The organism is Xanthomonas sp. NCPPB 1132, assembly GCF_056629235.1.
Genome location: NZ_CM152819.1, coordinates 4778774 through 4894116, shown reverse-complemented (window position 1 = coordinate 4894116; position 115343 = coordinate 4778774). Strand labels below are relative to the sequence as shown.

The 115343-nt window shown below is 69.5% G+C and carries 92 protein-coding genes and 3 pseudogenes (2 of these 95 running past the window's edge); 59 read left to right on the top strand and 36 right to left on the bottom strand.

Annotated elements, in window-relative coordinates:
- The 4 genes from AC1G9L_RS21040 to AC1G9L_RS21025 form a co-directional block, all read left to right on the top strand.
- Positions 1-498, top strand: partial view of a contact-dependent growth inhibition system immunity protein gene (locus AC1G9L_RS21040; RefSeq protein WP_481069882.1) — the 3' portion only. Its footprint begins 33 nt before the window's first position; 498 of the gene's 531 nt are visible here — the last part of the coding sequence; its start codon lies off the left edge, out of view; the stop codon is at positions 496-498.
- Positions 499-795: 297 nt separating this feature from the next.
- Positions 796-5949 (top strand): hemagglutinin repeat-containing protein, encoded by a 5154-nt coding sequence (locus AC1G9L_RS21035; protein ID WP_481069881.1) that lies wholly within the window; start codon positions 796-798, stop codon positions 5947-5949.
- A gap of 654 nt (positions 5950-6603) precedes the next feature.
- Positions 6604-7038, top strand: a complete 435-nt coding sequence (locus AC1G9L_RS21030; RefSeq protein ID WP_481071210.1) for a hemagglutinin repeat-containing protein — start codon at positions 6604-6606, stop codon at positions 7036-7038.
- Between the two features lie 296 nt (positions 7039-7334).
- A protein-coding gene (locus AC1G9L_RS21025) for an IS3 family transposase (protein WP_481069175.1) occupies positions 7335-8440 on the top strand; the annotation gives its coding sequence in 2 pieces (ribosomal slippage) (positions 7335-7593 and positions 7593-8440; 1107 coding nt in all).
- Positions 8441-8683: 243 nt separating this feature from the next.
- On the opposite strand, the gene AC1G9L_RS21020 is transcribed toward AC1G9L_RS21025, so the two are convergent.
- The 9 genes from AC1G9L_RS21020 to AC1G9L_RS20980 form a co-directional block, all read right to left on the bottom strand.
- Positions 8684-9784, bottom strand: coding sequence for an alginate lyase family protein (locus AC1G9L_RS21020; RefSeq protein WP_481069880.1), 1101 nt, complete (start codon positions 9782-9784; stop codon positions 8684-8686).
- Between the two features lie 380 nt (positions 9785-10164).
- Entirely contained in the window at positions 10165-11520 is a 1356-nt protein-coding gene (locus AC1G9L_RS21015; protein ID WP_481069879.1) for a substrate-binding domain-containing protein, read from the bottom strand.
- A 153-nt stretch (positions 11521-11673) separates the two neighbouring features.
- Positions 11674-12549, bottom strand: a complete 876-nt coding sequence (locus AC1G9L_RS21010; RefSeq protein ID WP_019799602.1) for a methylglyoxal synthase — start codon at positions 12547-12549, stop codon at positions 11674-11676.
- Between the two features lie 104 nt (positions 12550-12653).
- A complete protein-coding gene (locus AC1G9L_RS21005; RefSeq protein WP_481069878.1) occupies positions 12654-13709 on the bottom strand; it encodes a glycoside hydrolase family 5 protein in 1056 nt (351 codons plus the stop codon).
- A gap of 190 nt (positions 13710-13899) precedes the next feature.
- A complete protein-coding gene (locus tag AC1G9L_RS21000) occupies positions 13900-14952 on the bottom strand; it encodes a cellulase family glycosylhydrolase (protein ID WP_019799604.1) in 1053 nt (350 codons plus the stop codon).
- A gap of 272 nt (positions 14953-15224) precedes the next feature.
- The gene (locus AC1G9L_RS20995; RefSeq protein ID WP_019799605.1) at positions 15225-16283 is read right to left on the bottom strand and encodes a glycoside hydrolase family 5 protein; all 1059 of its coding nucleotides are present in this window, start codon (positions 16281-16283) and stop codon (positions 15225-15227) included.
- A 413-nt stretch (positions 16284-16696) separates the two neighbouring features.
- Positions 16697-18187, bottom strand: coding sequence for an FAD-dependent oxidoreductase (locus AC1G9L_RS20990; RefSeq protein WP_019799606.1), 1491 nt, complete (start codon positions 18185-18187; stop codon positions 16697-16699).
- A 124-nt stretch (positions 18188-18311) separates the two neighbouring features.
- The gene (gene gltB / locus AC1G9L_RS20985) at positions 18312-22769 is read right to left on the bottom strand and encodes a glutamate synthase large subunit (RefSeq protein ID WP_481069877.1); all 4458 of its coding nucleotides are present in this window, start codon (positions 22767-22769) and stop codon (positions 18312-18314) included.
- A 192-nt stretch (positions 22770-22961) separates the two neighbouring features.
- Positions 22962-23357 (bottom strand): I78 family peptidase inhibitor, encoded by a 396-nt coding sequence (locus AC1G9L_RS20980; protein WP_371184003.1) that lies wholly within the window; start codon positions 23355-23357, stop codon positions 22962-22964.
- Between the two features lie 289 nt (positions 23358-23646).
- Here AC1G9L_RS20980 and AC1G9L_RS20975 point away from each other — a divergent pair, with 289 nt between their 5' ends.
- On the top strand, positions 23647-24876 hold the full coding sequence (locus AC1G9L_RS20975; protein WP_481069876.1) for a DNA topoisomerase IB: 1230 nt from the start codon (positions 23647-23649) through the stop codon (positions 24874-24876).
- A 45-nt stretch (positions 24877-24921) separates the two neighbouring features.
- Here AC1G9L_RS20975 and AC1G9L_RS20970 read toward each other — a convergent pair whose 3' ends face one another.
- Positions 24922-25278, bottom strand: coding sequence for a hypothetical protein (locus AC1G9L_RS20970; RefSeq protein WP_019801579.1), 357 nt, complete (start codon positions 25276-25278; stop codon positions 24922-24924).
- Between the two features lie 139 nt (positions 25279-25417).
- Here AC1G9L_RS20970 and AC1G9L_RS20965 point away from each other — a divergent pair, with 139 nt between their 5' ends.
- Entirely contained in the window at positions 25418-25651 is a 234-nt protein-coding gene (locus tag AC1G9L_RS20965; protein ID WP_010342266.1) for a hypothetical protein, read from the top strand.
- Positions 25652-25722: 71 nt separating this feature from the next.
- Positions 25723-26757 carry an SDR family oxidoreductase gene (locus AC1G9L_RS20960; protein ID WP_481069875.1) on the top strand — a complete coding sequence of 345 codons (1035 nt, stop codon included), beginning with the start codon at positions 25723-25725 and terminating at the stop codon, positions 26755-26757.
- Positions 26758-26973: 216 nt separating this feature from the next.
- On the opposite strand, the gene ligD is transcribed toward AC1G9L_RS20960, so the two are convergent.
- The 3 genes from ligD to AC1G9L_RS20945 form a co-directional block, all read right to left on the bottom strand.
- Positions 26974-29607 carry a DNA ligase D gene (gene ligD / locus AC1G9L_RS20955; RefSeq protein WP_481069874.1) on the bottom strand — a complete coding sequence of 878 codons (2634 nt, stop codon included), beginning with the start codon at positions 29605-29607 and terminating at the stop codon, positions 26974-26976.
- A gap of 19 nt (positions 29608-29626) precedes the next feature.
- Entirely contained in the window at positions 29627-29803 is a 177-nt protein-coding gene (locus tag AC1G9L_RS20950; protein ID WP_019800877.1) for a DUF3606 domain-containing protein, read from the bottom strand.
- A gap of 167 nt (positions 29804-29970) precedes the next feature.
- A complete protein-coding gene (locus AC1G9L_RS20945) occupies positions 29971-32298 on the bottom strand; it encodes a TonB-dependent receptor domain-containing protein (RefSeq protein ID WP_019800876.1) in 2328 nt (775 codons plus the stop codon).
- 616 nt (positions 32299-32914) lie between these two features.
- Between AC1G9L_RS20945 and AC1G9L_RS20940 the strand changes: the two genes are divergently transcribed.
- Complete coding sequence (locus AC1G9L_RS20940) at positions 32915-33301, top strand: BlaI/MecI/CopY family transcriptional regulator (RefSeq protein WP_010342261.1); 387 nt, start codon at positions 32915-32917, stop codon at positions 33299-33301.
- Positions 33302-33304: 3 nt separating this feature from the next.
- Positions 33305-35422 (top strand): M56 family metallopeptidase, encoded by a 2118-nt coding sequence (locus AC1G9L_RS20935; RefSeq protein WP_481069873.1) that lies wholly within the window; start codon positions 33305-33307, stop codon positions 35420-35422.
- A 21-nt stretch (positions 35423-35443) separates the two neighbouring features.
- On the opposite strand, the gene AC1G9L_RS20930 is transcribed toward AC1G9L_RS20935, so the two are convergent.
- The gene (locus AC1G9L_RS20930) at positions 35444-36802 is read right to left on the bottom strand and encodes a ribonuclease H-like domain-containing protein (RefSeq protein ID WP_481069872.1); all 1359 of its coding nucleotides are present in this window, start codon (positions 36800-36802) and stop codon (positions 35444-35446) included.
- Positions 36778-39060, bottom strand: a pseudogene (locus tag AC1G9L_RS20925) (DEAD/DEAH box helicase); the annotation flags it as partial. The pseudogene AC1G9L_RS20925 and the gene AC1G9L_RS20930, both read right to left, overlap by 25 nt.
- Before the next feature lie 234 nt (positions 39061-39294).
- Here AC1G9L_RS20925 and trhA point away from each other — a divergent pair.
- On the top strand, positions 39295-39957 hold the full coding sequence (trhA, locus tag AC1G9L_RS20920) for a PAQR family membrane homeostasis protein TrhA (RefSeq protein ID WP_371184401.1): 663 nt from the start codon (positions 39295-39297) through the stop codon (positions 39955-39957).
- 55 nt (positions 39958-40012) lie between these two features.
- A complete protein-coding gene (locus tag AC1G9L_RS20915) occupies positions 40013-40534 on the top strand; it encodes a hypothetical protein (RefSeq protein ID WP_481069871.1) in 522 nt (173 codons plus the stop codon).
- 48 nt (positions 40535-40582) lie between these two features.
- Here AC1G9L_RS20915 and AC1G9L_RS20910 read toward each other — a convergent pair whose 3' ends face one another.
- The 4 genes from AC1G9L_RS20910 to AC1G9L_RS20895 all read right to left on the bottom strand — a co-directional run bounded on the left by AC1G9L_RS20910 (position 40583) and on the right by AC1G9L_RS20895 (position 46103).
- Positions 40583-42280, bottom strand: a complete 1698-nt coding sequence (locus AC1G9L_RS20910; protein ID WP_019799868.1) for a peptidoglycan-binding protein — start codon at positions 42278-42280, stop codon at positions 40583-40585.
- 52 nt (positions 42281-42332) lie between these two features.
- Positions 42333-43502, bottom strand: coding sequence for an XAC2610-related protein (locus tag AC1G9L_RS20905; RefSeq protein WP_481069870.1), 1170 nt, complete (start codon positions 43500-43502; stop codon positions 42333-42335).
- 122 nt (positions 43503-43624) lie between these two features.
- Complete coding sequence (locus AC1G9L_RS20900) at positions 43625-44182, bottom strand: lysozyme inhibitor LprI family protein (RefSeq protein WP_019799870.1); 558 nt, start codon at positions 44180-44182, stop codon at positions 43625-43627.
- A 97-nt stretch (positions 44183-44279) separates the two neighbouring features.
- Positions 44280-46103, bottom strand: a complete 1824-nt coding sequence (locus AC1G9L_RS20895; protein ID WP_481069869.1) for a family 43 glycosylhydrolase — start codon at positions 46101-46103, stop codon at positions 44280-44282.
- 158 nt (positions 46104-46261) lie between these two features.
- Here AC1G9L_RS20895 and AC1G9L_RS20890 point away from each other — a divergent pair, with 158 nt between their 5' ends.
- The 6 genes from AC1G9L_RS20890 to AC1G9L_RS20865 all read left to right on the top strand — a co-directional run bounded on the left by AC1G9L_RS20890 (position 46262) and on the right by AC1G9L_RS20865 (position 52245).
- Positions 46262-47170, top strand: a complete 909-nt coding sequence (locus tag AC1G9L_RS20890; protein WP_019800264.1) for a DUF4424 family protein — start codon at positions 46262-46264, stop codon at positions 47168-47170.
- Between the two features lie 160 nt (positions 47171-47330).
- The gene (locus tag AC1G9L_RS20885; RefSeq protein ID WP_481069868.1) at positions 47331-48725 is read left to right on the top strand and encodes an MFS transporter; all 1395 of its coding nucleotides are present in this window, start codon (positions 47331-47333) and stop codon (positions 48723-48725) included.
- Between the two features lie 122 nt (positions 48726-48847).
- Positions 48848-49663: an EcsC family protein gene (locus AC1G9L_RS20880; protein ID WP_371184031.1), complete on the top strand. Its 816-nt coding sequence runs from the start codon at positions 48848-48850 to the stop codon at positions 49661-49663.
- 84 nt (positions 49664-49747) lie between these two features.
- Positions 49748-50572: an NYN domain-containing protein gene (locus AC1G9L_RS20875; RefSeq protein WP_481069867.1), complete on the top strand. Its 825-nt coding sequence runs from the start codon at positions 49748-49750 to the stop codon at positions 50570-50572.
- Positions 50573-50645: 73 nt separating this feature from the next.
- Positions 50646-51275 (top strand): DUF938 domain-containing protein, encoded by a 630-nt coding sequence (locus AC1G9L_RS20870; RefSeq protein WP_019799849.1) that lies wholly within the window; start codon positions 50646-50648, stop codon positions 51273-51275.
- A 187-nt stretch (positions 51276-51462) separates the two neighbouring features.
- Entirely contained in the window at positions 51463-52245 is a 783-nt protein-coding gene (locus tag AC1G9L_RS20865; protein ID WP_019799850.1) for a hypothetical protein, read from the top strand.
- Positions 52246-52548: 303 nt separating this feature from the next.
- On the opposite strand, the gene AC1G9L_RS20860 is transcribed toward AC1G9L_RS20865, so the two are convergent.
- A complete protein-coding gene (locus AC1G9L_RS20860; protein ID WP_481069866.1) occupies positions 52549-53145 on the bottom strand; it encodes a hypothetical protein in 597 nt (198 codons plus the stop codon).
- A 271-nt stretch (positions 53146-53416) separates the two neighbouring features.
- Positions 53417-57139, bottom strand: coding sequence for an indolepyruvate ferredoxin oxidoreductase family protein (locus AC1G9L_RS20855; RefSeq protein ID WP_481069865.1), 3723 nt, complete (start codon positions 57137-57139; stop codon positions 53417-53419).
- A gap of 190 nt (positions 57140-57329) precedes the next feature.
- On the opposite strand from AC1G9L_RS20855, the gene AC1G9L_RS20850 reads away from it, so the two are divergent.
- Both AC1G9L_RS20850 and AC1G9L_RS20845 read left to right on the top strand, forming a co-directional pair.
- Complete coding sequence (locus AC1G9L_RS20850; RefSeq protein ID WP_481071208.1) at positions 57330-57941, top strand: tetratricopeptide repeat protein; 612 nt, start codon at positions 57330-57332, stop codon at positions 57939-57941.
- 317 nt (positions 57942-58258) lie between these two features.
- Positions 58259-59173 carry an AEC family transporter gene (locus AC1G9L_RS20845; RefSeq protein WP_019801618.1) on the top strand — a complete coding sequence of 305 codons (915 nt, stop codon included), beginning with the start codon at positions 58259-58261 and terminating at the stop codon, positions 59171-59173.
- Between the two features lie 218 nt (positions 59174-59391).
- Here the strand turns inward: AC1G9L_RS20845 and AC1G9L_RS20840 are convergent, their stop codons facing one another.
- Entirely contained in the window at positions 59392-60885 is a 1494-nt protein-coding gene (locus AC1G9L_RS20840) for an AAA family ATPase (RefSeq protein ID WP_019800242.1), read from the bottom strand.
- A 142-nt stretch (positions 60886-61027) separates the two neighbouring features.
- Between AC1G9L_RS20840 and AC1G9L_RS20835 the strand changes: the two genes are divergently transcribed.
- The 10 genes and pseudogenes from AC1G9L_RS20835 (at position 61028) to AC1G9L_RS20790 (ending at position 70364) form a co-directional block, all read left to right on the top strand.
- Positions 61028-61660 (top strand): nucleotide-binding protein, encoded by a 633-nt coding sequence (locus tag AC1G9L_RS20835; RefSeq protein ID WP_019800243.1) that lies wholly within the window; start codon positions 61028-61030, stop codon positions 61658-61660.
- A gap of 15 nt (positions 61661-61675) precedes the next feature.
- The gene (locus tag AC1G9L_RS20830; protein ID WP_010340932.1) at positions 61676-62152 is read left to right on the top strand and encodes a SixA phosphatase family protein; all 477 of its coding nucleotides are present in this window, start codon (positions 61676-61678) and stop codon (positions 62150-62152) included.
- Complete coding sequence (locus AC1G9L_RS20825) at positions 62143-62763, top strand: YceI family protein (protein WP_019800244.1); 621 nt, start codon at positions 62143-62145, stop codon at positions 62761-62763. The genes AC1G9L_RS20830 and AC1G9L_RS20825 overlap by 10 nt, the downstream gene beginning before the upstream one ends.
- An 11-nt stretch (positions 62764-62774) precedes the next feature.
- Positions 62775-64053, top strand: a pseudogene (locus AC1G9L_RS20820) (phospholipase D family protein); the annotation flags it as partial.
- A gap of 122 nt (positions 64054-64175) precedes the next feature.
- Positions 64176-64769 (top strand): annotated as a pseudogene (locus tag AC1G9L_RS20815) (phospholipase D-like domain-containing protein); the annotation flags it as partial.
- 145 nt (positions 64770-64914) lie between these two features.
- Positions 64915-65334 carry a hotdog fold thioesterase gene (locus AC1G9L_RS20810; RefSeq protein WP_010340929.1) on the top strand — a complete coding sequence of 140 codons (420 nt, stop codon included), beginning with the start codon at positions 64915-64917 and terminating at the stop codon, positions 65332-65334.
- A 114-nt stretch (positions 65335-65448) separates the two neighbouring features.
- Positions 65449-66243 (top strand): lysophospholipid acyltransferase family protein, encoded by a 795-nt coding sequence (locus AC1G9L_RS20805; protein ID WP_019801786.1) that lies wholly within the window; start codon positions 65449-65451, stop codon positions 66241-66243.
- A gap of 67 nt (positions 66244-66310) precedes the next feature.
- Complete coding sequence (locus AC1G9L_RS20800) at positions 66311-67303, top strand: YheT family hydrolase (RefSeq protein ID WP_481069864.1); 993 nt, start codon at positions 66311-66313, stop codon at positions 67301-67303.
- 353 nt (positions 67304-67656) lie between these two features.
- Positions 67657-69732, top strand: coding sequence for a tetratricopeptide repeat protein (locus tag AC1G9L_RS20795; RefSeq protein ID WP_481069863.1), 2076 nt, complete (start codon positions 67657-67659; stop codon positions 69730-69732).
- Between the two features lie 20 nt (positions 69733-69752).
- Positions 69753-70364 carry a YbhB/YbcL family Raf kinase inhibitor-like protein gene (locus tag AC1G9L_RS20790; RefSeq protein WP_019801280.1) on the top strand — a complete coding sequence of 204 codons (612 nt, stop codon included), beginning with the start codon at positions 69753-69755 and terminating at the stop codon, positions 70362-70364.
- Between the two features lie 216 nt (positions 70365-70580).
- Here the strand turns inward: AC1G9L_RS20790 and AC1G9L_RS20785 are convergent, their stop codons facing one another.
- Complete coding sequence (locus tag AC1G9L_RS20785; RefSeq protein WP_019800785.1) at positions 70581-71372, bottom strand: undecaprenyl-diphosphate phosphatase; 792 nt, start codon at positions 71370-71372, stop codon at positions 70581-70583.
- A gap of 225 nt (positions 71373-71597) precedes the next feature.
- On the opposite strand from AC1G9L_RS20785, the gene glnA reads away from it, so the two are divergent.
- From glnA to AC1G9L_RS20750, 7 genes are all read left to right on the top strand, one after another.
- On the top strand, positions 71598-73007 hold the full coding sequence (glnA, locus tag AC1G9L_RS20780) for a type I glutamate--ammonia ligase (RefSeq protein ID WP_019800784.1): 1410 nt from the start codon (positions 71598-71600) through the stop codon (positions 73005-73007).
- A gap of 325 nt (positions 73008-73332) precedes the next feature.
- Positions 73333-73671 (top strand): P-II family nitrogen regulator, encoded by a 339-nt coding sequence (locus tag AC1G9L_RS20775; RefSeq protein WP_010341076.1) that lies wholly within the window; start codon positions 73333-73335, stop codon positions 73669-73671.
- A 19-nt stretch (positions 73672-73690) separates the two neighbouring features.
- Positions 73691-75130, top strand: coding sequence for an ammonium transporter (gene amt / locus AC1G9L_RS20770; protein ID WP_019800782.1), 1440 nt, complete (start codon positions 73691-73693; stop codon positions 75128-75130).
- Between the two features lie 328 nt (positions 75131-75458).
- On the top strand, positions 75459-76496 hold the full coding sequence (locus AC1G9L_RS20765; RefSeq protein WP_029561674.1) for a two-component system sensor histidine kinase NtrB: 1038 nt from the start codon (positions 75459-75461) through the stop codon (positions 76494-76496).
- A 10-nt stretch (positions 76497-76506) separates the two neighbouring features.
- The gene (gene ntrC, locus AC1G9L_RS20760; RefSeq protein ID WP_481069862.1) at positions 76507-77937 is read left to right on the top strand and encodes a nitrogen regulation protein NR(I); all 1431 of its coding nucleotides are present in this window, start codon (positions 76507-76509) and stop codon (positions 77935-77937) included.
- 254 nt (positions 77938-78191) lie between these two features.
- Positions 78192-78773, top strand: coding sequence for a superoxide dismutase family protein (locus tag AC1G9L_RS20755; RefSeq protein WP_481069861.1), 582 nt, complete (start codon positions 78192-78194; stop codon positions 78771-78773).
- Between the two features lie 78 nt (positions 78774-78851).
- The gene (locus tag AC1G9L_RS20750) at positions 78852-79481 is read left to right on the top strand and encodes a superoxide dismutase family protein (RefSeq protein WP_481069860.1); all 630 of its coding nucleotides are present in this window, start codon (positions 78852-78854) and stop codon (positions 79479-79481) included.
- Positions 79482-79641: 160 nt separating this feature from the next.
- Here the strand turns inward: AC1G9L_RS20750 and AC1G9L_RS20745 are convergent, their stop codons facing one another.
- Together AC1G9L_RS20745 and AC1G9L_RS20740 are read right to left on the bottom strand one after the other, a co-directional pair.
- Complete coding sequence (locus AC1G9L_RS20745; protein ID WP_019800962.1) at positions 79642-80208, bottom strand: NADAR domain-containing protein; 567 nt, start codon at positions 80206-80208, stop codon at positions 79642-79644.
- Between the two features lie 201 nt (positions 80209-80409).
- Entirely contained in the window at positions 80410-81297 is an 888-nt protein-coding gene (locus tag AC1G9L_RS20740; protein ID WP_481069859.1) for a hypothetical protein, read from the bottom strand.
- Positions 81298-81402: 105 nt separating this feature from the next.
- Between AC1G9L_RS20740 and AC1G9L_RS20735 the strand changes: the two genes are divergently transcribed.
- Together AC1G9L_RS20735 and AC1G9L_RS20730 are read left to right on the top strand one after the other, a co-directional pair.
- On the top strand, positions 81403-82683 hold the full coding sequence (locus tag AC1G9L_RS20735; RefSeq protein ID WP_026143786.1) for an acetyl-CoA C-acetyltransferase: 1281 nt from the start codon (positions 81403-81405) through the stop codon (positions 82681-82683).
- A 155-nt stretch (positions 82684-82838) separates the two neighbouring features.
- Positions 82839-83408 (top strand): hypothetical protein, encoded by a 570-nt coding sequence (locus AC1G9L_RS20730; RefSeq protein WP_019800355.1) that lies wholly within the window; start codon positions 82839-82841, stop codon positions 83406-83408.
- Between the two features lie 312 nt (positions 83409-83720).
- Here AC1G9L_RS20730 and AC1G9L_RS20725 read toward each other — a convergent pair whose 3' ends face one another.
- The 3 genes from AC1G9L_RS20725 to AC1G9L_RS20715 all read right to left on the bottom strand — a co-directional run bounded on the left by AC1G9L_RS20725 (position 83721) and on the right by AC1G9L_RS20715 (position 86852).
- Positions 83721-84989: a heme biosynthesis HemY N-terminal domain-containing protein gene (locus tag AC1G9L_RS20725; protein WP_481069858.1), complete on the bottom strand. Its 1269-nt coding sequence runs from the start codon at positions 84987-84989 to the stop codon at positions 83721-83723.
- Positions 84986-85966 (bottom strand): uroporphyrinogen-III C-methyltransferase, encoded by a 981-nt coding sequence (locus AC1G9L_RS20720; RefSeq protein WP_019801780.1) that lies wholly within the window; start codon positions 85964-85966, stop codon positions 84986-84988. The genes AC1G9L_RS20725 and AC1G9L_RS20720 overlap by 4 nt, the downstream gene beginning before the upstream one ends.
- Positions 85967-86078: 112 nt before the next feature.
- On the bottom strand, positions 86079-86852 hold the full coding sequence (locus tag AC1G9L_RS20715; RefSeq protein WP_481069857.1) for a uroporphyrinogen-III synthase: 774 nt from the start codon (positions 86850-86852) through the stop codon (positions 86079-86081).
- A gap of 42 nt (positions 86853-86894) precedes the next feature.
- Between AC1G9L_RS20715 and AC1G9L_RS20710 the strand changes: the two genes are divergently transcribed.
- The 5 genes from AC1G9L_RS20710 (at position 86895) to AC1G9L_RS20690 (ending at position 89964) form a co-directional block, all read left to right on the top strand.
- Positions 86895-87359 carry a YiiD C-terminal domain-containing protein gene (locus AC1G9L_RS20710; RefSeq protein WP_481069856.1) on the top strand — a complete coding sequence of 155 codons (465 nt, stop codon included), beginning with the start codon at positions 86895-86897 and terminating at the stop codon, positions 87357-87359.
- 46 nt (positions 87360-87405) lie between these two features.
- Positions 87406-87825: a hypothetical protein gene (locus AC1G9L_RS20705; RefSeq protein WP_026144149.1), complete on the top strand. Its 420-nt coding sequence runs from the start codon at positions 87406-87408 to the stop codon at positions 87823-87825.
- Positions 87826-87878: 53 nt separating this feature from the next.
- On the top strand, positions 87879-88313 hold the full coding sequence (locus tag AC1G9L_RS20700; protein WP_017907746.1) for a rhodanese-like domain-containing protein: 435 nt from the start codon (positions 87879-87881) through the stop codon (positions 88311-88313).
- Positions 88314-88401: 88 nt separating this feature from the next.
- A complete protein-coding gene (secB, locus tag AC1G9L_RS20695) occupies positions 88402-88920 on the top strand; it encodes a protein-export chaperone SecB (RefSeq protein WP_017907745.1) in 519 nt (172 codons plus the stop codon).
- Between the two features lie 18 nt (positions 88921-88938).
- Complete coding sequence (locus AC1G9L_RS20690; RefSeq protein WP_481069855.1) at positions 88939-89964, top strand: NAD(P)H-dependent glycerol-3-phosphate dehydrogenase; 1026 nt, start codon at positions 88939-88941, stop codon at positions 89962-89964.
- A 175-nt stretch (positions 89965-90139) separates the two neighbouring features.
- Here the strand turns inward: AC1G9L_RS20690 and AC1G9L_RS20685 are convergent, their stop codons facing one another.
- Complete coding sequence (locus tag AC1G9L_RS20685) at positions 90140-90712, bottom strand: OmpO family porin (RefSeq protein ID WP_019800298.1); 573 nt, start codon at positions 90710-90712, stop codon at positions 90140-90142.
- 368 nt (positions 90713-91080) lie between these two features.
- Positions 91081-91623, bottom strand: coding sequence for a TetR/AcrR family transcriptional regulator (locus tag AC1G9L_RS20680; RefSeq protein ID WP_019800299.1), 543 nt, complete (start codon positions 91621-91623; stop codon positions 91081-91083).
- A gap of 148 nt (positions 91624-91771) precedes the next feature.
- On the opposite strand from AC1G9L_RS20680, the gene AC1G9L_RS20675 reads away from it, so the two are divergent.
- The gene (locus tag AC1G9L_RS20675; RefSeq protein ID WP_481069854.1) at positions 91772-92461 is read left to right on the top strand and encodes a DUF1349 domain-containing protein; all 690 of its coding nucleotides are present in this window, start codon (positions 91772-91774) and stop codon (positions 92459-92461) included.
- A 5-nt stretch (positions 92462-92466) separates the two neighbouring features.
- Here the strand turns inward: AC1G9L_RS20675 and AC1G9L_RS20670 are convergent, their stop codons facing one another.
- The 4 genes from AC1G9L_RS20670 to AC1G9L_RS20655 all read right to left on the bottom strand — a co-directional run bounded on the left by AC1G9L_RS20670 (position 92467) and on the right by AC1G9L_RS20655 (position 94971).
- Positions 92467-92874: a DUF2000 family protein gene (locus tag AC1G9L_RS20670; RefSeq protein WP_019800301.1), complete on the bottom strand. Its 408-nt coding sequence runs from the start codon at positions 92872-92874 to the stop codon at positions 92467-92469.
- Between the two features lie 55 nt (positions 92875-92929).
- On the bottom strand, positions 92930-93826 hold the full coding sequence (locus AC1G9L_RS20665) for an AraC family transcriptional regulator (RefSeq protein WP_481069853.1): 897 nt from the start codon (positions 93824-93826) through the stop codon (positions 92930-92932).
- A gap of 147 nt (positions 93827-93973) precedes the next feature.
- The gene (trmL, locus tag AC1G9L_RS20660; protein ID WP_019800303.1) at positions 93974-94453 is read right to left on the bottom strand and encodes a tRNA (uridine(34)/cytosine(34)/5-carboxymethylaminomethyluridine(34)-2'-O)-methyltransferase TrmL; all 480 of its coding nucleotides are present in this window, start codon (positions 94451-94453) and stop codon (positions 93974-93976) included.
- Positions 94454-94494: 41 nt separating this feature from the next.
- Complete coding sequence (locus AC1G9L_RS20655; protein WP_019800304.1) at positions 94495-94971, bottom strand: hypothetical protein; 477 nt, start codon at positions 94969-94971, stop codon at positions 94495-94497.
- Between the two features lie 413 nt (positions 94972-95384).
- Between AC1G9L_RS20655 and AC1G9L_RS20650 the strand changes: the two genes are divergently transcribed.
- The 6 genes from AC1G9L_RS20650 (at position 95385) to AC1G9L_RS20625 (ending at position 102968) form a co-directional block, all read left to right on the top strand.
- The gene (locus AC1G9L_RS20650) at positions 95385-98258 is read left to right on the top strand and encodes an insulinase family protein (protein WP_019800305.1); all 2874 of its coding nucleotides are present in this window, start codon (positions 95385-95387) and stop codon (positions 98256-98258) included.
- 125 nt (positions 98259-98383) lie between these two features.
- Positions 98384-98701 (top strand): DUF4156 domain-containing protein, encoded by a 318-nt coding sequence (locus AC1G9L_RS20645; RefSeq protein WP_019800624.1) that lies wholly within the window; start codon positions 98384-98386, stop codon positions 98699-98701.
- Positions 98702-98803: 102 nt separating this feature from the next.
- A complete protein-coding gene (locus AC1G9L_RS20640) occupies positions 98804-99820 on the top strand; it encodes a 3-oxoacyl-ACP synthase III (RefSeq protein WP_010340070.1) in 1017 nt (338 codons plus the stop codon).
- Positions 99821-100005: 185 nt separating this feature from the next.
- Complete coding sequence (fic, locus tag AC1G9L_RS20635; protein ID WP_019800623.1) at positions 100006-101169, top strand: protein adenylyltransferase Fic; 1164 nt, start codon at positions 100006-100008, stop codon at positions 101167-101169.
- A 162-nt stretch (positions 101170-101331) separates the two neighbouring features.
- Positions 101332-102237, top strand: coding sequence for an alpha/beta fold hydrolase (locus AC1G9L_RS20630; protein WP_019800622.1), 906 nt, complete (start codon positions 101332-101334; stop codon positions 102235-102237).
- Positions 102238-102488: 251 nt separating this feature from the next.
- Positions 102489-102968, top strand: a complete 480-nt coding sequence (locus AC1G9L_RS20625) for a hypothetical protein (RefSeq protein WP_019800621.1) — start codon at positions 102489-102491, stop codon at positions 102966-102968.
- A gap of 50 nt (positions 102969-103018) precedes the next feature.
- On the opposite strand, the gene AC1G9L_RS20620 is transcribed toward AC1G9L_RS20625, so the two are convergent.
- Positions 103019-103393, bottom strand: coding sequence for a YkgJ family cysteine cluster protein (locus AC1G9L_RS20620; RefSeq protein WP_481069852.1), 375 nt, complete (start codon positions 103391-103393; stop codon positions 103019-103021).
- Positions 103394-103541: 148 nt separating this feature from the next.
- Between AC1G9L_RS20620 and oleC the strand changes: the two genes are divergently transcribed.
- Both oleC and AC1G9L_RS20610 read left to right on the top strand, forming a co-directional pair.
- A complete protein-coding gene (gene oleC, locus AC1G9L_RS20615; protein ID WP_019800619.1) occupies positions 103542-105203 on the top strand; it encodes an olefin beta-lactone synthetase in 1662 nt (553 codons plus the stop codon).
- Between the two features lie 9 nt (positions 105204-105212).
- Entirely contained in the window at positions 105213-106775 is a 1563-nt protein-coding gene (locus tag AC1G9L_RS20610; RefSeq protein ID WP_481069851.1) for a winged helix-turn-helix domain-containing protein, read from the top strand.
- On the opposite strand, the gene AC1G9L_RS20605 is transcribed toward AC1G9L_RS20610, so the two are convergent.
- Positions 106759-107883 carry a serine hydrolase domain-containing protein gene (locus AC1G9L_RS20605; RefSeq protein ID WP_481069850.1) on the bottom strand — a complete coding sequence of 375 codons (1125 nt, stop codon included), beginning with the start codon at positions 107881-107883 and terminating at the stop codon, positions 106759-106761. The genes AC1G9L_RS20610 and AC1G9L_RS20605 overlap by 17 nt on opposite strands.
- Positions 107884-108077: 194 nt before the next feature.
- Between AC1G9L_RS20605 and oleD the strand changes: the two genes are divergently transcribed.
- From oleD to AC1G9L_RS20570, 7 genes are all read left to right on the top strand, one after another.
- Entirely contained in the window at positions 108078-109088 is a 1011-nt protein-coding gene (oleD, locus tag AC1G9L_RS20600) for a 2-alkyl-3-oxoalkanoate reductase (RefSeq protein WP_019800011.1), read from the top strand.
- A gap of 63 nt (positions 109089-109151) precedes the next feature.
- A complete protein-coding gene (locus tag AC1G9L_RS20595; protein WP_003468167.1) occupies positions 109152-109310 on the top strand; it encodes a DUF1328 domain-containing protein in 159 nt (52 codons plus the stop codon).
- 176 nt (positions 109311-109486) lie between these two features.
- Entirely contained in the window at positions 109487-111442 is a 1956-nt protein-coding gene (locus tag AC1G9L_RS20590) for an alpha/beta hydrolase family protein (RefSeq protein ID WP_481069849.1), read from the top strand.
- A 78-nt stretch (positions 111443-111520) separates the two neighbouring features.
- Positions 111521-112162: a ubiquinone biosynthesis accessory factor UbiJ gene (locus AC1G9L_RS20585; RefSeq protein ID WP_010340080.1), complete on the top strand. Its 642-nt coding sequence runs from the start codon at positions 111521-111523 to the stop codon at positions 112160-112162.
- Complete coding sequence (gene ubiB, locus AC1G9L_RS20580) at positions 112159-113817, top strand: ubiquinone biosynthesis regulatory protein kinase UbiB (RefSeq protein WP_010340081.1); 1659 nt, start codon at positions 112159-112161, stop codon at positions 113815-113817. The genes AC1G9L_RS20585 and ubiB overlap by 4 nt, the downstream gene beginning before the upstream one ends.
- Entirely contained in the window at positions 113802-114419 is a 618-nt protein-coding gene (locus AC1G9L_RS20575) for a class I SAM-dependent methyltransferase (protein WP_019801002.1), read from the top strand. Before ubiB ends, AC1G9L_RS20575 begins: the two co-directional genes overlap by 16 nt.
- A gap of 95 nt (positions 114420-114514) precedes the next feature.
- Positions 114515-115343: the 5' portion of a pseudouridine synthase gene (locus AC1G9L_RS20570; protein ID WP_481069848.1), read on the top strand. It continues 17 nt past the right edge of the window; the window shows 829 of its 846 coding nt (coding positions 1-829); it begins with the start codon at positions 114515-114517; the stop codon falls past the right edge of the window.

The window sequence follows — 115343 nt, the reverse complement described above, 5'->3', positions numbered from 1 at the left end:
GCAAAAATAAATGATGAATTCATTTTCATTGAGACTTACTCGGGATATCGTAGTGCTCGGGCAGATTACAAGGGCAATATCTATGTGCTATCGCCGGATGTCGGCGACGTGGAATTGGGTGAGGCAGTTGTCGGCGCACTTTCAAAAAGTAGATTTGTTCTGGCAGAGCCGCGAGAAGGGTTATTTGTCCGACCAGAAGTTGAATTTGACAAAAAACTATATGACATCCAACACATAAAACAACACTATGAAAATTGGGTTAAAAATATGAGCGAGATGTTTAATTATAAAAATCGGAAGTCACTATTTAAGAGTATGAAAAATTGTGACATTGAAAAATTTGATCATAAAATATCAATCACTCCAAGTAAGCACGAAAAACTTGAAGGGTGGAGCGGCGAGGGGATATCTGATAACGATTGTGTAATATTGAATGATGATGCCACGCCGGGCGAGATCGGCGCCGGTCTCCGGTTGGCCTTCAGTCGTTGCATATAGAGGCTCACTGCCAGAAGGATTTGGATCTGCGAACCACAGAGCGATGTTTAGGCGATTTCATTAACTCGGCGTGGCGCATCATTTTGGCACTGCGCTTCTAGGTCAGGTTATCAAGTAGGAAGTGTGAAGCTTCTTCATCTGCCGTACCGCAGGCTCAATCCAGTTCTTTGAGAGCCAAGTCACCCGGGTGGCCTGCTAGGTGCTAGCACGGATCTGATCCTCGACTCGGAGAAACTTAACAATGTCGCCCGGGGCGCGACCGGCCAGTACCAGCAGATCGACCCAGGTACCGGCCAGGTGCCGCAGGTGGTCGGCGGCGTTGGCGCGCCGCTGGGCAACATCGTGCTGCCGATGGGCGGGCTGTACCGCCTGGTCGGCAGCAACGGCGCCAGCGTCAACACGCTGGGTCGTGCCGCCAACGGCCTGGGCGGGGTCAAGGCCAACACCAGCGCCCCTGGCCGCCGCTACCTGATCGAGACCGATCCGCGCTTCGTCGACTACGACAACTTCATCAGCAGCGACTACCTGCTGGACAAGCTCGGCGTGGATCCGCAGTGGACCCAGACCCGCCTGGGCGACGGCTTCTACGAACAGCGCCTGGTGCTGGACCAGATCACCCAGCTCACCGGCCGCCGCTACCTGGGCAACTACGCCGACGGCGTGGCCCAGTACCGCGCACTGCTCGACGGCGGCGTCGCCGAGGCCGGCACGCTGCACCTGAGCGTGGGCGTGGCGCTGACCGCCGATCAGGTCGCCGCGCTGACCCACGACATCGTGTGGATGGTCGAACAGGAGTACCAGGGCCAGAAGGTGCTGGTGCCGGTGGTGTACCTGGCGTCGAAGACCGCGCTGACCCTGCGCAGCGACGGCGCGCTGCTGGCCAGCGACAACGGCGATGTCTCGCTCGACGCCACGGCCGGCCTGAGCAACACCGGCACCATCAGCGGCGCCAATGTCAGCGCCAACGTCGGCAACCTGCTCAATCAGGGCCGCATCGTGTCCAGCGGCACGGTGGCGTTGCAGGCCAATCAGGACCTGCTCAACCTAGGTGGCCAGATCGCCGGCCGCGACGTGCTGCTCAGCGCCGGTCGCGACCTCACCAGCACCACCCGCGACGCCCTCGCCGGCGGCGACCTGCGCTCGGGCATCACTGCCGGCAACAACCTGCTGCTGCAGGCCGGCCGCGACCTCAGCCTCACCGGCACCACCGTACAGGCCGGCAACAGCGCCGCACTGCTGGCGGGCAACAACCTCACGCTGCAGCCGACCGCGTTGCGCGATGAGTCCGGTCTGACCCGTGGCGGCGATGGCACCAGCCTGACCGTCGGCAACAACCTGTCCCTGCAGGCCGGCAACGACCTGCAACTGCACGGCGTGGCGATCGCCGCCGGCCACGACGTCAACCTGACCGCCGCCAAGCTCGACGCCGGCAACGGCCTGGCGGTGGTCGCCGGCCACGACCTCAACAGCACCACGCTGACCACGGTCGACAGCAGCACCACCCTGGAGACGCGCAAGCGCTTCAAGCAGACCACCAGCACCCGCGACGAGACCGTCCACGGCAGCGAGTTCACCGCCGGCGGCGACATCGCCCTGCAGTCCGGCCACGACGTGAACCTGACCGCGGCCAAGGCGTTCACCGAGACCGGTGCGCTGGCGGTGTCCGCCGGCAACGACGTCAATCTGCTCGCCGCGCAGGAACAGCACGACGCCGTGCAGGACATGCAGAAGAAGAAAACCGGCTTCCTGTCCAGCAAGACCACTACGACGCACGACGAGTGGCACGACAGCACCGCGGTGGCAACCACGCTCAGTGGCGACACCGTGCAGATCGCGGCCGGCCACGACCTGCTCTCGCAAGGCGCGCAGGTCGCCGGCACCGGCGATGTGGTTGTTGCTGCGGGCAACGACCTGACGCTGGAGACGGCGCAGAACACGCATAGCGAGGAACACGAGAAGAAAACGAAGAAGTCCGGCATGTTCGGCAGCGGCGGCATCGGCGTGACCTTCGGCACGCAGAAGATCCAGAACAATGCCGACACCGCCGATGTGACGCATGTGGGCAGCACGGTCGGTAGCGTGGAGGTCGACGTCACGCTGGTTGCGGGCAATCGTTACGCGCAGACCGGCAGCGACGTGCTGGCCAATGCCGGCGACATCACGGTGAGGGCAAAGGACATTGCCATTACCGAGGTCCACGACACCACCGATGCCGAGCAGCGCAGCAAGTTCAGCCAAGGTGGCCTGTCGATCACGCTCAGTTCCGCAGCGCTGAACCTGGCCCAGTCCGCTTACGACACGGCCAAGGCTGGCTCCAAAGTCAGTGGCGATGCGCGCATGCAGGCGCTGGCGGCGGGGTCCGCGGCCTACAGCGCCTATGGCGCCGCCAGCTCGCTGAGTCAGACCGGAAGCGCACTGGCCAGCGGCAGTGCCGCGAGCGCTGCGCAAGGGGCAAACATCAGCATTGCCGTGACGGTGGGTGGCAGCAAGAGCGAGAGCAAGAGCACTCAGTCGGCGGACCAGGCCAAGGGCTCCAAGCTACAGGCCGGCGGCGACGTCAATCTGATCGCTACTGGCGGCGGCGATGCGAGCAACCTGCTGGTACGCGGCAGCGACGTCACCGCTGGCCATGACCTGTTACTGGCCGCCGATCACGATGTCACCATCGAGGCGGCGAAGAACACGGCCGAACAGCACAGCACCAGCAAGAGCAGCAGCGCCGCCGTCGGCGTTGCGATCACCTATGGCGCTGATGGGTTCGCGGCGGGCGTGACGTTGAGCGCCAGTGGGGCGCGTGGCAAGGCTAATGGCGAAGATGTCAGCTACACCAACAGCCATGTGGCTGCGGGCAACAACGCCACGATCGTCAGCGGCAACGACACCACGCTCAAGGGCGCGCAGATCTCCGCGGACAAGGTGATCGCCGACGTCGGTGGCAACCTCAACATCGAGAGCCTGCAGGAGACAAGCACCTACGCCAGCAAGGACAAGTCGATCGGTGGCAGCGTCACGTTCGGCATGGGGTTCAGTGCCAGCGCCAGCTACAGCAGCAACAAAGTCAATGGCGATTACGCCAGCGTCGCCGAGCAGAGCGGCATCCAGGCTGGCAAGGGCGGCTTCGACATCACCGTGGGCGGCAACACCGACCTGAAGGGCGCGGTGATCGCCAGCAGCCAGGACGCGATCGACCAAGGCAAGAACCGCCTGAGCACCGGCACGCTGACCTATAGCGACATCGCCAACACCAGCAGCTACGACGCCAAGGGCATAAGCCTGTCGGGCGGATACAGCTATGGCGGTTCAGGATCGGATGACAAAGCCAAGGGTGCAGATGGACAAACGGCGCCGACGACGGGCAACGGCAGCAACTGGTCGTGGCAGAACTTCAAGACTGGCACTTCCGGGACCGCTGCCGGCTATGGTCATGAGAGCGGGAATTCGCAATCCACCACGCACAGCGGCATCAGTGACGGGGCGCTGGTCATCACCGACGAAGCGGGGCAGCAAGCAAAGACCGGCAAGAGTGTGGCGGACGCGCTGGCGGGCCTGAAGCGCGATGTCGTTACGGGCGATGACGCCAACGGCCTGACCAAGCAATGGGACGGGCAGAAGTTGCAGGAGCAGGCGGCGGCGCAGGCGCAGATCACGGCGACGTTCGGGCAGCAGGCCACGCATGTGATTGGCGACTACGCCGAGAAGAAGATGACGGAGGCGGCAGACCTACGTCGGCAGGCCAATGACACGACCGATCCCGACCAGAAGGCGCAACTGACCGCACAGGCCGACCAACTGGAAAGCCAGTGGGGCGACAACGGCAGCTTGCGCGTGCTGGCGCATACCGTCGTCGGTGGACTTACAGGCGGGCTAGAGGGTGCGACCGGCGCCGCTGCAGGAACGCTCGCCGCGCCCGCCGTGGCAACCGCGCTGCGGGAGGCAGGCGTTGCCGGACCGTTGGCGGACACGTTGACCGCCTTGGCATCGACAGCGGCGGGTGCGGTGGCGGGCGGCACCGGGGGTGCCGCGACGGCCAGCAACGAGGTGGTGAACAACTATCTCAATCACGCTGAGCGGATGGAATATCTGAAGGCGGCGTTGGAGTGCGCGCAGACGGGCGAGTCGTGTGGAGTGGCTGCCGGCTACGAAGTCAAATCCAACGAGAGGAACGAAGCGCTTAAAGAAGCTTGCGTTGATCGAGCAAGTGCGGCATGCCAGACAGCACTAGCAGATGCGCTCAACGCAGCCGAGGACCAAAAAGCGCATCAAGCCGACTACATTTCTTGGATGGCAGAGAATGCCGGCACGATCCACGCGCTGAATGGTACCCGCAATAACGAGACGTTAGAGTCCAGTGTGGTGACCCATACCACCACGCAGGATGTTGAGCACAAGATCGCCTGTGCGATGGCGGGTAGTAACTGCAGCGACGCAGCACTCCATCTTCAGACGTACCTGGGTAATGTTCCTGTGGGCGATGCGGCGCAGGATGCGTTGTTGAGAACCGCATTAACCGGCCTTGGAACCCAAGTGGGCTCGGTAGCGAGAGTGGGCGAGACCATTACTGGAATAGCCCAAGCTGTTTGGAGCATGACGCCTTACGAGCGTTTGAAGAGCAGTTACAACGATCTTAGTTATCTTCAGGAAAACGGGATCGGTGCCTACATGGATCGAAGTCTCGATCAAGGCGCTGGCCTGCTGCATGGTGTGAAGGATTACGCTTCAGCGATCGGCTCGGCTGCTGCCACCGGAGCGCTCGGCTCTTGGGATATCTATGATCTGTATGAGCAGGGGAGAACCCAAGGCAAGGTCGGGATCGACATCCTTAGCCTCCTTATTCCTGCAGGGGCGGCAGGCGAAGCCGGCACGGTCGCAGCAAAGGCGGGAACTACCTTTACGGCAGACGAGCTGATTGCCGCGTACAGAGAACTGAAGCCTGTTGTAAATGAGGGCGCAGCAGATGCGGTAACCCTGAGCCGTGCGGGCAGTGGAGAGGGAGTATTTGACAAAAGTAGAATTGGATCTTATGAACCCTCAAGTGCTGTTATTGGTCAATTAAATCCGTCGTCTTGTGTTGCCGCCAGCTGTCGAATGGCGACAGGAATGGGAGATATTCCAGAGGCATATGTGCGAAATGCGATTAATACGGACAAATCCGGTACTGCACTTTCTGATGTGCCAAAAGGACTAACCGATCTCGGGTTTGAGGGTGAAGTGAGACATGTTAAAAATATAACTGTTGATTTAATATCAGAATCTACAATGGAAGGATCTTTGGTTATTGCTAATGTTGAAACTTCCACAGGAGGTATTCATGCTATAGTCGTTGACAAAATTTCTAATGGGAGGGCGTACATACGAGATCCATGGCCTCTAGGGGTAGGGTCTTCGTACTCCGTTCCAGTAGATGATCTAAAATCCGTTTTGACTGGAAACTCGTTAATAATCAAGCCATAAAAGTATGAGTATTTTTAGGGATCCAATTTATTGTGACTTGTACAGCTCAGGATCGATTTCTTCAAAAAAGCTTAGATTCCTGAGTTTGTATGATAAAAGCTTTGAATATAAAGAGGGCGCATGCATATCTGGTTATTTTGGCGTTAAAGTGGATAGAATAAGTTTGGTTAGAATAATTGTTGATTTGAGGTCGGAAGGTTTTAATTGCCTTAGTATACCAATGTGTTACAAGACTTCTCGCTTACTTACTGTGTCCGAATGTTTAAATATCGGAAGAAAATATGCTTCAAATAACAACATAAGTATTTCGGAAATAGAAAGGATGCTTCCTGATCTACCTTTCTGCTTTAATTTTGATGTGATGGGCGGCGTCGAAGAGAGGGCAGGAGGTATCGTTCGTGTAGATAAGCTAGATGGTCACATATGGACCCTTTCAGAGGTTGAAGAATATATGCATGACTACAATGGATTGCTAATCTAAACGGAAAGCCAGCAAACAAGGCGCGAATCGCGCTCCAGCATCTCCGTCGGCGGTAGCTTGCAACCACCTCGGCAGCAGCACCGAGGAGACGCGCAAGCGCTTCAAGCAGACCACCAGCACCCCGCGACGAGACCGTCCACGGCAGCGAGTTCACCGCCGGCGGCGACGTTGCCCTGCAGGCGGGCAACGACGTGAACCTGACCGCGGCCAAGGCGTTCACCGAGACCGGTGCGCTGGCGGTGTCCGCCGGCAACGACGTCAACCTGCTCGCCGCGCAGGAGCAGCACGACGCCGTGCAGGACATGCAGAAGAAGAAAACCGGCTTCCTGTCCAGCAAGACCACCACCACGCATGACGAGTGGCACGACAGCCTGGCCGTCGGCACCTCGCTGGACGCAGGCAGCGTGCAGATCAAGGCAGGCAACGACATCGCCGTGGTCGGCTCGACCGTGCTGGCCCAGCAGGACGCGCGCCTGGTGGCCGGCAACGATGTGGCCATCGTCTCGGCGCAGGACCAGAGCAGCGAGGCGCACAACAGCGCCCAGAAGAAATCCGGCTTCAGCGCCAGCTTCTCCGGCGGCGTGGCCAGCCTCGGCTACGGCAAGTAGCGCAGCAGTAGCGACAGCATTACCGAGAGTACCACCCAGGTGGCCTCCGCGGTCGGTGCCAAGAACGGCAATCTGCTGATCAGTGCCGGCGATCAACTGACCATCGATGCCTCCTGATGTTGCAGCGGGAAAGGACCTGACCCTGGCGGCCAAGGACATCGCGCTGCTCGCGGCACAGGACACGGTGAACCAGTCCAGCCAGTCGAGCAAGTCCAGCGGCTTCTCCATCGACGTCCCCCCAGTTTTGAGTAGCACGGCGATTTGGAGTCCAATCCCCAACGAGACGGAGATTGGACGTGAAGAAGCGCTTTTCCGAAGAGCAGATCATCGGCTTTCTGCGTGAGGCCGAAGCCGGCGTGGCGGTGAAGGACCTGTGCCGGCGGCACGGGTTCAGCGAGGCGTCCTACTACCTGTGGCGCAGCAAGTTCGGCGGCATGAGCGTGCCGGAGGCCAAGCGGCTCAAGGAGCTGGAGGCGGAGAACACGCGGCTGAAGAAGCTGCTGGCCGAGCAGCTGTTCGAGAACGACGTCATCAAGGATGCCCTGCGAAAAAAGTGGTGACCGCACCGGCGCGCAGGATGCTGGTGCGGCAGCTGATGGAGCGCGGGCTCACGGAGCGACGGGCTCTGGCCGTGGTGCGGATGAGCGCCAGCGCGCTGCGCTACGTCCCGCGTCCGGATCGCAACGTCGAGCTGCGCGAGCGGATCCTGGCGCTGGCGCAGCGGCACAAGCGCTACGGCGTCGGGATGATCTATCTGAAACTGCGGCAGGAGCAGTGGCCGGTGAACTACAAGCGGGTGGAACGGCTGTATCAGGAGGCCAGGTTGCAGGTGCGCCGGCGCAAGCGGAAGAAGGTGCTGCTGGGCGAGCGCCAGCCGTTGCTTCGGCCTGAAGCCGCCAACCAGGTCTGGTCGATGGACTTCGTGTTCGACCGCACCGCCGAGGGCCGGGTGCTCAAGGCCCTGACCATCGTCGACGATGCCACGCACGAGGCAGTGGCGATCGAGGTGGAGCGGGCCATCTCTGGTCACGGCGTGGCCCGGGTGCTGGATCGGCTGGCGCTGACACGGGGTCTGCCGCAGGTGATCCGCACCGACAACGGCAAGGAGTTCTGCGGCAAGACGATGGTGACGTGGGCCCACGAGCGCGGTGTGCAGCTGCGCTTGATCCAGCCAGGCAAGCCGAACCAGAACGCCTACATCGAGAGCTTCAACGGCCGCCTGCGCGACGAATGCCTCAACGAGCACTGGTTCCCGACGCTGCTGCACGCCCGCACCGAGATCGAGACCTGGCGACGGGAATACAACGAGGAGCGACCGAAGAAGATCTTGGGCGGCCTGCCCCCGGCCGCCTATGCCCAACAGCTAGCAGCCAAAGCCGCTACGATGAAACCCGGACTCTAAAGAGCCCCGCTACTGAAAGCGGGGGGACGTCGCCGCGGGGAGAGGGGCTCGGTTCCTCCCTTGCCCCTCGGAAGTAGGGGGGCGAAGGGGCGGATGCGGCCAAAACGCTCGGCCACCTCCCGCGCCGCTGTGCCGCGCGGTGAGTTGCGCAATCGCGCGTATCGAGACGCGCCGCGCTGCCGCAGCCCTCCGTAAATGCCGTGGCTGAGCGCCGGCATCCCGATGCCGGCGGGTGTGACGGGGCTAGTGCGGCGAATCCGGCAAGGTGCTGATCGCCAGGCGCCAGGACGGCGTGCCGTGGCCGAGGTGTTGGGCCAGGCCGGCACAAGCAGGATCGTAGGCCGCCGCAAGCACCAGCAGCGGCACCGCGCTCTCGGCCGCGTATGGCGCGCCGATCACGTGGCCCGCTTCCCCGTTGGCAGAGCGGGCCTTGTCGAACGGCGCTTGGCTGCCGACGAACTCGGCGTGGCTGCGGTCGCCGCGCAGATACGGCAGCAGCCAGTCGACACTGCGTGCCAGCGATGCGCCGTTCGGTGCGCGCCAGTGGTACAGATCCTCGCCGCGTTCGGAGAACAGCAGTGCCAGCGTCACCAGCGGACGCAGGTCGTAGACGTGATAGGACAGCGCATCGCGTTCGACGAAGTCGATGCTGCGGCCGTCGGGCAGCAGGTTGTCGGCGATCTGCTGGCGAAAGCCGGTGCGGGCGTAGTCCAGCAAGCGCTGATCGTCGAGCGCGGCGCCGATCATGCCCACGGTCTTCAGCCGGTGGCTGTGCCAGTTGTTGGTGGCGGTCTTGCGCTTGAGGTCGCGCGAACCGATTTCGGCGTCGGCGATCTTGCGCATCCACGCGTCGATGGCGCGACGTTGTGCGTCTGGCAACGCCGGGCGCACGATGCGGTAAGCGAAGATCGCCGGTTCCAGCCCGGTTTCGTCGATCGGATTGCCGTTGGGCACATTGTGCGCAGCCCATTGCGCGAGCTGGTCGCCGGCGGCCAGTGCGTCGGCGCGCTCGCCGTCCAGGGCGTAGCGCAGCGCCAGCGCCTGGATACGCGGCATGTCGCCCAGGCTGGTTTCGGTCGCCGCCTTCACTGGATCGCCGCGCAGGCGGCCGCCGGTGCTCAGGGTCTCGAGCGGATGTGCGCCCTGCGCGCGTGCCGCATCGGCCAGCCGGGCCTGCGCCGCCTCGATCTCGCGCCAGGCTGCATCGGTTGAAGCCGGTGCGTGCAGCTGTTGCCATTGCGCTGCGGTCGGCCACAGCCGCTGCACCGCGGCGGCGGGCGTGCTGTGGGTCAACGCGAATCCGGCAAGCACCACGCCGAGAACGGCGTGCGATGAGCGAAGCATGGCGATCTCCGGAAGCGCTGGCGAGGGTATCGGGCGACTGTAGGCGCGATGCGGTGAACGCCGGATGGCCCGAGTCCGGGAGCACGGTCGCCAGCATGCGCGCGCCGGTGCGCGGATGGCGACTGGTCGTATCGGCGCCAGCGCGGCGTCACGCGCGCGCGGCTGCCAATGCCTTACAACGCGCTGACCTCCCATCTTCCGCCGGCGAGGGCGCTTCGCGCTCCGTACCCTCACCCCAACCCCTCTCCCGACGGGAGAGGGGCTTTGGCGTTCCCTTCTCCTCTCGTGACCACGGCCTGCTTTTCGGGGGAAAGGTTCCGAAGAGGACGAGCGGCCGAGCGATGTCGTGCCCAACCGGCCGCAACCACGCTCCGACTGTCCTACCGCGCCCGATCCAGCAGCCACACTTCGACGCGTTCGTTGCGCGCCTTGGCCGCCGCGTCCTCACCGCCGATCAGCGGACGCAGTGCGCCCAGACCGCGTACCCGTTCCACGGCGACACCGCGTTGCACCAGGTAGGCGGCGACCACATCGGCGCGGTCGTTGCTGGCGATGGTCGGGTACAGCCGGTTGGCGCTGTCCGGTGTGGCGAAGCCGATCACCGCCAGGGCGCGGCCGTGCATCGCCGGCTGTTGCATGAAGGCGACCAGCCGGTCGAGATCCTGGGCGCTGCGCGCTTCGTACATGCCATTGAGCGACTGCAGGCTGAAACGCAGCGTGGTGGTCAGGCGCCGGGCACCGGCGCTGGCCTGGACATAGGCGCCGTCCGCGCGGGTCGCGGCGGTGGCGCCGTGCGGCGTGGTCGGGTCGACGTCGATCGTCATGGCGATCGGGCCGAGTCGGCGCACCACCCGTTGCGCCTGCGGGCCGATCGCGTATAGCGCCAGGCTGCGGCCGAGCGCCGACATCATCTGGCCGCCGTACAGGCTGTAGCGCTGGACCAGCGGATAGTCCTCGCCGCGCACGGCGGCGTCGGTCGGGAGCACGGCGATACCGCCGTCGGCGACGGCCAGCGCGCGCGTCCCGGCCGGCACCGGCGTGGTCAGTCCGACGACCGCCAGTGCGTCGGGATGGCCGGCGACGGCGCGTGCTGCCTCGGCCAGGTCCGCATGCAGGACGTTCCCCGGCGTGCGCAGCGCCGGCAGCGCCAGGCGTTCGCGGAGGAAGTCGTCGAGACCGCCGGGGATGGCACTGCGGTGCAGCGCGATCGGCAAGTCCGCGCCGCCGAGTTGCGACCAGCGCGTCGTCCGGCCGCTGAGGATGTCGCGCAGCTGCGCGACGCTCAGCGTGGCGATGGGGTTGTCGGCGGCGACCAGCACCCGCGCGCCATCCAGGGCGACGACGAACTGCTGGTCCGGCGAGCCCAGGTCGCCGAGCTGCCAGGCGGCCTCGCGTTCGCGCGCATCGGGCTGGCGCGCCAGCATCGCCAGTTCGGCGTCGCCATGCACCAGGTCGGCGAAGCCGGCGGCCGCGCCGGTGCCGGCGATCTCCACCACCAGCGGCGCCTCGTCGCGGACCGCGGCGATCTCCAGCGTCGTCGCATCGACGCGATGCCGTTGCAGTTGCCGGTAGCCCATGCTCTGCAGCCAGGATTCCACCAGCGCCGGCATCAGTCGCGCGCCGAGGCTGTTGGAGCCGTGCACGCGCAGGCGTTCGGCCGGTTGCGCGGACGCGGCCGGTAGCGCGCACAGCATTGCCGCGCCGAGCAGCAGCAGGCGCAGGGTGAAACGCAACATGGGATCCCCCCTGGGATCTGGACAGGCGCGGCAGTGTTGGCGATCGGCGTGACATCGCAGTGACTGTGCGCATGGTCACGCACGACACCGCCGCGTCGCGGCGTGTCCTGCGGACGGTCAACGCGCGACGCGAGCGCGCGGGACCGTAGAACCTCAGGCCGATCCGAGCCGGCGTTCGGCGGCCTGCGCCCAGCGCGCGGCGATCGCCGGCGAGGTGATGCACACGGCGCTGTCGGTGACCGTGGTGACCGCGCGTTCCAGCAGCTGGATGTCGGCCTCGTGCTGACGCGCGACGTGCGGATCCTCGAAGAAGATCGCGCGGTGGCAGCGCCGTTCCAGGACGCGATCGGCGATCTGCGCGTCGCCGCCCATCGGACCGCTCTGGTAGCGGTGCACCCAGTCCTGGCCCTGCGGCCAGCCGCGGCTCCAGGCCAGCTCGTTGAGCCGCTGCCCGGTGGTGCCGGTGGCCACGCGCTCGGCGAAGCGCGACAGCAGGTCGAAATGTTCGCTGGCGAAGGCCAGCATCTGCGGCTTCATCGCATCGTGGGCGATCAGCGCCAGGGTCTGCCGCGGCAGCGCGTAGAGATCGTCGGCACCGGGATCCGGTGGCAACGCGGCGTGGATGCGCTCCATCTCGACCCAGTCGCGGGCGCTGGCCACGGTGGAAATGAACGGCTTGCCGTGGATCACGCACTGGCGCTTGAGCGCGATCGCCTCGGGAAAGATCGAGGACGGGTCGACCGGATCGATCAGGTAGATGGCACCGTCCAGGGTCCGCTCGGCGCCTTCCAGGCCCACGACCTCGGCCACCAGCTTCATCAGTCCGCCCTCGCGGCCGAACGGGTAGCGCCTGAGGCCAGCATGGCCGACCAGCAGGCCGGCACGCACGATCGCCTCGTGGGTACGGCCGACCGCGTGCAGGCCGAGCTGCAATTCGCGGATACCGGCTTCGCTGGCGCGCAGCCAGCGGAACAGCGCGGCATCCTTGCCCTGGTGGTGCAGTCGGTTGGCGGCCAGGCCCAGGCGCATGCGTCGATCCGTGCGGGAAAGGTGCGACAGTCTGCGCCCGATGGCGGTGTCGACTCAATCGCCGCGATCGCCGGGCCGCCGCTGCGGACCCGGCGTTGCCGCAGTCACTGCGTGACTTGCTGGGCGCGCACCGCCAGGACGTCCATCTGCGGCTTGTCGGCGCCGCTCTTGTCCGGCTGCAGGTTGAACGCGTAGTCGCTGCGCCACCACGCGCCGCCGGCCCAGGCGGTCCAGCCCAGCCAGACGTCGCCATTGTCGTGGACGTAGCCGAGCATGGTGTCCAGCGCGGCCAGGCAGGTGGGGTCGCTGCTGCCGCCGAACTCGCCGAGGAAGCCGCGATAGCCATTGGCGCGCAGCCATTGGGTGAACGCTTGCAGGCGTTCCGCGCCGATGCTGGTGCTGACGCAGGCGGCACTGGTGCCGGAGGAGTCGGCATCCAGGTACTGGTGCACTTCGAACGCAAGGTTGCCGGCCGGGTCGTGGACCGTCAGCAATCCCTGCGCGTTGGACACGCCGTACCAGGTGCTGTTCCAGCTGTGCGCGCCGCTGAAGGCGGTGCCGGGTACCAGGATCAGGTTGTCGGCGCCGGTGCCGCGGATCGCGTCGATCGCCGCCTGCGCAATGGCCGCCCAGTCGCCGGAGGCGAGGCCGTTGGGCTCGTTCATCAGCCCGAACACCACGCTGGCGTCGTTGCCGAACACCAGCGCCAGGCGCCGCCACAGATCGGCCAGCGCCGCCGCCGGCACCGCGTCGCCGCCGATGCGTACGCCGTCGTACTTGGCGTAGTTGTGCACGTCGAGGATCAGTTGCAGGTCGTAGCGCTTGGCGCGTTCGACGGCGGTGCGCAGGGCGTCGAGTTGTGCCGCATCGAGCGGCCCGCCGGCCTGCGGCTGCAGCCGTTCCCACAGGAACGGCAGGCGCACGATGTTCATGCCCTGCGCCGCGGTGTACGCATAGTCGGCGTCGGTGGGATACACGTAGTCCTTGAACAGCACGCCTGGCTTCTTCGCCGAGTTGAATTCGGCGCCGGCCAGGTTGATGCCGGCGTAGCGCAGCGTCTGCTGCGCGTGGGCGAACGGCGCGCAGGCGGCCAGGAGCAGGCACAGCGCGGCGCGCTGTCGCCACTGCGGGGAACGGGAAACACGGGTCATGCGTGGCATGGCGGATCCTTCGTGGGGAAGAGCGGCAGGCGCCGCCGCGATGCGGCGTGCGCGGCCGTGCACGACGCTGCAACCGCCATGCCAGAGCGATCGTCGTCGTGGGAAATGTGCGACGCATTGCACGTCGCAGGTCATGCGTTCGCGCGCACCGCGTTGTGCGCGTTCGTCGCTCTTGCGGCGTCGGCCGCGCTCAGCGCGTGATGCGCTGCGCCCAGGGCGCGAGGATCGCCATCTGCGGACGGTCGTGGCCGTCGGCGTCGGGCTCCACATTGAACGGATAGTCGGCGCGCCACCAGGCGCCGCCTGCCCAATAGCTCCAGCCCAGCCACAGCGTCGGGTGCTGCGCGATGTCGGCGAGCATGCCATCGAGCGCGCGGCGGCAGACCGGATTGTCGGCGGCGGCGAATTCGCCGAGGAAGCCGAGGTGGCCGGTCTCCTGCAACCATCCGGTGAACGCACGCAGGCGTTCGACGCCGATGTCGTCGCTGACGCAGACCGGGCTGGTGCCGCTGGAGTCCGCGTCGAGGTACTGATGCACTTCGATCGCCATGCGCTGCAGCGGGTCGTGCAGCCCGGCCAGCGCGCTGGCGTTCGAGGTGCCGCCCACCGGGGTGTACCAGCTATGCGCGCCGGTCCACAGCGCGCCCGACACCAGGATCAGGTTGCTGGCGCCGGTGGCGCGGATCGCGTCGACCGCGGCCTGTGCGGCGGCGGCCCATGCGGCCGGCGTGATGCCGTTGGGCTCGTTCATCAGCCCGAACACCACCGCATTGTCGCTGCCGTAGGCGCTCGCCAGGCGCTGCCATAAGTCGACGAAGGCGGCGACCGGCAGGCCGGTGCTGCCGACGAGGCGACCGTCGTAGCGCGCGTAGTTGTGGATGTCCACGATCACGTACATGCCCTGCGCCTTGGCCTGCTGCACGGCGTCGTCGATCAGCGCCAGTTGCGCGGCGTCCAGCGGCCCTTGCGGTTGCGGCTGCAGGCGTTCCCAGCGGACTGGCAGGCGCAGCAAATTCATGCCCTTGCCGGCGAAATAGGTGTAGTCGCTGCTGCGCGGATAGGTGTAGTCGACCCCGACGACACCGGGGATCTTCGACGGCGCGATCTCGGCGCCGGACAGGTTGACGCCGGCAAGACGCAGCGCTTGCTGCGCGTGCAACGGGACGAGCGGAACGGACAGGCACAGCAGCAGCGCGGCACGCCAGGCGTGCCGCGACCGCCGACGCGAGGTGCGCGCGATCATGCTGGATCTCCTTCGGCATCATGGGGGAACCCGGCCGATGCAGAGAGGGCAGCCGGGCTGATGACTACGGTGTGCGGACACCGTAGTGCATTGCTGAGGTCAGGGCGATACGTCGCAGGCGCGCATGCATGGATCTGTGCGGCGATTGGCAGCGCGATCCGGTACTGGATCGCGCTGCATGCGCCGTGCCTGGTGTGTGCGTCGCCGACGCTGCACGCCGAGCTGCGGGGATGCGCAAGGCCTTGCCGGCATGCAGCGCCGGCAACGGCGGCTCACTTCTTGCCGGTGATCTGGCGCGCGTACTTGGACAGGATTCCCATCTGCGGCTTCTCGCTGCCGTCCTTGCCGGGTTGCACGTTGAACGGATAGTCGGGCTTCCACCACGCGCCGGCCGCCCACCATGTCCAGCCCAGGATCACGTCGTCGTTCTTCTGCATGTAGCTGAGCATGTTCTCCAGCGCCTCATTGCAGGTGGGCGTATTCGCGGTGGCAAACTCGCCGATGAAGCCGACCTTCTTGTTCTCGCGCAACCAGCTGACGAATCCGGCCAGCTTCTCGGCGCCGGCGGTGGCGCTGACGCACTCGCCCTTGGTGCCGCTGTTGTCGCGGTCCAGGTACTGGTGCGCTTCGAACGCCATGCGGTTGCGCGGATCCTTCAGCGGCTGCAGGGCAACCGCGTTCGGCGTGCCGTAGGCGGTGCTGCGCCAGCTGTGTGCGCCGGTGTAGGCGGTGCCCGGCACCAGGATCAGGTTGTTGGCGCCGGCCTTGCGGATGGCGTCGATCGCCGCCTGCGCCGCGCTGGCCCAGTCGGTCGAGGACACCGCGTTGGGCTCGTTCATCAGCCCGAAGATGACGTTGTCGTCGCCCTTGAACTCCTTGGCCAGGCGCCGCCACAGATCGGCGAACACGTCGTCGGGGGCGCCTTCGCTGCCGACCAGCGCGCCGTTGTACTTGGCGTAGTTGTGCGGATCCAGGATCAGGTACATGCGGTTGGCCTTGGCCTGCTCCACCGCCTTCTTCAACAGCGCCAGTTGCGCCGGGTCGAACTCGCCCTTGGCGGTGGGCTGCAGGCGTTCCCACAGGAACGGCAGGCGGATGGTGTTCATGCCCTTGCTGGCGAAGTAGCTGTAGTCGCTGGCGGTCGGGTAGGTGTAGTCCTTGTAGAGCACGCCGGGCTTCTTGCCGGAATTGAATTCGGCACCGGACAGGTTGACGCCGGCGTACTTGAGCACGCTGCGGCCTTCGGCGGCAGCGTTGCAGGCGACGGTGGCGAGCAGCAGCGCCAGCGGCAGGGAACGCCAGCGCGGGGAACACGACGAGGAAAGCGACATGGGGGAGCTTCCTGGAGTGAAGGGGAGCGCCGCCCGCTCGGGGGAGTGCGGACGGCAGGCGCAAGCGTGCAAGGATCGCCCCCGTGATCGCCAGCCTGCGCGCACCCGTGTTAGCCGGGCATTCACCTGGAACAGACAGGCCGTGCGCGGACGCCAGCCGGCATCACAGCGCGCGCGTGGTGCAACTGGCAGCGGCGGCGTGACCGCGGTCGCGATGCCAGCCTGCCCGGGCCTGCAGCGATGGCAGAGCGGGGTGTTCGTCATGCCAGCGACCCTGCACGCAGCCTGTTCCCGGCGCGAGCTGGCGGTACGGGATCGAGAATGCCGCCTTCGGCCGCTTCTGCCGATCCCGCAAGGTTTGCCGTCGCCGTCGTCCCGAACGCCCGACTTCTGTCGAAGTTCGGGCAGGGCGCTCAGGCCGCTGCCTGGGTGGTCACCGGCAGGCGGTTGCCGATCCATTCGGCGATGCTGGCCGCGGCATCGCGGCCTTCGGCCACGGCGGTCACCACCAGATCGGCGCCGCGTACGGCGTCGCCGCCGGCGAACAGCTTCGGGTTGGTGGTCTGGTACGGCAGGCGGCCGCTGCCGTCGGACTCGCCGCCGCCGGCGAGGATGCGGCCGTTGGCGGTGCCTTCCACGCCCTGCGCCGCCAGCCACTCCGGCACGCTCGGCGAGAAGCCGAAGGCGATGATCACCACGTCCGCGTCCAGCAGCGATTCGCTGCCTTCCACCGGCACCGCGGCCTGGCGCCCGCGCGCATCCGGCTCGCCCAGACGGGTCTGCACCACGCGCACGCCGACCAGGTTGCCGGCGGCATCGGCTTCCACCGCCAGCGGCTGGCGGTTGAACAGGAAGCGCACGCCTTCCTCGCGCGCATTGGCCACCTCGCGCGCCGAGCCGGGCATGTTGGCCTCGTCGCGGCGGTAGGCGCAGGTGACCTTGGCCGCACCGAGGCGGATGGCGCTGCGCACGCAATCCATGCCGGTGTCGCCGCCGCCCAGCACGACCACGCGCTTGCCGCTCAGGTCGGGCAGCGCGATCTTGTCTTCCCAGCCGGCGATCGGCCGGCCCCAGGGATCGTTGCCGCCGACGATGCGGCTGTTCTGCACCAGGAACGGCAGCGCCGGCAGCACGCCGGGCAGATCCTGGCCAGGCAGGCCGCCGTCGGTGTAGCGGTAGGCGCCGGTGCCCAGGAACACCGCGTCGTACTCCTCGAGCAACTGCTCCAGGCTCACGTCGCGGCCGATCTCCACACCCAGGCGGAACTGCACGCCCATGCCTTCGAGCACCTCGCGGCGCTTGCCGATCACGCTCTTGTCCAGCTTGAAGCTGGGGATGCCGAACTGCAGCAGCCCGCCGATCTGCTCGTAGCGGTCGTACACCACCGCCTGGATGCCGGCACGGGCCAGGCGGTCGGCGCAGCTGAGCCCTGCCGGGCCGGCGCCGATGACCGCCACGCGCTTGCCGGTGGGCTCGACCTGGCTCAGGTCCGGGCGCCAGCCGTTGTTGAGCGCGGTATCGACGATGTACTTCTCCACCGCGCCGATGGTGACCGCGCCGAATTCCTCCAGCGTGCAGCTGCCTTCGCACAGGCGGTCCTGCGGGCACACCCGGCCGCACACTTCCGGCAGCGGGTTGGTGCTGTGGCACAGCGCCGCGGCCTCTTCGATGCGGTTTTCCTGCACCAGCTGCAGCCACTGCGGAATGGCGTTGTGCACCGGACACTTCCAGCTGCAGTACGGGTTGCCGCAATCCAGGCAGCGCCCGGCCTGGTACTGCGCATCGGCCTTGTCGAACTTGCCGTACAGCTCGTTCCAGTCGCCGGAGGTACGCAGTTCCACCGGGATACGCTGCGGCATCTGCCGCGGCAGGTCGAGGAACTGGAAGGCGTGTTTGCGGCTCATAGGGCTGGGAATCGCGAATGGGGAATAGGGAATGGCAAAAGCGGATCTGCTTGCGCGATAGGAAACGGGGAGAGCCGGGCCTTTACCATTCCCGATTCTCCATTCCCGATTCCCGGCGCCACCACTAGGCGGCGCGCCTCAGCGACTCAGTCAACGACTCGATGCTCGCCGCCTTCGGTTTGACCAGCCAGAACTTGCCGACGTAGTCGCGGAATTCGTCGAGGATCTGCTGCGCCCAGATGCTGCCGGTCAGTTCGCGGTGGCGGCTGATCAGCTTGTGCAGGTGCTGGCGGTGGCTCTCGAAGCCTTCGGCGGAGATGCGGTGGATGTCGATCAGTTCGTGGTTGTAGCGGTCGACGAAGTCGCGGTCCACGTCGAGCACGTAGGCCAGGCCGCCAGTGAAGCCGGCGCCGAAGTTCAGGCCGACCTTGCCCAGCACCAGCACGATGCCATCAGTCATGTACTCGCAGCAGTGGTCGCCGGCGCCCTCGATCACCGCCAGCGCGCCGGAGTTGCGCACCGCGAAGCGCTCGCCGGCGCGGCCGGCCGCGTACAGCTCGCCGCCGGTGGCGCCGTACAGGCAGGTGTTGCCGATGATGGCGGTGCTGCGCGCCTCGAAGCGCGCCCCGCGCGGCGGACGCACCACCAGGCGGCCGCCGGCCATGCCCTTGCCGACGTAGTCGTTGGCCTCGCCTTCCAGTTCCAGGTGCAGGCCGCCGGCGTTGAACGCGCCGAAACTCTGCCCGGCCGAGCCGCGGAAGCGCAGGGTCAGCGGCGCATCGTCCATGCCGTGGTTGCCGTGGACGCGGGCGATGGCGCCGGACAGGCGCGCGCCGATCGAGCGGTCGGTGTTGTGGATCAGGAAGCGATGGTCGCCGCCGCGCTTGTGCGCGATGGCGTCGGCGAGCAGGCCGTCCATCTGCGTGGCCAGGCTGTCCGGCGATTCGTACAGGCGCTGCGCGGCGCAGTGGCCGCCGTCGTGGCGCACGTCCTTGAGCAGCCGCGACAGGTCCACGCGCACGCCTTCGCGCGGCGAGATGTCAAGTTGCTGCAGCAGTTCGGTGCGGCCGACGATCTCGTCCAGCGAGCGCACGCCCAGATACGACAGCCATTGCCGCACTTCCTCGGCCAGCAGCCGGAAGAAGTTCTCCACGCGCTCGGGCAGGCCGACGAAGTGGTTGGCGCGCAGGCGCTCGTCCTGGGTGGCCACGCCGGTGGCGCAGTTGTTGAGGTGGCAGATGCGCAGGTACTTGCAGCCGAGCACGATCATCGGCCCGGTGCCGAAGCCGAAGCTGTCCGCGCCCAGGATCGCCGCCTTGACCACGTCCAGGCCGGTCTTCAGGCCGCCGTCGGTCTGCAGGATGGTACGCATGCGCAGGTCGTTGGCGACCAGCGCCTGGTGCGACTCGGCCACGCCCAGTTCCCACGGCACGCCGGCATAGCGGATCGAGCTGACCGGGCTGGCACCGGTGCCGCCGTCGTGGCCGGACACGGTGATCAGGTCGGCACCGGCCTTGACCACGCCGGCGGCGATGGTGCCCACGCCGGCATGGCTGACCAGCTTCACCGACACCAGCGCGCTGGGATTGACCTGCTTGAGGTCGTAGATCAGCTGCGCCAGGTCTTCGATCGAATAGATGTCGTGGTGCGGCGGCGGCGAGATCAGGCCGATGCCCGGCTTGGCGTAGCGCAGCCGCGCGATCAGTTCGTTGACCTTGTGCCCGGGCAACTGGCCGCCTTCGCCGGGCTTGGCGCCCTGCGCGACCTTGATCTGCAGCACCTCGGCATTGACCAGGTATTCGGGGGTGACGCCGAAGCGGCCGGAGGCCACCTGCTTGATCTTGGAGCGCTTCTCGGTGCCGTAGCGCGCCGGGTCTTCGCCGCCTTCGCCGGAGTTGCTGCGCCCGCCGAGGCGGTTCATCGCGATCGCCAGCGCCTCGTGCGCCTCCGGCGACAGCGCGCCGAGGCTGATCGCGGCGGTGTCGAAGCGGCGCAGCAGGTCTTCGGCCGGCGCCACCTCGTCCAGCGGCGTCGGCGTCTCAGCGCGCTTGAGCTGCAGGAGGTCGCGCAGGGCCGAGGCCGGGCGCCCGTGCACCGCGGCGGCGTAGGCGTCCCAGTCGGCCTGCAGGCCGCTGCGGGTGGCGCGCTGCAGGGTCAGCACCACGTCCGGGTTGTACATGTGGTACTCGCCGCCGTGCACGTACTTGAGCAGGCCGCCCACTTCCGGCTTGAGCAGGTCGTTCCAGGCGCGCGCGGCGAGCTGCCGCGCCTCGGTGTCCAGCCGCGCCAGGCCGACGCCGCCGATGCGCGCGGCGGTGTCCGGGAAGCACAGCGCCACCACGTCCGGATCCAGCCCGACGATCTCGAACAGCTGCGCGCCGCGGTAGCTGGCGATGGTGCAGATGCCCATCTTGGAGATGATCTTGGACAGGCCCTTGTAGATGCCCTTGCGGTACTTGCGGCCGATCTGGGTCTGTTCGCCGCCGCTCTTGAGCAGCAGGATGCCGCGTCGGCCCAGGTCGAACAGGGTCTGGTAGGCCAGGTACGGATACACCGCGGTGGCGCCGAAGCCGAGCAGGCAGGCCATGTGGTGCGGATCGCGCGCGGTGCCGGTCTCGATGATCAGGTTGACGTCGCAGCGCAGGCCCACGCGCGAGAGGTGGTGGTGCACCGCGCCGGTGGCCAGCAGCGCATGCGCCATCGGCCGCTCCGGCACCGGGTAGCGGTCGGTCAGCAGCAGCATGACCTTGCCGTCGCTTGCGGCCTGTTCGGCCTCGGCGCAGATGCGCTTGAGGCCCGCCTCCAGGCCTTCCTCGACGCTGTAGGACAGGTCGATCTGCGCGTTGCGGGTCTGGTACTGCGGCATCTTCAGCAACTGCCGCAGCTTGCGCTGGCTGAGCACCGGCGAGTTGAGGATGACGTGGTTCACCGTCTCCGGGCCGGCATGGAAGATGTTGGTTTCCTTGCCGAGCTGGGTGGTCAGCGACATCACGCAGTCTTCCCGCAACGGGTCGATCGGCGGGTTGGTGACCTGGGCGAAGGCCTGGCGGAAGTAGTCGTACAGCGGCCGGGTGTGGCGGCTGAGCACCGCCATCGGGGTGTCGTCGCCCATCGAGCCGGTGGCTTCCTGCTCGGTCTCGGCCAGCGGCCGCAGCACCTGCTCCACTTCCTCGGTGCTGAGCTGGAACAGCTTGTGGTAACTGCGCAGCGTGCGCTCGTCGAACGGCTCCTCGACCAGCGAGGGGTCGATCAGCTCGGTCTGCAGGTAGGTCACGCCCTGCTGCAGCCACTGCTTGTACGGGGCGCGGCCGCGGTTGATGCGGTCGATGGCATCGGAATCGAGCAGATCGCCGCGCTTGAGGTCGATGGCCATCATCTCGCCGGGGCCGAGCTTGCCCTTGCGGGTGACGCGTTCGGCCGGCAGTTCCCACACGCCGGCTTCGGACGCGACGAGGAAGTGGCGATCGGAGGTCAGCATCCAGCGCGCCGGGCGCAGGCCGTTGCGATCGAGCATGCACGCGGCGTAGCGGCCGTCGCAGGCGACGATGCCGGCCGGGCCGTCCCACGGCTCGGTGTTGAGGCCGTAGAACTCGTAGAACGCGGCCAGGTCGGCGTCCTTGAACTCCAGCGACTGCGTGGCCGGCGGCACCAGGATGCGCAGCGCCTGCAGCAGGTCCATGCCGCCGGCAACCAGCAGCTCGAGCATGTTGTCCAGGCTCTGCGAATCGGAGCCGTGCATGGAGATCACCGGGTCGAACTCGGCAATGTCGAAGCGCGGGGTCTTCCACACCTTGCTGCGCGCCTGCGCCCAGTGCCGGTTGCCCTCGATGGTGTTGATCTCGCCGTTGTGGGCGAGCAGGCGGAACGGATGCGCCAGCGGCCAGCGCGGCAGCGTGTTGGTGGAGAAGCGCTGGTGGAACACGATGGCGCTGGAGGCCAGGTCGTTGCGCTGCAGGTCCGGGTAGAAGGTGCTGAGCTTGTCCGGCAGCACCATGCCCTTGTAGCTGATGCCGTTGGGCGAGAGTGTGGTGACGTAGAAATCGGCGACCTCGCGCAGGCGCTGCTCGGCGCGGCGGCGCGCCAGGAACAGGGCCAGGGCGAAGGCGTCCTCGCCCTGCTCGGCGCCGGCGTCGACGAATATCTGCTCGATGCGCGGCAGGGTGTCCTTGGCCAGTTGCCCGCACACCGCATCGTCGGTGGGGGTGAGGCGCCAGCCGCATGGCTGCGCGCCGACGCGCCGCAGTTCCTCTTCCAGCACCTGGCGGCAACGCGCGGCGGCGTCGGCATCGTCGCGCGGCAGGAACACGTTGCCGGCGGCGAAGCGCGCGCCGACGCTCAGGCCGGCCTCGCGCGCCAGCGCGCGCAGGAACGGCTCGGGTTTGCGGATCAGCAGGCCGCAGCCGTCGCCGGTGAGGCCGTCGGCGGCGACGCCGCCGCGGTGGGTCATGCGCGACAGCGCGGCGATGGCGGTATCCACCAGCGCCCGCGAAGGTTGGTCGTCGAGTTGCGCGACCATGCCGAAACCACAGGCATCGCGCTCGTCTTGGGGGTCGTAGAGCCCGTGGCGGTTGCGGGGGGCCATGTCTGCCTCTGAAAGCGATCCGAAGGAACGCGGCGACACTCGCCCCCGCTCTATCCTGGAGCGCTTCTTGAGGTCACCGGAATCCCGACTAAAACATAGTTGGTGCGGTGCCGCAATACACCGTTACACCTGCAACTTCAGGGCTGGCGGCGGCGTTGCCGCCACCGCCGCACCAGGGCCGCTGGCGGCGCCTCAGCCGCAGCGAACGCCGGTGATCTGGTTCTTTTCGTCGACCTCGATGTTCAGCCGTTCGCCGTTGAACTCCATGGTCACCGCCTGGTTCGGCTTGAGCACGCGGGCGGTCTTGGCGCCGGTATCGCTGCGCGCCTGGTCCAGCAGCGCCGGGGCGAAGGTCTGGCCGACCAGGCCCTGCGCCTGCGAGGCATCGCAGCTGCCCACCGGCGGCGCCTCCGGCGCGTTGGCCGGGTCCGGCGCGGCGGCCTGCTGCGCGGCGGCCTGGGCCTTGGCGCTCACCTGTTCCTGCTCGTCCGGCGGCGGCGCGCCGCAGGCGGCCAGGGCCAGCGCCAGGCAGGCCGTGCCGAGCAGGCCGGCACGCGTGGACGCACGGGAGGAAAGGAGGTTGCTCATCGGGGCTCCTATGGATGGAGGGAAGGACGCGTGAAGCATAGAACGTGCGTCGCGCTTTGAGGCCACCCAGGGCCACCGGCGGCGAACGGCGCTGCCGGCGCGCCGGCCACGGGGATCCGGCCTTCCGACGCGACGCACGTTCCAACGTCGGCAGCATCGGACATGGCGCGTTCGCCACTCGTTAAGCGCTGCAGCCGGCCGGCATCACGTGCCGTAGCCGTTGCGCTGCCGACAATCCAGGCTCGTGGAACCGGCGGCGCGGGCCGCGGTTCCGGCTTCCGGAGGTCCGATGTCCACCCAGTCCCGTTCCACCGCCGCCGCCGAGGCCGCGCGTGCCCGGCAGTCCCGCCAGGCCGCCAGCAGCGCCGGCCTGGTTTATGTCAGCGACCAGGAGCCGGGCATCGTCCGCCGCCGTGCCGGCAAGGGCTTCGGCTACCGCCTGCCCGACGGCAGCGCGGTGCGCGACGCCGCCACCCTGCAGCGCATCCGCCAACTGGCGATCCCGCCGGCCTATACCGAGGTGTGGATCTGCACGCGCGACAACGGTCATCTGCAGGCCACCGGCCGCGACGCGCGCCGGCGCAAGCAGTACCGCTACCACGCCGACTGGGCGCAGGTGCGCGGCGACGGCAAGTTCGAGCGCATCGTCGCCTTCGGCCAGGCGCTGCCGCGGTTGCGCCGGCGCCTGCGCCGCGACATGGCGCTGCCCGGCTACCCGCGCGACAAGGTGCTGGCGATGGTGGTGGCGCTGATGGCCGAGACCCTGGTGCGTGTGGGCAACGCCGAATACGCGCGCAGCAACCGCTCCTACGGCCTGACCACGCTGCGCAACCGCCATCTGGCCTTCGTGAAGGGCGGCCGTGCGCGGCTGCAGTTCCGCGGCAAGGGCGGGCAGGAGCACGACATCGAGGTCGACGACGTGCACCTGGTCAAGCTGATCCGCGGCTGCCAGCAACTGCCCGGGCAGGCGCTGTTCCAGTACCGCGACGACGATGGCCAGCTGCAGCCGGTGGATTCGGGTGAGGTCAACGACTACTTGCGCGAGGCGATGGGCGAGAGCTTCACCGCCAAGGACTTCCGCACCTGGGGCGGCACCCGCGCCGCGTTGCAACGGCTGGCCGCGCTGCCGCTGCCCGACACCGGCGGCGAGCGCGCGCTGGCGCAGGCGCAGAACGCGGTGATCCGCGAGGTGGCCGAGGCGCTCGGCAACACCCCGGCGGTGTGCCGCAAGGCCTATATCGACCCATGCGTGTTCGACGGTTGGCGTTGCGGCCGCCTGCACGGCCTGTGCGAGGGCGTGCGCGGCGAGCGGCAGTGGGATCTGATCACGCTGAAGTACCTGGGGCGGGCACGCACCGCGGCGCGCAAGGCGGCCAAGGCGGCCGGTCGTACCTCGGCCAAGGCGCCGCCCTTGCGCAAGGCCGCGCGGACCACGCGCAAGGGTGCGGCGCCAGGCACGCAGGGCAGCGGTCACCGCAGCAAGCGCAAGGCCGCGCCCGCGGCGCGCAAGCGCGCCTGAGCGCCGCGCCGCCGCGGATGCGGCGGTACGGCCCCGCGGTGCGGATCAGCCGCAATACACGGTGGTGATGTTGTTGGTCGGGCCGACTTCGACGGTCAGGCGGTCGCCGCCGGTCTCGCGGGCGCCACGGTTGGCGCTGTCCACGCCGCTGGAGGTGGCGCCGTTGTCGGCAACGCTGCTCTTGACCACCTGCACCTTGAGGCTGTCGCTGTCGACGCGGGCGCGTTCGACGGTCATGCGCGAAGCGGCCAGGCCGACCGCGCCGCGGACCTTGTCGATATGGCACTGGCCGGAGATGACGCCGTCGATCGGCTGCACCTGCGCCACCTGGGTGGTGCTGCAGGCGCCGAGCAGCAGCACGGCGGCGAACGGGGCGAGGCGGGCAAGCGGGTGGCGGGTCATGGGGCGTCTCCTTCGATCGATGGCGCGAGCCTGTCGCGGCGCATGTTTGCGCCGCATGAAGAGATCGCGCCGGCGGTTTCACCGGTCGTGGCCGCCGCCGGGGCCAGACTCGGAATTCCCCCAGCAACCGGAGCCGATCATGGCCACCTGCGATGTCTGCGGAAACGACTACGACCAGGCCTTCACCCTGACCCAGGGCGCGCGCAGCGGTACCTTCGATTCGTTCGAGTGCGCCATCCACGCCTTCGCCCCGCGCTGCAGCCACTGCGAGTGCCGCATCGTCGGCCACGGTGTGCAGGCCGGCGAGCGCATGTTCTGCTGCGCGCACTGCGCCCAGCATGCCGGCGTCAGCGGTCTCGCCGACCGCGCCTGAGTGACGCCCGTTCCTTCCCTTCAATGAGGGTTGCGCGACCGCGTCCTCCTCCCGCATCCGGAGTATTGCCGATGGCCTCCCGCAAGCGTCCTGCCGCCACCAAGTTCGCCCCGTCCAAGCGCAGTAGCACCGTGGCGTCGTCCAGCGCCAAGACTGTGCAGCAGCAACGCGCGCTGCAGCGCGCGGTCGATGCCGGCGACGCCAAGCCCAAGCCCAAGCGCGCCAAGCCGGGCGACGCGGGCCAGGCCGGCCCGCGCAAGCAGCCGCAGCGCATGCCCAAGCAGCACCTGACCAAGCCGGGCAACGAGCACGCGCTGGCGCTGCAGCCGCGGTTCGAGGCGCCGGAATACGTGGGCAGCGGCAAGCTGCGCGGCATGAGCGCAATCGTGACCGGTGCCGATTCGGGCATCGGCCGCGCGGTGGCGGTGCTGTTCGCGCGCGAGGGCGCGGATGTGGCGGTGCTGTACCTGGACGAACACGAGGATGCGCAGGTCACCCGCCAGCACGTCGAGAACGAAGGCCGCCGCTGCATCACCATCGCCGGCGACGTGAAGGATCCAGCGTTCTGCGAGGACGCGGTGGCGCAGACCGTCAACGCCTTCGGTGGGCTCGACGTGCTGGTCAACAACGCCGCCTTCCAGTTGCATTGCGATGCGCTGGAGGACCTGAGCGAAGAGCATCTGCAGGAGACCTTGCAGACCAACATCGCCGGCTATTTCCACATGGCGCGCGCGGCGCTGCCGCATCTCAAGCGTGGTTCGGCGATCGTCAACAGCGGCTCGGAGACCGGGCTGTTCGGCAGCAAGTCGCTGCTGGACTATTCGGCGACCAAGGGCGCGATCCATGCCTTCACCATGGCGTTGGCCAGCCAGTTGCAGCCGCGTGGCATCCGCGTCAACGCGGTCGCGCCGGGGCCGGTGTGGACGCCGCTCAATCCGGCCGACAAGCCCGCCGAGGACGTGGCCGAGTTCGGCAAGCAGAACCCGATGGGGCGCCCGGCGCAGCCGGAGGAACTATCGCCGGCGTACGTGTTCCTGGCCTCGCCGATCACCGCCAGCTACATCAATGGCGCGATCCTGCCGGTGATGGGCGGGCCGACGGGGTAGTGGGTGAGTGGGTTGGCGGGTGAGTTGGCTGGCGGTCGGACCCTCACCCCAACCCCTCTCCCGAGGGGAGAGGGGCTTTTGACTCCCTTCTCCCCCCCGGGAGAAGGTGCCCCGCAGGGGCGGATGAGGGTACGGGTCGCTCGTGTTCAGTGTCAGCGAGGCGCTTCGCGCCCGGACCCTCACCCCAACCCCTCTCCCGAGGGAGAGGGGCTTTGCTCACTCCGTTTCGGCCCAGCGCGACAGGTTCTGCTTCAGCGCGTCGATGCCGGCCCACGGATCCTTGCGTCGCCGTTTCAGCCTGGCGGGGACGTCGCGGAGCTTGAAGGCGTCGGCGCGGTGCAGTTTGGACAGGTCGCTCCAGGCCAGCGGCATCGCCACCGGGGCGCCGGCGCGGGCGCGCAGCGAGTACGAGGCCACCGCGGTGGCGCCGCGGCCGTTGCGCAAATAGTCGACGAAGATGCGCTGGTTGCGCAGGCGCTTGCTGGCGGTGGCGAGGAAGCGCTCGGGTTGCGACTGCGCCAGTGCGTCGGCGAAGCCATGGGCGAAGCGCTTGGTCAGGTCCCAGTCGCAGCCCGGTGCCAGCGGCACCACCACGTGCAGGCCCTTGCCGCCGGACACGCGCAGGAACGATTCCAGCTCCAGTTGCGCGAGCAGCTTGCGGATGTCGGTGGCCGCGCGCTTGACCTCGGCGAAGGGCACGTCCGGCCCCGGATCCAGGTCGAACACCACGCGGTCGGCACGCTCCGGGGACGCGGCATGCGCGCCCCACGGGTGGAACTCCAATGCATTGAACTGCACCAGCTCCAGCAGCCCGGCCGCATCCTCGACCACCAGGTACTCGGCCTGGGTGCCGCTCTCTTCCTTCAACCGCACCGACGACACCAGTTCCAGTCCGGCGGTGTGGTGCTTCTGGAAGAAGCACGCGCGCTCGGCACCGGCGGGGCAGCGGATGATCGACAGTGGGCGACCGGCGATCTCCGGCAGCAGGTGATCCATCACCGCGCTGTAGTAATCCCAGACCTCGCGCTTGGTCGCGCCGATGTCGGGGAACACGACCCGGCCCGGGCTGGACAGGGTCGGCGGCGTGCGCGCGTTGTCGGCCGCTGCCACCCCGTGTTTGCCGCGTTTGGCACTGGTGGCCTTCGCGTCGACCATCTTTGCTGCCTTGGTCGTCTTGGTCGTCTTGGTCGTTTTGTCCGCCTTGGCTTTCCTGGCCGCCGGCGTCGCCCGCGCCGGTGCCGCGCGCGGCACCGGCGCGTCGGCATCGCCCAGGTCGGCGATGTCCTTGTCCGGGCGCACCGCCTTCAACGAGGCCTGGCGCAGCAACTGCTGTCCGCCGATGCCGCGGTAGAACACCTCCACCACGAAGCGCGGCGCGAACCAGCGCGCGCTGCGCAGGTCGGTGTCGGTAGTGGGCACGTGCACGCTGGGCGTGGCGCTGCCGGCCTTGCCGATCAGTGCGGTCAGCTCGCGCAACAGCGCGTCGGAGAAGCCGGAGCCGACCCGCCCGACGTACAGCCAGCCATGTTCGGCATCCGGCCGCGCCAGCAGCAACGAGCCGAAGCCGCTGCGGCTGCCCTTGGGCGCGGTGTAGCCGACCACCGCGAATTCGTCCGAGCGCAATTGCTTGGTCTTGCGCCAGTCGTCGCTGCGGCCGCCGTGGTAGCCGCGGTCGGCGCGCTTGGAGACGATGCCCTCGAAGTGCTGCGCGCCGGCGAGCTGGAACGCGGCTTCGCCGTCGCCGTCGATGTGCGAGCTGAAGGCCAGGTGCGTATCGGCGTCCTGCAGCAGCCGCTGCAGCAGCGCCTTGCGTTCGGACAGCGGTGCGGCGGCGATGTCGATGCCGTCCAGGTGCAGCAGGTCGAACAGGGCCAGCGCAAGCTTGCCCTGGCGCTCGCCGGACAGCACCGCCTGCAGCAGGTTGAAGTCCTCCTTGGTGCCCTTGCCGGCGATCAGTTCGCCATCCAGCGCCGCCGAGCGTAGGCCCAGCGCGGCGATGGCATCGCGGATCTCGGGAATCTTGTCGGTCCATTCGATCGCGTTGCGCGACCACAGCCGCACCACGCCGTCGGCGACGGTGGCCAGGATCCGGTAGCCGTCCCACTTGATCTCGTGGATCCACTGCGCGCCCTGCGGCGGGGCATCGCCCAGCCGGGCCAGCTGCGGCGCGAACGGCCCGTCCGGCGCCGCCGCCGGCATCGCGCCCGGCAACGCCTCGGCCAACTTGGCCCAGTTCGTCCGGCGGCCCTTGCGCACTGGCGCCACCACCGTGACCTTGCGCTTGTCCGGTTTGCCGGCGCCGGCGCGCTTGACGTCCTGCGCCGGCGCCGCGGTGACATCGGCCAGCAGGTCGTCGGCCTCCAGGTCGCCGGCGAAGGCGTCGTCCTCCTTGAACAGCAACCACTGCGGCTGCCGCGCCTGCTTGCCCGAGCGCACCAGGTGCCAGCCACCCTTGAGCTTGTCGCCGAACAGTTCGAAACGCAGATGGCCCTTGGCCAGTTGCGCCTCCGGATCGTCCGCGCTGCTCCACACGCCGTGATCGAACTGGGCGACGTGGCCGCCGCCGTATTCGCCCTGCGGGATCTCGCCCTCGAAGGTGGCGTAGTCGAGCGGATGGTCTTCCACTTCCACCGCCATGCGCTTGACCTTGGGGTCGTAGCTCGGCCCCTTCGGCACCGCCCAGCTCTTCAGCGCATCGCCGACCTGCAGGCGGAAATCGTAATGGCGGCGGCTGGCGTGGTGCAGCTGCACGACGAAGATCGGCCGCTGCCCCGCCGGCACCGGCTTGCCCGGCTCCGGCTCGCGGGTCTTGTCGAAGCGGCGCTTGCGGCGGTAGTCGGCGAGGCTCATGGCGCGGGCCCGGCCCCCGTCACTTGCGCAGGTGCGCGCGGACCGCGGCGGCACTGCTGCCCACGGCCTGCACGGCGGCGCGCAGCTCGTCGGCGGACACGCCCAGCGCCTGCGTCCAGTAGCCCACTTCGTAGTCTTCGTGGAGGTTGATGCGGTCGCGATCGGGCGAACCGGTGTTGCGGGTGTCGTCGCTCATGCCGAAGTCCTGCTGTCCAGAAGCCGCTGCGGTCGTGGGGCGCCGCGTGTGGCGGCGAGTGCCGACGGACGCGGCGTGCGTCGGCGAACCGGTGCGGAAACTTCTAGTCGCGCCGGCGTGGCACCGCCGTGAACGCCGTGTCTGCCCCATGCATGCGCGCCGCCCGCTCAGAACGCCAGCGAGGTACTGAACAACACCCGCCGCGGCGCGCTGCGCTGCAGCGTCTGGTAGTCGCCGGCGAACGCCGAGCCGGCGATGTTGGCGGTACCGATGTTGCGGCGATCGAGCAGGTTGCTCACGTCCAGGCGCAGCTCCAGGCCGGGCAGCGGGCTGTCGGGCCCCAGCGTGTACGCCGTGTACGCGTTGACCTGCCAGAACGCCGGTACGCGCAGGTCGTTCTCGTAGGTGAAAGGCTGATGCAGGTACTCGGTGCTGGTGGCGCCGAAGCGCCAGTGGCGCACATGCGCCGACAGGTCGCTGACCAGCGACAGTTGCGGATAGCCCGGCTGCGCCTTGCCCTGGATCGGATAGACGTTGCCGTCGACGACCACGTCGCGGTCGTAGACCGAGCGCGCCAGCGCCACGCCTTGGTAGAACTGCAGGTGCGGGGTCAGGTCGGCGGTCACGCCCAGGTCGGCGCCGAACGTGTGCATCTTCGGCATCACCTGCACGGTGTTGACCTGCGCGAACTGGGTGCCGACCGCGGCCGACAGCAGGCGGTGGCGGATGTCGCCGTAGAACACGTCCGCGGTGACGGTGGCGCGGTCGAAGCGATGGGTGCCGCCGAGGGTGAGGTTCCAGTCCTGTTCCGGCTGCAGGTGGCGGGCGAGGCGGTCGAACGTGGCCTGGTCGGGGACGGTCCAGGCCGAGGCGGTGTAGCCGATGTTGCCGCGCTGGGCGACGCGGAAGCCGTTCATCGCACTGCCCAGGTCGATGAAGCCGTCGGTCTGCGCGGTCGGGCTCCAGAACAGCGACAGGTGCGGCAGGAACGCGCTTTTGGCGCGCAGCGTGCCGGAGGCCGGTCGATCCGGCGCATCGCCGACACCGCCACCGCTGGTGCGGAAATCCACCGCCTTTGCCCCCAGGCCCAGCACCAGCGTGTCGCTTAGCGCGATGTCGTCGTGCACGTACACCTGGCGCGCGCGGGTGGTCCACTGCGAGACGTTGTCGGTCTTGAACGCCGGACCGTACGTGTCCCACGGCCCGATGGTGCGCAGCGGCCGGCCTTGTCCCAGCAGCGGCTCGGTGTACCAGAAGGTCGTCGCGTCGGCGCTGGCGTGCTCCTGCCAGAGGCCGGCGCTGAGGGTGTGCCGGCCGAGCAGGTAGCTCAGGCTGAGCAGGGTGCCGCTGCGCTGCAGGTGCGGTGCCTGCACCTGCTCGGAGAACGGCGCGCCGTTGGGCGAGGGCGTGGTCGGATCGCTCAACGTGGCGTGGGTGCGGCTGCCCGCGCTGTACAGCTGCACGCGCCCGCTGAGCGCGTCGGAGATGCGGAAATCATGCGCAAGCGAGGCGATGCGGTCGTCGGTAACCTGGCCAGTGTCGTACGGCAACAGCCCGGCCAGTGTGCCGCAGCTGTAGGCGCCGCAGGATGCGCCGGCGTTCTGCGGCAGGGCGCTGGCATAGGCCCTGGCGTAGTCGGGATAGAGACTGTCGGCACGCCAGCCGAGTTTGCCGAGCATGTCGAAGGACAGGTTGTTGTAGCCCCACATCGCGGCGTGGCTGGCCGACAGGAACACGGCGAACGTGCCCCAGGCCACGTCCTGCGTCGCCTTCAGGTCGCCGCGCAGGAAGCGCTGGGTGCCGCCACCCTGGTATTTGTCCGCACCCAGCCGTTGCAGGTCCACCTGCAGCTTCGGGCCGTTGGCGCCGAGCTGTCCGCTCTGCGCGGAGACCGTGGTGACCTGGGTCGCGTCGCTGCCCACGCCCTGCTTGAGGCGCAGGCCGGGCGTGTCCTTCGGTTCGCCCAGGCGGTACTCCAGTGCGCCGCCGTTCGCGCTGCTGGAGAACACGCTCACTGGCGCCGCGCCGGGGCTGACGGTGATGGTGCCGATGGCATCCGGCACGCCGACGTTGACCACGCTGGTGCCGGTCAACGACAGGAAGCCGCTGTCGTTCAACGGCACGCCCTCGAAGCTGATGCCCATTTCGTTCATGCGGAACCCGCGCACGAACAGACTGGTGGCGGAGACGTCCAGGCCCAGCCCGTCGGTGGCGGTGTAGCTGGCGCCGGGCACGGTCTTCAGCCGCGCCAGGCCGTTGCTGCCGGCGACGTCGGCGTCCATGTCGCCGGCATTGATGACGTAGCGGTTCGGGCCGACCACTTGCGTAGGCGCCACCGCCGCCGCATGCGGCGAGGCCACCACGTCCAGTGCGGACAACGTGGTCGGCGTGGTGTCGGCGTTGCCGCTGGCAGTCGCCTCCGCGGCGTGTGCCGTGGACGCGGCGAGGCAGGCAGTCAGCGTCGCGGACAACAACGACGGCGTGCACGCGCGCATGCGGCGATGCGGGGCGGGCGGCGGCAAGGAGGTGGCGCGGAGACGGGAGGAAGTCGCGTGCATGGTCGGATCCGGCGTGGAGTGAGAGCGGTGGCGCAGGCGCGCACCCAGCGCTGGGCGGCGGCCTCGCGGCGACGCCCGGCTGGTTGTGCGTTTGCGATGGAAAGGCGCCGGCGGTGCGGCGCGGACCAGGGGACGTAGCACCCGGCTTTGCGGCTGTTCGCTCCAAATCGATGAAGGCGAACGGCGCATTCGCGCGACAGCGCGTGACCCGAGGTGGAGACAGCGGCGTGAAGCGATGCAGGGAATTCTTGCACCGCATGTGCGCTTGCACCATTGCGCGTTGGTACAGCCTTGCCTGCCGCGCGTATGCGTTGCGATACCTGGGTATAGGGCATTCGTGTCCCCAGCGCGAAGAGGTCGGAGCGCAGCGGACATGAGGTATGGACGAATCGACTACCCAGACATCCGCCAGCCTGCGATAAGCGCTGCCAGCCTCGCGGCCGGACACCATCGCCAGGCCTGCAGCCGCCTGTCGCCCATGACCTGCGACCTATTGACGACAGTTGTCGTCACGGGTAGCTTTGCCGACACGTGTAGTCATCGGAGTGGGCGGATGCGCCGCAAATCGATCGGGGACCAGGAACTGGCCCTGCTGCAGTACATCGCCGAGCACGGCGATGCCAGCGTCGGCGAGGTCGCCGCCGGGTTCGGCGAGGCGCGCGGGCTGGCGCGTTCGACGGTGCTGACCATGATGGAGCGCCTGCGCGCCAAGTCCTATCTGCGCCGTCGCCAGGTGCAGGGCGTGTACCGCTACGCCGCCACCAGCGGCCAGGACGACGTGGTGCGCAGCGCTGTCGGCAGCTTCGTCGAGAAGACCCTGCAGGGCTCGGTCTCGCCGTTCGTGGCGTGGATGTCGCAGCGCGCCGAGGTCAGTGACGCGGAACTGGCGGAACTCGAGGCCCTGGTGGCCAAACTGCAATCGCAACGGCGAGAGGACTGAGCCATGCACAGCCTGTTGGGGACGGACGTATTCGAGAGCCTGCTGTCGCGGCTGCTGGCGACCAGCGTCCAGACGCTGGTGCTGGTCGCGCTGATCTGGGCGCTGTGCCGCTGGCTGCCGACCCTGCCGGCGGCCACGCGTTGCCGGCTGTGGTGGCTGGTGGCCGCGCAGAGCGTGCTCGGCCTGTTGTGGGCCGGCGCGGTGCAACTGCCGGTACTGCCGGCAGCGCCGGCGCAGATGGCGGCGGCACCGACGGTCGTCGCCACGATGCCGGCGACCCCGGGACGCGCGGCAACATCGTCCGTGCAGGCCGCATCCGCGGCGCCCGCGCAACGCAACGTCAACGCGACTGCGGCCACCGCTGTCGCGCCGATCGCCTCGCCGCCGGCCACGCCGTCCGCGGCGGCCTGGCCCTGGGCGCAGGCGCTGGCCGCGTTGTGGCTGGCCGGCGTGCTGGTCTGCGCCGCGCACAGCGTGCTGGCCTACCGCCGCAGCCGCCAGCGTGCGCGCGCGGCGGCGCCGTGCACCGACGCCGCCCTGCTCGGCGCGCTGCGCCTGGCCGCCGAGGCGCACGGCCTGCGCGAGCCGCCGCAGCTGCGGCTGTGCGCGCACATCGATTCGCCGCAGTTGATCGGGCCGTGGCGGCCGGTGCTGCTGCTGCCGGCGCGGCGCATGGCCAGCCTGCGCGCCGACGATCTGGACATGGCGCTGACCCACGAACTGGTGCACCTGCAGCGCCGCGACCTGTGGTGGGGTCTGTTGCCAGCCGTGGCGCAGCACCTGTTCTTCTTCCATCCGCTGGTGCACCTGGCCAACCGTGAGTACGCCCTGGCCCGCGAGGCGGCCTGCGACGCGGCCGTGGTCGCCGGTCACCGTCATTGCCGTCACGACTACGCGCGGCTGCTGGTGCAGCTGGGCGTGGCGCCGCGGCCCAGCGCCGGCGTGGCCAGCGCCTCGCCGACCTTCCTGAGCCTGAAACGGAGATTGCAGATGCTGCAGACCACGTCCGCTTTTCCGCGCCTGGGCGCGGCCCTGATCCTGACCGCGGTGACCGTGCTCGGCGTGATGCCACTGCGCCTGGTGGCCCAGCCCGGTCATGCGGCCCCGAGCGCGGCGCCGACCCGACCGGCGCGCACGCCGGCGCCGGACGTCGATGCCGGCACCGAAGCCGCGGCCGATGCGGCTGCCGCGGCCGCCGAGGCGGCGCAGACTGCCGCCGATGCTGCCGGCGATGCCGCCGCGCAGGCGGACGACGTCGCCGATGCCGCGCGGGAACGTGGACGCGAGGCGGCGGCGGCTGCGGCCGAAGCCGCCGAAGCTGCCGAAGCGACCGACGCGGCGGACATGGACGATGCCGCGCGTGCCGCCGACGTGCCCGCCGCGCCGCTGCCGCCGCGTGCGTCCAGGCCGGCCAGGGTGGCGGCAGCGACGCCTGCGCAGCCTGCACCGCCGCCGGTCGCCCCACTGCCGCCGCCCGCGCCGCTGGCGCCGCCGGCACCGGCGGTCCCCGCTGCGCCGCCGGCCATCGGCTCGCGGATCAGCACGCGGTCGGTGCAGAAGACCCGCAACGGTCAACTCGAACAGTCGTATGTCCGGGTCAAGGGCAACCATTCGACGATGAGTGGCAGCAGCGACGAACTCGCCAGCATGAAGCGCGAGACCCAGGGCGATGGCCTGTGGTTCCGCCGCGGCGGCAAGCGCTATGTGGTGCACGATCCTGCGCTGCTGGCCCGCTTCGACGCGCTGTTCGAGCCGATCGGCAAGCTGGGCGCGCAGCAGGGCGAACTCGGCAAGCGCCAGGGTGCACTGGGCCGCGAGCAGGGCGAGCTGGGCCGGGAACAGGGCAAGCTGGCGCAGGAGGCCGCGGCGCGGGCGCTGGCGCGCATCGATATGGACGCCGTCGCTGCCAAGGCGCAGGCGAATGCACAGGCAGCGCTTGCGCAGCGCCAGGACGCGCTGTCGGCGAAGATGCGCGCGCTCGGCGAACAGCAGGCCGCGCTGGGCCGGCAGCAGGGCGAACTGGGCGCACGCCAGGGCGAACTGAGCGCGCAGCTCGATCGCGAGGTCGACCGCCTGTTCGATGCGGCCATCGCCGCCGGCAGTGCGCAGCGGCTGGAGTGATCCGCCGGCCGCGTGCCGCGCCTACGCCGACGCGGTCGCCGCCAGCGCGCGTTCCTCGGCTTCGGCGGCGACCAGGCGCTGCAGCAGTAGCGCCAGCGTGACCACGTCCTGGTGGTTGTGCGCGGCGACGCGGCGCAGGTTGCGCGCGTTGCCGCCGCGCAGGTAGCCCAGCCACGCCGCCGGCGCTTCCGAGCCCGGCAGATCGTCCTCGCGCACCACCCGCAGCAACTGCCGCTCGATGGTGGCGAGCTTGCAGTTCTCCCAGGTGCCGCGGTAGCGGCGGCGGGTGGGATGCAGCAGGTCCACGTGGTCCAGCGCCGACAGCGGATCGGCGCAGCGCGCCAGCCGGTAGCGGGTCTTCAGCAGCGGCGCGTCGTAGCAGCGGCCGTTGTAGCTGGACAGCACCGTGCCTGGCCGCAGCCAGGCGCGGAACGCCTCCAGCATCGCCTTCTCCGCGCCCATCGTGGCCATCAGCAACTGGCGGATGCGCAGGCCCGGGCCATCGGCCGGATGCACGGTCCAGTCGGCCGCGCCGATCATGAAGGCGCGCGTCCCGGTGCCGCCGGCCAGGCCGGTGGTCTCGGTGTCGAAGAACAGCAGGTCGGTCGGTTCCACCACATCCTCGCGGCGGGCGAAGGCCAGCGACAGCGCGCCGGCGGGGATCGGCTGCGGCAGGAATGCCTCGATCAGGTGCAGCCCGGGCGCGATCTCCACCCCGGGCAGGTGCCGGTCCGGCGCGAGGGCAGGCCTGCGTGCGACCACTGCCGCGGCGGGCGCGACGGCGCGCTCGCGCAGGCCGAGCAGGCGCCGCAGGGCGGACACATCGGTGCCGCCGCGGCCGAACGGGGCGATGGCGATGGGCGGCGCCACCGCGGTGTCGGTGCCGCCGCTGCGCGGGGCAGCGGATGGCGTGCGTGCGGCCGTCGGTGCCGCGTGCGATGCGACCTCGCGCGGCTGCGCCGTTGCCTGCCGCGGCGCGTGCGTAGGCGTCGTCGCCGCAGCGTCCGTGCGCGACGCGCGAGGCGCGTCGGCTGCGGTGGGATTGCCGGAGGACGCCGGCGTGCGCTCGGCGCTGGCATCGCCGGCCTGCCGGCGCAGCGCGCGCAGGCGCTCCAGGCTGATGCTCATGCGCTCCACTCCGGCAGCGCGTCGGCATCGACGTCGGCGGCGATCGTGGCCGCGCCGCGCGCGTCCAGCGCCGCGTCGTCCTCGCCGTCGAGCAGCAAGCGCAACACGCGCAACGCCAGCGCCCGCGGCGTGGTCGCGCTTTCCTCCTGCGCCGCCAGCACCGGGCCGACGCAGGCCGGGCAGCCGGCCACGCAATCGCAGCCCTGCACCAGTTCGCGGGCGCGCTGCACCAGCTCTGCCTGGCGCCGCCACAACGGCTCGCTCAGGCCGACGCCGCCGGGGAAGTTGTCGTACAGGTACACGGTGGGCACGAACTGCTGCAGTTCGACGCTGGCCGGCTCGCCGCTGTCGCCGCCGCGCAACTGGCCGCGGCCCTTGGCGTCGGCCACCGCGAACCAGGCACCGTCGCCGTCGCCCACCGCCTGCTGCAGATCGCGCGCATCGGCCATCACCGCCACCGTGGCCACCACGTGCAGCGCGTAGGCCGCACCGAGGAAACCGTCCAGCGCGTCCTGCTTGCTGCCGAACGCCTTGAGCAGGGTGGCCTGCGGCAACTGCCACCACACCGCGGTGGTGTGCAGTTCCTGGTCGGGCAGGTTCACCGGGCCGTAGCCGATGTTCTCGTGGGTGTAGTAGCGGATCTTCTTGTAGCCGGCCACGCGCCGCACCACGTGCACCTCGCCGTGGTGCGCGTCGCCGCGTCCGGCTGCGCCGCCGTCGAAGCGGTCCAGCACCTTGAGCTTGGTGAAGTCGATGCTGTCGGTGTAGTAGTCCACGTGGGTGCGGGTGACGTAGGCCTTGCGGCCCTCCCAGTCGAGCTTCTCCACCTGGTAGGGCGTGCTCTGCACCATGTGGATGGCGCCCTCGTACAGGGTCAGTGCGGCGGCGGAATAGTCGACCTCGGCGATGATCTGCTGCTTGCCGTCGGTCTTGTCCACCACCACGAAGTTGCCGTCGGCCACCGAGCGCAGGCTCACCGCGTTGGCCGGGTAGCTGTCGGCGATCCACTCCCAACGGTCGCCTTCCTGGTGCACCACCTCGCTCTCGGCCAGCGCTTCCAGGAACACCGCCGGGTCCACCGGGCCGAACGCCTCGCCGGCGACGAAGGTCAGTTCGAACGCGGCGCAGCGGATGTGGTCGAACAGGATCAGCGGCTGGTCCGGGGCGATGCGCGCGTGCTCGGGCGAAGCGTCGGCGAAGAAGTCCGGATGCCGCACCACGTACTGGTCCAGCGGCTGCGAACTGGCCACCAGCACGCCCAGCGCCGGCTGCTGGCGGCGCCCGGCGCGGCCGAAGCGCTGCCAGGTGGCGGCGACGCTGCCGGGGTAGCCGTTGAGCACCACCACGTCCAGCGCGCCGATGTCCACGCCCAGCTCCAGCGCCGAGGTGGAGACGATGCCGTCGATGCTGCCGGCACGCATCGCCCGCTCGGCCTCGCGGCGCTCGCTGGGCAGGTAGCCGCCACGGTAGGCGCGGATGCGCGGCGGCTTGCGCGGGTCGTGGTCGAAGATGTCCTTCAGGTACTTGGTCAGCACCTCCACCATCAGCCGGGTCTGCGCGAACACCAGGGTCTTGAGCCCGGACTTGATCGCGATGCGGGCGATGCGGTTGCTCTGCGAGCGCGCCGAGGCGCGCAGGCCCAGGTCGGCGTTGACCACTGGCGGGTTCCACAGCATCACGTGCTTGTCGCCGCTGGGCGCGCCGGAATCGGTAATCGCGTGCACGCGCTGCTCGATCAGCGCCTCGGCGTGCGCGCGCGGGTTGCCGATGGTGGCCGAGCACAGGATGAACTGCGGCGTGACGCCGTAGAACGCGCAGATGCGCTTGAGCCGGCGCAGCACGTTGGCGACGTGGCTGCCGAACACGCCGCGGTAGGTGTGGATCTCGTCGATCACCACGTAGCGCAGGTTCTCGAAGAACTGCGCCCACTTGGTGTGATGCGGCAGGATCGCCTGGTGCAGCATGTCCGGGTTGCTGACCACGATGTCGCCGTGCAGGCGGATCGCCTGGCGCGCATCGCCGGGGGTGTCGCCGTCGAAGGTGAAGGCCTTTACCCCGAGGTCGCCGGCACGGTTGAGGTCCAGCAGCTCGGCCACCTGGTCCTGCGCCAGCGCCTTAGTCGGGAACAGGTACAGCGCCTTGGCCTGCGCGGTCATCGCCGCGGCCACCACCGGCAGCGTGTAGCACAGCGACTTGCCCGAGGCGGTGGGGGTGACGATGGCCACGTGCTCGCCGCGCTGCGCCGCGTCCCAGGCCTCGGCCTGGTGGCTGTACAGCTGCGCGATGCCGCGTTCGCGCAATGCCGCGGCCAGCGCCGGCGGCACGTTGTCCGGGATCGGCGCATAGCGGCCGGCCTGGCCGGGGATGGTGAAGCTGCCGGTGATGCGATCGTGGTAACGCCGCTCCAGCCGCGCGCTGAGCAGGGCGCCATCGCGCGAGGGCACCCCGTCGGTGGTGGACAGGGCGCGCTCGGCGTCCTCGGTGCGCGGGGCTAGGGCGTGGGCGGGCATCGGCACGGCTCTCAAAGCGGAACAGGGAAGCGAAATCGCGTCTCAGGGTATGAGACGGGGCGCGCAGAGGCGAGGAGGGCAGATGAGCGGATTCAGGCGGGGCGGTTGTGGGTGCGTTGCCTATGTGGGTGCAGCGCCATCGGCGCGCTGCTCCGGTGGCCTTGCACGCGTTGTCGTCCTCGACAGGTATCCTGTCGTCCCCCCGGCATCGGCGGCCCCTGTCGCCCACTGTTCCTGTCCGTGTCCGCTTCCGCGCTTCCCCCGCACTACCGCACCGCCGCCGCCCGCCGCGCCGACCTGTTGGTCCATGCCGCCGGCCTGCTGCTGGCCGTGGTCGGCGGCGCGCTGCTGGTCTGGCGCGCCCATGCCAACGACGCGCTGATCCTGGCCACCAGCATCTACGCGCTGGGGCTGCTGACCATGTTCGCCTGCTCGGCGGCGTACAACTTCGCCCCGCCGCAGCGCCAGCCAGTGCTGCGCAAGCTCGACCACGCCGGCATCTTCGTGATGATCGCCGGCTCCTACACACCGTTCTTCGTGCTGGCGCTGTCCGGCGCCTGGGTCTGGTCGATGACTCTGGCGGTGTGGGGCGTGGCGCTGTTCGGGGTGTTCGCCAAGCTGTTCCTGCCGGGCATCGCCAAGGGCTTCTGGGTGGCGATCTACCTGCTGCTGGGCTGGGCGGGGATGGCCGCGGTCAAGCCGATCGTGGCCGGGCTGGACACGCCGGTGCTGTGGCTGATCGCCGCCGGCGGCGCGATCTACACGGTGGGCGTGGCCTTCTACGTGCGCAAGTCGATGCTCTACAACCGCGCCATCTGGCACGCGCACGTGCTGGGCGGCGCGCTGGCGCACTGGTGCGCGATCTGGCTGTGCCTGCGGCCGCTGTCGCCGACGTGAACGGCGGTGGCGACGCGCTAGAGATGGCCGCGCCGCGTCCGTAAGCTCGGGCGCCATGGACAGCGTGGACACAACGGATCCGATCGGCCGGCGCCTGAGGGCGTTGTTGGCTGTCGCGTTGCTGGCGGCGTGCACGCAGGTGCAGGCGCAACAGGCGGCGCCTGCGACCGATGCCGCTGCGCCGCCCGCGCCGTCCGTCGCCATGCCGCCGGCCACCGACGCTGCCAAAGACGACATCCAGACCCTCGGCGAAGTGCGCGCGCTGCCGCCGGACGAGGGCGAGCCGCTGGATCTGTATCGCTTCAAGAATCCGGTGACCCCGCCGCCCAACCGCTTCGACAAGGACTGGCGGCCGCCGCCCTCGGTGGAACAGGTCAGCCAGAGCGGCGGCTACATCGCGCTCGGCGTCTACTACCTGGCCGGCAAGGCGGCCAAGGGCCTGCACGCGCTGACCGGCGGCCCCGACCAGGTCCAGGCCGCCGTCGCGCGGCCGCCCCCGCAGCTGAGCGAGGCCGAGCTGCAGCGCGCCATGAAGGTGTGCGCGGAACAGGGCGGGGGTTGCGCGGCGGGGCAGTGAGCGTGTCGCCAGCTAGCCAGGGCTCGGGCGCCGTCGGCGCGGGCCGTGTCATCCCATGCTTCTGCTGTTGGCCTCGCGTGTCTGTGCGTCGCGCTGTTGCTCCATGGCGACCTGAGCCTGCAGACTGGCTTGGCGTTGTTGCTCCGATTGCGCCAAGGCACCGAAGGACACCTCCACTGGTGTATTGATCGCTTGATCGGTCGGCATGTGCGCGCGCAGGCTGGCGGGATTGCGTGGATCGCCTTCGACGACAAAGACGTACTGCCCCGGCTCGGCCTGACGGCCGCGCTCGCTGAGCAGCACATGATCGACGCGTGTCAGGCCGTTGCGCGTGGCCAACTCGGTCAGGCTGGCCTTCATGCACGCGCTCGCCGTGTCGGACGTGCGGCCGAGTTGCCGGTCCAGCGCGTCGACGCCGTTGGAGCAATCCTGGTACAGCGAACTGTGCATGACCGCAGGCGTTGCTGGCGTCGGTGCCTGGCCTCGCCGCTGATCGGGTGATGGCTCCTGCGTTGCAGGTGCAGATGGAGCGGGTTGCGCCGGCGCCTGCTGGCGGGTCTGATATTCGGCCCTGGTATACGGTGGCGGTTGCGGCGGCCAATTTTCCGGACGGTCGAATTCGGTGGTGGGCGCTAGATGCTGGCTCACCGCGGACGCATTCAACTGCCGCCGCGTCTCCGTATCGGCGCGTCCGGTCTCCTGCAGCCCATTGGCCTTCTGGAATGCACGGACGCCGGCTTCGATGTGCTCGTCGTAGAGGCGGTCGCCGCCCCAGTTCGGAGGCGCATTCTGGATGTAGCCCAGGCCCTGCAACTGACGGCGCAGTTCATAGACAGGTTCCCCTTTCTCGCCTCGGCGGAGCTCTCCATCCTTCAATGGGCCGTACAGGTCGGTCATCGTCTGGCGCTTGAATTGCGGCTGCGCCTGCAGGGTATCGGCACGCAGTTCGGCCAGCATGGCGGCATCGACGCGGCCGGTTGGCTCTGCAACGCCTTTGCTGCGCTCGTATTGTTTGACTGCATGCTCCGTGCCAGCACCAAAGTCGCCATCGGGGGAGATGTCCTTGCCTTTGCTATCGGTCATTCCCAGCGCGGCCAGATACTGCTGTGCTTCGAACACAGTTTGATTCGCGTCGCCCTTGCCGACGGATGCTGGCGCATTGGATGCGGCCGGCGGCTGCGCGGGTGCCACGGCTTCGCGTTGGGCGCGCTCTACCAGCGCCGTTACCGAAGCTTCCCAAGTGCGCGCATAACCGGCGATGGTTTGCACGCTTGCCGCATCGCGGGGATTGATGATCGCGCGTGCGCCGGCATAGTCCTGTTTGTCGGCGTTGATATGGGCGGCCAGGGTCTGTCCCGGCACGAAGTCGCCATCGCGCATGCCGGCGACGAGGATCTTCGTCGCAATGGCAGGTTCCGCGGCCCGGCCTGGCGATTGCACGAGTTCGCGTCCTAGTCCTGCCTTCTCGCCAAGCTTTTCGTACAACTCGACATGGGTGAGATGCGCATAGCCGCGGCCGTAATAGGCTTCGCCACCGTGATACGACAGCGTCACGGCCTGCTTTCGCCCCCAGTCCTCTTCAGGAGCCTGGAAGTCTTTGGATTCGTGCTGTGCCGTGGCCAGCACATACGCGATCTGCCGGGTGTCGGTGACACCGTGGTCCAGGCAGCTGCGGACGATCAGGTCGACCGATTGTTCGCGTGTCAGCCCGAACCCCGCGTTTTGCTTGCCGTATCCGTCGCTCATGGGAAATCCTTGTCTCTCTATGTGGTGCGAGTGATGCACCGAACCTGCTTGGCTACTTGCAGGAATCGATGGTCTTGCTGGAATGCCGCGTCGGTGTCGTTCCATGCAGTGCAAGCGCCACCATGGTGCGCTTGCATTGTCCTTCTTCCGACCACAGATGCAGGGTCGTGCCGCTGATGCCGGAGAGTGTGAGGCCGCGTGTCGCCTGTGCGAGCTTCTCGCTCTTCACGAAGCGCTTGGCCTTTGGATCGAATAGATAATAGGTATAGGCGGGCGCGCCGAGGCGGCCGGAAAAATCGGTCCACAACAGCAGATCGTCGTAGCCGTCGCCATTGATGTCCGAGACGATCACGGTGTAGCGCAGGCCCTCGTTCTCTTCGCCCTGTTGGGCGATGGGGCCGCGATAGGCGGCGACATATTCTCGCTGATCCGCTGTCTTGTTCAGGAAGACCAAGGATGGAACGGGGATGGATTGTTTGCCCGCCGGGCGTTGCACCACGACCGTCGCGGGTGCGCAACGCAGTAGCAGCCCGCCGGTGTCGCGACAATGCGCGTCTGCGACCTGCAGACTGAGATATCCCAGTGGAAAAGCGACCTGTCCTGCCGCATCCGGCAGTCCAGCGGCAGTGAATACCTTCGCCTCCGAGCTTGCATCGGGCGACGGCGTTACCGGCTTGGCGGCACTGATCGACGCGACGAACTGCGGATCGTTCAGTTGGCGCAGGCGGCTGATCGTCGTGGCCAGCCTGCATTGCTTGGCATCCAGGCGCATCGCCGGGCTTGCCTGCTCTGGCAGCTTGCACCGATTCTGGTAGATCTGCGCGATCCACTGGCGCTGTGCGGCTTGCAACGCCGATCGCTCTTTCGCGGACGGCAGGGCCGTCATGCGGGCGCGGTAGACCCTGTTCAACTCGCCGTCCTGGTAGGCGAACTCCTCGTCCACGCAGCGTTCCCGCCCCTCCTGCTGCATCGCCTTGGCGAGACACTGCGAATATGTCGGACGCAGCGCGTCCTTCTGCAACGCCAACAACTCCGCGCCCGACGGCAAGGATGGAGCCGCCGCGACTGCGCCATTTAGCACGATCGCGGGCAAGGCCCCGAGGCATAGGGTGCCGAACCAGCGCGCACGCGCCCATTTGAGCGATGAGACAAGGCCAGGGCGCGGCAGTTGTGGCGACGTGCTCCGCTTACGAATCTGATCCCGTTGTTCCATGCCTGCCATCTCCGGCCTCCGTGCAACGCCTTTGAAAGACCTCAACTGTGCGCTGCTGCCGGGGGCAATTCGCCCGCTCAGCACCGCAACACGCTGCCGCGTATGGTCCGACAGCTTGCCTGTCACTGCCCTCAACGACCGCCGCGCGTATAGCCTTCCAGTTCGTCGGCGCGGGAGCTGATCCGGCGCAGGGTGGCTTCGGCGCTTTGCAGGCCAGCCTCCTGGCCGCGGGCGCCGAACGCACGGTCGAGCTGTGCGGCCTGGTCGTTGGACTGCTGCCAGGTGGATTGCGCATCCATCAGCCGGGAGCGGTCCATGCCGCTGAGGCGGTAGCGCAGCTTGTCGTAGGCGCGGTCCAGGCGCTCCTGCTGCACGCGCTGTTCGCGCTGGATGCAGCGGCGGTTCTCGTCCAGGCCCTGGGCCTGCTTGCGGCAGTCGTGGTAGGTGGCGGACAGGCCATCGCTCGGTGCAGCGGCTTCGGCGCCGGCCGGCGGCGTCTGCTGCAGTTGCTGCTGCATCTGCTGGATCTGCTCGGCCTGCTGCTGCAGCAGGCGTTGCTGTTGTTGCAGCTGCGCGTCGCGTGGGTCCATCTGCTGCGCGGCGGCGTTGCCGCACGCGCCAGCGACCACCGCGGCGATCAGCCATGCGCGCAGCCGGCGCTGGCCCTGGGTTCCCTGGTGCTGGTGCATCGTCCTTCTCCTTCGATCGGCAACCGATCCTGCCGCGCGTCGCTTCGCCGGTGCGCGGTCGAGGTGGCGCCAAGCATACGGGAAGGCCGTGATGGCTTCATGGCACGGCGATGGGCGCGCTCAGCGGGGAGACACCGCGTTCGTCGAAGGCTTCGACGGCGAATACGTAGGCCTGGTCGACGTTGAGCGCGCGGAGTTCCAGGTCGGTGCCGCGGTCGGCGAACACCTGGTAGGTGAGCGTGAGGCGGTCGGCACGCAGGCCCCAGCGCACGTTGTAGCCGACGGCGCCGGGTACCGCCTGCCAGTGCACGCGGGCGTTGCGGCGGTCGGCCTCGCGGCGCGCGACGACACCGGTGGGTGCAGGTGGCGGGGCGCCGTCGGCGTTGCCGAACACGCGCAGGTCGCTGATCGCCAGGTGCGCGGCGCCGACGTGGCCGTGCACGTAGCGGATGTAGCGGGTGCGCACTGGCGCGGGCAGTTGCAGGTAAGCGTTGGGCCGGTCGCGGCGGTCGGCGCCGTCGCCGACCTCGGCCAGCGGCAGCCAGTGGCGGCCGTCGCGCGAGTGCTGCAGCCGGAACGCGGTGTAGATGTCCGGCGCATCGCCGTAGCGGCCGGCACGATAGTCGGCGAAGTTAACCTGTACGGCGCGCACGTTGCGTTCCCCGCCCAGGTCGACGGTGAGGGTCTCGCCGGCCGTGTTGCGTGCGGCCACCCAGTAGCTGCGCGGGTCCTCGTCGGTGGCGCGGTCGGCGGCGAAGCCGTCCAGGGTGGACGAGGCAGTGGCCGGCTTGCGGTAGGACAGCAGCATCCAGCCGGTGAACAGCGCCTCCGGGTCGGCCACCGGGCCGTCCGGCATCCAGTGCGGGAAATCGCCGAAGCGGGTGGACACGCGCATCTGTCCGTCGGCGGCGAAGGCGGCGGGGAACAGCACGATGCGCCGTTCGAAGGTCCAGTTGGCGCCGATCCAGGCGGTGCCGCTGTTCCACCAGTTGCCGTGCGCGTCCTGGAAGGTGGAGCCGTGGCCGGCGCCCTGCATGAAGCCGCCGGGCTTGTAGGCCACCGGGTTGTACGCCGCATAGACGAACGGGCCGAGCGGGTGCTCGCCGACGTACAAGCCGTTGGCGTAGGCGTTGTACTCGCTGCCGGGCGCGCCGTACTGCAGGTAGTAGCGACCGCCGGTCTTGGTCATCCACGCGCCTTCCAGGTAGCTGCCGATCGGGCTGCCGTCGGGGAAGCGGGCACCGCGGTGGTCGGGGCCGAAGCGCTCCCAGCCGTGCTGCGCCGGATCCAGCGCGAGCAAGGGCGTCGGCACGCCGCGGAAGGCGAACCCCTGCGCGTTGCGATCCATGGCGATGCCATACAGCGGATAGCGGTCCGACGAGCCCCAGTACAGGTACCACTGGCCGTCGTCGTCGATGAACAGGTCCGGGTCCCAGGGGCCGGGCGGCACGTCGCTGAGCGGGCGGCCCTTCATCTCGGTGCCGATCGGCTGGGCGCGCGGCAGCTTGGGCAGCAGCCGGGTCAGGAAGTCGAGCTTGCCGCTGGCCGGGTCGCGGGTCTGCAGCAGCGGGCGCGGTTCGAAGGCCGACTGCATGATCACCAGGCGGTCGCCGTCGGCCACCACCGCCGGCGCGACGATGCTCTCGAACGGCCAGCGGCTGGGCGTCACGAACTGCCAGTCGAGCAGGTTGCTGGAGCGCCAGTAGCCGTCGGCCAGGGTCTGGAACAGATAGTAGGCGTCGCCGAAGCGCACGAACACCGGGTCGGCGCCGGTGCGGTAGGAAATGCCTTCGTTGAGTTGCTCGAAGTTGTAGCGGTAATCCAGGTCGATCGGATTGGCGTAGCTGCGCTGGCCTGGCGCCTGCGCCGCGGCCAGCCCGGCGGACGCCAGCAGCGCCAGCGTTGCGAATGCTCTGAACATGGCGATGGCCTTCCCCCCGTGGCGGCGCCGGCTACCGTAGCAAACGCAGCGGCAGGGCGCGATGCGGCAGGCCATGTCGCCGCGGTTACCATGGCGCCCGCCCGTTCGCCGCTGCCGTGCTGCGGCCGCGGCGCCTTCCCTCGCCGACCTCCGACTCCATGACCGCCAACGTTTCGCCGCGCCGCCTGCTGCCCGTGTTGTTGTCGTCCTTGCTGTTCGCGGCCGCTGGCGCCTTCGCCAACGACAGCAGCATCGGCGACGCCAATGGCTCCATCGAACTGATCCGCCAGCCGGACATCCGCATGAGCAAGGAAGACCTGTTCATCAGCGAGGAGCGGGTGCAGGTGGACTACGTGTTCACCAACACCAGCACGCGCGACCTGCTGGTGCCGATCGCTTTCCCGATGCCGCCGATGTACTTCGGCATGGCCGACCACAGTGCGCTCACCGACTTCAGGCTGTGGGTGGACGGCAAGCCGGTGCGCACCGAGCGCAAGCTGGTGGCGAAGCTGGACGGCAGCGACATCTCGCGCGCCTGGGCGGCCAGCGGCTGGACGCCGGACGACCTGGCCGAGTATGTCGAGGGCGGCACCGTCCCAGCCGGGCGCAAGCCGCTGCCCGCACGCTGGTTCGATGCGGACGGGCAGCCCCGCTTCACCCTCAGCGAGTACTTCGTCTGGCAGCAGCGCTTCCCGGCCGGCGGCACAGTGGCGATCCGCCACAGCTACGCGCCCAGCGTCGCCACCGGCGTGCCGATGCCGGCCAGCGACCTGATCGGCGAGTACGCCAAGCCCACCTGCCTGGACGCCGCTACCCAACAGCGCATGCGTCGCCGCGCCGGCGCCAACGGCCTGCAGTGGAGCAACCTGCGCTACGTGCTGCGCACCGGCGCCAACTGGAAGGGGCCGATCCAGGACTTCCACCTGACCCTGAAGAAGCGCGCCCCCGGCGACCTGCTCAGCCTGTGCTTCGACGGCGACCTGCAGCGCACCGACGCGCTGACCTTCGAGTTTCGCCAGCGCGACTTCGTGCCCGACCGCGACCTGGACATCCTGTTCCTGCGCTGACCGGCGGCCGGCGACCATAGCGGCCGACCGCCCCGAAGCCGACATCCGGCTGAACGCCGATGCGGCGCGGTCGGCAGTTTTCGTCCGACGCGGTGGCGCGCGCGGCGGCGGGTCGGGCAGCATGCGGCGGCGCGTTTCCTCCCCCACAGGACTTGCCTGCATGCGCGATGCTGCCGTTGCCGCTTCCGATCCCATCGCCCTGGTCGCGGCGCGCCTGGAGCGCCTGCCGCCCACCCGCACCCTGTGGCGCCTGGTCGCGGTGCTGGCGCTGGGCGGCTTCTTCGAACTGTACGACCTGTTCCAGACCGCCTACCTCAGCCCCGGCCTGCTGCGTGACGGCGTGTTCGCCGAGGGCGCGGCCGGCGTGTTCGGTATCGCCGACCAGGCCGCGTTCGCCTCGGCGACCTTCCTGGGCCTGTTCCTCGGCGCGAGCCTGCTCAGCCCGCTGGTCGATCGTTTCGGACGCCGCGCGGTGTTCTCCTTCGCGTTGCTCTGGTACAGCGTGGCGACCGTGGCGATGGGCCTGCAGCACAGCGCGCTGGGGGTGATCCTGTGGCGCGGCGTGGTCGGCATCGGCCTGGGCGTGGAGCTGGTCACCATCGACACCTACCTGTCTGAAATGGTGCCGCGGCAGATGCGTGGCGCAGCGTTCGCGCTGGCGTTCTGCGTGCAGTTCCTGGCGGTGCCGGCGGTAGCGCTGAGCGCCTGGGCGCTGGTGCCGCACGCGCCGCTGGGCCTGAGCGGCTGGCGTTGGGTGGCGCTGCTCAGCGGCGGCTTCGCGCTGGCGGTGTGGTGGCTGCGCAGTCGCCTGCCGGAATCGCCGCGCTGGCTGGCCACGCAAGGCCGGCATGCCGAGGCCGATGCGGTGCTGCAGCGGCTGGAGGCGCGCTGTGCCGCCGACCTGGGGCGGCCGTTGCCGGCGCCGGAGCCGCTACCTGTCTCCCTTGCGCCGCCGCCGCGCTTTTCCGCGCTATGGCAGCCCCCGTACCGGCGCCGCATGGCGATGCTGGTGACCTTCCACATCTTCCAGGCGATCGGCTTCTTCGGTTTCGGCAACTGGCTGCCGGCGCTGCTGGCGCGGCAAGGCGCCGACAGCGTGCACGGGCTCGGCTACGCCTTCGCCATCTCGCTGGCGTATCCACTGGCGCCGCTGCTGCTGATGGGCGTGGCGCAGCGCTGGGAGAACAAGTGGCAGGTGGTGGTGTCGGCGCTGGGCGCGATGCTGTTCGGCCTGTTGTTCGCCTGGCAGCACCAGCCGCTGCTGCTGATCGCCTGCGGCGCGGCGGTCACCTTCTGCAATGCCTGGATGAGCTTCGCCTACCACGGTTACCAGGCCGAACTGTTCCCCACGGCGCTGCGCGCCCGCGCGGTGGGGTTCTGCTATTCCTTCAGCCGCCTGTCCACCGCCGCCAGCAGCCTGCTGATCGGCATGCTGCTGGACCGCACCGGCCATCGGGGCGTGCTCGGCTTCATCGCCGCCAGCCTGCTGATTGCCGCCGCGGTGGTGGGCCGGTTCGGGCCACGCACCCGCCAGCACACGCTGGAGCGGATCTAGGGCTGGCCCTAAGCGCACGAGCGCGCCCGATGGCTGAACGTCCCGCACCGGTCATCGGCCCTCGACACCATGTCGCTGCCGCCCGGTGCATGCTGTGGCCTCCCTCGCCACGAGCTTCGGCCATGACCACGCTACTGCCCGTCCCCGTGATGGATGCCGCCGACCACCGCGACCTGGCCCAGGCGCGCGCCCTGCTGGAACACCCGGGCCTGGCGGCGAAGATCGCCAATGCGGTGGGCGCGCCGATCGAGGCGCTGATCAGCAAGCGCCTGCCGAAGATGCTGTCCTCGCGCATCGATGCGGTCAGCCAGCGCGCGCTGCGAGTGGCGCTGCGCTCGGCGCTGCTGACCCTGCGTGGGCAGGCGCCGGAACGCGCACGGCCGCGCCTGCACGGCGCCGCGGTGGCGGCGACCGGCGCCGCCGGCGGCTTCTTCGGCCTGCCCGGGCTGGTGGTGGAACTGCCGCTGACCACCACGCTGATGCTCCGCTCGATCGCCGACATCGCCCGCGCCGAGGGCGAGCGCCTGGACGATCCGGCGACCGCCCTGGCCTGCCTGGAAGTGCTGGCGCACGGCGGCCGCAGCCAGCGCGACGACGGCAGCGAATCGGGCTACTTCGCGGTGCGTGCGGCGATGGCGCAGCAACTCAGCGCCGCCGCGCAGTACATCGCCGCGCACGGGCTGGGCAGCAAGGGCGCGCCGGTGCTGGTGTCGCTGCTGTCGCGCATCGCCGCCAAGTTCTCGGTCACCGTCAGCGAGAAGCTGGCGGCGCAGGCGGTGCCGCTGGTCGGCGCGGCCAGCGGCGCGTTGCTCAACACGGTGTTCATCGCCCACTTCCAGGCGATGGCGCGCGGCCACTTCACCGTGCGCCGGCTGGAACGCCGCTATGGCGAAGCGGCGGTGCGCCAGGCCTACGAGGCGCTGCCGGCCGGGCGATGAGCCATGGCGGTCGCCGCGTTGCGCTGGCACAGTGGAGACCGCTTCCACGCTTCTCCCGATCTTTCCTTGCCGCAGGTGCATGCCATGAAAACCCGCCACCGTTCCGACAGCGACGACGACCAGCCGCGGCTGGCGGTGCTGATCGATGCCGACAACGCGCAACCGTCGGTGATCGAAGGCCTGCTCGCCGAAGTCGCCAAGTACGGCCTGGCCAGTGTCAAGCGCATCTACGGCGATTTCACCAGCACGCGCATGACCCAGTGGAAGCAGGCGCTGCTGAAGCACTCGATCAGCCCGGTGCAGCAGTTCGCCTACACCAGCGGCAAGAACGCCACCGACAGCTCGCTGATCATCGATGCGATGGACCTGCTCTATACCGGCCGCTTCGACGGCTTCTGCCTGGTCTCCAGCGACAGCGACTTCACCCGCCTGGCGCAGCGCCTGCGCGAGGAGGGGCCGACGGTGTACGGCTTCGGCGAGCGCAAGACCCCGGATGCGTTCGTGCAGGCCTGCGACAAGTTCATCTACACCGAAGTGCTGCGCAGCGAGGCCAGCGCCGCCGAACCGGCCAAGCCCGCCGCTGCGGCCGCCAAGCCGGCGGCCAAGGGCCGCAAGAAGCCGGCCGCGACGCCGGCCAAGCCCGAGCCCGTGCCCGCCGCCACCGAGACCAAGCAGGCGCCGCTGACCCTGCTGCGCCAGGCCATCGAGGAAGCCTCCGACGACCAGGGCTGGGCCGGGTTGGGCAGTGTCGGCAGCTATCTGAACAAGGTGCGCCCGGATTTCGATCCGCGCCTGTACGGGCACAAGAAGCTCAGCGACCTGCTGCGCCGGCTGTCGACGCATTTCGAACTGGAGGAGCGCGGCAACGAAGGCGGCGGCAAGCGCATCTTCGTGCGCTCGCGCGGATGAGCCGTCCGCCGCTGCCATTCGCGCAGGTGCGTGCCGCCGCAGCGCGCAATGGCACACACAGGTGCGCGCCACGATGAGCGATCGACCCTACGCCCCGTCCTGCGACCGCAACCGCGATCCGATCCTGCAGGTGCTGCAGCGGCACTTCGCCGATCGTCGCTGTGTGCTGGAGATCGGCAGCGGCACCGGCCAGCACGCGGTGCACTTCGCCGCGGCGCTGCCGCACCTGAGCTGGCAATGCAGCGAGCGTGCCGAGCACCTGCCCGGGATCGCGCAGTGGCTGGCGGCGGCAGGCCTGCCGAACACGCCGCCGGCGCTGGCGCTGGACGTGCGCGACGGGCCGTGGCCGCACACCGGCTACGATGCGGTGTTCACCTCCAATACCTTGCACATCATGGGTTGGGACGCGGTGCAGGCGTTCTTTGCCGGCGTCGGCCCGTTGTTGGCGAACAGCAGCGATGGTGTGCTGGCGGTGTATGGCCCGTTCAATTACGGCGGCGACTTCACCAGCGACAGCAATCGCGACTTCGATGCATTGCTGAAGGCGCGCGACCCGGCCAGCGGCATCCGCGATGCCGAGGCGGTGGACGCGCTGGCGCAGGCGCAGGGCCTGACGTTGCAGGAAGACGTGGCGATGCCGGCCAACAACCGCTGCCTGGTCTGGCGCCGCGGCCAGGCGCGGCTGACCGCGACGGCGATCTGAACAGGGAACGCGATCGGCCCGACGGGCGCGCGTTGCGTCCAGGTGACGAAAGCGCGCTGCGCCCCTCATGGCGGGTTCACCACCGTGCCACGGCGGATTCACCGCCGGCTTGCGACTGTGCGCCGACACCCGCCGCCGCCCATCTGCCTGCAGCCGGTGCTTCCCTCATTCGCCACGGAGCATTCCCATGGACAACAACGACAAAGCCCGCGACCTCAATCGCGATCCGATCTCCGGCACCCCGGGTTCGCATCCGGTCGGGGTCGGCATCGGCGGCGCCGCCGGCGGCGTGGCCGCGGGCGCACTGGCCGGTACCGTGTTCGGGCCGCTTGGCACCTTGATCGGCGCGGCGGTCGGCGTGGTCGCCGGCGCAGCCGCGGGCAAGGGTGTGGCCGAGCGCATCGATCCCACCGGCGAAGACGCCTACTGGCGCGAGGAATACCGCAACCGCGACTACGCCAAGGCCGATTACGACTACGACCGCGACTACGCCGCGGCCTACGGCCTGGGCCTGCAGGCGCGCGAGCAGTATCCCTCGCGCACCTGGGACGAGCACGAGCGCGAACTGTCGCACGACTGGGGCACGCGCCGTGGCGACTCGCGCCTGGAGTGGGACGAGGCGCGGCTGGCCGCGCGCGATTCCTGGGAGCGCGCCGATGCCACCTACCGCACCTACGAGGACAGCGACCGCTACTACGCCGATCGCTTCGACACCGTGGACTACCGCGATACCGACAGCAGCTACGACGACTACCGCCCGGCCTACCGCTACGGCGTGCAGGCGCGCAGCCGCTACCGCGACCGCGTCTGGGACGACCGCCTGGACACGGACCTGGAAAGCGGCTGGGAGCGCGCCAAGGATCGCTCGCGGCTGAGCTGGGCGCAGGCCAAGGCCGCCGTGCGCGAAGCCTTCGATTCGGATCGCTACGATCGCCCGGGCCGCGGCAATCCGCCCGATCCGCGGGTCTGATTCGACGTTCGTTCCGTTGAGTGCGTTCGGTCGAGTTGCCACGCGGCACTCGACCGAGTCGCGTCTTGATAGGACACAGCGGCCGCTCGCCCAGGGCCGCTGTGGCGCATACGGAGCGTGCGGACGCAACCATGTGGGAGGGACTTCAGTCCCGACGCGCAGACCCTTCCGTCATCGGCAGCATCGCGATCGACCGGGATCCATCTGCATGGTAGTGGTGCGCTGCAAAGCGTTGGGCATAGGCTGCATCGCCACCTGGTGACATGGCAGGTCGCGGCTGAAGCCGCGCCTGCAGCCTGGTTCCTACGGTCCGTCCGACGTCGGTGAGCTATCCGGAGGTTGTTGAGCCGTCGATTGCGACGAATCGTCCTCCTGCGCATCGGCCTCGGCGTCTTCCTTCAACGCAGCATCCCACCATGCCGGGGCTGCCAGCGGTTCTTCTCCATAGCCGTTCATGCAACCTGTTCGTTGCTGCTCCAGGCGCTTGTAGTCCAGGGTGAGACGTTGCACGTCCTGGCGCGCTGGCCACTCGGTGTAGGCGAAGTAGCCCTCGTACTGGTTCCCATTGATGCAGGCGATATACGAGTCCGCTCGCAGCCCGGCTGCCTGAAAGACCAACACCCGCGCTTCGCCGTTGCGATCCAGGCGGCCATGGAAGACTGTCCATTTGCCCGACGCGCAACTCGCGCCGGAGATCCCCATGTAGCTCAGGCACGGAATCGACCACACGTCCTGCTGGACGCGGATCCTCGCGCCGGAGAGCGGCCGATCGGGTCCTGCCACGACACGGATCGTGATGAACCGCGGCATGATCCAGGGGCCGGCGTGCTCCGCCAGCAGGTAGAACAGCAGGATGGCGCCCACCAGCGCCACGCATGCGAGTTTGACCAAACGCTTCACGCGATGTTCCTTCGAGGCTGATGCGGCCGTGGATCGCTGGCGATCCACGCAACGTGCGGATGATGCCCAAGGCCGGCCGCCCTGGGCGATGCTGCCGTCCTGCGTGCTGCTGGAGTCGGGTCGCGGCTGCAGCCGCTCCTGCAGCAGAGGCACGGACGCCCGGGAACGCGGGAGAGCGGAAAACGCGGCGCCGGCCGCGCCGCGTTCCGTCAGACGGACTTGATGTCGCCACTGCGCCGCCACTGCACGGCGACACGCGTTCGTCTCCCGCTCAGGCCGCCTGCACGATATGCAGCGCCTTCGGATTGCGCCAGGTCGCCAGCAGCCGCGCTTCGCGCTGCTTGGCCTCGTGCAGGTGCGCTTCCTTGACGTGGCCGTAGCCGCGGATGTGTTCCGGGATGCTGGCGATCTGCACCGCCAGCGCCAGGTTGTCCGCCTGCAGCCGCTGCAGCAGTTCGTCCACGGTGGCGACGTAGTCGGCGATCAGTTGCCGTTCGCCGCGGCGCTCGGCGCTGTAGCCGAACACGTCGAAGGCGCCACCGCGCAGCCGGCGCAGCTTGGCCAGCCACTTGAACGCGGTGAACATCCACGGGCCGTATTCGCGCTTGCGCAGCCGGCCCTGCGCGTCCTTCTTCGCCAGCAGCGGCGGCGCCAGGTGGAAGCGCAGGCGGTAGTCGCCCTCGAACTGCGCCTGTACCTGCTGCGCGAAGGCGCCGCTGGTGTACAGCCGCGCGACTTCGTACTCGTCCTTGTAGGCCATCAGCTTGAATGCGTAGCGCGCCACCGCTTCGGTCAGCGCGGTCGAGGCCGGGGCCACGCGCTGCTCGGCAGCGCGCACGCGCTCCACCAGCGCGGTGTAGCGCGCGGCGTAGGCGGCGTCCTGGTAGTCGACCAGGAAGGCGTGGCGGCGTGCGACCAGCTCGTGCAGCGAGCGCGACAGGCGGCTGTCGTCCAGCGGCGCGTGCCCGGCATCGCCGCTGTCGGCGGCAGCCGGCAATTCGCGCGCCGGACGCGGATTGGACGGATTGCGCGGGGCGGCGCTGGCGCCGGCCTCGTGGCCTTCCCACTCGCCCGGCGGCAGTTGCTGCAGGCTCAGCGCCTGGCGTTCGCGCTCGTCCGCGGCCGGATCGGCGAGACCCGCCGCGCGTCGCACCGCCGGCAGGTCCAGCGCCGCCAGACGGCCCCAGGCGAAGGCCTGCTGGTTCATCGCCACGGCCGCGCCATTGAGTTCGATCGCGCGCATCAGTGCCGCGTGCGACAGCGGTACCAGGCCCTGCTGCCAGGCGTAGCCGAGCATGAACAGGTTGCTGGCGATGGCGTCGCCGAGCAGCGCGGTGGCCAGTTGCGTGGCGTCGAGCAGCAACGGATCGCGCCCGCCCAGCGCCAGGCGCACGCCGGCAATGATGTCGGCGGCCGGGAACTGCATGTCCGGATGCGTGGTGAAGGTGCCGGGCATCGCCTCGTAGGTGTTCAGCACCACCTGCGAGCGGTCGCCGCGCACCTTGGACAGCGCCCAGTAGTCGTTGACCACGACCATGTCGCAGCCCAGCACCAGGTCGGCCTCGCCGGCGGCGATGCGCACCGCGTGCAGGTCCTCCGGTTGCCGCGCGATGCGGATATGCGTGGTGACCGCGCCGCCCTTCTGCGCCAGGCCGGTCTGGTCGAGCACGCTGGCGCCCTTGCCCTCCAGGTGCCCGGCCATGCCCAGCAGCGCGCCGATGGTGACCACGCCGGTGCCGCCGACGCCGGTGATGAGGATGTTCCAGGGCTGGCTCAGGTCGCTGCGGAAGCTCGGTGCCGGCAACTGTTCCAGCAGTGCCGCGGCCTCGGCCTTGCGGCCCTTGCGCGGCTGCCCGCCGTGCACGGTGACGAAGCTGGGGCAGAACCCGGACACGCAGGAATAGTCCTTGTTGCAGCTGGACTGGTCGATCTGGCGCTTGCGTCCGTATTCGGTCTCCTTCGGCAGCACCGACACGCAGAAGCTCTTCTCGCCGCAGTCGCCGCAGCCTTCGCACACCAGCGAGTTGACCAGCACGCGCTTGGGCGGATCGGGCAGCTTGCCGCGCTTGCGCCGGCGCCGCTTCTCGGTGGCGCAGGTCTGGTCGTAGATCAGCACGCTGGTGCCCTTGACCTCGCGCAGGCGCCGCTGCACCGCGTCCAGCTCGCTGCGGTCGTGGAAGTCCACCTCGCTGGGGAACAGCTCGCGGCGTCGCGTCCACTTGCCGATGTCGTCGCTGACCAGGGCGATGGTGTGCACGCCCTCGGCGCGCATCTGCCGGGCGATGTCGGGCACGCTGAGGGTGCCGTCCACCGGCTGCCCGCCGGTCATCGCCACCGCGTCGTTGTAGAGGATCTTGTAGGTGATGTTGACCCCGGCGGCGATCGACTGGCGGATCGCCAGCGAGCCGCTGTGGAAATAGGTGCCGTCGCCCAGGTTCTGGAACACGTGCGGGGTGTCGGTGAACGGCGCCTGCCCGGCCCAGGTGACGCCTTCGCCGCCCATGTGGGTGAAGGTGTCGGTGGCGCGGTCCATCCACGTCACCATGTAGTGGCAGCCGATGCCGCCGAGCGCGCGCGAGCCCTCCGGCACCACCGTGGAGGTGTTGTGCGGGCAGCCGGAGCAGTAGTGCGGCACGCGCGGGAAGTTGGCGCGCGGCAGCGCCATTTCCGCTTCCTTGGCCTCCATCCAGCGCAGGCGCTGCTGGATCGAGTCGGTGTCGAGTGCGGCGGACTGCGGCAGGCGCAGGATACGCTGGCCGATCACCCCGGCGATGGTGGCCGGGGTCAGTTCGCCGGTGGACGGCAGGATCCATTCGCCGGCTTCGTCGTACTTGCCGACGATGCTCGGGCGCGGACCGGCGCTGGCCGGCCAGTTGTAGAACTGTTCCTTCATCTGCCGCTCGATGAAGGCCTTCTTCTCCTCCACCACCACGATGTCCTGCAGCCCGCGCGCGAACGCGGCGATGCCCAGCGGTTCCAGGGGCCAGGTCATGCCGACCTTGTACACGCGAATGCCGATGCGCGCGCAGGCCTCCGCATCCAGGCCCAGGTATTCCAGCGCCTGCAGCACGTCCAGGTAGCTCTTGCCGGTGGTGACGATGCCCAGCCGCGCCTGCGGCGCGTCCATCACCGTGCGGTCGATACCGTTGGCGCGGGCGAAGGCCTGCGCCGCACGCACCGCGTAGCGGTGCAGGCGCATCTCCTGGTCCAGCGGCGGATCCGGCCAGCGGATGTTGAGCCCGCCCGGCGGCAGTTCGAAATCCTCCGGCAGCACGATCTGCCGCGCGAACGGGTCCACCTGCACCGAGGCCGAGGATTCCACCGTCTCGGCGATGGTCTTGAAGCCGATCCAGCGCCCGGTATAGCGGCTCATCGCCCAGCCGAGCAGGCCTATGTCGAGGATGTCCTGCACCCCGGCCGGGTTGAGCACCGGCATCATCGCGCTGACGAACTCGTCCTCCGAGCCGTGCGGCAGGGTCGAACTGCGGCAGGCGTGGTCGTCGGCGGCCAGCGCCAGCACGCCGCCGTGGCGCGAGGTGCCGGCGGCGTTGCCGTGCTTGAACACGTCGCCGCAGCGGTCCACGCCCGGGCCCTTGCCGTACCACATGGCGTACACGCCATCCACGCGCGCGCCGGGGAACAGGTTGGTCTGCTGCGTACCCCAGACCATGGTCGCGCCGAGGTCCTCGTTGAGGCCGGGCTTGAACACCACGTTGGCCGCGTCCAGGTGCTTGCGCGCGCGCCACAGTTCCAGGTCGAACCCGCCCAGCGGGCTGCCGCGGTAGCCGCTGACGAAGCCGCCGGTGTTCAGCCCGGCGGCGCGGTCGCGCAGCTGCTGCATCAGCGGCAGCCGCACCAGCGCCTGTACGCCGGACAGGTAGATGCGGCCGTCGGTACGGGTGTACTTGTCTTCCAGCGTATAGCCGGTATCCACACCACCAGCGGCCGCTGCGGCGAGGGAGGACGACGGACGCGGATCGGCGATGCGGTTCATGGCTTGCCCGGAAATGGAAGGCTGGCGGGCGCGCAGCGCCTGCCGCGCGCGATCGTCCCGATTGTATCAGCGGCGATTTTTGCGCTCGTTCTCGTCCACGCCGGCCCCGCCGGGGTAGGATGGGACCCGGGTGAGGGGATCACTCCAGGGGATTGCAGCAGTGAAGGCATACACATACGCAGTGGCCGCGATGCTGGCCTGCATCGGGCTGGTCACCGCGGCCAGCGTGCGGGCGCAGGCATTGCCGGCACCGAAAGAGTTCTATTTCGACGAAGACCGCAGCACCACGCGTCCGGTCACCGCCATCGCCGGCAGCGGCGAGGCCCTGGTCGATCGCCTGGCCAGCGCCGTGCAGCGCGACCCCAACGCCAACGAAGCGCGCGCGCAGCTGGCCGGCATCGCCATGGCCGGCGGCCGCCAGGAACTGGGCGAACAGCTGTACCAGGCCGCGTTGCATGCGCTGCCCGCCGGCCAGCAGCGGCGCCAGGTGCAGTGGAACTACGGTTGGGACCTGCTGCGTGCCGGCGACCCGGCGCGCGCGCTGGCGCAGTGGGGCGCGCTGGTCAACGGTCGCCCGGCCGCGCCGGACTGGCTGCCGCCGACCCTGGCGCTGGCGTTGTGGCGCTTGCAGCGCAAGGACGAGGCGGTGAAGTGGTACGCCGCGGCGGCGCGCACCTGGCCGGACAAGTGGGGCGCCACGGCCGATTTCGCGGCCTTGCTGCCGACTTGGCGCGACGACGAGCGTGCCACTCTTGCCGAAGTGCAGGCCGCCTGGAAGGCAGCGCCGCCGGCCTGGCCCTGACCGGCGCGCAACGCGCCATCCGAGGCAGGGCAGGGTGCACCTCGAGGCGTGCGTCGACGGCGCGCACGGGTGGCGCTGTCGCATTCCCTGCCATTCGACGCACAACGCACGTGGCGTCCCAACGCATCGCGCCGCGCGTGATGCTGCCCCGCAGGTGCGGCCACCGCGGCGCTGGTGGACCGCCGCGCCCGCCACACGTGGCGGAGCGCGATCGCCATCTTGATGTGCAATGCGCCGGCACGCGGCCGCGTCTCCATCGTGTCCACGCAGCGCATGCGATGATGCGCGCCGATTCCGGTCGAGTTGCGTTGCCCCCGATGGCCTTCGATGCGTTTGCCCTGATTCTGGCCATGCTGGCGCTCGGCAAGCTGTTCGCGCGCCTGCGCGTGCTGCCGGCCAACAGCACCGAGGTGCTCAACGGGGTCGTGCTGTATCTGTGCCTGCCGGCCTCGGTGCTGATCTACGTGCCGCGCCTGCAGTTCAACCTGGAACTGCTCGGATTGATGCTGACGCCGTGGCTGCTGACCGGCGTGAGCGCGCTGGCGATGCTGGCGCTTCGCGGGCCGCTGCGGCTGCGCCGCGAGCAGCAGGCGGTGCTGCTGTTGTGCGTGGCGCTGGCCAATTCCAGCTTCATCGGCTATCCGATGGTGCGCGCGCTGCTCGGCGAGGCGGCCTTGCCGTATGCGGTGGTGTACGACCAGTTCGGCACCTTCGTGCTGCTGTCCATCTTCGGCCTGTACGTGCTGGCGCGCTACAGCGGCGAGGCGCCGCCATCGCCGCGGCAGACCCTGTTGCGGATGGCGCGGTTCCCGCCGCTCTGGGCGCTGGCGTTCGCGTTGACGCTGATGCCGGCGCAGCCGCCGGCGTGGATCGCCTCCGGCCTGCAGCACCTGGCCGACGCGATGCTGCCGCTGGTGATGCTGGCGGTGGGGTTCTCGATCCAGTTGCGCTTGCCGCGCGAGGAACTGGCGCCGCTGGCCGCCGGGCTGATGTTGAAGCTGCTGCTGTTGCCGGCCCTGGCCTGGCCACTGTCGTGGGCGCTGGGCCTGAGTGGGCAGGCGCTGCAGGCCAACGTGCTGGAATCGGCCATGCCGACCATGATCACAGCCGCGTTGCTGGCGATCTCGCATCGCCTGGCGCCGCGCCTGGCCGCGGCCCTGGTCGGCTACGGGATTCTGCTGTCGCTGGTGACCTTGCCGGCCTGGGCGTGGTTGTTGGGGGCGTTGCGGTAGTGGCGATGGCACGTCTCGCCGCAAGGTGTCGAGGCTGAAGGACGGCGCCTCGATCGGCATGGCGCGCGCGTCGTACCCTCATCCGCCCCTTCGGGGCACCTTCTCCCGAGGGGAGAAGGGAGAGACCAAAGCCCCTCTCCCCACGGGAGAGGGGTTGGGGTGAGGGTCGGGCGCAGCCTCGCATAGCGGCATCGCCCGGTGTCACCAACCGCCCGCCACTAATCCGCCGGCACCGTCCGCCCACTGGCCCAACTGCGCAACGCCTGCACCTGTTCGGCCATCAGCACCGACAGCGGTCGGGTAGTGCGGATCTCCTGCATCAGCAGCTCGGTATCCAGCGGCCGCTGTTCGGCATGCGCGGCATACAGCCCGGAGACGATCGCCTGCTCGATCTCGGCGCCGGAGAACCCGTCGGCGGCGGCAGCCAAGGCCGGCAGCGCGAAAGCGTCCGCGTGCAGTTGCCGCCGGGTCAGGTGCAGGCGCAACAGCTCCACGCGCGCCTGCGGATCGGGCAGGTCGACGAAGAAGATCTCGTCGAAGCGGCCCTTGCGCAGCAGTTCCGCCGGCAGCTCGTGCACCTGGTTGGCGGTGGCGACGATGAACACCGCGGCGCTGCCGTCGGCGCTGCCGCGTTCGGCCATCCAGGTCAGCAGCGTGCCGAGCACGCGCCGCGATACGCCGCCGTCCTCGCCACCGCTGGCCAGGCCTTTCTCGATTTCGTCCATCCACAGCACGCACGGCGCCAGTTGCTCGACCGCGGCAAGGGCATCGCGCAGATTCTTCTCGGTCTCGCCGTGGTACTTGGCGTACAGCGCGCCCATGTCCAGGCGCAGCAGCGGCACGCCGAACCCGGCGGCGGTGGCCTTGGCCAGCATCGACTTGCCGCAGCCCTGCACGCCGAGCAGCAGCACGCCCTTGGGCGGGTCCAGCCCCGGTGGCGCGGTGCCGGCGAACACCGCGCGGCGCTGCGCGATCCATTGCTTGAGCCGGCGCGCGCCGGCCACGTCCTCGAAGCGCGTGGCGTCGTTGTCGTACTGCAGGTGGCCGCTGCGGTTGAGCAGTTCGAACTTGAGCCTGGCCAGTTGCGGCAGGTCGGATGCGGTGAGCGCGCCGTCGGCGTAGATCAGTTGCCGGGCGATGCGCCGCGCGTCGATCAGGCTGAGGCCGCGCAGGTTGCGCAGGATCTGCTTGACCGCCTCGCCGTCGACCTCCACCCGGCGTCCGCCGAATTCGCGCGCATAGCCCAGCGCTTCCTCCTGCACCATCTTCAGCAGCGCGTTGGCGTCGGGCAGGCGTGGATTGAAGCGCGTGGCCAGCGCTTCCAGTTCGGCCGGCAGTTCGATCCGCGTGCCGATCAGCACCAGCACGTGCGGCTGGCAATGGCGGCGCTCGACGATATCGCGCAGCAGGCGCTGGTGGCTGGCATAGCCCAGGTACGGGGTGACGTCGAGCAGCAGGTAGATGCCGCGCTGATCGGCCTGCTTGATCGCCTGCAGCACCGCGCTGGCATCCGGCGGCCCGCTCGGCGGGTCCTCGCGGTCCAGGTCGATGCGGCGCAGGCCCTCGGTGATCGACCAGCGGTGCAGGGCGCGCCAGACCTGCATCAAGGCCTGCCGGAACAGATCGACGATGCGCGCCTCCTCCTGCGTCTCGATCACGATCAGGGGCGTGTTGGCGCGGATCAGCGCGACCAGGTCCTGCAGTTCGCTCATGGCATCGAAAGCCGAAGGGGGCCGCCACGATAGCAAGCCCGGCGGCGGCCGGCGTGCTGCCGGCCGGCATGCTGCATGTTGACTACCGGCTGACGTAGGGCCGGTGTACGCTCCGGCTTCTTCCCCCGGAAGCGAGGCGTGCATGAAGACGATCCTGGTGGCCGGCTCCAAGGGCGGCGTGGGCAAGACCACGGTCGCCACGCACCTGGCGGCGTCCTATGCGCTGGCCGGCAAGCGCACGGTGCTGGCCGATGCCGATCCGCAGGGCTCCTCGACCCGCTGGGCCGAACGCCGCGCCGGCCTGGACAGCGCGGTGCTGCCGATCGACGCCAGCCGCAAGCGCAGCTGGCGCGCGGCGCTGCCCGACGACGCGCAGCGGGTGATCGTCGATGCCGCCGCCGGCGCCATGGCCGAGGATCTGGGCCACTTCCTCGACGAGGCCGACGCAGTGGTGGTGCCGGTGATGCCGTCGGCGCTGGACATCGAGGCCACCGTCGGCTTCCTCAACACCCTGGCCAAGGTGCCGCGGGTGCATCAGCGCAAGCTGCCGGTCGGGCTGGTGCTCAACCGCAGCAAGCCCTGGACCAACGCCACCCAGCAGGCGCTGCAGATGCTCGGCGAATGGCCGTACCCGATGGTGGCGCAACTGCGCGACAGCCAGGCCTACGTGGTGCTGGTGGGGCTGGGCCGCAGCCTGTTCGATTACCACTCCGTCCAGGTCCGCGACCACCAGCAGGACTGGGAACCGTTGCTCAAGTGGCTCAAGAAGGCCTGACCGATGACCATCGTTTTGCGAGAAGTGATCCTGCTGCGCCATGCCCACGCCGAACCGGCCGACACCGGCCAGGCCGATTTCGACCGGCCGCTGTCGCCGCACGGCCTGGCCGAGGCTGAGGCCGCCGGGCGCTGGCTGCTGGAGCAGCGGCTGGTGCCGGACCGGGTGCTGTGTTCGCCGGCGCGGCGCGCGCGCGAGACCCTGGAGGCGGTGCTGGAGCTGACCGGCTACGTCGAGCAACGCCTGGAGCCGCGCATCTACGAGGCCACTTCGGGCACCCTGGCCGATCTGCTGGACGGCCACCGCGACGTCGAGCGGCTGTTGCTGGTCGGCCACAACCCGGGCCTGGAGCGGCTGGCGGCACTGATGCACAGCGGCCAGTCAGGCGACTACCGCGGCATGCCTACCGCCAGCGTCGCCGTGCTCGGGGTGCCGCACGACGCGGCGATCGAGCCGGGCGTGGCGCGCTTGACCGCGTTCTGGTGGCCCTGAGCGCGCTGCGCAGGTCCCTGCGGCCGGCGCTGTGCGCCGCGCTGCTGCCGTTGTGTCTGTGGTGCGCCAGCGCCTGCGCGCAGGTGACGCCGGCCTTGCTGGCGCCCGGCGAGTACGCGCTGGACCCGGCGCAGTCGCGCTTCGGATTCGAGATCCGCACCCGCTTCGGCCAACGCATCGAAGGCTTCTTCCCGCGCTACGAGGGCACCGTACACGTGCTGCCCGATGGCCGCCATCAGGTGCACCTGCGCCTGTTCACCGCCTACGTGGAAATCCCCGGCAAGCCGCGCTACACCGGCTGGATGCGCGGCGAGGATTTCTTCGACGCGCCGCGCTACCCCACCGTGTCCTTCGACTCGCAGCCGTTCTCGCCGCAGGTGCTGGGCAAGGGCGGGCCAATCCCAGGCGTCCTGAGCATCCGCGGGATCAGCCACGCCGAGACGCTGACCGTCATGCCGGCCGCATGCACCCGCGCAGGCTATGATTGCGACGTCATCAGCCGCGGTACGGTATTGCGTGGACGTTACGGAATGGACAAGTGGGATCTGGCCTTGAGCGACCGGGTCACCTTCGTGCTGCGCGCACGCCTGACCGAGGCGTCCACTCGGTGACATCACGATGGATGCGGGTGCTGGTGGTGGTGGCGCTGCTGCTCGGCAGCGGCTGCGCGAGCCTGTCGCAGGCGCAGCACGGCCGTGCCGTGGCGATCGCCGAGGCCGCGCGCGACCGCCAGGTCGACTGCACGCGCGGGGACCATTGCGCGCTGGCCTCGCCGCTGCGCGGGCTGGCCGGCAAGGCCTTCGCCCAGTCCGACGACGGCGCGCCGCGGCACTACGCCACCATCCTCGACCACGGCGAAGAAGCGCTGGTGGCGCGGGTCAACCTGATCCGCAGCGCCAGCCGCAGCATCGACCTGCAGACCTACATCTTCGACAAGGACGACAGCGCACGGCTGGTGATGGACGAGCTGCTGGCCGCGGCGCGGCGCGGCGTGCAGGTGCGCGTGCTGATCGACCAGCTCTCGGCGATCTCCGACCTGCAGATCCTCGGCGCCCTGGCCGGCGCGCACGAGAACTTCTCGCTGCGCATCTACAACCCCACTTTCGGCCTGGCCAAGCCCAACTACTTCCACTACGCCGCCAGCGTGCTGTGCTGCTTCCGCCGCTTCAACCAGCGCATGCACAACAAGCTGCTGGTGATCGACGATGCGATCGGCGTGGTCGGCGGGCGCAACTACCAGGACGACTATTTCGACTGGGACGCCGAGTACAACTTCCGCGACCGTGACGTGCTGGTCGCCGGTCCCGTGGCGCGGTCGATGGCTGCCAACTTCGACGCCTACTGGGCGGCGCGGCGCAGCGTGCCGGTGGCGCGGCTCAACGACGTCGGCAAGCTGCTGCTGCGCGAGGGCGTGCCGGCGATGCCGCCGGCGCAGTTCCTGCGTCCGGAGCGGGTGCAGCGGGTCAGCGAGGAGGCGGCCGATCCGGCCTTCGTGGAGAACGCCTTCGTGCTGCCGGCGCTGCCGGTCAAGCATGTGGACTACGTCGCCGACCTGCCACAGAAGCACCGCCGCGAACACGGCCCCAAGGCCATCTCCACCGCGCCCAAGCTCGACCGGCTGATCGCCGACGCGCGCGAGGAGATCATCCTGCAGACGCCGTACCTGGTGCTGTCGGACCCGGCGCAGGAGATCTTCCGCGATCTGCGCAAGCGCACCCCGCCGCCGCGCGTGGTGGTGGCCACCAACAGCCTGGCGGCCACCGACAACCCGGTGGTGTACGCGCTGTCCTACAAGTACAAGCGCCGCAACCTGCGCGAGCTGGGCTTCGACATCTACGAATACAAGCCGTTCCCGCTGGATGCGCCGGTGGACTACGCCAACCTGCTGCCGGCGCCGCTGCAGGGCGAGCTGCCGTCCGCGGCGGCTAGCGACGACAACCAGGGCGAGCCCGGCAGTGGGCGCAACACCTTGCTGGGCGGCAGCGCCGCCGGGCGCAGTTCGCTGCTCGGCAGCGGCAGTGGCGGGCCGTCCGGCGGCCGCGGCGACGGCAGCGAGGTCGCGCGCCGCGTGCTGCGCACCGAGACCCGCCCGTCCTACCTGAGCCGGCGCATCGCCAACCGGCCGTTGCCGGTAACCCGCGAGGGCGCGCGCATGGGCCTGCACGCCAAGTCGCTGGTGGTGGACCGCCGCGTCGGCGTGATCGGCACCCACAACTTCGACCCGCGCAGCGAGACCTACAACACCGAAGGCGCGGTGATCGTCGACGATCCGGCCTTCGCGCAGGCGCTGGCGGCCAGCATCGGCCGCGACATCGAGCCGGAGAACTCCTGGGTGGTGGCGCCGCGGGTCAAGCCGCCGGTGCTGTCGGGCCTGAACTACAGCATGGGCAAGGTCTCCGAGGCGCTGCCGGTAATGGATTTCTGGCCCTGGCGCTACGCCACCGACTACGAGTTCCAGCCCGGCCCCGACTGCCCGGCGCCGCTGACCCGGCGCGACCCCGGTTTCCACCGCTGCTACAGCGCGGTCGGCGACTTCCCCGAGGTCAACGTCGGCCCGAAGTGGCTGCTGGTACGGATGTTGACCGCGTTCGGCTCGGGCTTGGTGCCGATTCTCTGAGGGGCGGGGATTCGTGGGATTGGGGATTCGGGATTCGTAAAAACGGATTCCCTGCGACCTGATGCCTGTGCAGGCGCGATAATGTCCGTGCCTGGCATGCGCTCTTGCCAATCCCGAATCCCGAATCCCCAATCCCGGCCCCCAAATGCCCTTTCGCGAACCTGCCGATCTCGCTGTCCTCAACGCCGATTGCCGCGACACCCTGATCGCGCACCTGGGCATCGTCTTCACCGAGGCCGGGCCGGACTGGCTGCGGGCGACGATGCCGGTGGACGCGCGCACGCGGCAGCCGTACGGGCTGCTGCACGGTGGTGCCTCGGTGGTGCTGGCCGAGACCCTGGGCAGCACCGCCGGCAACCTGTGCGTGGGGCCGGGGCGGATCTGCGTGGGCCTGGAAATCAACGCCAACCACCTGCGCGCCGCGCGCAGCGGCACGGTCACCGGCACCGCGCGGCCGCTGCACGTGGGCCGGACCACGCAGGTGTGGGAGATCCACATCGAGGACGCGGCCGGCAAGCCGGTATGCGTGTCGCGGCTGACCCTGGCGGTGGTCGACCGCGGCTGAACCCGGCGCCCGGGCTGAACCCTGCCTCGGCACGCGCGGCCGCGGCGGCGCCAGCCGCGTCTTCGGGGTGACACAATTCTCCGCTAGGCCCCCGCTTCCGGTACCCTTGTTCAGATGAGCGAGTTCTCCCCACCCGCCATGCGCCAATACGGTGGGGCGCTGCGCTGGGTTCGTTACGGCTACCGCGTGCCGCTGCTGGCGTTGCACGTGCTGTTGTCGCTGCCGTTCCTGCTGGTGTGCATGGCGCTGTCGCCCGGCCGCGCCGGCACCGAATCCTTCGGCGACCGCATGGTCTGCTGGTGGTCGACCTGGCTGCTGCGCATCTTCGGCCTGCGCGTGCGCCGCATCGGCGCGCCCCTGCCCAACCCGGTGCTGTTCGTCGCCAACCACGTCAGCTGGATCGACATCGTGATGCTGCACAGCCAGCGCATGATGGGCTTCGTTGCCAAGCGCGAGATCGCCGGCTGGCCGCTGGTCGGCTGGCTGGCCGCGCGCGGGCAGACCATCTTTCACCAGCGCGGCAGCACCGAGTCGCTGGGCGGGGTGCTGCAGGCGATGCTGGAGCGGCTGCGCTCCGGCTGCTCGGTCGGCGTGTTCCCGGAAGGGCGCACCCGCAGCGGCCAGGACGTGGGACCGTTCCACGCGCGCATCTTCCAGGCCGCGGTCGAGGCCGAGGTGGCGGTGCAGCCGGTGGCGCTACGCTACGGCGCCGGCGGCTCGGCGCAGCAGATCGTCGCGTTCGGCCCGCACGAGAGTTTCTTCGCCAACTTCCTGCGCCTGCTCGGCGAGCCGGGGCGGGTGGCCGAGGTGCATTTCCTGGAGCCGATCCGGCTGCAGGACGTGGAAGGGCGCCGACGCATTGCCGAGATCTCGCGCGCGCGCATCGTCACGGCGATGGCACAACCCTGAACAGCGGGACACTGCCCCTGCCGCGCTTGACCGATTACTCCAGTCGACAGGCGCAAGCTCGCTCTCCATGAACGCGACCGATTACTCCCCCCCACGCTGGTTGCGCAACCCGCACGTCCAATCGGTACTGGGTTCCAGCCTGCTGCGCGTGCGCCGTGGCGAACAATTGCTCGCCGCCAGCGGCGCCACTACCACCTCGCACATCCTCGACGGCGGCGACGGCGTGCGCCTGCAGGGCTGGCTCAGCGTGCCGGCCGGCGAAGCGCCGCGCGGCACCGTGCTGCTGCTGCACGGCTGGGAAGGCAGCGCCAACTCCAGCTACATGCGCCTGACCGCGGCGAAGATGCTGGCGCTGGGCTACCAGGTGTTCCGGCTCAACTTCCGCGACCATGGCGGCACCCACCACCTGAACGTGGACCTGTTCCACTCCGAGCGCCTGGACGAGGTGGTCAACGCCGCCTGCGACCTGTGGCGGCGCTTCCCGGCGCCCACCCTGCTTGCGGCCGGCTACTCGCTGGGCGGCAATTTCGCCCTGCGCCTGGCGCTGCGCGCGCCGGCGTCGGGGCTGCCGCTGCAGCACGTGGCCGCGGTGTGCCCGCTGCTGGACCCGGCCACCACCATGCAGCGGATCGAGAACGGCCCGCAGTTCTACGACTGGTATTTCCGCCGCAAGTGGCGCGAGTCGCTGCTGCGCAAGCGCGAGCTGTTCCCCGACCGCCACGGCTACGACGACGCCACCCTGGCGCTGGACATGCGCGGGCTGATGGCCTGGCTGGCCGAGCGCCACGCCGGCTTCGCCAGCCTGGACGCCTACTTCGACAGCTACTGCATCGCCGGCGAGCGCCTGCTCGGCCTGCGCGTGCCGGCCGACATCCTGATGGCCGAGGACGATCCGGTGATTCCGCTGGACGACTTCCGCAGCTGGCGCCTGCCCGACATCGCCCGGCTGGAGATCGCCCGCTGGGGCGGCCATTGCGGTTTCATCGAGAACGCGCGCGGCGACGGCTTCGCCGAACGCTGGGTGGCCGAACGGCTGACCGAGGGGTTGGTGGAGGCCTAAGCGGCAGTGGCGCGCTGGCGGGCGGGCGACCTCGCCCGCGCCGGCAGGCGGTCAGCGGAGTGGCGCGCACCGCAATCCCCGGATGCGTCACACGTCGACGCCCCTTCCGCCGTTCCCGCACCACCAGCGCCGCCACTACGTAGCGCTGCGCGGCGCACCGGGTGATCTGCGCAGTCCGGCATGCTCGGCAGACCTCGCCGTCGCGTCGCCTCAGTCCCCTACAGTGTGAGCGACACGGCCGTTCCCAGCGAGGCCAGACGCCGCCCGCCGTGCCCGCCGGCTGGCAGCAGGCGCCCGCGCAGGGCGGCCCGATGCTCCCGCTACAATGCGGGTTTGCCCCGAGCCGGAACTCCATGCACGAGCCCATTCTCGACGCCCTGCGCCGCCAGGACACCGCCGACGCGCTGCGTCTCGCCCATACCTGGGCCGCCGAGGCCGCCGACGACCCGCAGGCCTTGCGCTGGCTGGCGCTGGCGCAACAGCAGCACGGCGAGACCGCCGCCGCCCTGGACAGCATCGGCCGCGCGATCGCGCTGGCGCCGGAAGACGCCAGCCTGCACCTGCTGCACGCCGGCATGCTGGTCAGCGCCAACGACCTGGCCCAGGCCGAGGACGCCCTGGCGCAGACCGCGGCGCTGGATCCCAACGAATTCCTCGCCTACGTGATGCGCGCGCACCTGGCGCTGGGCCGCGGCGACCTGGACGAAGTGGAGCGACTCAGCCGCACCGCCGCGCGCCTGCAGCCGGAGCATCCGCAACTGCTCGGCGTGGACGGCATGCTGGCGCTGCGCCGCGGCGACGCCGACCGCGCGCTGGCGCTGCTCGCGCGCGCCAGCAACGCGCTGCCGGACGATCCCCGCCTGCTCTACGCGCTGGGTTTCGCCTACCTGGACAAGCAGCACTTCGCCTTCGCCGAGACCGCGTTCCGCCGCGTCGCCGCGCTCACCCCGGGCACCGGCGCGGCGATGATGGCGCTGGTCGCGCAGTTGGCCTACCGCCAGGGCCGCCTGGACGACGCCATCACCGCGCTGGAGACGGTGCTGGCCGATCCGGCCGGCGATACCGCCAACATGCGCCGGCTGGCCGGCGAATACGCCCTGCAGGCCGATCGCCCGGCCGAGGCGCTGGAGCACCTGCGCCGCACCCTGGCGGTGGCACCGGCCGACCGCCGTACCCTGCACGCGGCGCTGATCGCCTGGCAGCGCCTGGGCACGATCGACGACGCCCGCGCCACCCTGGAAGCGGCGCTGGCCACCACCACCGACGCCCACGACCTGTGGCTGGCGCGGCTGGCGCTGGAGCCGGTGGGCGGCCCCGAGGCGCGCGCGCTGATCGCGCGCTGGCAGGCAGCGATGCCGGCGCACGTGCCGGCGCTGGAAGCGCAGCTGCGCGTGCACGACATGGCCGGCGAGCGCGATCAGGGCGAGGCCGTGGCGCAGCGCATCGTGGCGCTGGAACCGGGCCGGCTCAGCGGCGAGGAACGCCTGGTCGAGGCGCTGCTGGAGCGCGGCGAGCACGACGCCGCCATTGCCCATGTGCACGGCCTGATGCAGCGCATGCCCGAACGCGACCGCACCGTGGTGCGGCCGTGGCTGGCGGCGGTGCAGGATGCGGCCGGGCGCCCGGAAGACGCACTCGCGACCTGGGTGGCCTTCCAGCAGGAACAGTTGCCGCACCGCCTGCCGCTGCCGCCACTGGGCCAGGCCCCGGCGCAGTGGCCGCCGCTGGGTACGGTCGACCCGCAGAACCAGGCCCGCCCGCTGTTCGTCTGGGGGCCCCCGGGCAGCGGCGTGGAGCGGGTGATCGCGGTGATCGACGCGGCCAGCCCGGTGCTGCGCGGCGACCGCTTCGGCCCGCAGCCGCCGACCGACGGCCTGCAGCGCTTCCGCAGCGTCGGGGAACTGGACAGCGGCGCCCTGGACGGTGCGGCGCTGGTCGCCGAGTGGCGCGCGCAACTGCCGGCGCGCGGTGTCGGCGACGGCAACATCGTCGACTGGCTGCTGTGGTGGGACAACGCACTGCTGCGCGCGCTGCGCCCGCACCTGCCGGAAGGGCGGCTGCTGATCGTGCTGCGCGACCCGCGCGACATGCTGCTGGACTGGCTGGCCAATGGCGCCCCGGCGCCGCTGGGCCTGGCCTCGCCGGAGGCCGGCGCGCAGTGGCTGGCGGCGGTGCTGGCGCAGGTGGCCGACCTGCACGAGCAGGACCTGTATCCGCACCACCTGGTGCGCCTGGACGGGACCGAGCACGATCCGGCCGGCGTGGCGGCGGCGCTGGAGCAGGCGTTCGGCGTGGCGTTCCCGACCATCGCCACGGTCGGCCCGCCGCGCCTGGTCGCCGGCCACTGGCGCGCCTACGCCGCCCCGCTGTCCGCGGCCTTCGCGCTGCTGACGTCGGTCGCGGTGCGCCTTGGCTACCCTGAAACCTGATTCCCCAAGGAGATTCACGCATGCGTCTTCGCAGTGACAGCATCCAGCCGGGTCAGCCCATCGCCGCGACCTACGCGATGGGCCAGGCCGACGGCTTCGGCGGCAACCGCAACCCCCACCTGGCCTGGGACGCGGTGCCGGCCGGCACACAGTCCTTCGTGCTGCTGTGCGTCGATCCGGACGTGCCGACCGTGGCCGAGATGGTCGGCCGCGACGACGCGCGGATCCCGGTCGAACAACCGCGCACCGAATTCGTGCATTGGGTGGCGGTGGACCTGCCCGCGGATCTGCGGGAGATCGCCGAGGGCAGCGCCAGCGACGGCGTGGTGGCCAAGGGCAAGCAGCAACCGCCCGGCCTGGACGGCGCGCGGCAGGGGCTGAACAGCTACACCGACTGGTTCGCCGGCGACGCGGCGATGGGCGGCGACTACCACGGCTACGACGGCCCGTATCCGCCGGCCAACGACCTGCGCGTGCACCGCTACTTCTTCCGCCTGTTCGCGCTGGACGTGGCGCACCTGGACGTGCCGGCACGCTTCACCGCCGCCGACGCCCTGCGCGCGATGCAGGGCCACGTGCTGGCAGAGGCCAGCCTGCATGGCACTTACAGCCTCAATCCAGCTGCGAAGTGAGCTTAAGCCCCTCTCCCACCGGGAGAGGGGTTGGGGTGAGGGTCGGAGCGCGAAGCGCCTCGATGATCCGTCATTGCGAGGCTTCGCCCGTACCCTCATCCGCCCCTGCGGGGCACCTTCTCCCGAGGGGAGAAGGGAAGAGCCGAAGCCCCTCTCCCTCGGGAGAGGGGTTGGGGTGAGGGTCAGGCGCGCGAAGCGCCTCGCCCACTCAACCCCTCACGCCGCCGGCAACCACAGCAGCAGCGCCGCGCCCAGCACGATGCGGTACACCGCGAAGGCGGTGAAGCGGTGCGACTTGATGTAGCCCAGCAGCCACTTCACCACCACGAAGCCGGTGACCATCGAGGCGACGAAGGCCAGGGCCACGTCGCCCCAGTTCTCGTTGCCCAGGCCGCCGTCCTTGTACAGCTCCAGGAACGAGTAGGCGCTGGCCGCGAACATGGTCGGGATGCCGACCAGGAAGGCGAACTCGGCCGCGGCCGAGCGCTTGCTCAGGCCCAGCAGCATCGCCAGGAAGATCGTCGCCGCCGACCGCGAGGTGCCGGGGAACACGCCGGCCACCACCTGCGCCAGGCCGACCGCGATGGCCACCGTCCAGGTCACCGTCTCGCGCTCGGGCAGGCGCGCAGCGAAGTACTCGGCCACCAGCATCCACACACCGCCGATCACCAGCGCCCAGGCCACCGGCTGCACGCTGTCGGGCAACTGCCAGCCGGCCTTGCGCACCACCAGGCCGACCACCGCGGTGACCAGGAAGGCGGCGCCCAGCTTGAATGCGTAGTCGCGGTTGGCGCGGTCGCCCAGGCCGGTCGCCAGGTCCCACAGGCGCTGCCGGAACACCAGGGTGGTGGCCAGGATCGCGCCGGCCTGGATCACGATGTTGAAGAAGTCGGAACGGTGGCCGAGCCAGCGCTCGGCGATCAACAGGTGCCCGGTGCTGGAGATGGGCAGGAATTCGGTCAGGCCTTCGATGATGCCCAGCAGCAGGGCCGACAACGGATCGCTCATGGAGGAAAGGGTCGCGTTTGGGGGAGGGGGAAGCTGCGCAAGGATAGAGCATCCATTAGGCGCACAAATTTGGTGCGTTCAGGTGTGAATGCACCAAGAAAGTGCAGTGCATTTGCATCGTTCGCGTGCACGCTTCAGCAGAATCAAGGGCTTGTGAGTGCCACACGCTTGGCATGGCGATTGCTGATACTCGCCCACGCCCTTCACAACCCGAGGTTGCATCGAATGTCTGCGGAAACTATTGAGAAGCTGGTCAAGGACAACAAGATCGAGTTCGTCGACCTGCGCTTCGTCGACATGCGCGGCGTGCAGCAGCACGTCACCTTCCCGGTCAGCATCATCGAGCCGTCGCTGTTCGAGGAAGGCAAGATGTTCGACGGCAGCTCGATCGCCGGCTGGAAGGGCATCAACGAGTCGGACATGGTCCTGCTGCCCGACGCCGACACCGCCTTCGTCGATCCGTTCATGGCCGATCCGACCCTGGTGCTGACCTGCGACATCCTCGACCCGGCCACCATGCAGAGCTACGGCCGCGACCCGCGCGGCGTGGCCAAGCGCGCCGAAGCCTACCTGAAGTCCAGCGGCATCGCCGACCAGGCGTTCTTCGGCCCGGAGCCGGAATTCTTCATCTTCGACGGCGTGCGCTTCGGCAACGAGATGGGCCACACCTTCTTCAAGATCGATTCGGAAGAGGCAGCCTGGAGCAGCGGCAGCAAGATCGAAGGCGGCAACAGCGGCTACCGTCCGGCGGTCAAGGGCGGCTACTTCCCGGTGCCGCCGACCGACTCGCTGCAGGACCTGCGCGCCGAGATGTGCAAGACCCTGGAGCAGGTCGGCATCGAAGTCGAGGTGCACCACCACGAAGTGGCCACCGCCGGCCAGTGCGAGATCGGCACCAAGTTCAACTCGCTGGTGAAGAAGGCCGACGAACTGATGATGATGAAGTACATCATCAAGAACGTCGCCTACCGCAACGGCAAGACCGCGACCTTCATGCCCAAGCCGATCGTCGGCGACAACGGCTCGGGCATGCACGTGCACCAGTCGCTGGCCAAGGGCGGCACCAACCTGTTCTCCGGCGACGGCTACGGCGGCCTGTCGCAGATGGCGCTGTGGTACATCGGCGGCATCTTCAAGCACGCCAAGGCGATCAACGCCTTCACCAACTCCGGCACCAACAGCTACAAGCGCCTGGTCCCGGGCTTCGAGGCGCCGGTGATGCTGGCCTACTCGGCGCGCAACCGTTCGGCCTCGTGCCGCATTCCGTGGGTGTCCAACCCGAAGGCGCGCCGCATCGAGATCCGCTTCCCGGATCCGCTGCAGTCCGGCTACCTGACCTTCGCCGCGCTGATGATGGCCGGCCTGGACGGCATCAAGAACCAGATCGACCCGGGCGCGCCCAGCGACAAGGACCTGTACGACCTGCCGCCGGAAGAAGAGAAGCAGATCCCGCAGGTGTGCTCCAGCCTCGACCAGGCGCTGGAAGCGCTGGACGCCGACCGCGAGTTCCTCAAGGCCGGCGGCGTGTTCACCGACGACTTCATCGACGGCTACATCGCGCTGAAGATGCAGGAAGTGACCAAGTTCCGCGCGGCCACGCACCCGCTGGAATACCAGCTGTACTACGCCAACTGAGTTCCACGCGCGGCGATGGCGAAGGCTTCCCCTCCCTCCTTCGCCATCGCCGCCACCTGCCCGGCTGGGGAGTCGCGCAGGTGGTCCGCGCCAGCAATTGCGTCACCGATTGACCAGGGGATGTACCGCGCAACAAAGCGCTTGCGTGCCGTGGGCCACGTTCCCTCCCACGTCGCCGTTGCCGCCGCACCTTCGGTGCGGTGGGCCACGGCGTGATCCACGGAACGCATCGCGCAGCAGTAACCGCGCCGTTCGCGGCGCGGTCGATGGGCTCAGTGCCGGCCGGCCTTCGGCGGCCGGTTCCTTCCACCAACGGGGTATGCGCATGAAACTGATCACCGCCATCATCCGGCCATTCAAGCTCGACGAGGTCCGCGAGGCCTTGTCGCAGGCTGGGGTGTCCGGCATCACCGTCACCGAGGTCAAGGGCTTCGGTCGGCAGAAGGGCCACACCGAGTTGTATCGCGGTGCCGAATACGTCGTCGACTTCCTGCCCAAGATCAAGATCGAGACCGTGGTGACCGACGAGCGTCTGGATGCCGTGGTCGAGGCGATCCAGGGCGCGGCTGGCACCGGCAAGATCGGCGACGGCAAGATCTTCGTCACCGCCATCGAGCAGGTCGTCCGTATCCGTACCGGCGAAATCGGCGCCGATGCGCTCTAACCCCACCTTGGAGCCCTTCATGAAGACAGGTCTGTTCGCCGGGTGGAAGGCCCGGTTCTACGCGGTATGCATGCTGATGCTGGTCAGCGCGATGGCGGTCGGCATCCCGGGCAAGGCCTTTGCCCAGGCCGAAGTCACCCCGGCGCCGACGCCGGACGTGGTCACCGAACAACTGACGCCGCCGCCCGCGCCGGCCGCCGCACCGGCTCCGGCCGCTGCCGCGCCGGTGGTGGACAAGGGCGACGTCGCCTGGATGCTCACCTCCACGCTGCTGGTGCTGATGATGGTGGTGCCCGGCCTGGCGCTGTTCTACGGCGGCATGGTGCGCGCCAAGAACGTGCTGTCGGTGCTGATCCAGGTCGGCGTGGTGTTCTCGCTGATCGCGGTGCTGTGGGTGGTGTACGGCTACAGCCTGGCGTTCGCCGACGGCGGTCCGTTCATCGGCACGCTGCACAAGGCGCTGCTGGCCGGCGTCGACACCACCACGCTGGCCGACACCTTCTCCAAGGGCTTCAAGCTGCCGGAGTACGTGTTCGTCGCCTTCCAGCTGACCTTCGCCGGCATCACCGGCGCGCTGATCGTCGGCGCCTTCGCCGAGCGGGTGAAGTTCGCCGCGGTGCTGCTGTTCGTGGTCATCTGGTTCACCTTCGGCTACCTGCCGCTGGCGCACATGGTGTGGTCGACCCCCGGCTTCCTGTTCGGCAAGGGCGCGCTGGACTTCGCCGGCGGTACCGTGGTCCACATCAACGCCGGCGTGGCCGGCCTGGTCGGGTCCTACTTCGTCGGCAAGCGCCTGGGCTTCGGCCACACCGCGATGAAGCCGCACAACGTGACCCTGACCTTCGTCGGTGCCTCGCTGCTGTGGGTGGGCTGGTTCGGCTTCAACGCCGGTTCGGCGCTGGAAGCCAACGCCACCGCGGCGCTGGCCTTCCTCAACACCCTGCTGGCCACCGCCGCGGCGGTGCTGGCGTGGTCGCTGACGGAGAAGGTGATCAAGGGCAAGTCCTCGGCGCTGGGCGTGGCCTCGGGCATGGTCGCCGGCCTGGTCGGCATCACCCCCGCCGCAGGCACCGTGGGGCCGTTCGGCGCGATCGCCATCGGCGTTGCCGCCGGCGTGATCTGCGTATGGGGCGTGACCGGGCTGAAGAAGCTACTCAATGCCGACGACACCCTGGACGTGTTCGGCGTGCACGGCGTCGGCGGCATCGTCGGTGCGATCCTCACCGGCGTGTTCACCGACAAGGCACTGGGCGGCATGGGCTACGCCGAGGGTGTGACCATGGGCCATCAGGTGCTGGTGCAGGCCGAAGGCGTGCTGATCACCGTCGGCTGGATCGGCGTGGTCTCGGTGGTCGGCTTCCTGATCGCCAAGCTGGTGATCGGCCTGCGCGTGCCGGAAGACGCCGAGCGCGAGGGTCTGGACATCACCTCGCATGGCGAATCCGCCTACGAGTTGTGAGTTTCGCCGGCCCGCGACGGCGGTCGCGGGCCTTGTCGCAGTACGTGTGGCCGGCGCTGGTGGCCGGCCCACGCACCCGCGGCCTTCGCCGGCGCTTCCTGGGGGGAAGCGCCGGCCATTCTCAAAAGATCGAGGTATTCCGCGTGGCCATTCGCCTCGCCACACCCCCGGCTTTCCGCAAGATTCCTGGCTGCGTCGCGTTGCAAGGTCCGGTGCTGGCGTCACCCGGTCCGCAGGCCGCCGCACGCCGCGCCGTCCGCAAGGGCAGGGGACGCGCCGTGCGCCGCTCACCCGTGCCGCCTGCCTGGCTTTGCACTACATTGGTGCAATGCGCATGAACACCCCGCCGCCCCCGCTTTCCGCCCTCGGTACCCCGGTGGTCTGGGCCGATGGCGACGGCCGCCTGCGCGGCGCCAACCCCGCCTTCGCGCGCTGGCTCGGGGTCAGCGTGCGGCGCCTGCTCGACCAGCCGCTGGCCTCGCTGGAAGTGCAGGGCGACGCGCTGGCCCGGTTCCTGCGCAACGACGAGCGCGACGTGCTGCGCCTGCACCGCATGGCCCTGGCCGTGCCCGGCGAACCCCCGCGCTTCGCCGAGGGCTGGCTGTCCCGGCTGGACGACGGCGGCTGGCTGCTGGAAGCGCATCCGGTCGACGAGTTCCCCACGCCGGACCCGGCACAGGCCCTGCCGAACGCGCTCAGCGCGGCGCTCAAGGGCCTGGCCCACGAACTGCGCAATCCGCTGGCCGGGCTCAAGGGTGCCGCCCAGCTGCTGGCGCGGCGCGCCCAGCACCGCGACGAGGACGAACGCGAACTGATCGAGCTGATCGGCGCGGAGATCGAGCGCCTCAACAGCCTGCTCGACCAGTTGCTGTCGCCGGCGCCGGCACGCCCGCACGCCATGCTCAACATCCACGCGGTACTGGAGCGGGTGTTGCGCCTGGCCGAGAACGAAGGCGGCTGGTCGGTGCGCCTGCAACGCGACTACGACCCCAGCATCCCCGAATTCCTTGGCGACGCCGACCGCCTCACCCAGGCGGTGTGGAACCTGGTGCGCAACGCGATCCAGGCCGGTGCCGCGCAGGTCACCCTGCGCACCCGCGTCGAGCACGGCCAGCGCATCCGCGACCGTGTGCACGCGCGCGGCCTGCGCCTGGAGATCGTCGACGACGGCCGCGGCGTGCCCGAGGAACTGGCCGAACACCTGTTCCTGCCGCTGGTCAGCGGCCGTGCCGAAGGCAGCGGCCTGGGCCTGGCACTGGCGCAGCAGGTGGCGCGCGAGCATGCCGGCTCGCTGACCTACCGTTCCCGCCCCGGCCACACCGTGTTCACCCTGCTGCTGCCGCAGAGCGCAGCGGATACCGATTAGGAGCACCGCGATGACCGACGCCCTGCAAGGAACGCAACGGATCTGGGTGGTCGACGACGACCGTTCGGTGCGTTTCGTGCTGTCCACCGCACTGCGCGACGCCGGCTACAGCGTCGACGGCTTCGACAGCGCCGCCGCCGCGCTGCAGGCGCTGGCGCAGCGGCCCATGCCCGACCTGCTGTTCACCGACGTGCGCATGCCCGGCGACGACGGCCTGGTGCTGCTGGACAAGCTCAAGGCCGCGCATCCGCAACTGCCGGTGATCGTGATGTCGGCCTACACCGACGTGGCCAGCACCGCCGGCGCGTTCCGCGGCGGCGCCCACGAGTTCCTGTCCAAGCCGTTCGACCTGGACGATGCGGTGGCGCTGGCCGCACGCGCGCTGCCCGATCCCGGCAGCGCCATCGCCGCGGCACCGCCAGTGGCCCCGGCCGGGCAGGGCAGCACCGAACTGATCGGCGACACCCCGGCGATGCGCGCGCTGTTCCGCGCCATCGGCCGGCTGGCGCAGGCGCCGCTGTCGGTGCTGATCAACGGCGAGACCGGCACCGGCAAGGAACTGGTGGCGCACGCGCTGCACACCGAATCGCCGCGCGCGCGCAAGCCGTTCGTCGCACTCAACACCGCCGCGATCCCGGCGGAACTGCTGGAGAGCGAGCTGTTCGGCCACGAGGCCGGCGCCTTCACCGGCGCGCAGCGCCGCCACATCGGCCGCTTCGAGCAGGCCGACGGCGGCACCCTGTTCCTCGACGAGATCGGCGACATGCCGCTGCCGCTGCAGACCCGGCTGCTGCGCGTGCTGGCCGAGAACGAATTCTTCCGCGTCGGCGGCCGCGAACTGATCCGCGTCGACGTGCGGGTGATCGCCGCCACCCATCAGGACCTGGAGGCGCTGGTCGAACAGGGCCGCTTCCGCGCCGACCTGTTGCACCGCCTGGACGTGGTGCGGCTGCAGCTGCCGCCGCTGCGCGAGCGCCGCGCCGACGTGCCGCAACTGGCCGAGAACTTCCTGGCGATGGCCGCGCGCAAGCTCGACACGCCGCCCAAGCGGCTGGCGCCGGCGGCGCTGGACGCATTGCGCGCCTATCCCTGGCCAGGCAACGTGCGCGAACTGGAGAACGTGTGCTGGCGCCTGGCCGCGCTGGCGCCGGCGGAAATCATCGATGCCGGCGATGTCGAGGCCGCCCTGCTGCGTGGCGGCCGCCGCGAGCGCAGCGGCGACGGCGGCGAGTGGGACACGCAGTTGTCGGCCTGGGCGCAGCAGCGCCTGTCCGACGGCGCCGAGGGCTTGCATGCCGAGGCCCGCGAACGCTTCGACAAGGCGCTGCTGGAAGTGGCGCTGCGCTTCACCCAGGGCCGCCGTGCCGAAGCCGCCGCCCGCCTGGGCGTGGGCCGCAACACCGTCACCCGCAAGCTGGGGCCCGGGCGGCGGCGGCGCTGAGGTTCGGGATTCGTGATTCGGGATTGGGGATTCGCAACGGCGAGGCCCAGGTCCGGGCGGGTGTCGCCCGCTGCATGCGGCGCGTGCTGCGGCACGGCGTCACAGGCCATTGCGCCGAACCGCCTGGCGCTACGCTCTTGCGAATCCCCAATCCCCAATCCCCAATCCCACCCCACTAGACTGCACGCCGTGCGCCTTCATGAGGTCTGCACGGCTGCCCCTCTAGTTTCGCCCTGCCACAGGAGTCGATGTCGATGCGTTATGGATTGCCCCTCGCCGCGAGCGCCTTGTTGATGCTGGCCGCGTGCAGCAGCGCGCCGCCCAAGGCCCCGCCGCCGCCCCCGCCGCCCAAGGCGCCGCCGCTGGACAGCGCCGGTACCGTGCAGCAGGCGCAGGCCGTGCTGGCGCCGGCCTCCGGCAGCCTGGTCAGCGGCAAGCTGTCCCTGGTCGCCGCGCCCGGCGGCGTGCGCATCACCGGCACGCTCGGCGGTCTGCAGCCCAACCGCAGCTTCGCCTTCCATGTGCACGAGCGCGGCGACTGCAGCGCGGCCGACGCCAGCAGCGCCGGCGGCCACTTCAATCCGCTCGGTGCCCCGCACGGCCGCGCCGGCAGCGGCCCGCACCATGCCGGCGACATGGACAACCTCAACGCCAATGCCGATGGCACCGCGCAGATCGACGTGCTGTTGCACGGCGTGGTGCTCGGCGGCGGTGCGGCCAACGACATTGTCGGCCGCGCGCTGGTCGCGCATGCCGATCCGGACGACTACCACAGCCAGCCGGCCGGCAACGCCGGCGCGCGCGTGGCCTGCGGCGTGATCCGCCCGCTGCGCTGACCCCGCATCGCTACTTCCGCCCGGGTCCGCCTGGGAGGTCCGTCCGCATTCCGCGGCTCTGCAACGAAGGAGAACCCCATGCGTCGTACCCTTCCCAGCCTGCTGTTCCTGGCCACCACCCTGGCGCTGAGCGCCTGCAAGCGCGAAGAACCCGCCGCCACCACGCCGGCAGCGACCCCCGAACCTGCCGCCGCCCCGGCCGCGAGCGCGCCGCCGGCCGCCAGCAACGCCACCGGCAGCGCCAGCGCGGCGCTCAGCCCGACCCAGGGCAACGAAGTGGCCGGCGAGGTCAAGTTCACCACCGTCGACGGCGCCGTGCATGTCACCGGCACCATCACCGGGCTCAAGCCCAACAGCGAGCACGGCTTCCACATCCACGAGTTCGGCGATTGCAGCGCGCCCGACGGCAGCAGCGCCGGCGGCCACTTCAACCCGGCCAAGACCGAGCACGGCCAGGTCGGCAGCGATCCGCACCACGGCGGCGACATGCCCAACCTCAAGGCCGACGCCGAAGGCAAGGCGACCATCGATGCGGCGGTGTCCAACAACGTCAACATCGGCAAGGGCGACGGCTTCGACATCCTCAACCATGCGGTGATCGTCCACGCCGACCCCGACGACTACAAGAGCCAGCCCACCGGCAATGCCGGCGGCCGCCTGGCCTGCGGCGTGATCAAGGGCGACGCCGCGGCCGCGCCGGCGCAGTAAGCGCACGTCGGATGGCGTTCTCATGGCGGCGTCCGCGTTGCGGGCGCCGCCGTCTTTCGCTTGCTGGATCTGGACGTGCCTGAGGCGCCGATATCCGGAAAGTAGCTCCAGTTGCGCGGGATCGAGCCTGCATGAAGCAGAGCAGCATCGTGTGTCGCGCTCAGCGAGGATCTGATTCCGCCAGTCGCTGGCGGACCTCCATCAGGGCGAAGCCCAGCAGGTTCTCGCCCTGCCACGTGGTGGGATCGGCGGCGCGCGGGTCGTCCGCCGCCAGGCCGATGCCCCAGATCCGATCGACCGGACTGGCTTCGACCAGCACCCTGTCGCCGGTCCCGAGCAGGAAGGTTTTCAGCGCCGCGTGCTGGCCGAACTTGCCCAGGTTGCCCGCGATGACCAACCGCATGCGGGCGTCGCGCCAGGTGGATTCATCGAAACCCTGGATCTCCCGCCCGATGGCCTTTGCCTCGCCGGGATGCGCCGCGGCCAGGATGCGGGCACAGGCGGCGTGATCGCCGAACAGCCGCGCCTTGCCGGCCATCATGTAATGCTCGGCGGTGGGATAGGTCACCGAATCGAGCACGAAGGGCGCCTCGAACCATTGGCTGAAGCAACTGCGGTCGATGGCGCCAGGCTGTTTCGGCGTATGCCCCCAGAAGTGGACGAACTTGAGGTGTTCGCCCGCTTGCTGACATGCGCACAGCGCTTCCACGGTCAACACGGTGTGCATGGATGTCCCCGCTGGAAATCAAGTGCTGCAACCCTGCGTGCCAGGGCAGCGCCGCGGATGCTGCGACATTCCGGTGCGGCCGCCTGTTGCCGCGTCAGCCCGGCATCGCGTTCTCTCTGCAACGGGCGTCCGCCGGGAGGTCATCGCCGGCCCGCTTGCTCCGATCGGGCGGTGACACGTCACCGGAGGTGCCGAGGCGGCTCAAGCCGCCAGCAACGCCTGCTTGGCGTCCTGCCCGCTCTCGCAATGCACGTACAGCACCGGCAGGCCGTGGGCCTCGAGCACCGCGGCCAGTTGCCGCTGGCGCGCCAGGTACTGCTCGTAGACCCGCTGCAGGCGTTCGCAGTCCTGGCGGTCGTAGGCGTAGTGCGCGCACCAGCTGGCGGGGTCGAACAGCGCCATGCGCACCTCGCCTTCGCGGTAGCGCAGCAGCGGCTCCGGAGGGGACTGCAGCCATTCTTCCTGGTCCGGCGCCAGCAGCGCGGTCTCGATCAGCGGCCACAGCGGCGCCAGGCCCTGGTTGTCGTACTGCATCGACATCATCGCTGCCAGGTCGTTGCCGGTCAGGTAGCGGGCGTGCTCGATCTGCGCGCCGAAGCCCTGCTGTGCCAGCAGCGCGGTGTCCGCTTGCGCCATGCCCTGTGCCAGCAACACGTCCTCCAGCGCTTCGGCCACGGCCTGCACGGTGTCGGCCGGGCCGCTGAGCAGGAACGGCACCACCCGCAACGCGCCGCCGCGCAGGCCAGGGTCGGCCTGGAACGGCAGCGGTACGCTGCCGTCGGCATCGGTACCGAAGGCCAGCAACCGCGGGCCTTCGGCGCGGCCGGGCGCGCGGGCGGCGAGTTCTTCCAGGCGCCGGTGCAGCGGCCAGCCCTGACGCAGCGCTTCGGCCGGATCGAAATGCGCGCCGGCCAGGCTCAGTTCCAGTTCGCGCACCGCCGGCACCAGTTGCGCCAGGTCGCGGCCGACCTTCTCGGCCAGTTCGGCGGCCTGCGCATGCGGCAGCGCCGGATGCGCCGGTTCGCGCCCGGAGGACAATTCCAGGGCGATCACCCCGTGGGCGTGGCGGTTGGCGGAGGCTTGGGTCATGGGATTGGCGGTTGGCCCGTCGCGGGCGCATAGCTACACTCGCTTCATTATGCCTGCGCTACCGTGCAGGCCATGTCCCTGACTTCCCTCGCGCGAGGTAATCCCATGCCAGCAGCCCGTCCCGTCGCCATTCTCGGCGGCGTCCGCATTCCGTTTTGCCGGCAGAACACGGCGTATGCGGATGTCGGGAACCTCGGCATGTCGGTGCGTACGCTGGGCGCGCTGGTCGAGCGTTACGGGCTGCACGGGCAGCAGCTGGGCGAAGTGGCGATGGGCGCGGTGATCAAGCACTCCAGCGACTGGAACCTGGGCCGCGAGGCGGCGCTGTCCTCCGGGCTGTCGCCGCTGACCCCGGGTATCACCCTGCAGCGCGCCTGCGGCACCAGCCTGGACAGCATCATCACCGTCGCCAACAAGATCGCGCTGGGGCAGATCGAATCGGGCATCGGCGGCGGCTCGGACACCACCTCCGAAGTACCGATCGTCTACGGCAAGAAGCTGCGCGCGCGCCTGCTGGCGGCCAACCGTGCCAAGAGCACCGGCGACAAGCTGCGCGCGCTGACCCGCGGCTTCAAGTTCGCCGAGCTCAAGCCCGAGTTCCCGGGCGTGGCCGAGCCGCGCACCGGCAAGAGCATGGGCGACCACTGCGAGGACATGGCCAAGCAGTGGAACATCTCGCGCGATTCGCAGGATGCCTGGGCGGTGTCCTCGCACCACAAGCTGGCCGCCGCCTACGAGCGCGGCTTCTTCGCCGACCTGATCGCGCCGTTCCGCGGCGTGGAGCGCGACAACATCCTGCGCGCGGATACCTCGCTGGAGAAGCTGGCCACGTTGAAGCCGGCCTTCGACAAGGTCAGCGGCCGCGGCACCCTGACCGCCGCCAATTCCACTCCGCTCACCGACGGCGCCGCCGCGGTGCTGCTGGCCTCGGAAGAATGGGCGCAGGCGCATGGCCACGTGCCGATGGCCTACCTGCGCGATGCGCAGGTGTCGGCGGTGGATTTCGTGCACGGCGAAGGCCTGCTGATGGCGCCGACCGTGGCCGTGCCGGAGATGCTCAAGCGCCATGGCCTGCGCCTGCAGGACTTCGACATCTATGAGATCCACGAGGCCTTCGCCGCGCAGGTGCTGTGCACCCTGCGTGCGTGGGAGAGCGAGGACTACTGCCGCACCCGGCTCGGCCTGGACGCGCCGCTGGGGCAGATCGATCCGGCCAAGATCAATCCGGTGGGCTCGTCGCTGGCCACCGGCCATCCGTTCGCCGCGACCGGCGCGCGCATCGTCGCCACCGTCGCCAAGCAACTGGTCGAACGCGGCGGTGGCCGCGCGCTGATCTCGATCTGCACCGCCGGCGGCATGGGCGTGGTGGCGATCGTCGAGCGCTGAGCGTCACCCACGCGCGGGCTCCCGTGCCGGCGCGCGCCGCGCCACGGCCTTCGGTCCTGCCGCGCCGCCCCGGCATTGACCGCGCTGCATCCGCGCTACCATGCCCACCGATTCGCCCGCGCCACGCGGGCGACGGCGCGCAGGGGGCGCAGGCCATGACCGAGCAGGGCAGTTTCAATCCGTACCAGGCGCCAAGCGTCGCCAGCCCGTCCAGCCTGCCGCCGCCGTTGCCGGGCGAAACGTTGTGGCGCGCCGGTGGCGAGTTGGTGTGCCTGCGCGATGCGCCGTTTCCGCCGCACTGTGTGAAGTGCGGGGCGGCGCTGCGCAACGATGAACTCAAAAAGCGCACCTTCTACTGGCACGCGCCGGGTTGGTACGCGCTGATCTTGTTGAGTATCCTGGTCTATGCGATCGCGGCGCTGGTCGCGCGCAAGCGCAGCAGCCATGTGCTCGGGATGTGCGCGGAGCATCGGCGTCGGCGCAACCGTTACATCCTGTTAATCGCGGGTGCCTTCCTGGTTGGTCCCCTGCTGGGATTCGCCGTCGGCGGTGAGCGCGGGTTCTGGCTGGGAGGCGCCGTGTTCCTGGTCATGCTGATCTGGGGCATGTTTGGCGCGCGCATCCTGGTGCCGCGGCGCATGGACGAGCGTTACGCGCGCTACAAGGGCCTGGCACCCGCGTTCCTGGCGCGCCTGCCGGCGCTGCCGCCGTCTCTGAGGCGCTGAGCGGACGGACGCGCCGGCCTAGCTTCGGAATCGATGACTGGCGAGCGGCTGGCCTGAATGCACAACGCGGGCCATGCGTTCCGCCGTGCCCTTCTTCGCTGCTCGGCCCAGGAGTGATGGGGGTGCGCTGCCGCGTTCGGAAGCATCCAATGACGCGCTCTCGCCGCGGATCAGCGTGCCTGGCCTGGTCTTGTAGGCTCGGGCATTTCTAACAACGCCGGGACGCATTCTGTAGGAGCGGCTTCAGCCGCGACGGGGCCTCCCAGAGAATGCCCCGTCGCGGCTGAAGCCGCTCCTACGGAGCAATCGGACTCAGCCCTCCAGCCGCGGAAACCCGTGCTCGTCGCGATGCTCCGTGCTGCCCAGCTCCGGCGCGACCGAGGATACCGGCGCCACCGGCTCCGGCAGCGGCTGGGCCGGCTCGCCACGCTGCACGCGCAGTGCATTGGCGTAGCAGCGCTGCGCCGCGAGCATGTCGCCGGCGTCGGCATAGCCGTCGCCGAAGATCTCCCAGGCCTCGGCGCCGGCGCCGAGCGCCAGCGCACGGTGCAGGAATTCCTCCGCCTGCGGCCACTGCTGCTGGTGCCGGGCCAGGCGCGCCAGGGTCAGCAGCAGCGCCGGGCTGTCCGGATGCGCCTGCAGCCAGCGCTGCGCACTGGCACGGCGCGAATCGTATTTCTCCACCGGCAGGCGTCCGTACAGCGCGGCCAGGCCTTCGTCCCAGCGCGTGTCCAGCGCCTGCTCCAGGCTGCGCAGCGCCGCATCGTCCCAGCGCAGCGCCGCCGCGCGTACCGCGTAGGCGGCGACCACCGCCGGCTCGCTGCGCAGCGATTTGGGCAGGCTCTCCCAGCGCTCGGCCAGGGCATTGGCATCGGCGGCCTGGTCCAGCGAGGCCGCGGCCAGGCGCGTTTCCAGCGTCGCGATCGCCTCCAGCGGCAACGCCTGCTGCTGGCGGATCGCGCCGAGCTGTCCGTAGGCCTCGCCGGCACGACCGATGCGGGTCAGCGCCTCGGTGCGCAGCAACAGCCCACGCGGCGGCAGCGGCTGCGCTGCGGCCACGTCCAGCGCATTGATCGCATCGACCGGGCGCTGCTGCTCCAGATGCAGTTCGGCCAGCAGCAGTGAATGCGCGGCGGCATCGCGTTCGGCCAGGCGCCGCAGGTGGCGCTCGGTCGCCTCGCGGTCGCCGCGCGCATCGGCCGCGCGCACTGCGGCGATCAGGGCGATGGCGCTGACCTCGGGGTCTTCGGCGGCGGCGTTGAGTTGCTTCTCCGCCCGCGTCCACTGGCCGGCGTGGGCGGCGGCCAGACCGTCGAGCAGACGCGCGCGCGACTGCTTGCGGCGGCGCCGACCCCAGGCGCGGAACGGGAAACTGAGCACGTTCCACACCAGCCACAGCGCCAGGAACGCAATCACCAGCAGCAGCGAGGCCTGCGGCAGCGAGGCGATGTAGTCGGTGCCGCCGACGCGCACGATCACCTCGCCGAGCTGGCGCACCTGGTCCTGTCCCAGCCATTGCGCACCGATCACGCCCAGCGCGATGACGATCAACAGCACGATCAGGGAACGGAGGGATTTCATGACGGGCTCCTTGCGTCGCGCATCGCGCGCAACTGTTGCAGGGTGGTTCCGAGTTCGGGAATGGTCGGGCGCAGATCGGCATTGGCCAGGGTGCGCAGCGCGGCGCGGCGTTCACGCAGCTGCGGCGACTCCGGCCACAGCCGCGACAGCCAGCGCCCGGCGCCGGCCAGGGCGCTGCGATAGCCACGCGTGTCACCGCGTTCCAGCGCCGCGCGCGCCAGGGTCAGGTCGAGCTGCAGCGCGTCGTGGGCCGAGACCCGCTCGGAACTGGCGACCAACACACCGCCCTGCGAGGGCCGGATCTTCACCAGTGGCGCCAGCAGGCGTTGCCACAGCGGCTGTTGCGCGTTCTCCGGCAATTGCGTCGGCAGGGTGGCGAGGCTGGCGGCAAAGGCATCCAGTTGCGCGGCCAGGCGTGCCTGCGGTCCGTCGCCCAGCGCGTCCAGCGCAGTGCGTTCCTGCAGCAGCGCCTGGCGCAGGTTGAGGAATTGCGGATCGTCGATGCCGTCCAGCACACCGCTGGCCAGCGCGTAGGCACGCCGCGCGCCGGCCGCATCGCCGGCCAGCAGCAGCCGCTGCTGGCCCTGGTTGAGCAGCAGTTCGACCTCGTCCAGGCGCAACGCCTGCGCGCCGTGACGGTTGGAATCGGCGAGCTTGGCGACATTGGCCTCCAGCAGCGCGCTGCGCTGGCTCAGGCCGAGCATTTCATCGCGCAGTACGCGGTTGGTGCTGGCCGCGTCCTGCAGCCGCTGCGCGGTGGCGCGCTGGTCGCGACGCAGGCTGTCCTGGGCCTGCTGCAAGGCCTGCAGTTGCTGCTGCAGGTCCGACTGCTGGGCCAGTTCGCGCGCGCTGCGCGCCTGCCACCAGTCCCAGCCACGCCAGCCGGCGAACGCCAGCGCGGCCAGCGTGGCGAGCACCAGCAGCAACCAGATCCAGCGTGTGGAACGGCGAGGCGTGATCGGGATTTCGTCGGTCATCGGCAGCGTCCTGGGGGCCGTCGCCCGTCGCGAGCAAGGCGGCGGTCGGCGCGGCACCGCCGGAGCATGGCGTGAGCGGCACTGCGGCCGCAAGCCGGGCGGCGGTCCGCGTTCAGCGAGGTGGCGAGCGCGTTACGATCGCGGCCGCTGCGGCGACCAACTGCTGCGGCATCGGCCCGGCCGCCTGGGCGACGTCGACGAAGCCCAGGTCCGCGGCAAGGGTGGCCAGGCGCGCGCTGGCTGCGACTACCGGCCGCGCGCGCCAAGCCCGGGCCAACTCCTCCGGCAACTGCGCCAGCAGCTGTTGCAGCGCCTCGCCGCTGCTCAGCGCCAGCACGCCGGGCGGCGCCGCACGCAGGCGGGCCAGGTCGGCCGCGCGCAGTCGTACCGGTTCGCGCACGTACACGTCGGCGCGCAGCAGCGGGGTGCCGCGCGCCTGCAGGTGCGCGGCGATCAGGCCCCGGCCGCCGGGGGCGGTGATCAGTCCCACCGGCAGGTCGTGCGCGGCCAGTTCCGGCAGTGCCAGCAGACCGTCGCTGTCCATCCGCGCCGGCGTCGCCACTTCGGCGATGCCGTGCTGGCGCAAGGCGCGCGCCGTGCCTGCGCCCACCGCCAGCCAGCGCTGGCCGGGCTGTGCCGCCAGCGGCTGCAGCGCCGCGGCGGCGCGCACCGCCGCCGGGCTGCTGACGATGACCCGCGGCGCGTCCAGCGCCGCGGCCAGGGCCGCGCGGGTGGCGGGATCGGCGCGCGGCCGCAGCCGCCACGGCGATACCGCCAGCACCCGTGCGCCGCAGCGCGCCGCGGCCCGCCGCAGCGGCGCGTGCTCGCCCTGCGGGCGCAGCGAGATCAGGGTCCAGGCCGGGGCGGCGGTTGCATGCGCGCTCATGCCAGGCATTATGCGAGCCCCCACCGGCAGCACAATCGCATCATGGCAGCGGATCTTTCCTTCGAGGCGTTCCTGCAGCAATTACAGCGGCAGTTCCAGGCCATGCCGCCGGTGGCGGCGCTGCAGGTCGCCGTGCACGAGTATGCCGAGCAGCGCCTGCAGCTGGTCGCACCGCTGGCGGCCAACATCAACGACAAGGGCAACGCCTTCGGCGGCAGCCTGGGCTCGGTGATGACCCTGGCCGGCTGGGGACTGGTCAACTGCGAACTGCACCGCGCCGGCCTGCAGGCCGACGTCTACGTCGCCGACAGCCAGGTGCGCTACCTGGCGCCGCTGTACGCCGATCTGCAGGCCAATGCCGATGCGGAGGCCGACTGGGGGGTGTTCGTGAATACCTTCCGCCAGCGCGGCCGCGCCCGCATCGGCATCCAGGCCCAGATCGGCGCGCCCGGCGCGGCGGCGGCGGCGACCCTGAGCGGTCGCTTCGTGGCCATCGCCAAGGGGTAGGATGCGCGGATCGCGCGCCCCGCGCGCCGCCACCTGGACGCTGCCCATGCCTTCGATGTTCCGCGCGCTCGCGCTGCTGTTGCTGCTGGGCTGGACCGGCGCGGCCGTGGCCGGCAGCCGCGCGCAACAACGCAAGCTCGACGATCTGCAGACCGCCTACGCCGCGGCGGTCCGCTGGAGCGAGTTCGAGACCGCCTGGCAGGTGGTCGACCCGGCCTACCGCCAGGCGCATCCGCTGACCGACTTGCAACTGGAGCGCTACCGGCAGATCCAGGTCTCCTCCTACAAGGTCGGCGGCGGCGCGGTCGGCGACGGCGAGGCGCTGCGCGAGATCGAACTGGGCGTGATCAACCGCAATACCCAGGCCGAGCGCATCGTCCGCTACCGCGAGCGTTGGCGCTGGGACCCCGAGGCCAAGACCTGGTGGCTGCAGGACGGCCTGCCGGACCTGTGGAACGGCCAGTAGCGCGGTCGCCGAGCTGTGCGACAATCGGCGCCCGCTTCCAGCCCCCGAGTCCCGTGAACTTCGAAGAACTGCTGGCCTTCGCCGGCCGCAACCCGATGCTGGCCCTGGCCCTGGTGGGCCTGACCATCGCCCTGATCGTCACCGAAGTGGCGCGCCTGTTCCGTGGCTACAAGAGCCTGCGGCCGGCCGAGCTGACCCGCCTGATCAACGCCGGCAATGCGGTGGTGGTCGACCTGTCGGCCTCGGCCGATTTCGAGAAGGGACACATCGCCGGCAGCCGCAATGCCACCGCCAGCCAGTTCGGCCCCGAGCACAAGCTGGTGGCCAACGCCAAGGCGCAGCCGGTGGTGCTGGTCTGCCGCACCGGCACCACCGCCGACGGCGCCGCCAAGCAGTTGAAGAAGGCCGGCTTCGAGCAGGTCTACGTGCTCGAGGGCGGCATCGCCGCTTGGCAGCAGGCCGAGCTGCCGCTGGTCAAGGGCCGCTGAGACACCGCGTCCGGCCCGACCTAGAGGGTCGCGGCCGGCGTGTGATAATCCCGTTTCTTTCTATTACCGAATCCACCGGAGTCAAGCAATGTCCGACCTCACCAACAACGGCGCCGCGGCGCCGGCCGACGCCGCGGCCGGTCCCGCTTTCACCATCGAGAAGATCTACGTCAAGGACGTGTCCTTCGAGTCCCCCAACGCGCCGTCGGTGTTCAACGACAACGCGCAGCCGGAACTGCAGCTCAACCTCAACCAGCGCGTGCAGCAGCTGAACGAGCAGGCCTTCGAAGTCGTGCTGGCCGTGACCCTGACCTGCACCGCCGGCGGCAAGACCGCCTACGTGGCCGAAGTGCAGCAGGCCGGCGTGTTCGGCCTGGTCGGCCTGGACCCGCAGGCGGTGGACGTGCTGCTCGGTACCCAGTGCCCGAGCATCCTGTTCCCGTACGTGCGCTCGCTGGTCAGCGACCTGATCCAGGCCGGCGGCTTCCCGCCGTTCTTCCTGCAGCCGATCAACTTCGAGGCCCTGTACGCCGAGACCCTGCGCCAGCGCGCGCAGCAGGGCGAGGGCCAGTCGCTGGCCGATTCGGAGCCGGCCGGCAACGCCTGAGCGCGTTCGCCGTTGCGCATGCGCGATAACGCCAAGAAGAAGATCGCCGTCCTCGGCGCCGGCTCCTGGGGCACGGCGCTGGCGTCGCTGACCGCACGGCACGGGTATCCGACCGTGCTGTGGGGTCGCGATGCCGTGGTCGCCGAGGCCATCGGGCAGCGCCACGAAAACCCGCGCTACCTGCCGGGGATCGCGTTGCCGGAGGGCCTGCAGGCCACCACCGACCTGGCGGCGGCCATTGATGGCGCCGACTGGATCCTGGTGGTGGTGCCGTCGCATGCGTTCACCGACACCCTGCGCCAGCTCGCGCCGCTGCGCCCGACGCAGGCCGGCGTGGCCTGGGCGACCAAGGGCTTCGAGCCCGGGTCGGGGCGTTTCCTGCATGAAGTGGCGCAGGAGATCCTCGGCGAGGACGTACCGCTGGCGGTCGTGACCGGCCCGTCCTTCGCCAAGGAAGTGGCCCTGGACCTGCCGACCGCGGTGACCGTGCACGGCGATGCCGCGTTCGCGCAGCAGGTCGCCGATGCGATGCACGGCCCGACCTTCCGCGCCTATACCGGCGACGACATGGTCGGTGCCGAGCTGGGCGGGGCGATGAAGAACGTGCTGGCGGTGGCCACCGGTGTGGCCGACGGCATGGAACTGGGCCTCAACGCCCGTGCCGGCCTGATCACCCGCGGCCTCAACGAGATGCTGCGGCTGGCCGCGGCGATCGGCGCCAAGCCGGAAACCCTGATGGGGTTGGCCGGACTCGGCGACCTGGTGCTCACCTGTACCGGCGACCTGTCGCGCAACCGCCGGCTGGGCCTGGCGCTGGGCCGTGGGCAACCGCTGCAGGAGGCGGTGCGTGCGATCGGTCAGGTGGTCGAGTCGGTGCAGACCGCCGACGAGGTGATGCGCCAGGCCGAGCGCCACGGCATCGATCTGCCGATCTCCAACGCGGTGCGCGCGGTCCTGCATGGCGAGCTGACCCCGGCGGTCGGCCTGCAGCAGTTGCTGGCGCGCGAACAGAAGCCCGAGTACCCGATCACCTTGTTCAGTTGATCCGGCCACCGCCGGACACGAAAACGCCCGGCCTGGCCGGGCGTTTTCGTGTCTGCACATCCGTGGGCCAGCGGCGGGCCGGGTCGGCAGGCAAAAAAAGCCCGGTCGTGGGACCGGGCTTTCCGAACCGCGCGCGGCGGGAGAGAGAGACGACGCGCGCGGCGCTAGGCAGCGCTTACCAGCTGAAGCGCGGGCCGACGAACCATTCCTTGTCGCCGTGGCGGTCCATCTTCAGGTCGGCGCTCAGGCCCCAGTTCTGGTTCAGCTTGGCCTGGGCGCCCAGACGGCCGTAGAAGGTGCCTTCCGGATTGACGCCGTCCTTCTTCAGGTAGTCCTCGTAACCACCCAGGGCATAGACTTCCAGGTACGGGTTGAACGCGGTGCGGATACCCGCTTCGGCGCTCCAGCCGTTGAACTTGGTGCCGTATTCCGGGGCGAAACGGTTGTAGGCCACGCGGGTCACCAGGTCGGTGCTGGTCGCGATCTCGTGGTTGTAGCCGGCGCCGACGCGCCACTGGTCGACGCGCACATCGCCGAAGTCGGTCTTCTGGCGGTTGAAGTCGCCGAACACGCTGAAGTTCGGGTGGAACGCGTAGGAACCCTTGACCGCCCAGCCGTCGGCATCGCCGCCGCTGGCGTCGGTCTTGACGTAGCCGGCTTCGGCATAGTTGTAGGAAAGGCCTTCGGCAGCCGAAGCGGCGAACGGCAGGGTGGCCAGGAGGCCGAGAGCAAGCAGAGAGGTCTTCATAATCGGGTACCTTCGTTATTGGTTTGTCGGCGCTGAGGCGTGGGGCCGTTCGCTGCCGATATGTAAATTATCCGTTAGCGACCCGAACTCGCCCTGAATCCCGAACTGACTAGTACATAAATTAAACGCCGTGTTCAGAAACGGCAGCACGCTGCCGGGATGCAGTTCACACCGCTCTGCAAGCGCTGCCGGCAAGCAGTTGATGATCCTCATCCAAAGCGTGCTTCTGCGCATGGTCCAGGGTGCGCCGGATCAGCCCGGCTTGGCTGGGCACGCCACGGCGCGACCCTGCAGGCTCGGGGTCATCACCGAAGCCGTGCCTCGCGTTGCCGGGGGAGCGAGGATGCCCGCGTGCCTCTGTCGTCTTCCTACAGCGCGGCGAGCGTCTCGATCGCGTCGCGCACGTGCTGCCTGTCCATGGGCACGACTGAGCGGTGGATCGTCGCGCCTTCGATGAAGGCGTCGATGGCGGCGGATGCGGCGATGGAGAAATGCGTTTCCAGCGCGGCCCGGCTCCTGGCCATCCACTGCTGCATGATCGCGGTCAGCGCCGGGTGCCGGCGGGCGAAGGCATACAGCTCGTAGCTCAGCAGCAGCACCCGCGGCGACGCCGTTCCCTCGGCGAAGATGATGTTCACCACCGCGTCCAGGGCCTGCGCGTGGTTCTGCGCGGCGCGGATTTCGGCGGCGAAGTCGGTGGATACCTCCTGGGAAAACCGGGTGAACGCGGCCACCAGCAGGTCGTGCATCGAACCGAAGTAATAGGTGGTGGCGCTCAGCGGAACACCGGCCTCCGCAGCCACCTTGCGGAAGGTGGTGCCGGCGACGCCGTGGTCCAGGATCACCCGCAGCGCGGCCTGCTCGATCGCTTCCTTCCGATGCGGATCCTGGCGCCAGGTCCTGCCGCTCATGCCTGTCCAACGCTGTCTCGACGAAGGCCGATGATCGCAGGTCGCGGTTGACGCCTCAATTGGTACGGATGTACAAATTCGCCGATGAGGTCGACGAAGGCCATCGCCGCGATGGCGCCTCGCAACCAGCGACGTGGGGAGCGGCGCGATGGCCAAAGGCGGAGAGCGGGACGTGGATATCGGGCGCCGGGCGACCGTGGGCGGGCTCGCCGCTGGTGGCGTGGTGCTCGCCACCGGGGTGCACGCCGCCGCGCCCGCCGGTTGGGAGGCCGGCACCTGGCTCAATGCGCCAAAGGTCCATCGGATCCTGCCGGGCGGCGTGCTCGACGTGGTCACCGACAAGGGCAGCGATTTCTGGCGCGAAACCCACTACGGGTTCACCCGCGACAGCGGGCACTTCCTCGGCATCGCCGCACCCGCGCGCTTCACCTGCCAATTGCGCGTGCGCGGCAGGTTCGAGCAGCTCTACGATCAGGCCGGCCTCATGGTGCGGGTCGACGAGCGCCGCTGGGTCAAGGCCGGCATCGAGCTGAGCGACGGGCGGCCGATGCTCAGCAGCGTATTGACCGACGGCCGTTCGGACTGGGCCACCGGCCCGTACGAAGCGGACGCGTCGGATTTCTGGATGCGTGCCACCGTGGAAAAGGGCGTGCTGCGCCTGCAGGTCTCGCGCGACGGCAAGTACTGGCCGCTGGTGCGGCTGTGCCCGTTCCCGGTGGCGTCCTCTTACCTCGTCGGCCCGATGACGTGCACACCGGAGCGCGAGGGCTTGAACGTCCGCTTCTCCGATTGGCGGCTGGGGCCGCCGCTGGGCAAGGACCTGCACGATCTGTCCTGACGCGTCTACCGATGCAGCGCCAGGCCCTTGGTGGCTTTTTCGATGGCCTTCTTCGGTCCGCGCAGGCCTAGGCCCACCAGGTTGAGGTTCCCAGGATCTTCCGCAGCGAACGCCTGGCGATTGGCCGCATCGTGGCTGGTCGAGAACATGGCAAATACATACGGCAGCACGGTGATCTCGCGCGCCAGCCCCACGCGGTGCGCGGCCTGAAGCCCATCGAGATCGGCTTCGAACACCAGCATCGGTTGCCCGAGCAGGCGGCCGTAGCGCTGGCCGTTGGCATCGATGTACGGGTCGCCCATCGCGTCGGGGGCGGCCGCGGCGATGCCCGTCGCCAGGAAGGCGGCCACGTTCAGGCGTTGCCAGGTCGCCAGGTCGTTGCGGACGATCAGGGCCACTTTGGTATCGAACATGCGCAACTCCGCGGTCTGGGTGAGGCGCCATGGTCCGCGTCGTCGCCGCTGCGTTCTAGAACGCCTGTGCAGCACCGCCCGTACATTGCCGCCGGTACGCGGCCGGCGTGAGCCGGTAGGCGCGCTTGAACCAGCGGCCCAGATGGCTCTGATCGGCGAATCCGACCTTGAGCGCCACGTCCGCCGGCTCCTGTCCATCCGCCAGCAGGGCGCGGGCAACGCGCAGGCGCAGTCGGATCAGGTAGGCATGCGGCGAGAGGCCGAACGTGCGCTGGAATTGCCGGGTGAGGCGGAACCGATCCAGGTCGGCGTGGTCGGCAAGCTCATCGAGGCTGACGTCGCGCGCCATCTGCGCGTGCAGAAAATCCCTGGCACGCGCCACGGTTGGGGTCGACGCGCAAGGGCGCTGCGCCTCGGCCGACAGGTGCGGGGAGAGCAGGCGCATCATGCGGTCCAGGCTCTGGTCCCGCGCCAGCCGGCCTTCGCGCTGATGGATCGCCAGGAACGCCTGGCGTATCGCCGCGCTCAGTGCGGCGTCGTCGGCCAGGGTCGTGCGGAATCCCGGATGCAGCGCGGAACCATCCTGCTGCCCGCGGCGTTGCAGTGCTTCCGCCACCCAGCGCTGTGGCAGGTAGAGCATCGCGTAGGTGAAACCGTCCTCGGCCGGCGCATGCCCGTCGTGGACCGCGCCCGGTTCGATGAGCATGGCACGCCCGGGCGTGCTGGTGTGCAGCGCACGCTGGCAACGGAAGCGCTGCACGCCCTGCAGGGTCACGCCGACCAGCACTTCGTCGTGATCGTGCGGATCGTAGGCATGCCCGCGGAAATGCGCATGCACGCTTTCGATACCGGTTTCCCGGTCGCGCTGGATCCTGACCCAGTCACTGGCGTTGGGTTGGGTGTGCGATGCCATTCGGGGAGCCTGGTAGGAGCACGACGGGCGGCGTGTCACTGGATGCAGGGAAGGCGCCGCCCAGACCCAGTGTAGAAGCGTCGGCCGCTTCCGGCGGGGTCAGACGCGATCGGGCAGGACAGGCTGCGGATCTTTTCGTCCCCCCGGATCGAAGCGCTTCGCTTCCGGGCGCTGCGCGCCACGCGCTCAATCGGCGCCGGGAAAACCCAGTTGCCGCCACGCCTCGAACACCACCACCGCGACCGCGTTGGACAGGTTGAGGCTGCGGTTGTGCGGCTGCATCGGCAGGCGCAGGCGCTGCGCGTCGGGCACCTGTTCCAGCACGGTGTCCGGCAGGCCGCGGGTTTCCGGGCCGAACAGGAAGGCGTCGCCGTCGGCGAAGGTGGGCGTGTCGTAGCGGGTGCTGCTGCGGGTGCTGAGGGCGAACAGGCGACGCGGCGCGATGGCCTGCAGGGCCGCTTCCAGCGACGCGTGGACCTGCAGTCGTGCGTACTCGTGATAGTCCAGGCCGGCGCGCTTGAGTTGACGGTCGCCGAGCTCGAAGCCCAGCGGCTCGATCAGGTGCAGTTGCGCGCCGGTATTGGCGCAGAGGCGGATGACGTTGCCCGTGTTGGGCGGAATCTCGGGCTGGTACAGCAGAACGTGCAGCGTTGGGGTCGCGATCATCGGCGCAGTGTACGCGCCGGCGCGGAGGCCTTGCTGCCTGTTCAGCGCATCAGGCCGACCGCCATGTCCTGGCCCAGCTTCTGCAGGCTCGGCTGCAACTGCAGCATCGCGCTATCCAGCGTCTCGCCGACCACGTCGCCGATCGCCAGCATGCTGCCCATGTCCGCATCCGGACGCACCTGCACGGTGGCCAGGGTCACCACGTGCTGGCCGGCGGCCTGCGCAAGGTCGCGTTCGGCGACCTGCTCGGCCGACGGGCGCACCTGCACCGCGGCCAGGGTGGTGATGCCGCCGGACAGTGTGGCGTCGCGCTCGGCGATCTGCTCGGCGGAGGGGCGCACCTGCACTGCGGCCAAGGTGGCGATGCCGCTGGTCTGCTCGACGTTGCGCTGGGCGATCTGGTCGGCCGACGGGCGCACCTGCACGGTCTCCAGGGTGGTGATCTGCGCGGCGGCGAAGGACGGCGCGGCGAACAGGGCGGCGATGGCGGCGGTCAGGAGCAGCGTGGTGGTTTTCATGGCGGGCCTCGTTGGTGTTGTTGATCAGTGGTGTGGTAGTAAGGTAGTACACCTAATCAGGGGGCGCAAGAACTTTTTCGCGCTCGGCAGTTTCATTAAGCTTGCATTCACTAAATCGGGCGAACTCCCTCGTTCGAGGATATGTAAGCAGGCCGCGTGCCAACTACAAGCTTCTGTATTTAAAGGAAAATTGAGTCGTGGAAAGTGTCCGGGGGCGGACACCCGGGCGCTCGCGTACGTCGGACGCGGACACCGCCGCACAGTCCGTGGCGGTAACCGATCCACTGCTGGGGCGGTTGCGGCGCCTTAGAAGAAGGACGTCAGCGACAACGGCGGAATGCGCGCCGTGCAGTACGCCCGGTACGATCGGCGTTCACCGGCTGTTTCACTGGCCCCAAGGAAGAAGGATCCGCATGACTGTCTCGACACGCCCGCGTGGCGCCCTGCTGGCCGTTGCCCTGTCCGTCGCGCTCGGCGCACTGGGCTACGCGCCGCCTTCGACGGCGGCCAGGCCCGCCGCCGCCACGTCGGTGGATATCGCCTACGAACAATTCACCCTGCCCAATGGGCTGCGGGTGGTGGTGCACACCGATCGCAAGGCACCGATCGTGGCGGTCAACCTCTGGTACCACGTCGGCGCCAAGGACGAGCCGGCCGGGCGCACCGGGTTCGCGCATCTGTTCGAGCACCTGATGTTCCAGGGCAGCGAGAACCACCACGGCGAGTTCTTCGAGCCCTTCAAGCAGGTCGGCGTCACCGACCAGAACGGCACCACCAACAGCGACCGCACCAACTACTTCGAGACCGTGCCGACCACCGCGCTGGACATGGCGCTGTGGATGGAGTCGGACCGCATGGGCCACCTGCTCGGCGCCATCGACCAGGCCGCGCTGGACGAACAGCGCGGGGTGGTGCAGAACGAGAAGCGCCAGGGCGAAAACCAGCCGTACGGCCAGGCCTGGAGCCGGCTGAGCCGCGCGCTGTACCCGTCCGGCCACCCGTACCACCACACCGTCATCGGCTCGATGAACGACCTCAACGCGGCCTCGCTGGCCGACGTGAAGCAGTGGTTCCGCACCTGGTACGGGCCCAACAACGCGGTACTGGTGCTGGCCGGCGACATCGACCTGGCCACGGCCAAGGAGAAGGTGACGCGCTACTTCGGCGACATCCCGGCCGGCCCGACCATGGCCCAGCCCAAGGTCGACGTGGCCCAGCGCAGCCAGTCCAGCCGCGAGACCATGACCGACAAGGTGCCGCAGACGCGGATCTACCGCGTCTGGAACGTGGCGCAGACCGGCACCGAGGATGTCGATCGCCTGCAACTGCTCGCGCAGGTGCTGGGTGGCGCCAAGTCCTCGCGGCTGGACCGGCGCCTGGTCCACCAGGACAAGCTGGTCGACCAGATCAGCGCCTCGGTGTGGGCGTCGCAGCTCGGCTCCGGCTTCGGCATCATCGCCATGGTCAAGCAGGGCGTGGACCCGGCCAGGGTCGAGGCGGCGATCGACGAGGAAGTGCGCCGGCTGCTGGACAAGGGGCCGGACAAGGCCGAATTGGCGCGCGCCAAGACCGCCTTCCGCGCCGGCTTCATCCGCGGTGTCGAACGCATCGGTGGCTTCGGCGGCAAGGCCGACGTGCTGGCCGAGTGCGCGGTGTACACCGGCGACCCCGGCTGCTTCCGCACCTCCCTGGCGACCATCGCCTCCACCCGCCCGCGCGATCTCACCGCGGTCGGCCGCAAATGGCTGGGCAAGGGCGACTACACCTTGCTGGTCCAGCCGGGCGAGCGCGTGGCGATGGCCGAGGAGCCGACCGTGCAGCCGGCGCCGCTGAATCCGCCGCCGGTCGATCCCAGATACAGCGCGCTGCCCAGCGTGGTCGACCGCAGCGCCGGCCCGCCCAGGACCACCCAGTTCCCGCAGCTGAAGTTCCCCGCGCTGCAGCGCGCCACGCTGAAGAACGGCAGCACGGTGATCCTGGCCGAGCGCCACGACGTGCCGGTGGTGCAGTTCAGCTACGAATTCAAGGGCGGGTACAGCGCCGACCAGGGACGCAAGCCGGGCACGGCCAGTTTCGCCATGGGCATGCTCGACGAGGGTGCCGGCGACCGCGATGCGCTGGCGTTCGCCGATGCGGCCGAGGCCCTGGGCGCGTCGCTGTCCGCCGGCGCCTCGCTGGACGGCAGCAATGCCTATCTGTCGGCGCTGAAGGAGAACCTGGCGCCGTCGCTGGCGCTGTATGCGGACATGCTGCGGCGGCCGCGCTTCGCGCCGAACGAGATCGAGCGGATCCGCGCCAGCTGGATCGCCGGCATCCGCCAGGAGAAGGCCCAGCCCAACGGCGTGGCGATGCGGGTGCTGCCGCCGCTGCTGTACGGCGCCGGCCATCCGTACGCGATCCCGTTCAGCGGCACCGGCACCGAGCCGGCGATCGCGGCGCTGCAGCGCGAGGACCTGGTCGACTTCCACCGCGATTGGGTACGCCCGGAGAACGCCACCCTGATCGTGGTCGGCGACACCACCCTGGGCGAGATCGTGCCGCTGCTGGACGCGCAGTTCGGCGACTGGAAGGGCGAGGGGGCGACGCCGTCGGTGCCCGCCCCGGCGACCGTGGCACGGCCGGGCAAGCCGCGCGTGTACCTGATCGATCAGCCCGGCGCGGTGCAGGCCAACCTGTTCGCCTCGGAGCTGGTGCCGCCGACCACCGACCCGGCCGCGGTCCGCTTCGACATGGCCAACGGCGTGATCGGTGGCGACTTCACCTCGCGCCTGAACATGAACCTGCGCGAGAACAAGCATTGGTCCTACGGCGCGCGCAGCGGCGCGGCCAGCGCGCTCGGCCAGCGGCCGTGGACCGCCTCGGCGCCGGTGCAGATCGACAAGACCGCCCCGGCGCTGCAGGAGATGTCCAGGGAGATCAGCGCCTTCGCCAACGGCAAGGCACCGCCGACGGCGGACGAGGTGGCGCGGATCCGCAACATCCAGACCCTGAGCCTGCCCGGCGCCTACGAGACCGCCAGCTCGGTGATGGGCGCGATCGGCGGCATCGTCCGCTACGGCCGCCCCGACGACTACGTGTTCAGGCGCAAGGCCGAGATCGAGGCGATGACCCCGGCGCAGGTGCGCGAGGCGGCGTCGATGCTCGACCCCAACAGCCTGACCTGGGTGGTGGTGGGCGACCTGAAGCAGATCGAGGCGCCGGTGCGCGCGCTGAAGCTGGGCGAGGTCAGGGTGATCGATGCCGATGGGGTGCCGCAGGGCGGGGCGGCGAAGCCGGCCGGGCGCTGATCCGGGTGGGCGCGCGTCGGTCACGGCCGGCGCGCGCTGCTCGCGGCCGCCGGGGTGCCGGCCGTGTCATGGCCGATTCAGCGTTTTGCGGCACAATCCGGATTCACCCGCCAATGGCCCACTCCATGCGTCTACCGATCGCCCTCGCCTTGCTCGCCACGCTCGCCGGCTGCACCTGGGTGCCGATGGCGCCGGAGGGCAAGGGGGTACGGGTGCTGCCCCCGGGGCAGGCCGCCAGCGGCTGCGAGAAGCGCGGCGAGGTGGTGGTGTCGGTGAAGAGTAGCGTCGGCTTCTACCAGCGCAACCCGCTGCGGGTGCGCGAGGAACTGGAAACCCTGGCCCGCAACGAGGCCCCCGGCGTGGGCGCCAACACCGTGCAGGCGATGGGCGACCCGGTCGACGGCGACCAGCGCTTCACCGCCTACCAGTGCGGCGGCCGCTGAACCGCTCAGACCATACGCTTTCCGCGGATTTGTTAAAGATGCGGTAAACCCCCGCAACCGCTAGAATTGGCGCCCCCTCGCCTGACCCTGGCGTACACCTCGATGCTCTTCAACAACGTCTCCATCGCGGGACTGGCGCACATCGATGCGCCGCACACGCTCACCTCCAAGCAGATCAACGAGCGCCTGCAGCCGACCTACGACCGGCTCGGGATTCGCGCCGACGTGCTCGGCGACATCGCCGGCATCCACGCGCGGCGCATGTGGGATCAGGACATGCAGGCCTCCGACGCGGCGACGCTGGCGGCGCGCAAGGCGATGAGCGATGCCGGCATCGAGGCCGGGCAGATCGGGCTGCTGGTCAACACCTCGGTCAGCCGCGACTACCTGGAGCCGTCAACTGCCAGCATCGTCTCGGGCAACCTGGGCGTGAGCGAGCAGTGCATGACCTTCGACGTCGCCAACGCCTGCCTGGCCTTCATCAACGGCATGGACATCGCGGCGCGGATGATCGAGCGCGGCGAGATCGACTACGCGCTGGTGGTCGACGGCGAAACCGCCAACCTGGTGTACGAGAAGACCCTGGAGCGGATGACCTCGCCGGACGTGACCGCCGACGAGTTCCGCGACGAGTTGGCCGCGCTGACCCTGGGCTGCGGCGCCGCGGCCATGGTGATGGCCCGCGCCGAACTGGTGCCGGACGCGCCGCGCTACCGCGGCGGCGTAACCCGCTCGGCGACGCAGTGGAACACCCTGTGCCGGGGCAACCTGGACCGGATGGTCACCGATACCCGCATGTTGCTGATCGAAGGTATCAAGCTGGCGCAGAAGACCTTCGCCGCCGCGCGCCAGGCGCTGGGCTGGGCGGTGGACGAACTGGACCAGTACGTCATCCACCAGGTCAGCCAGCCGCACACCCAGGCCTTCATCAAGAACTTCGGCATCGACCCGAAGAAGGTGATGACCATCTTCGGCGAACACGGCAACATCGGCCCGGCCAGCGTGCCGATCGTGCTGAGCAAGCTGCGCGAGCTGGGCCGCCTGAAGAAGGGCGACCGGATCGCGCTGATGGGCATCGGCTCGGGCCTGAACTGCTCGATGGCCGAGGTGGTCTGGTAACGGGTTGGCAGAGCCGCCTGGTCGGTTTCTGCGACGCGCATAGAAAACGGCCAAAACGATACATGACCCTGCTGTCATGTATCTGGATTGGACGTTTCTTCAGTGCAAGTGCTGTTGACCCACCCCTCATGTTAAAAAAAATGGATTTTTAGTACGTGTCATTGCATCATGTTCGTTCCCCGAACATGATCGACGCAGCCATGGAAGACGTGTCCAGGTTCAAGGCCGAGCTCCCGTTCAATGATCTCCCGTCGCTTCCACCCGCGGCAGAGATCGAGACGCGGCATCTGCTCAAGGTCTGCATAGAAGCCCGCACTGCACTGGCCGAGCTGAAACAGGCCACGGCGCTGCTGCCCAATCCCACCGTGTTGATCAACACGATTCCGATCCTCGAGGCGCAGGCCAGTTCGGAGATCGAGAACATCGTCACCACCACGGACGATCTGTTCCGCTATGCCGACGATCAGGACAAGGCGCAGAAACCGGCCACCAAGGAGGCATTGCGCTACCGCAGCGCGCTCTACGAAGGCTTCCAGTCGTTGCGGCAGCGCCCGCTGTGCACGGACACCGCGATCGTGGTCTGCAGCCGCATCAAGGCGGTGCAGATGCAGATCCGCCGCGTGCCCGGTACTGCCCTGGCCAACGACCAGACCCAGCAGGTCATCTATACCCCGCCCGTCGGCGAAACCCTGCTGCGCGACAAGCTGGCCAACTGGGAGCGCTTCATCCACGAGCACACGGACATCGATCCGCTGATTCGCATGGCGGTGGCGCACTATCAGTTTGAAGCCATTCACCCCTTCACCGACGGCAACGGACGCACCGGACGCGTGCTGAACCTGCTGATGCTGGTCGAGCAGGGATTGCTCGACCTGCCGGTGCTGTATCTGTCGCGCTACATCATCCGTCACCGCAGCGATTACTACCGTCTGCTGCTGGACGTCACCCGACACGGACAGTGGGCCGAGTGGATCGAGTACATGCTCAGCGCCGTGGCCGAGACGGCGACGTGGACGACGGCCAAGATCCAGGCGATCCGCGGCCTGGAGGCGCAGGCCCGCGACTACGTCCGCGATCAGGCACCCAAGGCGTACAGCCGCGAGCTGGTCGAGGTGATCTTCAACCAGCCGTATTGCCGCATCCAGAACGTCGTGGACCTGGTGGGGGTGACCCGGCAGACTGCAGCCCGCCACTTGCGCGAGCTGGTGCAGATCGGCGTGTTGCAGGAGCAGCGCATGGGCAAGGAGAAGCTGTTCCTGCACCCTGCTTTTCTGCGCCTGCTCTCCAATGACGACCATCACCTGCCTGCCTACCGTGTGACTGCGCTTGGCGAGGACTTGATGGCGTGATGGCAAGCACGGCATTTTTCGCGTGCGATGCGGCCCGTCCAGAGGAGGGTGCGACCGTCATGGTGGGATGTGAGTGTGGTGAGCGTAATTTTTCTACCCGCGGCAATTGGACGGATGCCGACAAGACGCGGGTTCCTTCGATCTGGATCGGATGCGATTGACATGAACTACCCCGGCTACCCCTTCACCCCGCAGCGCTTCCAGGTTCGCCCGGGGCTGCACATGTCCTATCTCGACGAAGGCCCGCGCGAGGGCGAGGTGGTGGTGATGCTGCACGGCAATCCGTCGTGGAGCTATCTGTGGCGCACGCTGGTGAGCGGGTTGTCGGACCGCTATCGCTGCATCGTGCCCGACCACATCGGCATGGGCCTGTCGGACAAGCCGGACGATGCGCCGGGCGCGCAGCCCGGTTACGACTACACCCTGCAATCGCGCGTGGACGACCTGGATGCGCTGCTGCGGCATCTGCGCATCGACGGGCCGGTGACGCTGGCGGTGCACGACTGGGGCGGCATGATCGGCTTCGGCTGGGCGCTGTCGCATCACGCGCAGGTGCGGCGCCTGGTCATCACCAATACCGCGGCGTTTCCGCTGCCGGCGGCCAAGCCGATGCCGTGGCAGATCGCGATGGGCCGGCATTGGCGCATGGGCGAGTGGTTCATCCGTACCTTCAACGCGTTCTCCTCGGGCGCGTCGTGGCTGGGCGTGTCGCGGCGCATGCCCGCCGACGTGCGCCGCGCCTACGTGGCGCCGTACGACAGTTGGGCCAACCGCATCTCCACCATCCGTTTCATGCAGGACATCCCGCTGTCGCCGGCGGACAAGGCCTGGTCGCTGCTGGCGCGGGCCGAGCAGGCGCTGCCGTCGTTCGCCGATCGCCCGGCTTTCATCGGCTGGGGCCTGCGCGACATCTGCTTCGACCATCATTTCCTGGAGGGCTTCCGCCGCGCGCTGCCGCAGGCCGAGGTGATGGCCTTCGAGGACGCCAACCACTACGTGCTGGAAGACAAGCACGAGGTGCTGGTGCCTGCGATCCGCCGCTTCCTGGACGCGCATCCGCTGTCCTGAGCGCGCACCCGCGCACGCGATGCGGCGTGCTGTTTTCACTGCATCGGCACGCATGCCAGGAGCAGGGCATGGCCATGCGGTGATGTGGGAGCGGGGTTGCCGCTGCGTCGTGGATCGTCTACACCGGCGCACGCAAACTGCTACCGATTGCCGTGCTGCAACATTGTCGGCTAGGTACAGTCGCCGCCGACATACGCGGCGCACCGAGCGGACGCTGCGCGCAATCCGAGCGGAGACAGAGAGTGAAAACGATGGCGATGGCGATGCTGCTGATGGCGATGAGCGTGCCCGGCGCGCATGCGGAGGATCTGACCACGTCCGCGGACGGCAAGACGCTGACGGTCGGATTCGGCCAGCCCACCTGGAAGCAGGTGCTGCACTACCGCAAGCTGTACGACAAGAAGCCATTCCCCGATGCGGAGATCTATTACTACAGCAACGGCATGTACAAGATCATCTCGCAGGGCGAGAACCACTACGGCGTGTACGTGCTGCAGGGCAGCTTCGACGACCAGACCTATACGATCCGCTTCATCTCGCTGCCGTCCGAGGACTGGGGCAACAAGACCGCCTTCCATCAGTTGACCTTCATTCGCGGCGAGGACCAGAACGTCTTCATCCAGAACGCGATCGTCGACACCGGCGAGGCCATCGCCCAGCAGAACGGCACCTACACGCTGGAGAAGAACACGGTGACCAATCCGGTGACGACCGCCTGGAAGCATCGCTGAGCCGCTGAGCCGCTCCTACGGCATCCAGGCCATGCAGGTAGCGCCGCCGCTCAGGCGTCCGGCAGATTGCGTTCGACCACGCCGTCCCAGTCGGCCGCGGTCAGCAGCGGCAGCCCATGCGCCAGACGCGATTTGTCGCATTGCGCGCTGCGTTCGCCGAATTCCAGCGAGGCCGGCACCGCCGCGCACACCGACGGCCGCCGCTCGTGAATGCTGCAGCGGCTGTAGCGGCCGATGTCGGCGTCCAGGGCGATGCAGCGCGGCTGCGCCTGCGAGGTGCCGCGCATCACCCGCTCGTGGGTGCGCAGCGGCTCGGTCAGTTCGATCGGGACCCTGCCGCCCAGCGCGGGATCGGCTTCGCTCCAGTGGAAACTGACGCGGAAGTAGGCGCAGCAGGCGCCGCAGGTGAGGCAGGGATGGGACATGGCGGCCGGGCCTTGCGCGGCGAACAGCGTGGGGGGCGCGGCATTCTGACCGAACCGGAGCGCGCTGCAAGCACGCAGGCATTCAGCCGCGGCCGCCGGCGACGGGAGGTCGTCGGCCACGGCCCGGCGCATCGGCGATAATCGGCCCATGACCACGACCTGCAACATCGCGGCCACGCTGCCGCGGCTGGCGCGCGAGCGCCCGGACCAGATCGCCATGCGCTGCCCCGGCCGGCCCGGTGCCGGCGGCATGGCCGCCTACGACGTGACCCTGAGCTACGCGCAGCTGGACGCGCGCAGCGATGCCATCGCCGCCGGCCTGGGCAGCTATGGCATCGGCCGCGGCACCCGCACCGTGGTGATGGTGCGGCCGTCGCCGGAGTTCTTCCTGCTGATGTTCGCGCTGTTCAAGGCCGGCGCGGTGCCGGTGCTGGTCGATCCGGGCATCGACCGCCGCGCGCTCAAGCAATGCCTGGACGAGGCGCAGCCGGAGGCCTTCATCGGCATTCCGCTGGCGCAGCTGGCGCGGCGTCTGCTCGGCTGGGCGCGCTCGGCGAAACGGATCGTCACCGTCGGCCGGCGCTGGGCCTGGGGCGGGACCACGCTGGCGCGGATCGAGCGCGCCGGCCAGGGCGCCGGCAGCCAGCTGGCCGACACGCATGCGGACGACGTCGCCGCGATCCTGTTCACCAGCGGCTCCACCGGCGTGCCCAAGGGCGTGGTCTACCGGCACCGGCATTTCGTCGGCCAGATCGAGCTGATGCGCAATGCCTTCGACATGCTGCCCGGCGGGATCGACCTGCCGACCTTCCCGCCGTTCGCGCTGTTCGACCCGGCGCTGGGGCTGACCTCGGTGATCCCGGACATGGATCCGACGCGTCCGGCCAAGGTCGATCCGCGCAAGCTGCACGATGCGATGCGGCGCTTCGGCGTGACCCAGCTGTTCGGGTCACCTGCGCTGATGCGGGTGCTGGCCGACTACGGCAAGCCGTTGCCCAACGTGCGCTGCGCCACCTCGGCCGGCGCGCCGGTGCCGCCGGACGTGGTGGCGCGGATCCGCAGTCTGCTGCCGGAGGACGGACGCTTCTGGACGCCCTACGGCGCCACCGAATGCCTGCCGGTGGCGGTGATCGAGGGCCGCGAGCTGCAGGACACACGCGCGGCCACCGAGCGCGGCGCCGGTACCTGCATCGGCACGGTGGTGCCGCCCAACGAGGTGCGCATCATCGCCATCGACGACGCGGCGATTCCCGAGTGGAGCGGCGTGCGCGAAGTGCCCACGGGCACGGTCGGCGAGATCACCGTGGCCGGCCCGACCGCCACCGACACCTATTTCAACCGTGACGCGGCCACGCGCCTGGCCAAGATCCGCGAACGCCTGGACGACGGCAGCGAACGCATCGTGCATCGCATGGGCGACGTCGGCTATTTCGATGCGCAGGGCCGCCTGTGGTTCTGCGGGCGCAAGACCCAGCGCGTGGAAACGGAGCAGGGGCCGCTGTACACCGAACAGGTGGAGCCGATCTTCAACGCATTGCCGGGCATCGGCCGCACCGCCCTGGTCGGCATCGGCGCGCCGGGGCAGCAGCGCCCGGTGCTGTGCTACGAGTTGGACGACAAGGCCTGGATGGCGAGCCAACTGGAACTGGACGAACTGCTCGCGCAACTGCGCGCCACCGCCGCCGCGCATCCGCACACGGCCGGCATCGTCGACTTCCTTGGCCACCCGGGGTTCCCGGTCGACATCCGCCACAACGCCAAGATCGGCCGCGAGAAGCTGGCGCTGTGGGCCGCGGAAAAACTGCACTGAGGCAAGACGATGGCCGCGCGCTACCGGCTGGGCGACCTGCGCATCGACGCGGCGCGGCAGCGGGTCGAGCGCGACGGTGCGGTGCTGGAGGTGGGCGGGCTGAGTTTTCGCCTGCTGCATTACCTGCTGCAGCAGGGTCAGCGCGTGGTGGGGTTCGATGAACTGATCGCGCAGGTGTGGGCGCCGGCGCTGGTCAACGAGGAGACCGTCACCCAGCGCGTGCGCCTGCTGCGCCAGGCGCTGGGCGACGCCTCGCGGCAACCGCGCTATCTGCGCTCGGTGCGTGGCCAGGGGTATCAACTGTGCCTGCCGGTACAGCCCGATGCCGCCCCCGATCCTGCCGACGCAGCCCTTGCGCCGCGGTCGATGTGGCGCAGCCGTGGCGCCTGGGCGATCGCGGCCGGTGCGGTGGCGATCGTCTCGGTAGTGGCGGCATGGCGCTGGCAGGCACCCGCGCCGACGCCAGCCGCGTCGCCGTTGTTGCAGCGCGCCGAGTACTACGCCGGCATTGGCCAGCGCGACGACAACGCGCGTGCGATCGCGCTGTACCAGCAGCGCCTGCAGCAGGCACCGGACGAGACGGCAGCCTTGATTGGCCTGAGCCGCGCCTACAGTGCGCGCGTCTGCCAATACGACGGCGACCAGCAGGCCGCATTGCGCGCGCAGCGGTTGGCGACGCAGGTGCTCGCGGCGCACCCGCGTCTGGCCGCCGCGCATGCCGCGCTTGGTTATGCGTACGATTGCCGCGGCGACAACGCCGCGGCGCTGGCCGCCTACGAGCGCGCGTTGCAACTGGACCCGCAGGCCGATGCCGTGCGCGGCTCGGCGGCCTATCTGTACGAGCGCCAGGGCCGCTTGGCGCAGGCGCTGGCGGCGAACATGCGGGTGCGCGATCCGGCGCGGGTGCGCTTCCTGACGCTGCAGATCGCCAGCAACCTCGATCTGCTGGGCTACGCCAGCGCCGCCGAGGTCCGCTACCGCGACAGCTTCCAGCTCTATCCCGACAGCGCGTATTCCAATCTGGCGTGGCCGCGCTTCCTGTTCGTGCATGGCCGCACGGCCGAAGCCCAGGTCGCGCTGGACCAGGCGCTGGGGCGCGGCACCGACTACGCCGGGCTGTTCCTGCTGCAGGCGGAGCTGGCGCTGGCGCGTGGCGACACCGCGCACGCACGCCAGGCCAGCCTGCAGGCGATGCGTCTGCGGCCGCAGGGCAGTTTCGCCCAGACCGTGGCCTGGACGCTGCAGGCGCAACCGCTGCCGCCGGTGCCGCAGTTGCGCGCGCGGGCCCAGGCCTTGCTGGACGGCGTGACGCGCGGCACCGACCCGCTGGATGCGGTGGATGCGGCGCTGCTGCTGCAATTGGCCGGCGACCGGCCGGCGGCCCTGGCCGCGCTGCGCCGGGCGCAGGCCGCGGGCTATCGCGATGCCGCCTACCTGCGGGTGTCGCCGCTGCTGGCGCCATTGCGCGCCGAGCCGGGTTTCGCGGCGCTGCTGGCACGCAACGAGGCCGATGTCGCCGCGCAACGCGTGCAGGCGCAGCGTGCCGGACTGGTGCCTACGGCAGTGCCGTGAGCACGTAGTCGGCGAGCAGCGCCTGCGATTGCGGGTGCATCTGCGGCCGGTTGTAGGCACGCCGGGTGATCACCACCACCAGGCGTTCCTCCGGCAGCACGAACACATAGTTGCCGCCGTTGCCCGACATCGCCCAGACCCCGCGTTCGACGCCGTGCGCCTGGAAGCGGAAGCGCCACAGCAGATAGCCGTAGTCGGCATCGTCGCGGGCTTGTGCATGCACCTGGGTCATTGCCCGGATCCATGCCGCCGGCAACACCTGTGTGCCGTGCCAGCGGCCCTCGTCGAGCAGGAGCTGGCCGAACTTGGCCAGGTCGCGGCTGCGGTAGCGGGTGCCGCCACCGCCCATGCCGACGCCTTCGGCGGCGTGCAGCCAGCGTGCACCGACGATGCCCAGCGGCCGCTCCAGGACCTGCCCGGCGAAGTCCTCCAGGCGCTGCCCGGTGGCCTTCTCGAGCACCGCACCGAGCAGGAAGCTGCCAGCGGTGCAGTAGGAGAAGGCGCGCCCATGCGGGCTCTCCTCGGGGCGGCGCATCCATGGCGCATAGCCCTTGAGCGGCAGGTCCAGTGCGAACTGCGTCCAGTCGGCACTGACGTACATGCGTTCCTCGTGGCCGCTGGAGAAGGCGTTGTCGTCGTCGCATTCCCATTGCGAACTCATCGTCAGCAGATCTTCGATGCTGATCGCGCGCTTGCGTGGCGCATCGTGCTGCCAATGGCGGTCGTCGAAGAAGTGGTAGACGCGTGCCTGCACGCCGGGCAGGCGGCCGCGGGCGATCGCCGCGCCGACCAGCAGCGCGGTCACGCTCTTGGTCGCCGAGCGGGTGTCGTGCAAGGTCTGCCGGTCGGCACCGCCAAAGTAGCGCTCGTAGACCAGGGCGCCGTCGCGCACGATCAGCACGCTGGTGGTGTCCGGCGCCGCGCCGTCGGCGATGGCGCGTTCCATGGCGGCCAGCCGCTCCAGTTTCCAGCCGCCGGCGGCGGCGTCGGCGACGGGCCAGCCGTCGTCCTGCGCCGGCGGTGCGGTCGCGGCCGCTGGTACGGCGGCGGAAGCACACGGAACGACGAGGGAGAGGGTGAGGCACAGCAGCAGCGGCAGGGGCGACATGGCGGAACTCCGGTGGAAGGCCAGCGCACTTACGCCCGTGGCATCGCTGAAGTGCCTGATGCCAGAGTGAAGAATTCTGAAGGTCAGTCGGATCAAGGGTTTGCGCGGCTTGTGTCGCCGGCGTCGTCATCGCGGATCGCCTTCGCCGGCGCCCCCGGCTATCGTGTGCGCCCTGGTTCGATCGGTACGACGCGATGAAGATTGTGGTGACGGGCGGTGGTGGGTTCCTGGGCCAGGCGCTGTGCCGCGGGCTGGTCGCGCGCGGGCACCAGGTGGTCAGCTACAACCGTGGCCACTACCCGGAACTGCAGGCGCTGGGCGTGGCCCAGGTGCGGGGCGACCTAGTCGACGCGCAGGCGCTGCAGCATGCGCTGGCCGGCGCCGATGCGGTGTTCCACAACGCCGCCAAGGCCGGGGCCTGGGGCAGCTACGACAGTTACTACCAGCCCAACGTGGTCGGCACCGAGAACGTGCTGGCCGCCTGCCGCGCGCATGGCGTCGGGCGCCTGGTCTACACCTCCACGCCGAGCGTGACCCACCGCGCCACGCATCCGGTCGAGGGCCTGGGCGCCGACCAGGTGCCTTACGGCGAGGATTTTCAGGCGCCATATGCGGCGACCAAGGCGATCGCCGAGCGCATGGTGCTGGCCGCCAACGACGCGCAACTGGCGGTGGTGGCGCTGCGCCCGCGGCTGATCTGGGGGCCGGGCGACAACCAGATCCTGCCCAAGCTGGTGGCGCGTGCGCAGGCCGGGCGCGTGCGCCTGGTCGGCGGCGGCGACAACAAGGTCGATTCCACCTACATCGACAACGCCGCGCAGGCGCACTTCGACGCCTTCGAGCACCTGGCGGTGGGCGCGCCCTGTGCCGGCAAGGCCTACTTCATCTCCAACGGCGAGCCGTTGCCGATGCGCGAGCTGCTCAACAAGCTGTTGGCCGCGGTCGGTGCACCGGCGGTGACCAAGACGCTTTCGTTCAAGGCCGCCTACCGCATCGGCGCCGCCTGCGAAACCCTGTGGCCGCTGCTGCGCCTGCGCGGCGAGCCGCCGCTGACGCGGTTCCTCGCCGAGCAGCTGTGCACTCCGCACTGGTACAGCATGGAGCCGGCGCGGCGCGACTTCGGCTACGTGCCGCAGGTAAGCATCGAGCAGGGACTGCAGCGGCTCGCGTCCTCATGGCGCCACGACATGCCCGTCACTCCTTGACGACCCGCGGTTTCCGAAGATGATGCCGCGCCGATTCGGCACGACAACTTTCTGGACATTGCCATGCTGCATTACGCCATCATCTTCTTCGTGATCGCCATCATCGCCGCTGTGCTCGGTTTCAGCGGCATCGCCGGCGCGGCGACCAACATCGCCTGGATCCTGTTCGTGGTGTTCCTGATCCTGGCGGTGATCTCGATGTTCCGCCGCGGCAAGGTGTAGTCCGCCGCGACAATCGAACCTCGATGCTTGCCCGCGGCGCCCTGCGTCGCGGGCAAGTCGTTTCTGGGCCCCGCGCCGCGAGGGCCTGCCGCCCGCAGGCAGCGCGGCGGGGCAGTGCTGGACGTTTCGCCCGGCGCTTGTCACCATCTTCCGCTCAGGGGACAGGGGCGGATCGAATGCGAGCGTGGATCGTGTGGGCAGGCCTTGCGCTTGCGGGGAGCGCGTGCGCGCAGGTGGCGCCGGTGGACTTGGCGCCGTATCTGCAGCGCGACCAGTTCGACCGGGTCAAGATCTCCCCGACCGGCGCCTATTACACGGTCATCGCACCGCTCGAGGACCGCACCGTGCTGGCGGTGATTCGGCGCAGCGACAAGCAGGTCTCGGCCAAGATCATGGGCCAGGCCGATTCGGTGGTGCACGACTACTGGTGGGCCAGCGACGAGCGCATCGTGGTGTCGATGGCCGAGCGCCTGGGTGCACTGGACCGTCCGGTGGCGATCGGCCAGCTGCATGCCATCGACGCCGACGGCAAGAATGCGCGCTTGCTGGCCAGCCCCTACGGGCTCAACGACAGCGTCAACGGCGTCACCTACAAGGCCGGCCTGGACCCGTCGGTGTTCATGCTCGACACCTTGCCGGACGACCCGCGCGCGGTGCTGGTGTCGGTGGTGGAGCAGACCAAGGACCCCACCGTGCATGTGGACAGGCTCGACATCTACAACCACCGGCGCACGCCGGTGGCACGCGCGCCGGTGGCGCGTGCGGACTTCGTCACCGACCATGGCGGCCACGTGCGCTTCGCGCAGGGTGCCGAGACCGGCAGCAACACCAACAAGCTTTTCTACCGCAACGACGACGGCAGTCCCTGGAAGCTGATCAACGACGAGGCCAGCAGCGGGCATCGCAGCTTCCCGCTCGGCTTTTCCGCGGACGACAGGATCGCCTACCTGCAGGTGGAGCAGGCCGAGGGGCCCGATGCTGTGGTGGCATGGGATCCGCAGAGCGAACGCGCCACGCCGCTGCTGCGCGATGCGAAGGTCGATCCCTACCAGGTGCTGCGCGACCTGGACGGCCGCACCCCGATCGGCGTGTCGTTCATGAGCGACCGCGTGCACAACCGCTTCTTCGATGAGACCGTGCCGACGGCACGGCTGTACCGCGCGCTGGAGCAGGCCTTCAACGGCGATGCGGTGTTCATCACCTCCGCCACTGCCGATCGGCGCCTGCTGATGCTCTATGTGTGGAGCGATCGCAACAACGGCGATTATTTTCTGTTCAATACCGCCGATAAATCGGCCAAGCGGGTCTTCAGCCGGCGCGAATGGTTCGTGCCGGAGCGGATGCCGTCGACCCGCGAGGTGGCGTTCAAGGCCAGGGATGGCATGGCCCTGCATGGCTATCTCACCCTGCCGCTGCAGGCGCCGGCCGGCAAGCCGCTGCCGATGGTGTTGCTGCCGCATGGCGGGCCGTTCGGCCTCTTCGATGGCTGGGAGTTCGACGACGATGCGCAGGTGCTGGCCGCGGCCGGCTACGCGGTGTTGCGGGTGAACTACCGCGGCTCCGGCAATTACGGCCGCGCCTATACCCAGGCCGGCGCGCGGGAGTGGGGCGGGCGCATGCAGGACGATCTCACCGATGCCACCCGTTGGGCGATCGACCAGGGCATCGCCGATGGCGCGCGCATCTGCATCTATGGCGCCAGCTACGGCGCCTATGCCGCGCTGATGGGCGCGGCGAAGGAGCCGGACCTTTACCGCTGTGCGGCCGGCTACGTCGGCGTCTACGACCTGGAGACGATGTACCGCGACCAGGCCAGGTACGCGCGCTGGACCAAGGCCTGGGCCGGCGACTGGCTGGGCGAACGCGACAGCCTGGCGGCGCGGTCGCCGGTCAATCTGGCCGCGCGCATCCGCGTGCCGGTGTTCCTGGCGGCCGGCGGCAAGGACGAGCGTGCGCCGATCGAACACACCGAGCGCATGGAGAAGGCGTTGAAGAAGGCTGGGGTGCCGGTGGAGTCGTTGTATTTCCCCAACGAGGGCCACGGCTTCTATACCGAGCCGCACCGGCGTGCCTACTACACGCAGTTGCTGGCGTTCCTGAGCAAGCACCTGGGCGGCGCGCAGGCGCAGTAGCGGCGCGCGGCGCAGCGGGCGGGAATCTGTCTCGCCCCGCGCACGGCCTTGCGACGTGTCTGCCGCTAGAATGCGGGGATGTCTGGATCCCCCCTCGATGCTCTCAAGCCCCTGGCCGGCCGCGCGCTGGAAGCGGCGCTCAATCGCGCGCTGGCGCTGGACCCGGAAACCGGCGAGGCCCTGCGCGACCTCGATGGCCAGCGCGTGGCGCTGACCCTGGAGGCGCCGGCGCTGGCCCTGCAGATCCGCGTCGACGGCACGCAGTTGCGGGTCGGTCCGGTGGATCCGGCGCAGGAGCCGGAGCTGGCGGTGCGCAGCACCCTCGGCGGCCTGCTCGCGCAGTTGCCGTTCCTGGCCCAGGCGCGGCGCACCGGCGGCCCCGGCGGGCGGGTGCGGGTCTCCGGCGATGCCGAACTGGCGCGGCGCCTGCAGCAGTTGGCGACGCGCTTCGACCCGGACTGGCAGCGGCCGTTCGTGCAGGTGTTCGGCGAGGTGCTCGGCGTGCAGGTGGCCAACACCGCGCGCTCGGCCCTGCAGCAGGCCCGGCGCAGTGCGCAGGACCTGGCGCAGAGCGCGGCCGAGTACGTGACCGAGGAGTCGCGCGACGTGGTCGCGCGCGCCGAACTGGAGGCCTTCTACGACGACGTCGACGTGCTGCGCGACGACATCGAACGCCTGGCCGCGCGCGTGGCGCGGCTGCAGCCGGAGCGCGGCGCATGAAGGCGATGTTCCGCGCCAGCCGCATCGGCCGGGTGATCCTGCGCTACCGCCTGGACGACCTGCTCGACGGCACCCCGGCCGAGCGTTGGTTGCGCCTGGCCAAGCCGTTCGTGCCGCGCGCCAGCCCCGACATCGCCGCGCAGTCGCGCGGCGCCCGGCTGCGCTTGGCGCTGCAGGACCTTGGGCCGATCTTCGTCAAGTTCGGGCAGATCCTCTCCACCCGCCGCGATCTGATGCCGCCGGACGTGGCCGAGGAACTGACCCTGCTGCAGGACCGGGTGCGCCCGTTCGACGGCGAGGCGGCGCGGCGCATCGTCGAGCAGGCGCTGGGGCGGCCGATCGCGGTGGCCTTCGCCAGCTTCGACACCGAGCCGCTGGCCTCGGCCTCGATCGCGCAGGTGCACGCGGCGACGCTGCACGACGGCCGCGAAGTGGTGGTCAAGGTGCTGCGCCCGGACATCGAGCGGCAGATCGACGCCGACATCGCCTTGCTGAAATCGGCCGCCGCGCTGGTCGAACGCACCCATCCGCGCGCCGACAAGATCCGCCCGCGCGAGGTGGTGGCCGAGATCGAGACCACCCTGGCCGCGGAGCTGGACCTGCAGCGCGAGGGCGCCAACGCCAGCGTGCTGCGCCGCTTCTGGCTGCACTCGGACGATCTGTACGTGCCGGAGGTGATCTGGACCCACACCGCCGAGCGCGCGCTGACCCTGGAGCGGGTGCGCGGCATCCCCTCCGACGACATCGCCTCGCTGGACGCCGCCGGCATCGACCGCCGCGCGCTGGCGGCCAAGGGCGTGCGGGTGTTCTACACCCAGGTGTTCCGCGACAACTTCTTCCACGCCGATGCGCACGCCGGCAACATCTGGGTCGACAGCGACCCGGCGCGGCGCGACAACCCGCGCTTCATCGCGCTGGACTTCGGCATCATGGGCCAGCTCTCGCAGGAAGATCAGTACTACCTGGCCGAGAACTTCATGGCCATCTTCAACAAGGACTACCGGCGCATGGCCGAGCTGCACGTGGAGGCCGGCTGGATGCCCGCCAACGTGCGCATCGACGAGCTGGAGGCGGCGGCGCGCTCGGTGTGCGAGCCGTACTTCACCCGGCCGCTTTCGCAGATCTCGCTGGCCGAGGTGCTGATCAAGCTGTTCCGCGTGGCCCAGCGCTACCAGCTGACCCTGCAGCCGCAGTTGATCCTGCTGCAGAAGACCCTGCTCAACATCGAAGGCGTCGGCCGCCAGCTCGACCCGGAACTGGACATCTGGGCGGTGGCGCGGCCGGTGCTCGAACGCATCCTGATCGAACGCTACAGCCCGCAACGCGCGCTGCACGAACTGCGCAAGCGCCTGCCGGAGATCATGACCCATGCGCCGGACATGCCGCGGCTGATCCACGGCTGGCTGCGCCAGCAGGTCGAGGGCCGGCACGAACTGTCGATGCGCTCGCGCGACCTGTTCGAACTCAACCTGCTGGTGCGGCGCATGCAGCGGCGGGTGGTGGCGGCGATCGCCGGCGTCGGCCTGCTCACCGTGGCCACGCTGTTGTACGCGCTCGACGCCGGCGGCCCGCAGTTGGGCGGGGTGTCGCTGTGGGCCTGGATCAGCGGCGGCGCCGGCACGGCGGCCCTGCTGTCGGCGTGGTGGCGGCGCTGAGCACGACCGTGCTCGACCGCGCGCACCTGCAGGCGGTGCGCGATGCGCTTGGCGCGGAAGGTCCGCGCCACGATGCCGGCCAGGCCGAGCGTGCGCAGCGCCTGCTCAACATCACCCCGGAAACCGGCGAACTGCTGGCGGTCCTGGTGCGCGCCACGGGTGCGCAGCGGGTGCTGGAGATCGGCACGTCCAATGGCTATTCCACCCTGTGGCTGGCCGAGGCCGCGGCGGCGCTGGATGGCCGCGTGACCACGCTGGAATACGGCGCGCACAAGATCGCGCTGGCGCAACGCAACTTCGCCCACGCCGGCGTGGAGGGCTGTGTCGACCTGGTCCACGCCGATGCCGGCGCGTGGCTGGCCGATGCGGGGTCGGCCACGTTCGACCTGGTGTTCCTGGACGCCGAGCGCACGCTGTATTGCGACTGGTGGCCGCAACTGCGCCGGGTGCTGCGGCCGGGTGGGCTGCTGGTGGTGGACAACGCGCTGTCGCATGCGGCGGAGATGGCGCCGTTCGCCGCGCTGCTGCAGGCCGATGGGGCGTTCACCTGCACCACGCTGCCGGTCGGCAATGGCGAACTGCTGGCGGTCAAGGACGCGTAGCGTCGGCGTTGGCAGGTGCGTCTGCGGGTGACAGTGGACATACGCCACAGCGACACGTCATCCAGGCGCGGCATCCCGGTCGCGGATCCGCCGCGATGCAGGCATCTCCGTGTCGGATCGTGCCGACGCATCGCGCGTCTGGACGCAGCCATGCGACGCGCATTGTGGCGCGCCGATGCGGCACGGATAATCCGCAGGTGAATACCGCCGAAGCCCCTTTGCAGATCCTCTACCAGGACGCGCTGCTCGCCGTGGTCGACAAGCCCGCCGGGCTGATGGTCCACGACAGCAAGCTCGCCCGCGGCGAGGACGATTTCCTCGCTGATCGCCTGCGTGCGCAGTTGGGCCGGCCGATCTTCCTGGTGCACCGGCTCGACCGCGCCACCAGCGGCTGCCTGCTGCTGGCCTTCGACCGCGACACTGCCAGTGCGCTGGGCAAGGCGCTGATGGGGGGCGAGGTGGACAAGGACTACCTGGCGATCTGCCGCGGCTGGCCGGCCGAAGACCGTTTCGACGTCGACCACGACCTCGACGGCGGCCCCGGCAAGCCGCTGAAGAAACCGGCGCAGACCCGCTTCGCGCGCCTGGCCTGCGGCGAACTGCAGGTACCGTCGGGCGAATTCGCCACCTCGCGTTATGCGCTGCTGCGCTGCAGTCCGGTGACCGGACGCTTCCGCCAGATCCGCCGCCATCTCAAGCATCTGTCGCATCACCTGATCGGCGACACCAGCCACGGCGATGGCCGCCACAACCGCATCTTCCGCATGCAGGGCGTGCACCGCATGCTGCTGCACGCCGAACGCCTGGCGTTTCCGCATCCGGACGGACGCCGGATCGCGGTGACCGCGCCGCTGGATGCGGAGTTCGTGCGGGCGTTCGGGTTGTTCGGGTGGGATCCTGCGCCTTGGCGGGTGGATGCCGCCG

Coding starts and splice junctions, on each gene's coding strand:
- AC1G9L_RS20655 (WP_019800304.1), bottom strand. CDS start 94,971: ATGAAAACCACCACGCTGCTCCTGACCGCCGCCATCGCCGCCCTGTTC.
- AC1G9L_RS20745 (WP_019800962.1), bottom strand. CDS start 80,208: ATGCACACCGTGTTGACCGTGGAAGCGCTGTGCGCATGTCAGCAAGCG.
- AC1G9L_RS20995 (WP_019799605.1), bottom strand. CDS start 16,283: ATGTCGCTTTCCTCGTCGTGTTCCCCGCGCTGGCGTTCCCTGCCGCTG.
- AC1G9L_RS20765 (WP_029561674.1), top strand. CDS start 75,459: ATGCGCATGAACACCCCGCCGCCCCCGCTTTCCGCCCTCGGTACCCCG.
- AC1G9L_RS20915 (WP_481069871.1), top strand. CDS start 40,013: ATGGACAGCGTGGACACAACGGATCCGATCGGCCGGCGCCTGAGGGCG.
- AC1G9L_RS20630 (WP_019800622.1), top strand. CDS start 101,332: ATGAACTACCCCGGCTACCCCTTCACCCCGCAGCGCTTCCAGGTTCGC.
- AC1G9L_RS20645 (WP_019800624.1), top strand. CDS start 98,384: ATGCGTCTACCGATCGCCCTCGCCTTGCTCGCCACGCTCGCCGGCTGC.
- fic (WP_019800623.1), top strand. CDS start 100,006: ATGATCGACGCAGCCATGGAAGACGTGTCCAGGTTCAAGGCCGAGCTC.
- AC1G9L_RS20675 (WP_481069854.1), top strand. CDS start 91,772: ATGGCCAAAGGCGGAGAGCGGGACGTGGATATCGGGCGCCGGGCGACC.
- AC1G9L_RS20895 (WP_481069869.1), bottom strand. CDS start 46,103: ATGTTCAGAGCATTCGCAACGCTGGCGCTGCTGGCGTCCGCCGGGCTG.
- AC1G9L_RS20705 (WP_026144149.1), top strand. CDS start 87,406: ATGCCTTCGATGTTCCGCGCGCTCGCGCTGCTGTTGCTGCTGGGCTGG.
- AC1G9L_RS20880 (WP_371184031.1), top strand. CDS start 48,848: ATGACCACGCTACTGCCCGTCCCCGTGATGGATGCCGCCGACCACCGC.
- ligD (WP_481069874.1), bottom strand. CDS start 29,607: ATGAGCCTCGCCGACTACCGCCGCAAGCGCCGCTTCGACAAGACCCGC.
- AC1G9L_RS20970 (WP_019801579.1), bottom strand. CDS start 25,278: ATGACCCGCCACCCGCTTGCCCGCCTCGCCCCGTTCGCCGCCGTGCTG.
- AC1G9L_RS20640 (WP_010340070.1), top strand. CDS start 98,804: ATGCTCTTCAACAACGTCTCCATCGCGGGACTGGCGCACATCGATGCG.
- AC1G9L_RS20800 (WP_481069864.1), top strand. CDS start 66,311: ATGAACGCGACCGATTACTCCCCCCCACGCTGGTTGCGCAACCCGCAC.
- AC1G9L_RS20965 (WP_010342266.1), top strand. CDS start 25,418: ATGGCCACCTGCGATGTCTGCGGAAACGACTACGACCAGGCCTTCACC.
- AC1G9L_RS20840 (WP_019800242.1), bottom strand. CDS start 60,885: ATGAGCGAACTGCAGGACCTGGTCGCGCTGATCCGCGCCAACACGCCC.
- AC1G9L_RS20620 (WP_481069852.1), bottom strand. CDS start 103,393: ATGTCCCATCCCTGCCTCACCTGCGGCGCCTGCTGCGCCTACTTCCGC.
- AC1G9L_RS20980 (WP_371184003.1), bottom strand. CDS start 23,357: ATGAGCAACCTCCTTTCCTCCCGTGCGTCCACGCGTGCCGGCCTGCTC.
- AC1G9L_RS20680 (WP_019800299.1), bottom strand. CDS start 91,623: ATGAGCGGCAGGACCTGGCGCCAGGATCCGCATCGGAAGGAAGCGATC.
- ubiB (WP_010340081.1), top strand. CDS start 112,159: ATGAAGGCGATGTTCCGCGCCAGCCGCATCGGCCGGGTGATCCTGCGC.
- AC1G9L_RS20875 (WP_481069867.1), top strand. CDS start 49,748: ATGAAAACCCGCCACCGTTCCGACAGCGACGACGACCAGCCGCGGCTG.
- AC1G9L_RS20670 (WP_019800301.1), bottom strand. CDS start 92,874: ATGTTCGATACCAAAGTGGCCCTGATCGTCCGCAACGACCTGGCGACC.
- AC1G9L_RS20690 (WP_481069855.1), top strand. CDS start 88,939: ATGCGCGATAACGCCAAGAAGAAGATCGCCGTCCTCGGCGCCGGCTCC.
- AC1G9L_RS20940 (WP_010342261.1), top strand. CDS start 32,915: ATGCGCCGCAAATCGATCGGGGACCAGGAACTGGCCCTGCTGCAGTAC.
- AC1G9L_RS20810 (WP_010340929.1), top strand. CDS start 64,915: ATGCCCTTTCGCGAACCTGCCGATCTCGCTGTCCTCAACGCCGATTGC.
- AC1G9L_RS20885 (WP_481069868.1), top strand. CDS start 47,331: ATGCGCGATGCTGCCGTTGCCGCTTCCGATCCCATCGCCCTGGTCGCG.
- AC1G9L_RS20795 (WP_481069863.1), top strand. CDS start 67,657: ATGCACGAGCCCATTCTCGACGCCCTGCGCCGCCAGGACACCGCCGAC.
- glnA (WP_019800784.1), top strand. CDS start 71,598: ATGTCTGCGGAAACTATTGAGAAGCTGGTCAAGGACAACAAGATCGAG.
- AC1G9L_RS20590 (WP_481069849.1), top strand. CDS start 109,487: ATGCGAGCGTGGATCGTGTGGGCAGGCCTTGCGCTTGCGGGGAGCGCG.
- AC1G9L_RS20605 (WP_481069850.1), bottom strand. CDS start 107,883: ATGTCGCCCCTGCCGCTGCTGCTGTGCCTCACCCTCTCCCTCGTCGTT.
- AC1G9L_RS20775 (WP_010341076.1), top strand. CDS start 73,333: ATGAAACTGATCACCGCCATCATCCGGCCATTCAAGCTCGACGAGGTC.
- AC1G9L_RS20790 (WP_019801280.1), top strand. CDS start 69,753: ATGCGTCTTCGCAGTGACAGCATCCAGCCGGGTCAGCCCATCGCCGCG.
- AC1G9L_RS21015 (WP_481069879.1), bottom strand. CDS start 11,520: ATGTTGCGTTTCACCCTGCGCCTGCTGCTGCTCGGCGCGGCAATGCTG.
- AC1G9L_RS20595 (WP_003468167.1), top strand. CDS start 109,152: ATGCTGCATTACGCCATCATCTTCTTCGTGATCGCCATCATCGCCGCT.
- AC1G9L_RS20865 (WP_019799850.1), top strand. CDS start 51,463: ATGGACAACAACGACAAAGCCCGCGACCTCAATCGCGATCCGATCTCC.
- AC1G9L_RS20610 (WP_481069851.1), top strand. CDS start 105,213: ATGGCCGCGCGCTACCGGCTGGGCGACCTGCGCATCGACGCGGCGCGG.
- AC1G9L_RS20960 (WP_481069875.1), top strand. CDS start 25,723: ATGGCCTCCCGCAAGCGTCCTGCCGCCACCAAGTTCGCCCCGTCCAAG.
- AC1G9L_RS20845 (WP_019801618.1), top strand. CDS start 58,259: ATGGCCTTCGATGCGTTTGCCCTGATTCTGGCCATGCTGGCGCTCGGC.
- trmL (WP_019800303.1), bottom strand. CDS start 94,453: ATGATCGCGACCCCAACGCTGCACGTTCTGCTGTACCAGCCCGAGATT.
- oleC (WP_019800619.1), top strand. CDS start 103,542: ATGACCACGACCTGCAACATCGCGGCCACGCTGCCGCGGCTGGCGCGC.
- AC1G9L_RS20625 (WP_019800621.1), top strand. CDS start 102,489: ATGGCGATGGCGATGCTGCTGATGGCGATGAGCGTGCCCGGCGCGCAT.
- oleD (WP_019800011.1), top strand. CDS start 108,078: ATGAAGATTGTGGTGACGGGCGGTGGTGGGTTCCTGGGCCAGGCGCTG.
- AC1G9L_RS20685 (WP_019800298.1), bottom strand. CDS start 90,712: ATGAAGACCTCTCTGCTTGCTCTCGGCCTCCTGGCCACCCTGCCGTTC.
- AC1G9L_RS20710 (WP_481069856.1), top strand. CDS start 86,895: ATGGCAGCGGATCTTTCCTTCGAGGCGTTCCTGCAGCAATTACAGCGG.
- AC1G9L_RS20935 (WP_481069873.1), top strand. CDS start 33,305: ATGCACAGCCTGTTGGGGACGGACGTATTCGAGAGCCTGCTGTCGCGG.
- AC1G9L_RS20730 (WP_019800355.1), top strand. CDS start 82,839: ATGACCGAGCAGGGCAGTTTCAATCCGTACCAGGCGCCAAGCGTCGCC.
- AC1G9L_RS21005 (WP_481069878.1), bottom strand. CDS start 13,709: ATGCCACGCATGACCCGTGTTTCCCGTTCCCCGCAGTGGCGACAGCGC.
- AC1G9L_RS20585 (WP_010340080.1), top strand. CDS start 111,521: ATGTCTGGATCCCCCCTCGATGCTCTCAAGCCCCTGGCCGGCCGCGCG.
- AC1G9L_RS20900 (WP_019799870.1), bottom strand. CDS start 44,182: ATGCACCAGCACCAGGGAACCCAGGGCCAGCGCCGGCTGCGCGCATGG.
- AC1G9L_RS20835 (WP_019800243.1), top strand. CDS start 61,028: ATGAAGACGATCCTGGTGGCCGGCTCCAAGGGCGGCGTGGGCAAGACC.
- AC1G9L_RS20735 (WP_026143786.1), top strand. CDS start 81,403: ATGCCAGCAGCCCGTCCCGTCGCCATTCTCGGCGGCGTCCGCATTCCG.
- AC1G9L_RS20755 (WP_481069861.1), top strand. CDS start 78,192: ATGCGTTATGGATTGCCCCTCGCCGCGAGCGCCTTGTTGATGCTGGCC.
- AC1G9L_RS20725 (WP_481069858.1), bottom strand. CDS start 84,989: ATGAAATCCCTCCGTTCCCTGATCGTGCTGTTGATCGTCATCGCGCTG.
- AC1G9L_RS20740 (WP_481069859.1), bottom strand. CDS start 81,297: ATGACCCAAGCCTCCGCCAACCGCCACGCCCACGGGGTGATCGCCCTG.
- AC1G9L_RS20975 (WP_481069876.1), top strand. CDS start 23,647: ATGTCCACCCAGTCCCGTTCCACCGCCGCCGCCGAGGCCGCGCGTGCC.
- amt (WP_019800782.1), top strand. CDS start 73,691: ATGAAGACAGGTCTGTTCGCCGGGTGGAAGGCCCGGTTCTACGCGGTA.
- AC1G9L_RS21020 (WP_481069880.1), bottom strand. CDS start 9,784: ATGCTTCGCTCATCGCACGCCGTTCTCGGCGTGGTGCTTGCCGGATTC.
- AC1G9L_RS20855 (WP_481069865.1), bottom strand. CDS start 57,139: ATGAACCGCATCGCCGATCCGCGTCCGTCGTCCTCCCTCGCCGCAGCG.
- AC1G9L_RS20950 (WP_019800877.1), bottom strand. CDS start 29,803: ATGAGCGACGACACCCGCAACACCGGTTCGCCCGATCGCGACCGCATC.
- AC1G9L_RS20785 (WP_019800785.1), bottom strand. CDS start 71,372: ATGAGCGATCCGTTGTCGGCCCTGCTGCTGGGCATCATCGAAGGCCTG.
- secB (WP_017907745.1), top strand. CDS start 88,402: ATGTCCGACCTCACCAACAACGGCGCCGCGGCGCCGGCCGACGCCGCG.
- AC1G9L_RS21010 (WP_019799602.1), bottom strand. CDS start 12,549: ATGCGCCTGGGCCTGGCCGCCAACCGACTGCACCACCAGGGCAAGGAT.
- AC1G9L_RS20650 (WP_019800305.1), top strand. CDS start 95,385: ATGACTGTCTCGACACGCCCGCGTGGCGCCCTGCTGGCCGTTGCCCTG.
- AC1G9L_RS20990 (WP_019799606.1), bottom strand. CDS start 18,187: ATGAGCCGCAAACACGCCTTCCAGTTCCTCGACCTGCCGCGGCAGATG.
- AC1G9L_RS20910 (WP_019799868.1), bottom strand. CDS start 42,280: ATGAGCGACGGATACGGCAAGCAAAACGCGGGGTTCGGGCTGACACGC.
- AC1G9L_RS20805 (WP_019801786.1), top strand. CDS start 65,449: ATGAGCGAGTTCTCCCCACCCGCCATGCGCCAATACGGTGGGGCGCTG.
- AC1G9L_RS20750 (WP_481069860.1), top strand. CDS start 78,852: ATGCGTCGTACCCTTCCCAGCCTGCTGTTCCTGGCCACCACCCTGGCG.
- ntrC (WP_481069862.1), top strand. CDS start 76,507: ATGACCGACGCCCTGCAAGGAACGCAACGGATCTGGGTGGTCGACGAC.
- AC1G9L_RS20870 (WP_019799849.1), top strand. CDS start 50,646: ATGAGCGATCGACCCTACGCCCCGTCCTGCGACCGCAACCGCGATCCG.
- AC1G9L_RS21000 (WP_019799604.1), bottom strand. CDS start 14,952: ATGATCGCGCGCACCTCGCGTCGGCGGTCGCGGCACGCCTGGCGTGCC.
- gltB (WP_481069877.1), bottom strand. CDS start 22,769: ATGGCCCCCCGCAACCGCCACGGGCTCTACGACCCCCAAGACGAGCGC.
- AC1G9L_RS20715 (WP_481069857.1), bottom strand. CDS start 86,852: ATGAGCGCGCATGCAACCGCCGCCCCGGCCTGGACCCTGATCTCGCTG.
- AC1G9L_RS20850 (WP_481071208.1), top strand. CDS start 57,330: ATGCTGGCCTGCATCGGGCTGGTCACCGCGGCCAGCGTGCGGGCGCAG.
- AC1G9L_RS20945 (WP_019800876.1), bottom strand. CDS start 32,298: ATGCGCGCGTGCACGCCGTCGTTGTTGTCCGCGACGCTGACTGCCTGC.
- AC1G9L_RS20890 (WP_019800264.1), top strand. CDS start 46,262: ATGACCGCCAACGTTTCGCCGCGCCGCCTGCTGCCCGTGTTGTTGTCG.
- AC1G9L_RS20905 (WP_481069870.1), bottom strand. CDS start 43,502: ATGGCAGGCATGGAACAACGGGATCAGATTCGTAAGCGGAGCACGTCG.
- AC1G9L_RS20720 (WP_019801780.1), bottom strand. CDS start 85,966: ATGACCGACGAAATCCCGATCACGCCTCGCCGTTCCACACGCTGGATC.